Annotated in this window: 101 protein-coding genes and 5 rRNA genes (2 of these 106 only partly in view); 45 read left to right on the plus strand and 61 right to left on the minus strand. The window is 54.2% G+C overall.

Going from position 1 to position 115343, the window contains the following annotated elements; translation table 11 throughout:
* The 4 genes in view from BB497_03120 to BB497_03135 are tightly spaced (each overlapping or abutting the next) and all read left to right on the plus strand, a layout consistent with a single transcriptional unit that may run on beyond the window.
* Positions 1–432, plus strand: the 3' portion of a protein-coding gene (locus BB497_03120; protein AVI61762.1) for an FAD-dependent oxidoreductase. It extends 921 nt beyond the left edge of the window; the window shows 432 of its 1353 coding nt (coding positions 922–1353); its start codon lies off the left edge, out of view; the stop codon is at positions 430–432.
* Positions 429–1193: a hypothetical protein gene (locus BB497_03125; protein ID AVI61763.1), complete on the plus strand. Its 765-nt coding sequence runs from the start codon at positions 429–431 to the stop codon at positions 1191–1193. Before BB497_03120 ends, BB497_03125 begins: the two co-directional genes overlap by 4 nt.
* A complete protein-coding gene (locus BB497_03130) occupies positions 1190–2458 on the plus strand; it encodes a cyclopropane-fatty-acyl-phospholipid synthase (GenBank protein ID AVI61764.1) in 1269 nt (422 codons plus the stop codon). Before BB497_03125 ends, BB497_03130 begins: the two co-directional genes overlap by 4 nt.
* Positions 2459–2977 (plus strand): hypothetical protein, encoded by a 519-nt coding sequence (locus tag BB497_03135; protein ID AVI61765.1) that lies wholly within the window; start codon positions 2459–2461, stop codon positions 2975–2977. It abuts the gene before it with no gap.
* Positions 2978–3009: 32 nt separating this feature from the next.
* Here the strand turns inward: BB497_03135 and BB497_03140 are convergent, their stop codons facing one another.
* Positions 3010–4848: a diguanylate cyclase gene (locus tag BB497_03140; GenBank protein AVI61766.1), complete on the minus strand. Its 1839-nt coding sequence runs from the start codon at positions 4846–4848 to the stop codon at positions 3010–3012.
* Positions 4849–5122: 274 nt separating this feature from the next.
* Here BB497_03140 and BB497_03145 point away from each other — a divergent pair, with 274 nt between their 5' ends.
* Complete coding sequence (locus tag BB497_03145; GenBank protein AVI61767.1) at positions 5123–5638, plus strand: 3-hydroxyacyl-[acyl-carrier-protein] dehydratase FabA; 516 nt, start codon at positions 5123–5125, stop codon at positions 5636–5638.
* Between the two features lie 12 nt (positions 5639–5650).
* A complete protein-coding gene (locus tag BB497_03150; protein AVI61768.1) occupies positions 5651–6868 on the plus strand; it encodes a beta-ketoacyl-[acyl-carrier-protein] synthase I in 1218 nt (405 codons plus the stop codon).
* Between the two features lie 113 nt (positions 6869–6981).
* On the opposite strand, the gene BB497_03155 is transcribed toward BB497_03150, so the two are convergent.
* The 4 genes from BB497_03155 to BB497_03170 all read right to left on the minus strand — a co-directional run bounded on the left by BB497_03155 (position 6982) and on the right by BB497_03170 (position 10831).
* Positions 6982–7716 (minus strand): acyl-phosphate glycerol 3-phosphate acyltransferase, encoded by a 735-nt coding sequence (locus BB497_03155; protein AVI61769.1) that lies wholly within the window; start codon positions 7714–7716, stop codon positions 6982–6984.
* The gene (locus BB497_03160) at positions 7713–8603 is read right to left on the minus strand and encodes a dTDP-4-dehydrorhamnose reductase (protein AVI61770.1); all 891 of its coding nucleotides are present in this window, start codon (positions 8601–8603) and stop codon (positions 7713–7715) included. The genes BB497_03155 and BB497_03160 overlap by 4 nt, the downstream gene beginning before the upstream one ends.
* Before the next feature lie 47 nt (positions 8604–8650).
* The gene (locus BB497_03165; protein AVI61771.1) at positions 8651–9349 is read right to left on the minus strand and encodes a single-stranded DNA-binding protein; all 699 of its coding nucleotides are present in this window, start codon (positions 9347–9349) and stop codon (positions 8651–8653) included.
* Positions 9350–9451: 102 nt separating this feature from the next.
* Complete coding sequence (locus BB497_03170) at positions 9452–10831, minus strand: MFS transporter (protein AVI64243.1); 1380 nt, start codon at positions 10829–10831, stop codon at positions 9452–9454.
* A gap of 170 nt (positions 10832–11001) precedes the next feature.
* On the opposite strand from BB497_03170, the gene BB497_03175 reads away from it, so the two are divergent.
* Complete coding sequence (locus BB497_03175) at positions 11002–13851, plus strand: excinuclease ABC subunit A (GenBank protein AVI61772.1); 2850 nt, start codon at positions 11002–11004, stop codon at positions 13849–13851.
* Positions 13852–13992: 141 nt separating this feature from the next.
* Positions 13993–14736, plus strand: coding sequence for a Crp/Fnr family transcriptional regulator (locus BB497_03180; GenBank protein AVI61773.1), 744 nt, complete (start codon positions 13993–13995; stop codon positions 14734–14736).
* Between the two features lie 61 nt (positions 14737–14797).
* Here BB497_03180 and BB497_03185 read toward each other — a convergent pair whose 3' ends face one another.
* A complete protein-coding gene (locus BB497_03185; GenBank protein ID AVI61774.1) occupies positions 14798–15580 on the minus strand; it encodes a ribonucleoside-diphosphate reductase in 783 nt (260 codons plus the stop codon).
* Positions 15581–15637: 57 nt separating this feature from the next.
* Positions 15638–17749 carry a ribonucleoside-diphosphate reductase, adenosylcobalamin-dependent gene (locus tag BB497_03190; protein AVI61775.1) on the minus strand — a complete coding sequence of 704 codons (2112 nt, stop codon included), beginning with the start codon at positions 17747–17749 and terminating at the stop codon, positions 15638–15640.
* A gap of 206 nt (positions 17750–17955) precedes the next feature.
* Here BB497_03190 and BB497_03195 point away from each other — a divergent pair, with 206 nt between their 5' ends.
* Positions 17956–18537, plus strand: a complete 582-nt coding sequence (locus BB497_03195; protein AVI61776.1) for a hypothetical protein — start codon at positions 17956–17958, stop codon at positions 18535–18537.
* Positions 18538–18540: 3 nt separating this feature from the next.
* Here BB497_03195 and BB497_03200 read toward each other — a convergent pair whose 3' ends face one another.
* The 28 genes from BB497_03200 to BB497_03335 all read right to left on the minus strand — a co-directional run bounded on the left by BB497_03200 (position 18541) and on the right by BB497_03335 (position 50730).
* Positions 18541–21180 carry a hypothetical protein gene (locus BB497_03200; GenBank protein ID AVI61777.1) on the minus strand — a complete coding sequence of 880 codons (2640 nt, stop codon included), beginning with the start codon at positions 21178–21180 and terminating at the stop codon, positions 18541–18543.
* Positions 21181–21260: 80 nt separating this feature from the next.
* Positions 21261–23264 (minus strand): histidine kinase, encoded by a 2004-nt coding sequence (locus BB497_03205; protein AVI61778.1) that lies wholly within the window; start codon positions 23262–23264, stop codon positions 21261–21263.
* Between the two features lie 21 nt (positions 23265–23285).
* Positions 23286–23960, minus strand: a complete 675-nt coding sequence (locus tag BB497_03210) for a flagellar motor protein MotB (protein ID AVI61779.1) — start codon at positions 23958–23960, stop codon at positions 23286–23288.
* A gap of 4 nt (positions 23961–23964) precedes the next feature.
* The gene (locus tag BB497_03215) at positions 23965–24780 is read right to left on the minus strand and encodes a chemotaxis protein MotA (GenBank protein AVI61780.1); all 816 of its coding nucleotides are present in this window, start codon (positions 24778–24780) and stop codon (positions 23965–23967) included.
* A 39-nt stretch (positions 24781–24819) separates the two neighbouring features.
* Positions 24820–25518, minus strand: coding sequence for an RNA polymerase sigma factor FliA (locus tag BB497_03220; GenBank protein AVI61781.1), 699 nt, complete (start codon positions 25516–25518; stop codon positions 24820–24822).
* A gap of 27 nt (positions 25519–25545) precedes the next feature.
* The gene (locus BB497_03225; GenBank protein AVI64244.1) at positions 25546–25908 is read right to left on the minus strand and encodes a flagellar FlhE; all 363 of its coding nucleotides are present in this window, start codon (positions 25906–25908) and stop codon (positions 25546–25548) included.
* Between the two features lie 153 nt (positions 25909–26061).
* Positions 26062–26628: a hypothetical protein gene (locus tag BB497_03230; GenBank protein ID AVI61782.1), complete on the minus strand. Its 567-nt coding sequence runs from the start codon at positions 26626–26628 to the stop codon at positions 26062–26064.
* Positions 26625–28799 carry a flagellar biosynthesis protein FlhF gene (locus BB497_03235; protein ID AVI61783.1) on the minus strand — a complete coding sequence of 725 codons (2175 nt, stop codon included), beginning with the start codon at positions 28797–28799 and terminating at the stop codon, positions 26625–26627. Before BB497_03235 ends, BB497_03230 begins: the two co-directional genes overlap by 4 nt.
* A gap of 68 nt (positions 28800–28867) precedes the next feature.
* Positions 28868–30949: a flagellar biosynthesis protein FlhA gene (locus BB497_03240; protein AVI61784.1), complete on the minus strand. Its 2082-nt coding sequence runs from the start codon at positions 30947–30949 to the stop codon at positions 28868–28870.
* Positions 30946–32112 (minus strand): flagellar biosynthesis protein FlhB, encoded by a 1167-nt coding sequence (locus BB497_03245; protein ID AVI61785.1) that lies wholly within the window; start codon positions 32110–32112, stop codon positions 30946–30948. Before BB497_03245 ends, BB497_03240 begins: the two co-directional genes overlap by 4 nt.
* 117 nt (positions 32113–32229) lie before the next feature.
* Complete coding sequence (locus BB497_03250) at positions 32230–32925, minus strand: protein phosphatase CheZ (GenBank protein ID AVI61786.1); 696 nt, start codon at positions 32923–32925, stop codon at positions 32230–32232.
* Between the two features lie 43 nt (positions 32926–32968).
* The gene (locus BB497_03255; protein ID AVI61787.1) at positions 32969–33358 is read right to left on the minus strand and encodes a two-component system response regulator; all 390 of its coding nucleotides are present in this window, start codon (positions 33356–33358) and stop codon (positions 32969–32971) included.
* Between the two features lie 64 nt (positions 33359–33422).
* A complete protein-coding gene (locus BB497_03260; GenBank protein AVI61788.1) occupies positions 33423–35111 on the minus strand; it encodes a chemotaxis protein in 1689 nt (562 codons plus the stop codon).
* A 105-nt stretch (positions 35112–35216) separates the two neighbouring features.
* Entirely contained in the window at positions 35217–36278 is a 1062-nt protein-coding gene (locus tag BB497_03265) for a chemotaxis response regulator protein-glutamate methylesterase (protein AVI61789.1), read from the minus strand.
* 92 nt (positions 36279–36370) lie between these two features.
* Entirely contained in the window at positions 36371–37243 is an 873-nt protein-coding gene (locus tag BB497_03270) for a chemotaxis protein CheR (protein ID AVI61790.1), read from the minus strand.
* Positions 37240–39405 (minus strand): chemotaxis protein, encoded by a 2166-nt coding sequence (locus BB497_03275; protein AVI61791.1) that lies wholly within the window; start codon positions 39403–39405, stop codon positions 37240–37242. The genes BB497_03270 and BB497_03275 overlap by 4 nt, the downstream gene beginning before the upstream one ends.
* Before the next feature lie 70 nt (positions 39406–39475).
* Entirely contained in the window at positions 39476–40771 is a 1296-nt protein-coding gene (locus BB497_03280) for a chemotaxis protein (GenBank protein ID AVI61792.1), read from the minus strand.
* A 97-nt stretch (positions 40772–40868) separates the two neighbouring features.
* A complete protein-coding gene (locus BB497_03285; GenBank protein AVI61793.1) occupies positions 40869–41369 on the minus strand; it encodes a chemotaxis protein CheW in 501 nt (166 codons plus the stop codon).
* The gene (locus BB497_03290; protein ID AVI61794.1) at positions 41366–43477 is read right to left on the minus strand and encodes a chemotaxis protein CheA; all 2112 of its coding nucleotides are present in this window, start codon (positions 43475–43477) and stop codon (positions 41366–41368) included. Before BB497_03290 ends, BB497_03285 begins: the two co-directional genes overlap by 4 nt.
* A 43-nt stretch (positions 43478–43520) precedes the next feature.
* On the minus strand, positions 43521–44438 hold the full coding sequence (gene motB / locus BB497_03295; protein ID AVI61795.1) for a flagellar motor protein MotB: 918 nt from the start codon (positions 44436–44438) through the stop codon (positions 43521–43523).
* Entirely contained in the window at positions 44435–45304 is an 870-nt protein-coding gene (locus BB497_03300) for a flagellar motor stator protein MotA (protein ID AVI61796.1), read from the minus strand. Before BB497_03300 ends, motB begins: the two co-directional genes overlap by 4 nt.
* Positions 45305–45523: 219 nt before the next feature.
* Positions 45524–46069, minus strand: a complete 546-nt coding sequence (locus BB497_03305; GenBank protein AVI61797.1) for a transcriptional regulator FlhC — start codon at positions 46067–46069, stop codon at positions 45524–45526.
* Positions 46066–46398: a transcriptional regulator gene (locus BB497_03310; GenBank protein ID AVI61798.1), complete on the minus strand. Its 333-nt coding sequence runs from the start codon at positions 46396–46398 to the stop codon at positions 46066–46068. Before BB497_03310 ends, BB497_03305 begins: the two co-directional genes overlap by 4 nt.
* A gap of 103 nt (positions 46399–46501) precedes the next feature.
* Entirely contained in the window at positions 46502–46795 is a 294-nt protein-coding gene (locus BB497_03315) for a flagellar protein FhlB (protein AVI61799.1), read from the minus strand.
* Positions 46779–47993, minus strand: a complete 1215-nt coding sequence (locus BB497_03320; GenBank protein AVI61800.1) for a hypothetical protein — start codon at positions 47991–47993, stop codon at positions 46779–46781. The genes BB497_03315 and BB497_03320 overlap by 17 nt, the downstream gene beginning before the upstream one ends.
* Positions 47990–48397: a flagellar protein FliT gene (locus BB497_03325; GenBank protein AVI61801.1), complete on the minus strand. Its 408-nt coding sequence runs from the start codon at positions 48395–48397 to the stop codon at positions 47990–47992. The genes BB497_03320 and BB497_03325 overlap by 4 nt, the downstream gene beginning before the upstream one ends.
* Before the next feature lie 7 nt (positions 48398–48404).
* Entirely contained in the window at positions 48405–48821 is a 417-nt protein-coding gene (locus tag BB497_03330; GenBank protein ID AVI61802.1) for a flagellar export chaperone FliS, read from the minus strand.
* 217 nt (positions 48822–49038) lie between these two features.
* Positions 49039–50730 carry a phosphohydrolase gene (locus BB497_03335; GenBank protein ID AVI61803.1) on the minus strand — a complete coding sequence of 564 codons (1692 nt, stop codon included), beginning with the start codon at positions 50728–50730 and terminating at the stop codon, positions 49039–49041.
* 307 nt (positions 50731–51037) lie between these two features.
* On the opposite strand from BB497_03335, the gene BB497_03340 reads away from it, so the two are divergent.
* Positions 51038–51397, plus strand: coding sequence for a flagellar protein (locus tag BB497_03340; GenBank protein ID AVI61804.1), 360 nt, complete (start codon positions 51038–51040; stop codon positions 51395–51397).
* Positions 51398–51528: 131 nt separating this feature from the next.
* Here BB497_03340 and BB497_03345 read toward each other — a convergent pair whose 3' ends face one another.
* Positions 51529–51855 carry a flagellar hook-basal body complex protein FliE gene (locus BB497_03345; protein AVI61805.1) on the minus strand — a complete coding sequence of 109 codons (327 nt, stop codon included), beginning with the start codon at positions 51853–51855 and terminating at the stop codon, positions 51529–51531.
* A gap of 256 nt (positions 51856–52111) precedes the next feature.
* Here BB497_03345 and BB497_03350 point away from each other — a divergent pair, with 256 nt between their 5' ends.
* From BB497_03350 to BB497_03410, 13 genes are all read left to right on the plus strand, one after another.
* Positions 52112–53869 carry a flagellar M-ring protein FliF gene (locus tag BB497_03350; protein AVI61806.1) on the plus strand — a complete coding sequence of 586 codons (1758 nt, stop codon included), beginning with the start codon at positions 52112–52114 and terminating at the stop codon, positions 53867–53869.
* The gene (locus BB497_03355) at positions 53862–54869 is read left to right on the plus strand and encodes a flagellar motor switch protein FliG (protein AVI61807.1); all 1008 of its coding nucleotides are present in this window, start codon (positions 53862–53864) and stop codon (positions 54867–54869) included. The genes BB497_03350 and BB497_03355 overlap by 8 nt, the downstream gene beginning before the upstream one ends.
* A complete protein-coding gene (locus BB497_03360; GenBank protein AVI64245.1) occupies positions 54862–55629 on the plus strand; it encodes a flagellar assembly protein FliH in 768 nt (255 codons plus the stop codon). Before BB497_03355 ends, BB497_03360 begins: the two co-directional genes overlap by 8 nt.
* A gap of 8 nt (positions 55630–55637) precedes the next feature.
* Complete coding sequence (locus BB497_03365) at positions 55638–57026, plus strand: flagellar protein export ATPase FliI (protein ID AVI61808.1); 1389 nt, start codon at positions 55638–55640, stop codon at positions 57024–57026.
* A 2-nt stretch (positions 57027–57028) separates the two neighbouring features.
* Positions 57029–57481, plus strand: a complete 453-nt coding sequence (locus tag BB497_03370) for a flagellar export protein FliJ (protein ID AVI61809.1) — start codon at positions 57029–57031, stop codon at positions 57479–57481.
* The gene (locus BB497_03375) at positions 57429–58736 is read left to right on the plus strand and encodes a hypothetical protein (GenBank protein ID AVI61810.1); all 1308 of its coding nucleotides are present in this window, start codon (positions 57429–57431) and stop codon (positions 58734–58736) included. The genes BB497_03370 and BB497_03375 overlap by 53 nt, the downstream gene beginning before the upstream one ends.
* Before the next feature lie 160 nt (positions 58737–58896).
* Positions 58897–59370: a flagellar basal body-associated protein FliL gene (locus BB497_03380; protein ID AVI61811.1), complete on the plus strand. Its 474-nt coding sequence runs from the start codon at positions 58897–58899 to the stop codon at positions 59368–59370.
* A 21-nt stretch (positions 59371–59391) separates the two neighbouring features.
* The gene (locus BB497_03385) at positions 59392–60447 is read left to right on the plus strand and encodes a flagellar motor switch protein FliM (GenBank protein AVI61812.1); all 1056 of its coding nucleotides are present in this window, start codon (positions 59392–59394) and stop codon (positions 60445–60447) included.
* Complete coding sequence (locus BB497_03390; protein AVI61813.1) at positions 60444–61022, plus strand: flagellar motor switch protein FliN; 579 nt, start codon at positions 60444–60446, stop codon at positions 61020–61022. The genes BB497_03385 and BB497_03390 overlap by 4 nt, the downstream gene beginning before the upstream one ends.
* The gene (locus BB497_03395) at positions 61019–61471 is read left to right on the plus strand and encodes a flagellar biosynthetic protein FliO (protein ID AVI61814.1); all 453 of its coding nucleotides are present in this window, start codon (positions 61019–61021) and stop codon (positions 61469–61471) included. Before BB497_03390 ends, BB497_03395 begins: the two co-directional genes overlap by 4 nt.
* A gap of 8 nt (positions 61472–61479) precedes the next feature.
* Positions 61480–62250 carry a flagellar biosynthetic protein FliP gene (locus BB497_03400; GenBank protein AVI61815.1) on the plus strand — a complete coding sequence of 257 codons (771 nt, stop codon included), beginning with the start codon at positions 61480–61482 and terminating at the stop codon, positions 62248–62250.
* Between the two features lie 29 nt (positions 62251–62279).
* A complete protein-coding gene (locus BB497_03405) occupies positions 62280–62549 on the plus strand; it encodes an EscS/YscS/HrcS family type III secretion system export apparatus protein (protein ID AVI61816.1) in 270 nt (89 codons plus the stop codon).
* 5 nt (positions 62550–62554) lie between these two features.
* Complete coding sequence (locus BB497_03410; GenBank protein ID AVI61817.1) at positions 62555–63346, plus strand: flagellar biosynthetic protein FliR; 792 nt, start codon at positions 62555–62557, stop codon at positions 63344–63346.
* Positions 63347–63396: 50 nt separating this feature from the next.
* Here BB497_03410 and BB497_03415 read toward each other — a convergent pair whose 3' ends face one another.
* From BB497_03415 to BB497_03465, 11 genes are all read right to left on the minus strand, one after another.
* Positions 63397–64686, minus strand: coding sequence for a flagellar hook-associated protein 3 (locus BB497_03415; GenBank protein AVI61818.1), 1290 nt, complete (start codon positions 64684–64686; stop codon positions 63397–63399).
* Positions 64687–64705: 19 nt separating this feature from the next.
* On the minus strand, positions 64706–66364 hold the full coding sequence (locus BB497_03420; GenBank protein ID AVI61819.1) for a flagellar hook-associated protein FlgK: 1659 nt from the start codon (positions 66362–66364) through the stop codon (positions 64706–64708).
* A gap of 67 nt (positions 66365–66431) precedes the next feature.
* Positions 66432–67469: a flagellar rod assembly protein/muramidase FlgJ gene (locus tag BB497_03425; GenBank protein ID AVI61820.1), complete on the minus strand. Its 1038-nt coding sequence runs from the start codon at positions 67467–67469 to the stop codon at positions 66432–66434.
* Positions 67469–68599 (minus strand): flagellar biosynthesis protein FlgI, encoded by a 1131-nt coding sequence (locus BB497_03430; protein ID AVI64246.1) that lies wholly within the window; start codon positions 68597–68599, stop codon positions 67469–67471. Before BB497_03430 ends, BB497_03425 begins: the two co-directional genes overlap by 1 nt.
* A gap of 37 nt (positions 68600–68636) precedes the next feature.
* On the minus strand, positions 68637–69326 hold the full coding sequence (flgH, locus tag BB497_03435) for a flagellar basal body L-ring protein (protein AVI61821.1): 690 nt from the start codon (positions 69324–69326) through the stop codon (positions 68637–68639).
* A 36-nt stretch (positions 69327–69362) separates the two neighbouring features.
* The gene (locus BB497_03440; protein ID AVI61822.1) at positions 69363–70145 is read right to left on the minus strand and encodes a flagellar basal-body rod protein FlgG; all 783 of its coding nucleotides are present in this window, start codon (positions 70143–70145) and stop codon (positions 69363–69365) included.
* A 30-nt stretch (positions 70146–70175) separates the two neighbouring features.
* Complete coding sequence (flgF, locus tag BB497_03445; protein AVI61823.1) at positions 70176–70934, minus strand: flagellar biosynthesis protein FlgF; 759 nt, start codon at positions 70932–70934, stop codon at positions 70176–70178.
* Positions 70935–70970: 36 nt separating this feature from the next.
* Positions 70971–72209, minus strand: a complete 1239-nt coding sequence (gene flgE / locus BB497_03450) for a flagellar hook protein FlgE (GenBank protein ID AVI61824.1) — start codon at positions 72207–72209, stop codon at positions 70971–70973.
* A 58-nt stretch (positions 72210–72267) separates the two neighbouring features.
* A complete protein-coding gene (gene flgD, locus BB497_03455) occupies positions 72268–72963 on the minus strand; it encodes a flagellar basal body rod modification protein (GenBank protein ID AVI64247.1) in 696 nt (231 codons plus the stop codon).
* 6 nt (positions 72964–72969) lie between these two features.
* Positions 72970–73380 carry a flagellar basal body rod protein FlgC gene (locus tag BB497_03460; protein ID AVI61825.1) on the minus strand — a complete coding sequence of 137 codons (411 nt, stop codon included), beginning with the start codon at positions 73378–73380 and terminating at the stop codon, positions 72970–72972.
* A gap of 25 nt (positions 73381–73405) precedes the next feature.
* A complete protein-coding gene (locus BB497_03465) occupies positions 73406–73834 on the minus strand; it encodes a flagellar biosynthesis protein FlgB (GenBank protein ID AVI61826.1) in 429 nt (142 codons plus the stop codon).
* A gap of 194 nt (positions 73835–74028) precedes the next feature.
* On the opposite strand from BB497_03465, the gene BB497_03470 reads away from it, so the two are divergent.
* From BB497_03470 to BB497_03485, 4 genes are all read left to right on the plus strand, one after another.
* Positions 74029–74760, plus strand: coding sequence for a flagella basal body P-ring formation protein FlgA (locus tag BB497_03470; protein ID AVI61827.1), 732 nt, complete (start codon positions 74029–74031; stop codon positions 74758–74760).
* 85 nt (positions 74761–74845) lie between these two features.
* On the plus strand, positions 74846–75112 hold the full coding sequence (locus BB497_03475; protein ID AVI61828.1) for a flagellar biosynthesis anti-sigma factor FlgM: 267 nt from the start codon (positions 74846–74848) through the stop codon (positions 75110–75112).
* Between the two features lie 10 nt (positions 75113–75122).
* The gene (locus BB497_03480; GenBank protein ID AVI61829.1) at positions 75123–75572 is read left to right on the plus strand and encodes a flagellar biosynthesis protein FlgN; all 450 of its coding nucleotides are present in this window, start codon (positions 75123–75125) and stop codon (positions 75570–75572) included.
* An 87-nt stretch (positions 75573–75659) separates the two neighbouring features.
* Positions 75660–76400, plus strand: coding sequence for a short-chain dehydrogenase (locus BB497_03485; GenBank protein AVI61830.1), 741 nt, complete (start codon positions 75660–75662; stop codon positions 76398–76400).
* 107 nt (positions 76401–76507) lie between these two features.
* On the opposite strand, the gene rrf (BB497_03490) is transcribed toward BB497_03485, so the two are convergent.
* The 4 genes from rrf (BB497_03490) to lldD all read right to left on the minus strand — a co-directional run bounded on the left by rrf (BB497_03490) (position 76508) and on the right by lldD (position 83178).
* Positions 76508–76623, minus strand: a 5S ribosomal RNA gene (rrf, locus tag BB497_03490).
* Between the two features lie 118 nt (positions 76624–76741).
* Positions 76742–79656 (minus strand): 23S ribosomal RNA (locus BB497_03495).
* A gap of 297 nt (positions 79657–79953) precedes the next feature.
* Positions 79954–81491: ribosomal RNA gene (locus BB497_03500) — 16S ribosomal RNA — on the minus strand.
* Together the 16S, 23S and 5S rRNA genes form the textbook arrangement of a ribosomal RNA operon.
* 535 nt (positions 81492–82026) lie before the next feature.
* Positions 82027–83178 carry an alpha-hydroxy-acid oxidizing enzyme gene (gene lldD, locus BB497_03505; GenBank protein ID AVI61831.1) on the minus strand — a complete coding sequence of 384 codons (1152 nt, stop codon included), beginning with the start codon at positions 83176–83178 and terminating at the stop codon, positions 82027–82029.
* A 296-nt stretch (positions 83179–83474) separates the two neighbouring features.
* Between lldD and pdhR the strand changes: the two genes are divergently transcribed.
* The 3 genes from pdhR to BB497_03520 are packed head-to-tail and all read left to right on the plus strand — an operon-like array spanning position 83475 to position 87527.
* Entirely contained in the window at positions 83475–84248 is a 774-nt protein-coding gene (gene pdhR / locus BB497_03510) for a transcriptional regulator PdhR (protein AVI61832.1), read from the plus strand.
* Positions 84245–86152, plus strand: a complete 1908-nt coding sequence (locus BB497_03515) for a two-component sensor histidine kinase (GenBank protein ID AVI61833.1) — start codon at positions 84245–84247, stop codon at positions 86150–86152. Before pdhR ends, BB497_03515 begins: the two co-directional genes overlap by 4 nt.
* Positions 86145–87527 (plus strand): C4-dicarboxylate ABC transporter, encoded by a 1383-nt coding sequence (locus tag BB497_03520; GenBank protein AVI61834.1) that lies wholly within the window; start codon positions 86145–86147, stop codon positions 87525–87527. The genes BB497_03515 and BB497_03520 overlap by 8 nt, the downstream gene beginning before the upstream one ends.
* On the opposite strand, the gene BB497_03525 is transcribed toward BB497_03520, so the two are convergent.
* The 3 genes from BB497_03525 to BB497_03535 form a co-directional block, all read right to left on the minus strand.
* Positions 87503–88174: a hypothetical protein gene (locus tag BB497_03525; protein AVI61835.1), complete on the minus strand. Its 672-nt coding sequence runs from the start codon at positions 88172–88174 to the stop codon at positions 87503–87505. The two genes, BB497_03520 and BB497_03525, sit on opposite strands and share 25 nt — an antisense overlap.
* Before the next feature lie 103 nt (positions 88175–88277).
* Entirely contained in the window at positions 88278–88823 is a 546-nt protein-coding gene (locus BB497_03530; protein AVI61836.1) for a gamma carbonic anhydrase family protein, read from the minus strand.
* Positions 88824–88862: 39 nt separating this feature from the next.
* Entirely contained in the window at positions 88863–90203 is a 1341-nt protein-coding gene (locus BB497_03535) for a transporter (GenBank protein ID AVI61837.1), read from the minus strand.
* Positions 90204–90370: 167 nt separating this feature from the next.
* Here BB497_03535 and BB497_03540 point away from each other — a divergent pair, with 167 nt between their 5' ends.
* The 4 genes from BB497_03540 (at position 90371) to BB497_03555 (ending at position 96320) form a co-directional block, all read left to right on the plus strand.
* Entirely contained in the window at positions 90371–92416 is a 2046-nt protein-coding gene (locus BB497_03540; protein ID AVI61838.1) for an oligopeptidase A, read from the plus strand.
* Positions 92417–92481: 65 nt separating this feature from the next.
* The gene (locus tag BB497_03545) at positions 92482–92730 is read left to right on the plus strand and encodes a hypothetical protein (GenBank protein AVI61839.1); all 249 of its coding nucleotides are present in this window, start codon (positions 92482–92484) and stop codon (positions 92728–92730) included.
* A gap of 313 nt (positions 92731–93043) precedes the next feature.
* The gene (locus tag BB497_03550) at positions 93044–94024 is read left to right on the plus strand and encodes a C4-dicarboxylate ABC transporter substrate-binding protein (GenBank protein AVI61840.1); all 981 of its coding nucleotides are present in this window, start codon (positions 93044–93046) and stop codon (positions 94022–94024) included.
* A gap of 94 nt (positions 94025–94118) precedes the next feature.
* Positions 94119–96320 (plus strand): C4-dicarboxylate ABC transporter permease, encoded by a 2202-nt coding sequence (locus BB497_03555; GenBank protein AVI61841.1) that lies wholly within the window; start codon positions 94119–94121, stop codon positions 96318–96320.
* A gap of 143 nt (positions 96321–96463) precedes the next feature.
* Here the strand turns inward: BB497_03555 and BB497_03560 are convergent, their stop codons facing one another.
* Positions 96464–97303: a methylenetetrahydrofolate reductase [NAD(P)H] gene (locus tag BB497_03560; GenBank protein ID AVI61842.1), complete on the minus strand. Its 840-nt coding sequence runs from the start codon at positions 97301–97303 to the stop codon at positions 96464–96466.
* A 141-nt stretch (positions 97304–97444) separates the two neighbouring features.
* On the opposite strand from BB497_03560, the gene BB497_03565 reads away from it, so the two are divergent.
* A complete protein-coding gene (locus tag BB497_03565; protein ID AVI61843.1) occupies positions 97445–98380 on the plus strand; it encodes a transporter in 936 nt (311 codons plus the stop codon).
* Here the strand turns inward: BB497_03565 and BB497_03570 are convergent.
* Both BB497_03570 and BB497_03575 read right to left on the minus strand, forming a co-directional pair.
* Positions 98377–100062 (minus strand): DNA ligase B, encoded by a 1686-nt coding sequence (locus tag BB497_03570; protein AVI61844.1) that lies wholly within the window; start codon positions 100060–100062, stop codon positions 98377–98379. The two genes, BB497_03565 and BB497_03570, sit on opposite strands and share 4 nt — an antisense overlap.
* Before the next feature lie 199 nt (positions 100063–100261).
* Entirely contained in the window at positions 100262–101482 is a 1221-nt protein-coding gene (locus BB497_03575; protein AVI61845.1) for a methionine adenosyltransferase, read from the minus strand.
* Between the two features lie 242 nt (positions 101483–101724).
* Here BB497_03575 and BB497_03580 point away from each other — a divergent pair, with 242 nt between their 5' ends.
* The 7 genes from BB497_03580 to BB497_03610 all read left to right on the plus strand — a co-directional run bounded on the left by BB497_03580 (position 101725) and on the right by BB497_03610 (position 108778).
* Positions 101725–103716, plus strand: a complete 1992-nt coding sequence (locus BB497_03580; GenBank protein AVI61846.1) for a transketolase — start codon at positions 101725–101727, stop codon at positions 103714–103716.
* Positions 103717–103749: 33 nt separating this feature from the next.
* Positions 103750–104103, plus strand: coding sequence for a murein hydrolase transporter LrgA (locus BB497_03585; GenBank protein ID AVI61847.1), 354 nt, complete (start codon positions 103750–103752; stop codon positions 104101–104103).
* On the plus strand, positions 104093–104812 hold the full coding sequence (locus BB497_03590) for a hypothetical protein (protein ID AVI61848.1): 720 nt from the start codon (positions 104093–104095) through the stop codon (positions 104810–104812). Before BB497_03585 ends, BB497_03590 begins: the two co-directional genes overlap by 11 nt.
* A gap of 45 nt (positions 104813–104857) precedes the next feature.
* Entirely contained in the window at positions 104858–105901 is a 1044-nt protein-coding gene (gene gapA, locus BB497_03595; protein ID AVI61849.1) for an erythrose-4-phosphate dehydrogenase, read from the plus strand.
* 48 nt (positions 105902–105949) lie between these two features.
* A complete protein-coding gene (locus BB497_03600; protein AVI61850.1) occupies positions 105950–107119 on the plus strand; it encodes a phosphoglycerate kinase in 1170 nt (389 codons plus the stop codon).
* Positions 107120–107201: 82 nt separating this feature from the next.
* Positions 107202–108266 carry a fructose-1,6-bisphosphate aldolase gene (locus BB497_03605; GenBank protein AVI61851.1) on the plus strand — a complete coding sequence of 355 codons (1065 nt, stop codon included), beginning with the start codon at positions 107202–107204 and terminating at the stop codon, positions 108264–108266.
* A 161-nt stretch (positions 108267–108427) separates the two neighbouring features.
* Positions 108428–108778: a hypothetical protein gene (locus BB497_03610; GenBank protein ID AVI61852.1), complete on the plus strand. Its 351-nt coding sequence runs from the start codon at positions 108428–108430 to the stop codon at positions 108776–108778.
* Here the strand turns inward: BB497_03610 and BB497_03615 are convergent.
* Positions 108775–109098 (minus strand): hypothetical protein, encoded by a 324-nt coding sequence (locus tag BB497_03615; GenBank protein ID AVI61853.1) that lies wholly within the window; start codon positions 109096–109098, stop codon positions 108775–108777. The genes BB497_03610 and BB497_03615 overlap by 4 nt on opposite strands.
* A gap of 224 nt (positions 109099–109322) precedes the next feature.
* On the opposite strand from BB497_03615, the gene BB497_03620 reads away from it, so the two are divergent.
* From BB497_03620 to BB497_03630, 3 genes are read left to right on the plus strand one after another with little or no spacing between them, the layout of a single operon-like run.
* Entirely contained in the window at positions 109323–110021 is a 699-nt protein-coding gene (locus tag BB497_03620) for a haloacid dehalogenase (GenBank protein AVI61854.1), read from the plus strand.
* A gap of 1 nt (position 110022) precedes the next feature.
* On the plus strand, positions 110023–110397 hold the full coding sequence (locus BB497_03625) for a translation initiation factor SUI1 (GenBank protein AVI61855.1): 375 nt from the start codon (positions 110023–110025) through the stop codon (positions 110395–110397).
* 56 nt (positions 110398–110453) lie between these two features.
* Positions 110454–111362, plus strand: coding sequence for an NERD domain-containing protein (locus tag BB497_03630; GenBank protein ID AVI61856.1), 909 nt, complete (start codon positions 110454–110456; stop codon positions 111360–111362).
* Positions 111363–111369: 7 nt separating this feature from the next.
* On the opposite strand, the gene BB497_03635 is transcribed toward BB497_03630, so the two are convergent.
* The 3 genes from BB497_03635 to BB497_03645 form a co-directional block, all read right to left on the minus strand.
* A complete protein-coding gene (locus BB497_03635) occupies positions 111370–112701 on the minus strand; it encodes a deoxyguanosinetriphosphate triphosphohydrolase (protein ID AVI61857.1) in 1332 nt (443 codons plus the stop codon).
* A 171-nt stretch (positions 112702–112872) separates the two neighbouring features.
* Positions 112873–112988, minus strand: a 5S ribosomal RNA gene (rrf, locus tag BB497_03640).
* Positions 112989–113106: 118 nt separating this feature from the next.
* Positions 113107–115343, minus strand: a 23S ribosomal RNA gene (locus tag BB497_03645) (it continues 678 nt past the right edge of the window).

Genomic DNA, 115343 nt, shown 5'->3' on the forward strand with positions numbered 1-115343 from the left:
CGGCAGCGGGCATGGGCCAGCTGGAACTATCGGCTGGATGGCCGCGGGGCTGAAGAGCGTGTTTCAGTTACCTACAACATGAATATCCTGCAACGCCTGGAGAGTGACACGACGTTCTGCGTTACGCTTAATGATTCTGCGAGTATCGACTCCGGCAAAGTATTGGGGCGTTATACCTATGCCCACCCTCAGTTCACCTTGGCAGGTCAAGCAGCCCAGCAGCGCCACTCAGACATCTCCTCGCCCGCCAGGCGAACCCACTTCTGCGGTGCTTACTGGCGCAATGGCTTTCACGAAGATGGCGTATGGAGCGCACTTAGGGTTGCCCAAGCGCTAGGCTGTGATGAAGCCGCCACACCGCTGGAAAGCCCCAGCGCGCTTCCTGCCCAGGAGCTAATGCCCAACAACAGCGTTGGGGAGGGGCTGGGATGATTACTGCGCCCCGCTCGCGCATTTATCGCGGCACGCTGCGCCACCGGCGCTTTACGCCCCAACACCACGCCTTTAACTATCACGTATGGATGGCGTGGCTTGACCTCGAAGAGCTGCCAACGCTGTTCGACAAGGTACCCGGCTTTAGCGCTCGCGGCCCAGCCCTGGCGCGTTTTCGTCGTGAGGATTATCTAGCCCCCACCGACCGTCCTTTGCGAACCGCTGTTCGCGAAGAGCTAACCCGCCAACTGGGCAGCGCGCCGGACGGTCGAATTTTTGTGCTTACCCAGCTGCGCACGTTAGGCAGCGTATTCAATCCTATTTCGGTTTACTACGCCTACGACCACGCGGGCAGATTAGCGGCGGTGCTTGGGGAGGTCACCAACATGCCCTGGCGTGAGCGCACGTGCTACGCCTGCAGCGTCGAGCCTTCACGGCATAGCCACCAGGCACACTTTCAAAAAGCGATGCACGTATCACCGTTTAACCCGATGGAAATGGACTACCGCTGGAAGTTTAACCGCCCCGGCGAAAAGCTCTACCTGCACATGGAAAACTGGCAAGACGGAGCACGTCACTTTGACGCCACGTTGATGTTAGACGCGGCACCCGCCACCCGTCGGGTACTACTCGCAACGCTGGCACGGCAGCCCTTCATGAGTATAAAAACAGTCGCGGGAATCCATTTTGAAGCGCTACGCCTGTGGCTTAAGCGCATCCCCGTTTATAACCACCCCAAGCGCAAGGAGACTTCAAAATGACGACCCTGCGTACCACGCCCCCGACTAGCAAAACGGCTCGTCAGGACCGCTTTACTCGCTGGCTTAAGCCTCGCTTAATGGCCCAGCTGAACGCCTTTCGGGGCGGTCGGATTACGCTGATTGAGGGCGAACAGTGCCACCATCTCGGGCAGGAAGGGCCGCTGCAGGTCACCGTGGTTATTCGTCACTCCCGCGCCTGGAAGCGCCTCGCCTTTGGCGGCACGGTAGGCGCTGCGGAATCCTACATGGATGGCGACTGGGATGCCGATGATCTCGTCGCTCTGGTACGCCTATTTGCCGCTAACTTGGAACAAGTGAACGGTAAAATGGAAAACGGCAGCGCTCGCATAGCACGCTGGCTGTTAGGGTTCGCCTACCGTTTCCAGCGCAATAGCGTTACGGGATCTAAGCGCAATATTTCGGCGCACTACGACATTGGCAACGACCTGTTCGCCACATTCTTAGACCAGCGCCACTGGATGTACTCCAGCGCCGTGTTCCCTTATCCGGAAGCCAGCCTGGAAGAAGCCTCCACCTATAAGCTCGATATCATGCTGGAAAAGCTTGATGTTCAGCCCGAGCATCACCTGTTAGAAATTGGCACTGGCTGGGGCGGGCTTGCCATCCACGCGGCGAAAACCCGCGGTTGTCGGGTCACCACCACAACGATTTCTGACGAGCAGTATGCCCACACTGCCCAACGCATTAAAGAAGAGGGGTTAGAAGCGCAAATCACGCTACTCAAACAGGATTACCGAGCCTTAAAGGGGCGCTATGACCGGCTGATCTCGGTGGAAATGATCGAAGCCGTCGGCCACCAATACCTCAACACCTACCTGGAAAAAGTCGACAGCCTGCTGACCGACGATGGTCAAGCCATGCTGCAGGCGATCACGATTCGTGATCAACGCTTTGAAGAAGCCAAGCGGGAAATGGACTTTATCAAACGCTACATTTTCCCCGGCGGCTTTCTACCTTCGCACCACGCGATGCTCGCCAGCGTAACGCGCAAAACCTCACTTAACGTGGTCGCATTAGACGAAATTGGTCAGCACTATGCCCGCACGCTGCGCGAGTGGCGACATCGCTTTGAGGCCAGCCTTGAACAGGTGCGGCAGCAGGGCTACGACGAGCGCTTCATCCGCATGTGGCGCTACTACCTATGCTACTGCGAGGGAGGCTTTATCGAGCGCTCCATTGGCACCTGTCACCTATTGTTAGCCAAGCCTGCCGCCAAGCCAGTACCGCTTATGGGTGCGCTGTAAGTGGCCACACAGCGCTGGCGCGACCTACTGTTCAACGCACTGCGCTTTGAGGCTGGCTGGCTGTTATGCGTGGTAGGGGGATCTTGGGTGGCAGCCTTCGCTGGCGCTGGATTATTAGGCTGGCATTTCTGGCGCTGCGCCAAACCCAGCGAATGGCGTTTTATTGGCACTCTTGCCTTGTTAGGGCTAGCTATTGATGGTGGCTTGCACTTAGCGGGAGGGTTTGATTTTAGCGGACATGCACTAGTAGCAGGCTTACTGCCGCTGTGGCTGTGGATGCTCTGGCCGCTGTTTGCAACGCTGGTGTTTCACTCCCTTGCCTGGCTCTGGCGCTACCCGCTGATTGCCGCTGCCTGCGGCGCCATCAGCGGGCCGCTCTCTTACCTAGGGGGCGCTGCGATTGCCGACGTGGGGCTAGCCCCCTGGCTACTGCCTGCCCAGGCGGTTATCTGGGCGGCTCTATGCTTTGGGATTAGCCGCTACGCAATCCGCCGCCCACCTGACTTTTCTAGCGCTTAGTTTTTTAGCAATTAGCTCAGATGGGGCTTTTTTCAGTTAACGCCGACGGCGAGTGGCAGTGGCGCCCAACGCTGCTCTAACTCGTAAGCGGGTAGCGGCCGTGCAAAATAGAAACCTTGCACCTGAGTACAGCCAGCATCAACTAAAAACTCGCACTGCTCTTTAGTTTCAACGCCTTCAGCTACCACCTCAAGACCCATCCCCTCAGCCATGGCAAGTACCGCCGTGACGATGGCTGCATCGGCCTGGTCGTTGGGTAATTCGCGAATAAACGCCCGATCCAGCTTAATTTTATCCACCGGCAAGCGCTTTAGGTAGCCAAGCGATGAGTAGCCAGTGCCAAAATCATCAATCGCAATGGCATAACCCAACCCGCGCAAGGTTTGTAACCGTGGCCCCATATCACCCGCCCGTTCGTCCAGCAGTACCGATTCGGTCAGTTCCAGGCCAATTTGCGCCGGCTGAAGCCGGTAGCGCTCTAAACAAGTGGCCAGCTGGGTTTCCAAATCACCTTGAAAGAGCTGGAGCGCCGAAATATTGATCCATACGGTAATTTTTGGCATGCCACTATGTTGCCAGTGCGCCTGTTGAGCACAGGCTTTTTCGATCACCCAGCTACCAAGTTCAGCCATTAAACCGTGACGCTCAGCGAGGGGAATAAACTCCCCTGGCGATATCATCCCATCTTTAGGGTGCCGCCAGCGCAGCAGCGCTTCCATGCCAATTAACTCGCCATTGCCAGGGTGGTGCTGGGTCTGATAATGCAGCTCTAACTGATCGCCTGATACCAGTGCCGCCCGCAAGTCGCTTACTAGGGCAAGCTGAGGGTTATCCTGTTTATCCAGCGCAGGGCGAAACCGCTGGCTATTATTGCGGCCTAGCCGCTTGGCGCTATACAGCGCGGACTCTAAACGCTGAAACAGCACGGCGGAGTCGCGGCCATCTTCGGGCGCTCGACAGGTACCAAATGTAAGCCCTAAGCGCAGCGACTGTCCGTTAATTTCAAACGGGCGGCACATGTGGTCACGCAGGTTGGCTACCCACTTATCGTGATCGTCAAACGTGGTAGTGCGGATCACCATAAACTCATCGCCCCCTAACCTGCCCACCACGCTTCCCGCCATATAGCTTGCTAGCCGTTGGCCAAAACGTGCTAGCAAACGGTCGCCCTGATCAACTCCCAGACTGTCATTGATTGATTTAAGCCCATCGATATCGAGAAGCACCATATCTAGGCTCTCTCCTGCACGTAAGCCACGCAGCCGCGATGACATTAATTCATGCAAACGGCGTCGGTTTGGCAACCCAGTAAGCGGGTCTTCATAGCCAATACGCCGCAGGTCATGCTCGCGGGCTTTTTGTGCGGAAATATCGGTAAATAGGTTAATAAAATGAGTGACATTACCGCGCTTATCGGTAACCGCTCTAACTTTCAACCACTCTGGATACTCATCGCCGTGCTTACGGCGATTCCACATTTCGCCCTCCCAGCGGCCAGTGGCCTTTAAAGTACTCCAAAAGGCTTGATAAAAGGCTTTGTCGTGACGTGGTGCGGCTAAGGTTTCGAGCTTACGGCCAATCATTTCCTGGCTTTCGTAGCCAGTAATGTCGGTAAACGCAGGGTTGACGGCAATAACGCGATTCTCCGCATCGCTAATCACCATCGCATCGCTTGCCAACCCCATGGCATCTTGAGCTAGGCGCAGGCGCAAACGCTGCTGACGCACTTGGCGCCAAGCATCCCATAAGCCCAACGCCACTAAGCATGCTGCGACGATACGCAGCGCAGCATCAGGGATCCACACACAGGCAGGCAGAGCCACCAGCGCTATCCACATCAGCGGTCGATTAAGAGAAACAGGCAGCCACATGAAAATTAATCGCTTCCTAATAAATGATCAAAATAGGAGATGAGTAGCAGGCACGCTCACCTTGTCGCTCAGTAAAACGTGCGTGTTGTATATTACGTCAACAGGACGTTTATTGTGCAAATTCGATAATTATGGAATAAAACATCTTGTTATTGGTTATCGGCCGCTAAACAAAAAGCTGTAGAAATACACGATAAGTTGCCTACGGCGTGCATTCAGCGGTTTCGAGAAGTAGACTAGGCTTAACAACCATTTTGATACTCGGAACGATTCAGTGACCAAGCAACATTCCTTTGATCGCGAAGAACTGCTGGCCTGCTCGCGGGGCGAGCTCTTTGGCCCCGGAAATGCACAGCTTCCGGCTCCTAACATGTTGATGCTTGATCGCATCTCGCACATCCATAAAGAAGGCGGTGAGCATGGCAAGGGAGAGCTGATTGCAGAGCTGGATATCACGCCTGACCTGTGGTTCTTTGACTGCCACTTTCCAGGCGATCCTGTGATGCCTGGCTGTTTGGGTTTGGACGCCATGTGGCAGCTCGTAGGCTTCTATCTGGGCTGGCTTGGCCACCCCGGCCGTGGCCGCGCGCTTGGCTGCGGCGATGTCAAATTCAGCGGCCAAATTCTACCCGACGCGAAAAAAGTGACGTATCACATTAATGTGAAGCGCATTATTACCCGTCGGCTTATTTTAGGCATCGCCGACGGCACCGTGTCCGTCGACGGACGCGATATTTACCAGGCTAATGACCTGCGCGTTGGCCTATTCACCTCCACTGCGAATTTCTAACAGGAGGCTCCCATGCGACGAGTGGTAGTCACCGGCCTTGGCATCGTGTCGTGTTTAGGCAACGACCAGCAACAGGTCTTAGACGCGCTCAAAAGCGGGCGCAGCGGTATTCGTTTTAAGGAAGAGTACGCCGAACGCGGCTTTCGTAGCCATGTAGCGGGTAGCGTTGACATCGACCTTGATACTCTTATTGACCGCAAACTGCGCCGCTTTATGGGCGATGCAGCAGCTTATGCGTATGTTTCCATGGCCCAGGCCATTGAAGATGCAGGGCTAACAGAAGAGCAGGTCTCCAACGAGCGTACCGGGCTTATTGCCGGGTCTGGCGGTGCTTCTAGCGCCAACCAAGTGGAAGCTGCTGATGTTATGCGCGAAAAAGGCCTACGCCGCGTAGGGCCTTACCGCGTTACCCGCACCATGGGCAGCACGGTATCCGCTTGCTTGGCAACGCCGTTTAAAATTAAGGGCGTTAACTACTCAATCTCTTCCGCCTGTGCGACCTCTGCCCACTGTATCGGCAGCGCCATGGAACAAATCCAGCTGGGCAAGCAGGACGTGGTGTTTGCAGGTGGTGGCGAAGAAGAGCACTGGACACTCTCCTGCTTATTCGACGCTATGGGTGCTCTTTCCACCCAATACAACGATACTCCGGAGAAGGCCTCGCGCCCTTATGACCAGGCTCGCGATGGCTTCGTCATTGCAGGCGGCGGCGGCATGCTGGTGCTTGAGGAGTTAGAGCACGCCAAAGCGCGTGGCGCCAAAATTTACGGCGAGCTGGTGGGCTATGGCGCGACGTCCGACGGACACGACATGGTAGCACCGTCTGGCGAAGGTGCTATGCGCTGTATGCGCCAGGCGATGGCAACCGTATCGGGTGATATTGATTACATCAATACCCACGGCACCTCAACGCCCGTTGGCGATGTAGCCGAGCTCAAAGCAATCCGCGAGGTGTTTGGCAATTCAACCCCCGCCATGAGCTCAACAAAATCACTCACTGGGCACTCGTTAGGGGCTACGGGCGTTCAGGAAGCGATTTACTCGCTACTGATGATGCAGCATAGCTTTGTTGCCGCCTCTGCCAATATTGAGCACCTAGATGAACAGGCTGACGGCTTTGATATCGTAACCCAGCGTCGTGATGACGTAACCATTGAGCGCGTGCTTTCCAACAGCTTCGGTTTTGGCGGCACCAACGCTTGCTTGGTTTTCCAGCGCTTTAACGATTGATATAAGCAAAGCAAGATGCGTCGGTCGACGCATAAACAAAACAGTAACGGCGCCATGAGGCGCCGTTACTGTTTTTACCCACTAGATGATGAAAAGCAGCGAGGTGAGCTAAGCTAACGGGAAGTGGGCCTTGGCACATCAGAAATCTCCTGCAGCTGCCCTTCAATCCACGCCTCTACGTCCACCAGCACCTCGTCGGGGGTGCGCCCTGCCGTTTCAATCGGTTTACCAATTCGCACCCGCAGCACCCCTGGTTGCTTCACCCAGTTACGCCCCGGCCAACGTTCGCCGGCGTTATGCGCCACCGGCAACACCGGCACTCCCGCGCGACACGCCACTACGCTACCGCTTTTGTTATAGCGCCTGCGGATACCAGGATCAACGCGCGTGCCTTCCGGAAAAATCAGCACCGAAAGTCCAGTTCCTAAACGCGCTACGCCTTGGGTCAGCACCTGTTTCATGGCTCTAGCGGGCTTTGATCGGTCTAAACTAATGGGCCGCAGCAACCTTAACCCCCAACCAAACACGGGTATTTTCAATAGTTCCTGCTTAAGCACCGTGCACACCGGCGGCTTCATCACCTGCAAAAATACCGTTTCCCACTCACACTGGTGATTGGCCTGAATAACGCAGGGCCCCTCGGGAATATGCTCACGGCCCTGGATGTCGTAGCGCACACCGCAGGCGATCTTAAACCACACCATCAAAAAGTAGTTATAAAGGTTAAGCAAGCGATAGCGGGCAGCGAGCGGTAGGAACGGTGCTATGGGCAAAAAAAGCACGCCAATCACCAGCATGGCGGAGAAGTAACCCAAGTAAAACAATAGGCTGCGAACCACATTGATCAAGCCGTCTCTCCTGTTTCAGCATCACTCTGCTGTTCACGTGTCAAACACCACGCATCCAACATGCGACCTACTTCAAGGCGCCACGGCTTTTGATGCACACCAAACACATCCAATACGCGACGACAGTTTAAAACTCGACGCAGTTTGGCATCATGATGGTGGTTTAACGCCTGCACATCGCCAAGGATGATCGACTCGCCACGCCCCTCTAAGTGAGTAGCTAACTGCGTTCGCACCATGGACGTAAATGTGAAGGCGCTCACCGGCTCCGTGCCTGCCAAATGGTAGGCTCCCCAGGCATCGGCGCCACAGACCTGCTGCTGTAACATACCCATTAAGGCCATGGCCACTGCATCCGCTGAGGTGGGGCAAAAGACAACATCCTCAGCCGCGCGCACATTTTGCCCCGTAATCAGGCTGTCGATAATTTCGCTTAACCACGCACGACTACCTTCAAGGGCGAACAACGGCCCTAGCCGCACAATCAAATGTCGTTGATACTGCGCCCGAATACGGTCGCCGGTTTCTACTAGACGCCGTAAGCACTCATCCCGCGGGGCGGGTACGACGTGCTCATCAATCGGCACATCAAAACCATCTTCGTAAAGTTGGTCGGAAACGCACCATACCAGCGCAGCCTCCTGGGTTTGGCAGGCCTCCAGGCAGGTATCCACTGCATCTGCATGAGCCTTGACCGCTGCTGGCGTCATGCTTAGTGGATGCGCCAGCGGCGGTATGATGACCGCATCAGGCGCAATTGCCTGTAATTGCGCCGCCGTTACCGTCGTGCCTTGTTCGATAACAAGCTCCGCGTCGGTGCGGCGGCTCGCCTCGCGGGCCAGTGCCAAGCTTAGGCAGTGCCCGGCATCTAATATCAGCAGCTTCACGGCAGACCCTCTCCCTCAACCCAAGAACGTGCTAGTAACTTACCAGCTTAAAACGGGATTTCGTCGTCAAAATCGTCGAAGTTACCTGGATCAGGCGCGCCGTAGTTGCTGTTCTGGTTGGCGGGGGCAGGCTGATTTTGCTGCGGAGCAGGCTGCGGGCTACGCTGGGCGCCGCCCTGCTGTGGGTAACCACCCGGCTGCTGAGGCGCGTTTTGAGCAGGCGGCGTCTGACCTGGGTTGCCTTGCCCATAGCTGTTTTGCGCAGGGGCATGTTGAGCCGGGGCGTTTTGGGGCTGCCCACCCTGTGCGGCGTTATTCTGGGCATAGTTATTCTGAGCATAATTATTCTGGGGATTATTCCCTTGAGAGTAATTACCCTGTGGCGCACCGCCGCCTTGGAAGTCGCCACTGCGGCCATCAAGCATCTGCATGTCATTGGCAACAATTTCAGTGCTGTAACGGTCCTGACCATTCTGGTCTTGCCACTTACGGGTTTGCAGGCGGCCTTCAATGTAGACCTTGGCGCCTTTTTTCAAATACTGCTGGGCAATCTCGGCAGTTTTATTGAACAGCACAATGCGGTGCCACTCGGTACGCTCTTGTCGCTGACCACTCTGACGGTCCATCCAGGTGTCGGAGGTCGCAAGGTTCAAGTTAGCCACGGCGGTGCCCGACGGGGTAAAACGTACTTCTGGGTCTTGCCCCAGGTTACCAATCAAAATGACTTTGTTAATTCCGCGCGCCATAGCTCGCTCCTTTAATAATCGGTCATAAAAATAATCAACCAACGATACGACGGTATCATCGGCGTCACTGCCGGCTGCCCCGACTTGAGCAGCTTAGCAGGGTTAAGTCTTAGGCGGCGAAATCAGCTTTATTAAGGCCGCCCGATCAAGCTGCTGTCGATTCACTTTTAGGTACATCAGGCGCTCTTCAGGCACCACCATTACATCTTCAACCCCCACGACGTCGGCCAGATGCTCCATTAAGAGGTCTAACGCGTCGGGCTGCGTGTCGTGTAGCGCAACGACCTCGCTGGATAACGGCGGCGGCGATGGCATACGCAGCATGGCCAACCACCATAACAGTGCCAAGCACGCGCAGCCGATAAACACCGCATTAAGGCCCCAGTTATGCGCCAACACACCGCCAAGCGTGCCGCCCAAGAATGCTCCTAAAAACTGGCTGGTGGAGTACACTCCCATCGCAGTACCTTTAGCACCGGCAGGGGCTAGCTTACTGAGCATCGAAGGCAGCGTCGCTTCCAGCAAATTAAAGCCGGTAAAAAACACAAACAGCCATACAAACAGCCAGTGTCCCTGAGAGAGCGTTAACCCCAAGCTAGCCAGACTAACCACAATAGCGCCGATGGCGAGCAGGCACATCAGCTTCATCCGCTGGCGCTTCTCAGCCACAATCACCAGCGGCACCATGGCCACAAAAGAGAGCGCCATGACCACTAAATAGGCCAAACCATGGTACTCAACCGCCACCCCAGCACTGAGTAGCCGAAACGGTATCGCCACAAAAATGGCCATCAGCACCAAATGCAGGGCAAAAATGGATACATCTAAGCGCCAAAGATCAGGGCGGGTAATGACACTTTTCAACTGCTGACGATCCATGCCTACGTCGCGGTGACGTAGACGCCGCGGCGCGGGAGGCACCCAGCGCCAAAGCACTAACAAGCTCACTAAGGTCAGTAGGGCCGTAAACCAAAATACCGCCGATAACCCTGCCCAAGACGCTAGCAGCGGCCCTATTACCATGGCGATCGCAAACGACACGCCAATCGATAAACCAATGGTGGCCATCGCCACAGTGCGCACCTGCTCCCGCGTTTGGTCAGCCAGAAGCGCCATAATCGCCGCCGCTATGGCCCCGCTGCCCTGCAGCGCACGGCCAAAAATCACCCCCCAAATGGTGTCCGCCAGCGCCGCTACAACGCTACCTAGCGCAAAAATGACTAACCCCATGGCAATAACACGCTTACGGCCAATACGGTCAGAGAGCAGACCAAACGGTATTTGCAGCGTCGCTTGGGTTAATCCATAAATACCCAAGGCCACGCCTATTAAGAGCGGTGTCGACCCTGTAAGCGTATCGGCATACAGCGCCAATACCGGCAACACCATGAAAAGCCCCAACATACGAGACGCATAGAGGCCAGCCAAGCCGCTGATTGCACGGCGTTCAGTGGCCATCAGCAGTGCAGAAACCTTGCGCATAATGCCCTTGTGTATGGTGGATGGGCCGAACGGCCTAAGATAACCGCCCATTCTAGCGCTTTGTACCCAGGCTGGAAACGCCCAGCGCCGCCGTTTCGCTGCAGGCAGTTTTGCCGGGAGGGGTACAGGAAACGTATAATTGCGCTTTTGCCACGCGATTCGAGGTGTTGATGGACAGCATTCTGGTCAGGGGTGCCCGCACCCACAACCTCAAGCAGATCGATGTGGAGCTGCCACGCGATAAACTGATTGTTATTACAGGGCTTTCAGGCTCAGGCAAATCATCGCTAGCGTTTGACACGCTCTACGCCGAAGGGCAGCGACGCTATGTGGAGTCACTCTCTACCTACGCGCGCCAATTTCTTTCGATGATGGAAAAGCCCGATGTGGACCACATCGAAGGGTTATCGCCTGCGATTTCCATTGAACAGAAGTCCACCTCCCACAATCCTCGCTCCACCGTTGGCACTATTACTGAGATTTACGATTACCTACGCCTGATGTTTGCCCGCGCCGGTACGCCGCGCTGCCCAGAACACGGCGAAGACCTTGAAGCGCAAACGATTTCGCAAATGGTCGACCAGGTAATGAACCTGGCCGAAGGCACCAAACTAATGCTATTGGCGCCGGTGGTGAAGGGCCGTAAAGGGGAACACCTGCAGCTGTTGGCCGAGCTTCGCGCCCAAGGCTTTGTGCGCGTGCAAATTGACGGCCAAGTGCTTGAATTAGACGATATTGCACCGCTGGATAAACGCAAGAAGCATGATATCAGCGTCGTCGTTGACCGCTTTAAAGTGCGCGACGACATCGCCCAGCGTTTGGCCGAGTCATTTGAAACCGCCATCAACCTCGCCGATGGCACGGCAATGATTCACTTTATGGATGGCGAGCAAGAAGATCTCGCCTTTTCATCGCGCTTTGCCTGCCCGGTGTGCGGCTACTCGCTCTCTGAGCTTGAGCCGCGTATGTTCTCGTTTAACAACCCTGCGGGCGCCTGCCCTACCTGCGACGGACTAGGCGTGCAGCAATATTTTGATCCTGAAAAGCTGATCAGCCATCCAGAACTTTCGCTGGCCGAAGGCGTTATTAAAGGCTGGGATCGGCGCAATATTTACTACTTTACCCAATTACAGGCGCTGGCCAATCACTACCGGTTTGAGTTGGAAACGCCGTGGAGCGAGCTTGCCCGCCACGAGCAGGAGATTATCCTCAACGGCAGTGGTGACGAACAAATTCCGTTTACCTATGTAGGCGACCGTGGCCGCAAGGTAACCCGCGAACACGCTTTTGAGGGCGTCCTGCCTAATATGCAGCGCCGCTACCGAGAAACCGAATCCAACATGGTGCGCGACGACCTAGCCAAGTATATCGCCGTGCAGCCCTGTGCCACCTGCAGCGGTTCGCGGCTGCGCAAAGAGTCCCGCCACGTTTATGTCGATGACCACACTATCGCCGATATTGTGCGCCTGCCCATTGGTGAGGCGTGGCGCTACTTTGCAGACCTAAGCCTACCGGGCCGTAAAGGCGAAATTGCCGATAAAATCGTCAGTGAAATCCATGCCCGTTTGGAATTTTTGGTCAACGTGGGGCTTGATTATCTGAACCTTGAACGCAGTGCCGACACGCTCTCCGGCGGTGAAGCCCAGCGAATTCGTTTGGCCAGCCAAATTGGCGCGGGGCTGGTCGGCGTGATGTACATTTTGGATGAGCCTTCCATCGGCCTTCACCAGCGTGATAACGACCGCCTGCTGAAAACCCTGGAACGGCTGCGCGACTTAGGCAATACGGTGATCGTTGTGGAGCACGACGAAGACGCCATTCGCGCCGCGGACCACGTGCTGGATATTGGCCCTGGCGCCGGTGTTCACGGCGGTGAAATCGTCGCCCAGGGCACCCCCCAAGACGTGATGGACAACCCCAACTCGCTCACCGGCCAGTACCTTTCGGGCACGCGGGCAATTGCAGTACCGCCCTACCGGATTCCCGGCAACCCGGAAAAGCAGCTGGTGCTGCGCGGTGCTACGGGCAACAACTTGCAAGACGTCACTTTAAGCCTGCCACTGGGGCTGTTTATCGCGATTACGGGCGTTTCCGGCTCGGGTAAGTCCACCCTGATCAACGGCACGCTGATGCCGATTGCGGCCCGGGAATTAAACCGCGCGACCACGCTGACCGCTGCGCCTTATGAGAAAATTGAAGGCCTGGATCAACTTGATAAAGTGATCGATATTGATCAAAGCCCGATTGGCCGTACGCCACGCTCTAACCCCGCGACGTACACTGGGATTTTCACCCCTATTCGGGAACTGTTTGCGGGCACTCAAGAAGCGCGTTCCCGGGGCTATAAGCCGGGCCGTTTCAGCTTTAACGTGAAGGGTGGGCGCTGCGAAGCTTGCCAGGGCGAAGGCATGATCAAGGTAGAGATGCACTTTCTGCCGGATATTTACGTGCCCTGTGACGTGTGTAAGGGCAAGCGCTACAACCGCGAAACGCTCGATATTCATTACAAAGGCAAAACCATCCATGAAGTGCTAAACATGACGGTGGAAGACGCCTTAGCATTTTTCAGCCCAGTACCCGCTATTGCCCGCCGCTTACAAACCCTTCTGGATGTAGGCCTTTCCTATATCCGCCTGGGGCAAAGCGCTACCACCCTATCCGGCGGTGAAGCCCAGCGCGTCAAACTTGCCCGAGAACTGGCTAAGCGCGATACCGGCAAAACGCTGTATATTTTAGATGAGCCGACCACTGGCCTGCACTTTGAAGATATTCGCCAACTACTGACCGTACTCCACCGGCTGCGCGATCACGGCAACACCATTGTGGTGATTGAGCACAATTTAGACGTCATTAAAACCGCTGACTGGATTATCGACCTTGGGCCTGAAGGCGGCTCTGGTGGTGGAAAAATCATCGCCGAAGGCACCCCCGAACAAATCGCCAAGCAGAAAGTTTCTCACACAGGGCGCTTCTTGGCCCCGCTACTGGCCCGGGGTAAAGGTACCGCTAAATCCGCCTAACCCCATGAAACAGGGCACGCCAGCGCTTGCCCTGCCAACGTTTAAGCCAGCCAAAAGGGCGAGCAACATTGGCACGTTATGTTTATATTGTGTAGCACCTAGCTTAACTACAATGGTTAGCTCTTGAGGAGAACGTAAGCCGTGGACGAAGATAAAAGCTGTATTATTCGTCACTTTAGTCACTACTGCTCGCTGACTGAAGAGGAGAAGCAGTTGTTAGACTCCCTTGAGCAGAGTCCGACCACTATCAAGGCTGGCGACTTACTGTGGGAAGCGGGCGCGTCAGCAGACGAATTCTGCACGATTAGAAGCGGCTGGGCCTACTCTTTTCGCCATCTTGAGAACGGTGACCGGCAGATTTTAGAGGTCTTTCTGCCTGGCGATATTATTGGCCTGCGTGAATTTGCTTTTTCACAGCGGTTAGATAGCGTCCGCATGATTTCTGATGGCGTGGTGTGTCACTTCCCCCATAGGCGTATGCTTGAAATATTTCGCCAGTCGCTCACCTTGACGTCTGTGCTTTTCGCCATCAGCAGCCGCCAACAGGCTCTGCTGACTGAACGACTCGTCAACATAGCCAGACGTACTGCTAGGCAAAAAATGGCGCACTTTCTCCACGAAATGTATCTTCGCCTGCGCCAAACTAACCGTGATATTGGCGGGCAGTTTCGTCTCCCTCTTTCACAGGAGCAGCTAGCTGATATTTTGGGGCTAAGCCCGGTACATGTTAGCCGTACCTTTAGTGCATTAAGTGAAGAGGGGCTGGTTTTCCGAGACCGTCACCATGTCACAATCCCTGACTTGGATGCCCTAGCCACTGAAGGCGAGTTTGACGACTGCTACTTAACCGATAGCGTTAGGCCACTGCTGGAGCAGTCCGCATAAAAAAGCCGCGCGCCTAGGGCACGCGGCTTGTTAGTTGCCTATTTTTAATCACCCACCTTTATTAACCACACTTAGACCAGCCGCAGCCTGCATAGCAGGTGGGGCAACCGTCCATCATGATTAGCTCACCGCGACACTCCGGGCAGTTGCCTACGCTGGGGGGGCCACTGCCTTCAGGCTTTTTTACCGATGCACCTGACCCGCCAATCGGTTCTACGGCGCCCTGCTCTACCGAGGCGGCTTCTGCTTCTTCAGGCTGCCAGGCATGGCCGTGCTGCATACGGTGCGCATAGCGCTCCACCAGCGTTTCTACCGGCACTTGGTTGCCATCCTGATCAAGAAAGCCACGGCGATAAAGAATTTGCTGAATCGACCAGGCAATTGCCGCGACTTCTGAGTCGTGAAACACCGGCTTGTTCCAACGGTTCATTCCACAGCGCACCAAGCCTTTATCCCAGGCCACCTTGCGAAGGTCGGCAACTGCCTGGGTCACGTAGCCACCACGGGCGGCCAGTGACAGGCTGCGCATAGTCGCCGTGATCCACTGGTGTTCGCTGGAGAGCTGGCCAGAGGGAAAGAAAAACTCAACGGGCCGTTCAATCACAACTCGCCGACCGCCCATCACGCCCTCTACGGGCATAAAGGAAACCAGCAAGTAGACTTTTTTACGCCCTTCAGCACCTACGTAAGAAATCTTTTCAGAGACGGCTTCCAGCGTTCCTTCCGGGCGAGAGGGAATCCGAACCGTCAGCGGATCTTCTTCGGGTAGCTCAGGGGCAGGCGCGGCCTGCTCCTGCTGCTTAATGCGATAACCAACTATTTTTGAAGTAATTTCAACAGCCATATCGTTCTCCACTTAGCAAAGGTGTGCGTGGTTTAGTCAGTAAGATGCTGCCCGCACTTACCATTTGCCGTAGGTGCCCTCTTTCAAGCCATCAAACAGGTTAGCGGCATTATGCTCTTCACCGTCGTAAATCACCGTTTCATCGCCGGTAAGCTCTAGGGTTTCACCATTTTCCAGTTCGAACACATAGGTGGTGTTTTTAAGGTCGTCTTCGCGTACCAGCACACCTTGGAAGGCTTCAGGGTTAAAACGGAAAGTGGTACAGCCTTTCAAGCGGCTTTCGTAGGCTTGCAGGTAGAGGTTCTGAAATTTTTCAAACGGAAAATCGGTAGGCACGTTCACCGTTTTAGAAATGGCCGAATCAATCCACTGCTGAGCGGCTGCCTGCACGGCCACGTGCTGCTCCGGCGACACCGAGTCAGCAGTAATAAAGTAGTCGGGTAGATCGCTCTCCACCGCATCAGCGGCGATAAAGTGGCGGTAGGCCGCCAGCTCAAACGACAGCACTTCGACCTGCTCTTTGGTTTTCTTGCCCGACTGGATAATGTTACGGAAGTAGCGGTGCGAGAACGACGGCTCAATGCCGTTAGAGGCATTGTTACCCATGGAAAGCGAAATAGTCCCAGTGGGCGCAATCGAGCTGTGGTGGGTGAACCGCGCACCGTGTTCGGCCAGTGCCGCTACCAGCTCAGGCTCTAACTCGGCGACTTTCGCCATATATTGGCTGTAGCGGGCATGCAAAATACGCCCCGGCACCTTGTCGCCTACTTCGTAACCATCGCTTGCAAGCTGGGGGCGCTCACGCATCATTTTCGGCGTAATGGTGTGCTCCTGCGCTAGCACCGGTGCCATGCCTTTCTCTTTGGAAAGCTCTAACGCTTGTTTCCAACCCTCCAGGGCAAGGTGACGGCTGACCTCTTCAGTGAAGGCTAGCGACGCGTTTGAGCCATAGGGGATTTTGAGCATCGTCATCGTAGACCCCAGCCCTAAAAAGCCCATCCCGTGGCGACGCTTAGCTTCAATTTCACGCTGCTGCTGGGGAAGCGGCAGCCCAGCGATCTCCACAACGTTATCCAGCATGCGGGTAAAAATAGCCACCACGTTACGGTAGCGCTCCCAGTCAAAACGCGGCTTATCGCTGAACGGTTCGATAACAAACTGAGTGAGGTTGATAGACCCCAACAGGCAGGCGCCTTCCGGTGGTAGCGGCTGTTCACCACAGGGGTTTGTGGCGCGGATATCTTCACAGAACCAGTTATTGTTCATACGATTCACTTGGTCAATCAGTATGAAACCCGGCTCAGCGTAGTCATAGGTGGAGGACATGATCGTATCCCACAGCTCGCGGGCTTTGATCACTTCAACAATGCGGCAGGCCACACGGCCCTGCTCATCCACCGTATACCCCTCTTCGATAACGGGCCAGTCGCGGTAGATCAGGTCCTCGGCCTTAACGTCCTCTTTTTCACCGGGATGGAGCGGAAACGCCAGCGGCCAGTCGGCGTTGTTTTTCACCGCTTCCATAAACTCATCGGTTATCAGCAGGCTAAGGTTGAACTGACGCAGGCGGCCCGCTTCCCGCTTGGCTTGGATAAACTCACGCACATCTGGATGACCGACATCGAAGGTGCCCATCTGCGCACCACGACGCCCACCGGCAGAGGCGACGGTGAAACACATTTTGTCATAGATATCCATGAACGCCAGCGGGCCGTTGGTACCGGCGCCTGCGCCAAATACAAAGGCGCCCTTATGGCGCAGCGTCGAAAAGTCGTAACCAATGCCAGCGCCGGACTTCAGCGTCATGCCAGCATCCACTACGGAATCAAGGATATCTCGCATGGAGTCGCGAATGGTGCGCGATACCGTACAGTTAATCAGGCTCACCGCTGGCTTGTAAGCTTCCGCACCGGCGTTAGACAGAATCCGCCCGGCAGGAATGGCGCCATTTTCCAACGCCCACCGGAATTTCGGCAGCCATTCGTTCGCTTTATCACCTTCCACCGCCGCTAGCGCCCGCGCGACCCGCTCAAAGGTAGCCCCCACATCCTGGTCAACAGGGCGGCTATGACGATCTTTAAGGCGATACTTAGCGTCCCAGATCTCCCGCGAGGGCGCCTGCATCGGAACATCATTAGAGGTCTTCATAGCCTTAGCAGCGGTGCTCATGTGACAAAACTCCTTCACAACGGGGTGAATACAGTACTCAAATGCGGCGATTATACGTGGCATCGAAATGAAGTATAGACTTGACTTCACACTATATACGCCACTTAATTTTCTCATCTACTACTAGATATAGGAAAATCAGCGCGTTAGCTTTTGTTGGTCGCCAACACGCTATAGGCTAGGGTTTTTCTTGTGCGAAATTGATCATGCAAACGTACACCTCTCTCTCAACGCTTGTGATTAGCACCATGGCGGGCGCCACCCTTTGGGTTGCCGCGCCCTTCGCCGCAGCGGCTACGTTTAACATTGAGCAGCCCGAAGCCCATGGCCATTGGCAGTCGATGATGCTTGTTCTGGGTGACGAACGTCACGTGCGCGCAGTGGAGACTCACAGCTACTCAGATGCGACCTTAAGCCTTAACGCGACTCAGGGCGTTTGTGATCTACCTTGGCTGGAAATGCGCGTTACCCTTGAGCAGCAGCAAGGGGAAAGCAAAGCGGTCAATCTCGTACCGGCTAGGCTGCGTATTGATGAGCAACCCATCGTGGATACCATGGCCGAATTTATTACCGAGCGCGGCGACGATGGCTTTTACGCACACTTCTATCTCAGCGAAATGTCTGCATTAATAGACGACATGCGCCAGGGCGAGCAGCTATTTATCGGCTTTGATCAGGAAGCGAATGCGCCGTGGTATATGACGTTTAGTCTGGAAGGCGCTGATGGCGCCATTGGGCGCATGCAGTCACTGTGTGAACCGCCCTTAGCTGCCGAGACAGGCTATTAATCCCTATACGGTGTCTGGTAGCTGTAAGTTTTCAATCGGCTGAGGCCGTGAAAAGAAGTAGCCCTGATAGACAAGACACCCTTGCGCATTGAGCCAGTCGCGATGCGCCTGGGTCTCGACCCCTTCGGCAATAACCTCTAGTTCTAGGCTATGGGCCAACGCAATCACCGTCCGCACAATCGCGGCATCTGCCGGATCTTCCAACACGTCTCGAACAAAGGATTGATCAATTTTAAGCTGATCTAGAGGAAGCTGTTTGAGGTAGGCCAGCGACGAATAGCCGGTACCGAAATCATCCAGGGAGAAACGAATGCCTAACTGCCGCAACGCCTCCATGCGGCAACGCACCTCGGCAATGTCCTCCATGAGCAGCGACTCAGTCACTTCAAGCTTTAGCCGCTGCGGATTAGCCCCGGTACGTGCTAAGACAGCTTTTATTTGTTCAACAAAACCTACTTGTCGGAACTGGTTAGGGCTAACGTTAACCGCAGCACTCAACGCTGCGGTATGCGGCTGCTGCGACCAGACCACTAGCTGCCGACAGGCCGTTTCCAGCACCCACTCACCAATCATCCCGATGAGGTGCGTTTCCTCCGCTAGCGGAATAAAGACACCCGGAGACACGATACCGCGCTCGGGATGCAACCAACGCACAAGCGCCTCAACGCCCACGACCTGACCACGCTCATTCACCTGGGTTTGGTAGTAGAGCGATAGCTGCTGTCGTTCAATCACGTGGCGTAGGTCAGACTCTAGCTGGGCACGCTCCTTCACCGCAGCTTGCATAAAGGGGTCAAAAAAGCACAGCGCATTGCGCCCAGAGGCTTTGGCTTGATACATCGCCAAATCTGCCTGCTGTAAAATTTCGCTTACGCCTACCGACTCCCCAGCAAATAGCGTCACACCAATACTGCCAGAGATCTGGAGTGGGTGGTCATCAATGACCAACGGCTCTCTGAGAGCAGTCAGTAGCTTATAAGCAACACCTTCTGCATGCTGCGCAGCCACCGCGATATCGTCCCCTAGCTCGTGAAGCATAACGACAAATTCATCGCCTCCCAGCCGGGCAGCGGTATCACTATCACGCACAATACCCGCGAGCCGTTTGGCAACGGAGACCAGTAACGCATCGCCTAAGTAGTGGCCCAGGCTGTCGTTAATGGTTTTAAAGTTGTCCAGGTCAATAAACATCACCGCGCTGTAGTGACTCTCCTGACGTGCCTCCCGCTGGCGGGCCTCAATGCGGTCAATCAAGAGGCGACGGTTGGGAAGCCCGGTCAGGGCATCAAAAAACGCCAGCTGATGAATTTCCTGCTCAGCGGCTTTGCGCTGGGTGATATCACTTAACGTAGCCACATAGTGGGTAACGGCGCCGTTATCATTACGAACAACGCTAATGGTCAGCCATTGAGGATAAACCTCACCATTTTTACGCCGATTCCACACCTCGCCTTGCCAGCGATCCTGCTCATTGAGAGATAGCCACATCTGTCGATAAAACGTGGCATCGTGGCGGCCAGAATTCAACATCGCCGGTGTAAGGCCCACTACTTCTTTTTCGTCGTAGCCGGTGATCTCACTAAAGGTGTGGTTAACCTGCACAATGCGGTTATCCGCATCGGCAATAAACATGCCCAGGTGCGTTTCAAACGCCATTGCAGCAATTTTGAGCTGCGCGGCTTCAAGCTCAGTGGCTTGCTGCGCTGTTTTTCGGGCCGCCACCTCTTGAGTCAGCTGTTGGCGGTGCTCACGCAGGACTTTTTCCGCCGCATAGAGGCGTCGGTAGTGATAAAAGGCCGTCGCTCCTAACGCCGCCAGCAGCACTATCCCCACCAAGATAATCCAAAACCGCCGCCACCAGTCGTGCAAATAAAAGGTGGTGTCTTCACCACTGATGACTAGCCAGGGAGCATCACTCAACCGCCGCGCGCTAAACAGCCGCTGCGTATCATCGACTGGCGAGACGCGCTCCCACGTAGCCGCAAGTTGATCACTTGCTAAAAAATGCGCCAGTTCGGGGGTACTAACCTCGCGGCCCAGCACGGCAGGCTCTTCGACGCCCCCCTGGGAGCGCTGCATGATGACACGGGGCGTAGCATCTAACAGCGCAAGACTTGCGCCTTCATTTAGGGTTAAACGCCCCATCAGCTGCACAAAATAAGCAGGATTTAACCGTGCAACGATATATGCCTCCGGCTCACCAACGCTGTTTTCTACGCGTAATAGGTGGAGCAGGCGCAGCCCATCCGCGCGCTCTGACCAGTAAAGGCGCGAGACGGCATCGCGGCGGTCACGTTGACCAACTAACCCAGACAAAACGTCCTGCACGCCAACATCAAACCGCGTGCTCTGAAGCGGTAGTGTTGATGCCAATACATTGCCTTGTGGATCAAGCAGGCCAACTTCATCCCAAAGTGCGACCTGGTCGCGCTGCTGCGCTAAATAGTGCGCCAGCAACGTCGTATCAATACGCTCGTCATAGGTGAGTTGATAGAGCGCCTCAACGCTCTCAAGGGCGTGACGTGAGGTCTCCAGCGCACTTCCTAACCACTCTGCTACTACATCAGCACTAGCGCCCGTGCGCGACTGCGCAGAGGTTTGCTGGTTGAGATAGAAGGTGCGCATCTCCCACACCACCAGCATGACGATACCTGCCAGTAATAAGCTGCCAAAGAGCCCTACCCATCGAGGGGAGAGGTGGCGCCATTTCTCACTCTGATATCTCAAGATGGTTCCTTGATGGCGACTTCAACACGGTTACGCCCACTCCGCTTTGCCTGGTACATCGCCATATCCGCGCGGGCGACTAACGTTTTGCAGCTATCTCCGGGCCGCCATGCCGCGACCCCAACGCTGACGGTGATGGGCTGTGGCAATTTATTTACCTCCAGCGAGGCAACAAGATGGCGCAGCCGCTCCGCCAGACCAGCGGCCGCCTCTATGTCGGAGTGAGTCGCTAGCACCACAAATTCTTCTCCGCCCCAGCGGCCCAGGTGGTCACAACCGCGTAGAGAACTTTCCACCAAGCGCGCTAGCGATACCAACACGTCGTCACCCAAGCTATGCCCGTAGCTATCGTTGATCTGCTTAAAGTGGTCTACATCGAACAGCAACACTGCAAAGACCGCGCCATAGCGTTTAGCGGCCACCAGCTCAGCGTCGATGGCTTGCTCAATGCGGTAGCGGTTCCATACTTGGGTCAGCGGGTCGAAATGCGCCAGCTGCTCTAAGCGCTGATTTGCTTCGGCCAGGGCTTTGCGCTCGCACTCTAGGTACATATTGAGCGTGCTGATTTCGTACGCTGAAATCGCCAATGTTAGGTCTTCCCCCAAGTCCACGGCTGCTAGGCGCTCGACCCGCTGCCACGCCTCGCTTTTACCCACCACTTCTTCATGCCATGCCGCTGGAGGAGTGGCTATGACGGCCCCCTGAGGGAAAGCTTTAGGCTGCATCGCCCAATAGAAGCTTTCTACCTGCTCAGGACGGAAAAACAGCAGCCAACCGCGCTGAGCGAGGTTCACGGGCAGGGGCACTGCTAGCACACCACACTGCTCGGGCATGGACAGCGATGTGGTTAACGGCTCCTTAGAGATATCCCGAGTACACCACGGCCCGCTATGACCATGGGCTTTATCCAAGCGCCTAGCCAGCTGGCTAATCGCCTCTGGGGCCGGCGTATTACCAGACTGAAAAACGCTGCCCTTCGCCCATAGTGCCACGCCGTGGGAACGAAACAGTGCCATCCAGGTATCCGCCTGTTCAGCCAAAAGTTGCTGGGGGCTTTGCGGTTCTTCGCGTGCTTTGGTTGAAAGCGCCAAGCTATCCTGCACGCGCTGTAGATAGCGCGCTTCTTGGCGTGCCCGCAGCAGCAGCAGGCGCTGAGTCGCCATTTGCACCAGCATGCGCACTGCGTCACGCACCGGAGGGGCCACCGGGTGTGATTTCGCCGAATAACAAAACAGCAGCCCCCAAAGGCCAGTATCGCTCTGCATAGCAACGCTTAACGCCCCGCGAACGCCAAGACGGTGCAGATAGCGTTGACGCTCTGGGGCAGGGGCACGCAGAAAACTATCGTTAAGTGCCACAGGGAAATCACGGGGGACTAAGTATTCACTGGGCGCTGCCACATCCTCAATTAAGCGCACCGGATGGCGCTCGTAGGCGAGGCGTAAGGAAAGGGGAAAGTCGCTGGAGGGAAAACGCTGACCTAACAGTGACGGTAAGCCGCTGCCGCATGCTTCGGCGACGATCAGCCCGTGCCAGTCGCTGTCAAGGTGGCAGATCGAGACGCGATCGTGACCGGTCAACTCTTGAACAGCCCGCACTAGGTAGTCAAGCAACTCCTCTTGATGACTCGCTTCCGTCAGCCTGAGCAAGCGCTCATTCACCGTGCCTAACAAGCGCCGTTTACCAACCGGTGTCAGTGGTTCAATTTCTACCACAACGTAGGCGCCTGAACGGTAGGCATAAAGCTGAAAGCGCGTTGAGCTCGCCGGGCGGGTAAAGGTTAGCGGCCCGGCCAAGCGCTGCTGGCCCTGTAGCTCGTGACGTAGCCGCTGGCTTAGGCGTTTGCCCAGCACTTCCGACAGCGTCTGATCACGCCCGTCGGTAACGGTCATGCCAACCAGTGCGGCGAGGTTGCTACTGAAAGCTTGAATGCGCCGACTGTCAGCATCCAACACCAGCAAAGCGCCAAACGACTGAAGTAAAGGGTGTTGCTTCGGCACGAAATAGCCTCGAAAAAAAATCTATTCACCCTCAAACTGCTGCTTTAGCAACAGCTCAACGCGACGATTGGCTGCTCGCCCTTCTGCGGTCGCGTTACTTTCCATGGGTTGGGTGTCGGCATATCCGACCGCCCGCATTCGTGAAACAGCGACTCCCTGGCGTTCAAGGTGGCGCACAACCGCAATCGCGCGTCCTACCGAGAGCTCCCAATTCGAGGGGAACCGAGGAGTAGCAATGGGTATATTATCGGTATGCCCCTCTACCGAAATTTGACCTTCAAAGGCCTCAAGCGCCGTTATCAGGTTTTCTAGCACATTCTGCCCTTGGGGCGTTAGCACGGCATCGCCACTGGGAAACAAAAGGCTATCATCAATACGCAGGGTAAGGCCTTCACGGCCTTGGGAAACACTGACCCCGGGAATATTTAGCCCCGCCATCTGCGGCCTTAGCCCCTGGTGACGAGGCTGAATACCAGTGGCTAAGGTTGCCAGGGGCAGCGCAGTAATCGCACTGGCCGAGCGCATTCTATCGCTATCTGCCGCTTCTCCCCCGCCTGGCGGCGTTAACGCCAGCAGGAGGACAAACAGGGTGATTAGTAGCGTCAATACATCCAGATAGCTCGTTAACCAGCTCTCATCCCCCTCGCCTTCGGCATTGGGCATTTCCAGCGCATGACGGGCTTCACTGTTCAGCATGTCGCTACCCTTTTGTCGCGGGGCTAGGCGTGGTGCGTGGCTTTACAGTAGCATCGCGTATTTCGTCGTGGTAGTTGGCAACAAAGGAGTTGAGTGTTTCTTCAATAAACGACGGTAGGCGACGTTTGGTGATGAGCGATATACCTTCAAGCACCATGTTCATGGTAATGAGGCGCTCTTCGGTACGACGCTCAAGCTTAACGGCAATAGGCTTAAACACTAGGTTGGCGAGCAAAATACCGTAAAACGTGGTGAGCAGGGCAACGGCCATGCGCGGGCCAATGACTTCTAGGTCACCCGCATCCATGACTTCAAGCATGTTAACCAACCCCACCAACGTACCAATCATGCCAAAGGCAGGCGCGTAAGTGGCCATCGTGCGGAAAATTTGTGCTTCTGCATGCTCGCGCGCTTTTAACCGCGCTATGCGCCAGCGCAGCATGTCGAAGATTTCATCCTCTTTGGTATTGGCAATGACCAGTTGAATGCCCGTGCGTAGAAACGGGTTACGGGTGTGCTCAAGCTCTTTTTCCACCGCCCGAACATCGCCTTTAAACCATAGCCGAGACATCGACACGAGTTCGTTAATGTCATCTCGAACATAGGTATTTTCACGGCGAAACACTAAGCCTACCAAGCGCACTACCCGAAGTACTTCTTTCAGCGGGTAACTGATAAACGTAGCGGCCAGCGTACCGGTAATGACAATCGCTAACCCCGGTAAGTTAAGAAAGCTTTCTGGGGACTCTGCGGTAAAAAACAGCACGCTTACCAGCAGTAGAATGCTGGCAGATATACCGATCAGCGTAGATGGATTCATCAACGGCTCCTCGCCGGGTTCAAATAAGTGAGTGAGAGATTAATTGGCGTCGTGCAAACGGGCGCGTAAACGGCTAACGGCCTGACTATGCAGCTGGGAGACACGGGACTCGGTAACCCCCAGCACAGCACCCACCTCTTTTAAGTTCATCTCTTCTTGGTAGTACAGCGCCATTAACAGCTTTTCTCGCTCTGGCAGCGCCTCAATCGCCTCAATCAAGGTTTGACGTTGCTGAGCGTCCAACAACTGGTCGAAGAGCAAATTGCCAGCGCCGCTACTAGGCTCACCACCCTCTGTCACCAGCTCTTCAAACGGCAGCAGTTGGCCGCTGTTGGTGTCATTGAGTAGCTGCTGATAGTCGCTTAGCGGCATTTCTAAATCACGGGCGATTTCCCCCTCTTCGGGAGCGCGGCCTAGCTGTTGCTCCAGCCGCCGCACCGTCTCATCCATCGCCCTGGCCGAACGTCGCACGCTACGAGGTAGCCAGTCGCGCGTGCGTAGCTCATCCATCATCGCGCCACGGATTCGCTGGCTGGCAAAGGTGGCAAATGTCGCGCCTTGGGCCGCATCAAAGCGCCCAAGGGCTTCTAACAACCCCACCATGCCCGCCTGGATAAGATCATCTAGCTCGATGCTCGCGGGCAACCTCACCTGCAGCGTTAAGGCCTGACGTCTCACCAGTGGCATGTATTGGGTTAACAGCTCACTCTGTTTGATCCTGCCTTGTGCTGTATACATCCTCGTGCCTCGCGGCTAAAACACTTTTTACTGGTAATTCACGATGGCTTGCAGCCCCTGTACCCGTACCGGCCGCTGGCCGGGCGTTAAGGCAAAACGAAAGTACAGCGGCGCATCGGCGTGCTTTCCGGCTAATGCCATAGTGGAACCCCGCATGCTGTTAAGTGGGATGCACTGTTCAGGGTGACATAGCCAAGCATTGACTGGCGACGCCGGTGGCGCCTCATACCGCCACTGTATCCGATCAATCACTGCGTTTCCCACTTGCGCTGCGCTGGGCGCTACGATGGGCTGGCTGCTGCTGACCCGGTCGCTCATGGCGACCATGACACTGGGAACTTGGCTGCTCCAACTGCCAGGTGCTGCCTGTACGCTACTTGCCAACCCCATCGCGATGAGCGACACCGTAATGCTCACCGTGACCACCTTTAAGATGCTCCTGCCCTGCCTGCTTTGTCGCTGCATGGGTGCTCCCAGTAACGCTACTAGATAGTGGCCAGTACTTCTCTGCCAATACCCGCTTGCTTGTAAACGCTGCAGCCCTTATCGGGCAAGCAGCAGCAGTTCTGTGTCTAAATAACCTGCGGCAGCTTCTCGCAAGTTATCGAGTAATCCTTGGCGTGGCAAGTGGGGCTCATGCAGCGCCAACAGGCGCTTTGGACCTTTGTTGTCATGCACTTGCCGCAAAACTCGGTACATCGGCATAAACGCATCCGCATCGCTACTTACCCACAACGCCCAGCGCGGGTAGCGCGCCACCAGTAATGGCAGATTAGCTGTAGCAGGGTCAACCAGGTGAATGTCCCAGTCATCTGGGTCGCCTGCCCAGCGGCGCCCCAATGCCGACCACTGGCTGAGGCGGCTTCTTACCTTGTTAACCTGGTGCTGATGGGTGGGTAGGCCCACCACCACCAGCGGCTGTTTCGGCGTGGGCGGCGCCTCTACGGTTGGCACCATGGCGGATGCAGCATAAACAGAAGCCGCTTTTTTTGAGACTGGCTCTGTGGGAGCTGGCTCATCCGGTAGCGTATCTTCGGGTATGTCTCCGCGCTGCTGACGCTGTAAATCCGCCCATTTTCGCAGCCCCGCTGCCTGGTCTTGGCTGCTCATAGCATGCCCTCTCGGCTCACGCTACCTAGCTGACGAATCGCATCGCGGGCCATAAAGGCATGCACTAATCCGTCGAGCAAGGCGGTATCGCGCCGTTTTCGCTGGGTGCCTAGCAGCAGCATCAGGTCGGTGCGCAGGGCCAGGGCAGCAGCATCGTCGGCACTGTCCAAATGCCCTGCTACGGCGGCAACGCCGCTGGCCATGAGCAGGCGTATTTCAGCACTGACATCACCACTGTCGGCTTCTTTAAGCTGCTGCCATGCCCGCTTCGTCAGCGCGGTGACCCCTTCGCTTTGCAGCTGGGTCGCCAGTAAAGAGAGCGCATCAGCGCCTAATCGAGCAGGGCTTAACCAGTAACGCCGAGCAATACGCTTAGCGCTTTCGGGGTCACGAACCTCTCCGTACCATGCCAATAGAGCAGTGCCAGACGCGTCAGTCACTTCTGCATAGGCACTCCACAGCTGCATAGGCTGCCCACGAAAACGCACGCTTATATGGTGCGTAAGCGTGCTATCAATAAATAACTGGCGCTGGGCACAACGCGTGCCCTGGAAGTATACCCGCTGGCTGGCAGGCACCAAGCTGACCCAGGTCAGGTGTTGGGCTTCCAACCATGCCAGCGCTTCGGTGTCGGGGAGCGTAGGCAGCAAATGGACGGCGATGCCGTGTTCATCACTTTGTGTTGCCAAACGGGGCTGCCAACCGGCGGGCTGGCGATGCTGCAGGCGGGGCAGCGCCGACCAAGCCCCGTTAGCGTCTAGCCCAATATCTGGCATTGACCAGTCACAGCCGCGTTCATTGCGGCGGGGCGACCATGCCATTCCTAGTAGGTTGTCTGTCGGGGGCGCATCAGCGAGTAAACGATCAAGCCGCCCATCCTGCACTGCGCTAGGCAGGGCGGCGATATCCCATACCGCCTCTAAGCGGGCAAAACCCGCCACTCGCTGGCGCAGGCGCGTCAGTACCGATGAGAGACGACGCCCTTGGCCAAGCACATCCCTTGACCAGCGGGGCAGACTTACCGGCGCGGAAGCAGGCTGGCTGGCTAATGTGGATTGGCCGTCCAGCGCCTGGTCAATCAGCGCCGCGGGGTTCGCCACGGCCATATCTTCAGGCACTTGCTGCCCATGAGAGCCAAACAGCACACGCATTCCATGGCGCATGACAATATCAAGCACCGGCGCTAAGCGTCCGGCTTCGTCCTGCTTGGTGATAATACAGTCGTCTAGCTCGGCGCCCGCCGCGCGGGCGGCTTGCCGATAGCGTAGTACGACTTCTTCGAGCGTTTCCGGTTGGCTGGCGGCATTTAACAGCAGCACTAACCGCACGGTCGATTGCCCCCCCTGCAGGTGAGCGATTTGTTCAATGACCCGCTGGTCACGCTGGCTCATACCGACCGTATCAATGATTACCCACTGTTTACCCTGTAGCCGGCCTAGCAGATCATCAATAGGCTGCTCCGCATCGAGGGCATACATCGGCGTATCGAGCAAACGCGCATATATCCGCAGCTGCTCATGGGCGCCGATACGGAAGCTATCGGTGGTGACAAGCGCCACCGGCCGCGTACCGTGGCGCATCACAAAACGTGCTGCAAGCTTCGCGGTGGTGGTGGTTTTACCTACGCCCGTTGGGCCCACCAGCGCGACAATGCCCGTTTGGTCAAAAAAACTGTTTTCCTGAGTAAGCACCGGTAAGCGCGCCATCAGTTGTTCGCGCAGCCACAATAGTGGCTGGTTACTGTCGGCGGGGGCTAGTACCAGTGACTCCGGCAGGCCCGCCAGTACTTCGCTGCTTAACTCATCGCTAAAACCAACGCGCGCTAGCAGTTGGCGCAGCCGCGTGGACGTATCCGCCGCTGCGGCAGCGGCAGGTGCTTGCTGTTGGCGGGTCAGCAGCTCACGCATATCCTGCATTTCACGCAGCAAGCGCTCGCTCATGGCCTGAAGAGGGTCGGAGGCAGGCAGTGAAAAAGCGAGGGGAGAAGCGGGTGGCGGCTCTGGCGTGGGGGCTGGGTCAAAATGATCGACCGCTTCATCCGCCATCGCCAGAATCTCAACGCCGCCCTCGGTACGCCGGTTAGCAAGAATCAGGGCGTCATCACCCAACGTCTCGCGCACCTGGCGCATCACATCACGGCTATTTGCTCCGACAAAACGTCTAACACTCATGCTTTACCTTTTGCCTCTGCTTGAATGGCTGCCACTGCTTTATCGGCGTTGATGGCTATGTCCGCTGGCTAGCGCCCACCCACGACGGTGGTCACCCGCAGCGTACGGTCATCGGGCACTTCGGCCTGAGACATCACCACCATATGACGCATGCGGCGACGCAGGAAGCGCGACAACACAGCGCGTAACGAATGCTGCACCACCAGCACTGGGGCTTCGCCACTGGCTTCGTGCTGCTCTAGCGCCTGCTGGGCCTGATTCATCAGGGTATCTGCTAAGCCTGGCTCCATAGCGCCGTTGCCGTTCATCGCCTGAATAAGCACTTGTTCTAACTGAGCATCCAGCCCCATCACGTTAAGTGTTTCTTGCCCGGCAAACCATTGCTGAGTGATAGCGCGGCCCAGCGCAATGCGCACTAACGCAGTGAGCTCATTAGGGTCTTTCTGCTGACCCGCGAACTCCGCCAGGGTATCCAGCACAGTGCGCATATCGCGAATGGAAACATCTTCATCCAACAGGTTCTGCAGGATGCGCTGAAGCACCGTCAGGGAGATCGCTTTTGGCACGACTTCTTCCACCAGCGATTTTTGATCATCACCGAGCTTATCCAGCAGCTTCTGCACTTCCTGGCGACCGAGCATTTCCGGCGAGTGGCGGTGCAACAGGTGATTTAAGTGGGTGGCAATGACCGTACTCGCATCCACTACCGTATAGCCATACACCTGGGCGTGTTCACGCTGACTGGCATCAATCCAGATAGCCGGAAGGCCGAAGGCGGGCTCTTGAGTGGGCGTCCCCTGCAGCTCACCAGATACCTGCCCTGGGTCGATGGCCAGCCACTTGCCTGGCTGTGCCTCGGCACGCCCAATCTCTGCGCCCTTCATCGAAAGCACGTAGGTATTGGGGGAAAGCTCCAAGTTATCGCGGATATGTACAACAGGGGGCAAAAAGCCGACCTCCTGGGCAAACTTTTTGCGCACGCTTTTAATCCGGCCCAACAACTCACCTTTCTGGCGCGAATCCACTAGCGGGATTAAGCGATGTCCGACTTCGAGACCCAAGGTATCCACTAACTGGACATCCTCCCAGCTCGCTTCAGGGGTTTCTTGAAGCGGTGGAGGGGCCGCGGCAATCTCCTCCTTGACCAGCGCCCGGTCTTTTTGACGGATCAACAGCCATGCAAGCCCAGCAAGCAGCGCCGTAAAAATCAGGAAAACCAGGTTGGGCATACCGGGCACCATGCCCAATAGCCCCATAACGATGGCGGCTAAAATCATAACCTGGGGGTTAACGAACAGCTGGCTGATCATTTGCTGACCAACGTCCTGGTCGGTATTTACCCGCGACACTGTGACACCCGCTGCAGTTGAGATCACCAGCGCTGGAATCTGGGCGACCAAGCCATCCCCAATGGTTAATAGTGTGTAGGTACGGGCAGCATCGCTGAAGTCCATGCCGTGCTGCATCATGCCGATCAGCAGGCCACCGATAATATTAACCACCATGATAACCAAGCCGGCCATGGCGTCGCCGCGCACAAACTTACTTGCGCCATCCATTGAGCCGTAAAAATCGGCCTCTTGGGCGACTTCTGCTCGACGCTTTTTAGCGTCTTCTTCACCAATTAGCCCCGCGTTTAAGTCCGCATCAATGGCCATCTGCTTGCCGGGCATGGCGTCCAGCATAAAGCGCGCGCCAACCTCGGCAATCCGCCCGGCGCCCTTGGTAATAACCATGAAGTTGATAATAACCAAGATCAGGAAGACCACTAAGCCAACCGCAAAGTTGCCGCCTACCAGGAAGGTGCCGAACGCTTCGATAACTTTACCTGCGGCATCGCCCCCTTGATGCCCTTCCATGAGTACCACCCGGGTGGAGGCAACATTGAGCGATAAGCGCAGCAACGTGGTGAACAGCAACACTGCCGGAAACGCCGCGAAGTCCAGCGGCTTTTGCGCAAACATGCTGACCAACAGCACCATAATGGCCAGGGCAATGTTGAAGGTGAAGAGCAAATCTAGCGCGAAGGGCGGCAAGGGCAGGATCATCATGCCCAAAATCATTAGAATCAGCAGCGGCCCAGCGAGCAGCTTCATGCGCACGTCGCCCATCCAATCGCGCTGATTGATCAACTGGCCTAAGCCCTTCATGACTGCGCCTCACTGCCACCGGCCTTGGGGCCGGGACTATCCATTTCCGGGGGAACCGGCAAATTATCAGGGGTGGGGGGCACCTCGCCTCCTTGTTGTGCAACATGCTTTAGGCGATACGCCCAGGCCATCACTTCTGCCACGGCGGTATACAGTTCCGCAGGCACCTCAGCTTCTAAGTCCACGTGATGATACAGGGCGCGGGCCAAGGGCGCTGCCTCCAATCGTGGCACGCCCGCTTCTAAACCAATCTCACGGATACGTGCCGCTACCGCATCGGCCCCTTTGGCGACTAGCCGAGGCGCGCCCATACTGCCTTCCTGGTAACTGAGCGCGATCGCATAATGGGTAGGGTTGGTAATGATAACGTCAGCATCTGGTACTTTACTCATCATGCGGCCACGCGCCATCGCCTGCTGTTGCTGACGAATGCGGCCTTTTACATGGGGGTCGCCCTCTGACTCTTTATGCTCTCGCTTTACCTCTTCCTTGCTCATGCGCAGCTTTTTAGCATTGCTCCACAGCTGGAAAGGCACATCGATGAGGATGACCACAATCAGCGATAACACAATTAACCCAGCGGCTAACGCGGCCATATTTAGTGCAGTGACCAGCGCCTGCTGAATAGGCAGGTCCATCAGCCCCATAAACGTGCCGATATTAACGTACAAAAAGGTTGCCGCGACGCTTCCCACCAGCACCGATTTAGCAATCGCTTTGGCTAGCTCCACCAGTGCCTGAGGCCCGAATATGCGCTTCACCCCTTTAACAGGGTTGAGCTTTGAAAGTTTGGGCTGCATCGATTTTGCCGATACCAGCCACCCCCCCAGCAGCGCAGGCGCTACCAACGCCACCACCACGAGGAGTAAAAACAGCGGAATCATGGCAAACAGCGTACGCTGACCAAGATCCAGGGCATTCACCAGCATGGGAGTGCTTTCCATTACCTGACGACGCTCAAACAAAAACGCCCTCTCCATGACCATTCCCAACTGGTCATAGAGCATCTGCCCCATGCTCCAAAGCCCTATCACGCCTCCCAGTAGCAGCATAAAAGTGGTCAGCTCTCGGGAGCGGGGAACCTGGCCCTCTTCACGCGCTTTATCCAAGCGCCTGGGGGTGGCCTCTTCGGTTTTTTCCTGGTCGCTGTCGTTATCTGCCATGCTGCTATCCGGCCGGTCGTACGCGGCTCACCATAAATTCAGCCGCCCCAGAGGGCGGCTGAACAAAAAGCCTATAGTGCCAGATGCGGCTTGTTACAATGTCTTAATAACAACGCATTAAAAGCCTAATTCATCCAATAAGTCATCTACCTGGTCTTGGCCCGTCACGATATCCGGGGCATTCTCCTTCACCTGAGGACCATTAAGTAGGTCTTCTTTACGTCGCGCGGTTTCGTTTTTCCACTGATCTTCCGCCTTGCGCTGCATGCTTTCCCGCGCCTGAGCACCCTGCACGTTATCAATCAGCACCTGTACGAGCTGATGTTCGATCTCGCGAATCACATCCATCATCTTCTTGATGACTTGGCCGGTCAGATCCTGGAAATCTTGCGCCATCATGATTTCCAACAGCTCTTTATTGGTGGCTGCGGCCATAGTGGGCACATCGCTTAAATAGGTGCGGGTCTCTTTAACTAAGGCTTTAGCATCATCTAGCTCTTGGGGCGCTTCAAACCATGCATCCCAACGCTTATCCAGCGCTTCAGCACGGTCAGACAGCTGATCCTGAAGCGGCTGTGCTCGGTCGATAGCGTTTAGCGCACGATCAGCCGCCTGCTCGGTCATGGTCGCAACATAGTGCAAACGGTCACGTGCGTCAGGTATCGCTTCCGCCGCTTTTTCAATCTCTTTATCTAACCCCAGCTCGCGCATATTGTCGCGCAGCATGCGGGTAAGTTTACCAATGCGATGGATGAGTTCTTCAGCGGCTTCATCGGGCAGTTGGGCAGTATTTCCCTGCTCACTCTGGCTCATTGTCGTATCTCCTTGCTAACCGAGCCACAAAGGCTCAGCCGCTTCATTTACCCATCTTGTCGAAGATTTTATTCAGCTTCTCTTCTAGGGTAGCGGCAGTGAACGGCTTAACGACGTAGCCGTTGGCGCCTGCTTGTGCGGCCGCAATAATGTTCTCTTTTTTCGCTTCGGCGGTCACCATCAGCACCGGTAAGCCTTTGAGCGCTTCGTCTTGGCGAATCTCTTTAAGCATCTCTAAACCATCAAGATTGGGCATATTCCAATCAGAGACAACGAACTCAAAATTGCCTGCCCGCAACTTATTCAACGCGTCCTGGCCATCTTCCGCCTCATCCACATTGGTAAAGCCCAGCTCTTTTAACAGGCTACGGACGATCCGACGCATCGTAGGAAAATCGTCAACTACCAGAAAACTCATATTCTTATCGGCCATTGGTCATCCTCTCATCAAACACATGGGTTAGGGTGACTGGACACCCAGTCAGGGTTTATTACGGTTAAAACGCTTCCCACTCGTCGTGGTGGCTGTTCTGGCGGGCGCTCCGTTGTGCAGCAGGCTGTGTAGAGGCAAGCTGTGCTGGCGCCGAAGGCGCTATCGAACGCGGTAACTCATAAGAGTGTTCTTGGACACCAAGCAGCTTAAAGACGGCAACCGCCTCCTCTAACCGGCTCGCCTGCTCCTCCAAAGAAGCAGCCGCCGCTGTGGCTTGCTGAACCAGCGCAGCGTTTTGTTGAGTCACTTCATCCATCTGCCCCACTGCTTGGCTAACCTGCGTAATGCCGTCGCTCTGCTCCTGAGAGGCCGCGGATATCTCATCCATAATATCAGTGACCCGACGCACAGCGGTCACTACTTCACTCATGGTGCTACCGGCCTGCTCTACCAGGGTGGAACCTTGCTTAATTTGTGAAACCGACGCATCGATCAGAGTTTTGATCTCTTTGGCAGCATCGGCGCTTCGGCTCGCTAGATTGCGCACCTCACCTGCTACCACGGCAAAGCCACGCCCTTGCTCGCCAGCGCGCGCCGCTTCGACAGAAGCATTCAGTGCAAGAATATTGGTTTGAAAAGCAATCGAGTCAATCACGCTGGTAATATCTGCCACTTTTTGGGAGCTCGTTGAGATGCCATGCATTGTTTGCACGACCTGCTCAACCACCTGCCCGCCCTGCTCAGCGGTGGTAGATGCATCCGCGGCCAGGGTGCTGGCTTGGCGCGCGTTGTCCGCATTCTGCTTCACTGTCGCCGTCATCTGCTCCATGCTGGCAGCGGTTTCTTCAATAGAGGCGGCCTGCTGCTCGGTACGCGATGAAAGATCCGCATTGCCGCTGGCAATTTCCCGAGTGCCGTGATGGATTTCGCTGCTGCCCTCGCGAACTCTTGAAACAATCCCCGTGAGATTTTGCTGCATGGTTGCCATTGCAGCAAACAGCTGGCCTATCTCGTTTTTACCTGCCGCTGGCAGTGGTTCGGTTAAATCAGCCTGTGAGATTTTATCCAAGCGGCGCACCGCATCGTTAAGCGGGGCAATGACCGTGCGGCGCAGCCCAATGTAGATCAACGCTGTCATTAATAATGCAATCGTCGTAGCCACTGCATTAATCAGCGTAAAGAAATTACCCTGTGCGTTAGCATCACTACGGATGTCATCCACACGCTGGAAACCATAATCAATAAAGGCTGTAGTGCTCTCGGCTAAATTGGCAAGCGGACCGGTCAATTCACCCCGCAGCCGGTTAAACGTGGTGATATCCATAGTTTCAAAACTCACCAGCTGTTGTTTGATTATTGCTAATACGTCTTGAAAATCTTCAATCAGGTCACGGCCCAACATCTCTCCTTGCGGCGTTCGCGGCGTCGCCACAAAGTTTTCAAAGCGGCGTTCCGCACGCTCAATACGGTTAGCAGCAAGCGCTATTTGCTCGTTAGACTGGCGTGTTTGGCCCACCATTAAAAAGTTTGACGCCGTTTCCATGGCAAGCATGGCCTGATTGAGCAACGAGTCCGCACGGTTAATTTCGTTTAGCTGATCGCTGCTAATACGATCAAGCGTCGCCATGTTTTGCTGGGCGTTACGGTCTGATACAAAGCTGATCCCTGCCAGCACCAATACCAAAGCGATAAAGCTGATAAGTGCCGCGATTACCGCCGCATGGATACTCATATTGCGAAACAAACGAGCCATGGCCCTTCCCCCGTTGCCGTCATTTTTGTGATGATGCTTTGTTTTAATAATGTGCTGTTTCGTAGCATGTTATTTTTAGTGCTGCATAACATTAATGGCGCATCGCTATACCCTCTGGGCACGGCCGGAAGCCGCGACCAGCGCCATCAATCGCGATGGAATATCGTCTAGGGCGACGACATCAACCGCTCCCCCAACAGCAATCGCTTCTCTCGGCATCCCGAAAACCACGCAGCTCTCTTCATTTTGCGCAATGGTCGGCGCGCCTGCTTGGCGCATTTCTAATAACCCTGCAGCGCCATCTTTTCCCATGCCAGTCAAAATTACCCCAATCGCATTTTTACCGGCGTGCTTTGAGGCAGAGTGAAACAGCACATCCACCGATGGCCGGTGGCGATTAACCGGAGGCCCATCGTTCAAGCGTGCCACGTAGTTTGCACCGCTGCGGACGAGTTCAAGGTGTTGATCACCCGGCGCAATATAGGCATGACCCGGCAGCACACGCTCGCCATCAGTGGCCTCTTTGACGGTAATCCGGCACAGCCGGTCCAGCCGTTCAGCAAACGAGCGGGTAAAGCCGCCCGGCATGTGTTGAGTAATCAAAACGGCTGGTGCGTTAGCCGGCAAGGGCTCCAGTACCGCACGGATCGCCTCGGTTCCGCCAGTAGAGGCACCAATGATGATCAGCTTCTCACTGGTAACCAGCGGTGCTTTCAACTGCGTCGGAGGCGGCGCGTTTTTGTGGCGGGCCTGACGGGGTCGTGAGCGCGCGGCGGCACGCAGCTTCTCAGCAATTTCGTTGGCGTACTCCATCATCCCATTGCGAATACCTAGGCTGGGCTTAGCCACAAAGTCCAATGCGCCCAGTTCCAGCGCTCGCAGGGTGATTTCAGAACCGCTCTGGGTGAGTGATGAAACCATTAACACCGGCATTGGGCGCAGGCGCATCAACCGCTCAAGAAAGTCCAACCCATCCATGCGCGGCATTTCCACGTCAAGGGTTAGTACATCAGGGTTATGCTGCTTAATCAGGTCCCTGGCAGCAATGGGGTCGGGCGCGACGGCAACCACTTCCATATCTGGCTGTGAGTTGATGATTTCGGTTAACAAATCGCGAATCAGCGCCGAATCATCGACACATAACACTTTGATCTTGGCTGCGCTCAAAGCACGCCTCCTCTTACGGTAGCTACCTAATGTGCTGTTGCGCTTCCGCTTGAGAAATACCTGTTAACGGAGCTAAACGCACGTAATACGGGTTATTTTTTAGCGGGGGTGTAGACCGTCTGCCCACGCAACTTGAATGCATCGCTAATATAGGAGAAGTTTTCAGAGTGCCCAGCAAACAGCAGGCCATCTGGCTTCATGAGCGGCGCAAACCGCTTTAGAATTTTCGCCTGAGTATCTTTATCGAAATAAATCATGATATTGCGGCAAAAAATGGCATCAAAGGGCCCCTTAACGGGCCACTGGGGCGCCAGCAGGTTAAGCGGCAAAAACTCCACCAGCGCGGATACTTCAGGCCGTATGCGTGCCAGCCCAATATGGTTGCCGGTACCTTTCTGAAAAAACCGTTTCACCCGAACTTCATCGAGCTTGCGCACTTGTTCCTGAGGATAAATACCGGCGCGAGCCCTATCGAGCGCGTCAGTATCAATATCTGTGGCGATGACTTTCGCTTGGGAGGCTTTGGGGCCTAGCGTTTCCAGCAGCGTCATGGCTATTGAATAAGGCTCTTCACCCGTGGAAGCCGCTGAACACCAAATAGTCACCGGCTCCTGCTTATGCTTGATATGTTCAGCCAGCAGCGGAAAGTGGTGCGCCTCACGAAAAAATGCCGTGAGATTGGTGGTGAGTGCGTTAGTAAACGCTTCCCACTCTTTAGCATCGGGCTGACGCTCCAAGCGTGACAGGTAGTCGGTAAAGTGCGTTATGCCATGGTGGCGCAGCCGCTTTGCTAAACGGCTGTAAACCATTTCACGCTTATGCTCGGCAAGCACGATACCGGCACGCAGGTAGATCAGTTCTCTAATCCGTGAAAAATCGGCATCCGTAAGCAGCAAGTCGCGCTCGATCTGCCCACTAGATGCCCATTGGCCGGCTTCGGCTCCCCGTTCGCGTTGTCCGCTCAAAACTCTTCCCACTCCTCTGCAGAAACCGATTGCCGCTTCACACGCGGCGCTGGCGATGTCGCGCTATTTGGCTTCGCAGTAAGTTGATGCGCAGCAGCAGGTGCCCCGATAGCGGCTGGCATAGCCTGTAACGACTGTTGATGGTTTAGCCGAAACGCCTCTACGGATAACGCCAACAGCCCCGCTTGATGTTCCAATGCTGCCGCAGCCCGCGCGGTTTCCTGCACACGGCCAGCATTTTGCTGGGTCGCTTGATCCATTTCCGCAACGGCCTGGTTGACTTCAGCAATACCGCTGTTCTGCTCTTCTGACGCTGAAGAGATCTCATGCATAATCTGCGTTACGCTGCGTGCCGCTTCAGCAACCTCACTCATGGCCGCTTCAGCTTTTTCCACTAACCCGGCCCCTGCACTAACATCCTGACTGGAACCATCAATTAATACCCGGATCTCTTGGGCCGCGCCGGCACTGCGCCCCGCCAAATTACGCACTTCTTCTGCCACAACCGCAAAGCCGCGCCCGTGCTCTCCTGCCCTTGCCGCCTCAACCGACGCATTAAGCGCCAAAATATTAGTTTGAAACGCAATCGAATCAATGACGTTGATAATCTCGGTCATTTTTCGCGAGCTTTGAGTGATACGTTGCATGTTGTCGACTAGCTGTGTCATCAGCTCGCCGGTTTGCGTCACCCGTGTAGCATTATTATCGGCCAGACGCCGAGCTTCTTGAGCGTTATCGCTATTTTGGCGCACGGTCGTGGTTATCTCTTCCATGCTGGAAGCGGTTTGTTGCAGCGCGGCAGCCTGCTGCTCTGTACGCGACGACAGCTCTTCATTACCACTGGCAATACCCTGTGCCGCAGGCGTCACTACCTCAATGCCGCTTTTAACCTCGCCAATAATACTGCTCAGGCTTTTACGCATGGTATTTAGCGAATCAAGCAGTAGGCCAATTTCATCACGACGACGGGCAGGCACAGGGGCTGCCAAGTTGCCGCCCGCTATTTGCAGGGTAAAGCGTGAAGCACTTTTTAACGGTCTAACGATTGAACGTAGCGTAAGCGCGCCTATCATCATGAGCATCAGTAAGCCAATCCCCAGCACCGCCGCCTGAGCGCTCAGCATGGCGGTTTGCCCCTGCTCAGCCTCTACCGCCATAACTTCCGCTGCAGCCTGTTTTTGCGCAATCAGCTGATTCACCATCTCCGACAGCGCTCGCCCATCGGTATTCATCACACGTATCACCGCATCTAAACCAGTAAACGCTTCATACGTCTCTTCAGCTTGCAGCACGTTTGCCGCTTGCCCCATGCCATTAGCTAAGAACGCCTGAAGCTGCTGATCAAAACTATCCGCTAGCTGGCTAGCGTTAGCATCACGCTGGTAGTACGCCTGCCAAACCTCAGCTACCTCCGCGGCGTTTTCCGCCACCGCTTCGCCCATCTCAAACCGTTGGCTGATGAGCTGCATCCTTTCTGGTTCGATCATCGACTGACGTGTATGGGCAATGGTTTGGTCGATTTGCTGGAGACGAATAACATCGCGCAGCCCATCGTTATTGAGGCGGTCTAACCGATCACCCGCGGCATTTAATCCATACAGTCCTAGCCCACCACTGATCAACAGCAGCATGCCCGCTACCACAATCATGCCCACCAGCTTGGCGCGGATGGTGTGCAGGCGCACCCGTTTAAGGCGCTGCACTAGCCCCTTATAACGTATATGCCCTTTATCTAAATAGACCCGTTTAAGACGTCCCTCACGAATACCTGCGTATACCTGCTCTGCCTGGGCGATTGCCTCCCGTGACGCCTGAACCCGCACTGAGGCATAGCCAACCACCTGATCATTTTCGACAATCGGCGTCACGCTAGCGTCTACCCAATAGTGGTCGCCGTTTTTGCAGCGATTTTTAACCAGCCCACGCCACGTTTCACCGGTTTCGATGGTTTGCCATAAATTTGCAAACGCCACGGGCGGCATATCCGGGTGGCGGATCAGGTTGTGCGGCGCCCCAATTAGCTCGTCATGGCGAAAGCCACTAATCTGGATAAACGCGGGATTAGCATACGTAATGCGACCTTTAAGATCCGTTCGCGAGACGAGAAAATCGTCCCCCTTTAGCTCAACTTCGCGTTGGGAGACTGGCTGATTGTTACGCATTAACATGCCTTATTGTTGGGGAGGCGACATTTTTATTAGTTAAATTGGGCGACTCTACGTAAAGGCTGAATCAAAAAGCTTCCCACTCGTCTACCGGCGTTTTAGTAGTAACCACCTTAGCGGGCCGTGGCGTGGCACTGGGTAGAATGGGGCGAGTGGTCAATGGTGCGGTACTCGCTCCCGACACCCGAAAACGCTCAACCGCTTCACGCAGACGAGCGGCCTCACTCTCTAACTCATTGGCACTGCGGGCGGCCTGCTGAACCAGCTGGGCATTCTGCTGCACGACCTGATCCATTTGGGCAACCGCTTGATTAACTTGGCCGATGCCATTGCTCTGCTCTTCTGAGGCGGCGGCAATTTCATCCATAATATCGCTGACACGCTGAACCGCTGCGACAAGGTCTTGCATGGTCTGTCCTGCATGGTTCACTCGCTGCGTACCGGCATCCACTTTACCCAGAGAAGCATCAATAAGTGTGCGAATTTCTTTTGCTGCATTGGCACTGCGGCTAGCCAAGCTGCGAACCTCCTGCGCCACGACGGCAAACCCTTTGCCGTGCTCCCCCGCCCGTGCCGCCTCAACAGAGGCATTAAGCGCTAAGATATTAGTTTGGAAAGCTATATTATCGATGACCGTTATAATGTCGGCGACCTGATGGGAGCTGGCGCTGATCTCTTGCATTGTTTCAACAATATTGCCAACCTCTTCACCGCTGCGTCTGGCGGTTAACGTCGCATCACCTGCTAGCTGACTCGCTTGGCGAGCGTTATCTGCGTTATGCCCTACCGTGGAGGCCAACTGCTCCATACTGGAAGCGGTCTCTTCTAATGAAGATGCCTGCTGCTCAGTGCGTGAAGAGAGGTCATTATTACCGCTAGCAATATGTTGAGAACGCTCAAAAATAGAGGCCCCACTTTGGCGCACCACGCCGACCGTCTCGGAGAGTGAGCCTTGCATATGCGCCATCGCGTTATACAGTCGACCAATTTCGTTATTACCCGGCGAGGTAATTTGCTGATTTAAATCGCCTTGAGCCATACGCTCAAAATATCCCACTAAGTTATCTAGCGGGCGCAATACATTCGCTGTCACCCCCCAAATGACCACAACAACGGTTAGCACCGTCATGACGACCACGCCAATAAGCACCCAGCGAACTTGGGCTGAAAATTCCGTAAACGCTGTCTGCTGCGACTGTAAGTCGCTTGTCGCTTGCACAATGGCAGCACCATGGTGGAGCGCGTAGAGACCCATACCGCACGCTAGGACAATCAGGAGTGAAAACGTAGCAAGTACCAACCCCCAACTTAAACGCACGGTCATATTGCCCATCACTTGACGCACTAGCTGTGTCACACGCATTACTCCAAGCACAACCCAATTGGCCGCAGCACTCCATGGCTCACGGCTCGGCTGTTTAGCTCAAAATAGGCACACTCCTTATGCCCAGTGTTCTGCATTAAGAATTACTAGTGCTATCTACCAGCGCCATTTCTTCACTGGTCAGCAGTTTATCGATATCCACTAGCACCAGCATGCGGTCATCAAGACTGCCAAGACCGCTTAAGAAATCAGAAGAGAGGGTAACCCCGAACTCAGGTGCGGGTTTGATCTGCTCTGGGGTTAAGGTCATTACGTCTGAAACACCGTCGACCACAATCCCCACGATACGGTCGGCGACATTGACCACGATCACTACGGTTTGACCGCCATACTCCACATTTTCCAGGTGGAATTTAATGCGCAGATCAACAATCGGCACAATAACACCGCGCAGATTGGTCACGCCTTTTATGAAATCCGGCGCGTTGGCAATGCGCGTTACATTTTCGTAACCGCGAATTTCCTGCACTTTCAAAATATCAATGGCGTACTCCTCTTCTCCTAAAGAGAATACTAAGAATTCGCGATTTTCTGCCTCTGCAGCGGCTAGCACCGCCTTATTAGCTGCTTGACTCATGACGGCTCAGCCTCCTTGTAATAAGCGAGATGTGGATGATTGGTTACTTTGCCTGCTTCTTTTTTGGCACGACTTAAGCGGTGTAAGCCCGTGATATCCAAAATCAATGCGACACTTCCATCCCCCAGGATGGTGGCAGCGGAAACGCCCGGCACTTTGCGGTAGTTATCTTCTAAGTTTTTGACAACCACCTGCTGCTGGCCAATGAGCTCATCGACCAACATGGCATAGCGACGACCCTCGCCTTGTACGATAACGGCGATACTTTTAGTCGGGTCAGTAATTGCATTTTCGACGTCTAACACTTCATGAATCGCGATAACCGGCAGGTATTCATCACGCACTTTGATGACCACATCATCCCCGGCCATCGCGTACATATCACCTTTGGCAGGCTGGAGGGACTCAAGCACGGTAGAGAGCGGCAAGATGAACGTTTCGCCACCCACTTTGATTGACATGCCGTCTAGAATTGCGAGGGTCAACGGCAAGACAATACGCGTGTTGGTGCCTTCACCCTTTTTAGACTGTATTTCGACTCGCCCGCCCATTCCTTGAATATTACGTTTCACCACATCCATACCAACGCCGCGCCCTGATACATCAGTGACCTCTTTTGCGGTCGAAAAACCAGGGGCAAAAATCAGTTGGAAAACGTCTTCATCGGACATTGCGTCAGAAACATTGAGCCCATTTTCACGGGCTTTATCGAGTAGGCGCTCACGATCCATTCCTGCACCGTCGTCACGCACTTCAATAAGAATATTGCCGCCCTGGTGACGCGCTGAAAGCACCAGCTTGCCTACGCGAGGCTTACCTAGCGCCTCACGCTCATCGGGCATTTCGATACCATGGTCTAAGCTGTTACGCACTAGGTGCGTAAGCGGGTCTGTGATTCGCTCAACCAAACTTTTATCCAGCTCGGTGGATTTACCCTCAGTAACGAGTTCGATCTCTTTATTCAGCTTGCCTGCGGTATCTCGCACCACGCGGGGGAACCGGCTAAACACAAACTCCATGGGAATCATGCGGATCGACATCACCGCTTCTTGAAGATCACGGGCATTGCGCTGAAGCAGACTCATGCCGTTTTGGAGCGAGCTATTACCTACGGACTGGTCGTCAAGGTCGCTGACCGTTTGATCGAGCATCGACTGGGTAATGATCAGCTCACCAACCAAGTTGATAATTTGATCAACTTTGTCGACAGATACGCGTATCGATGAGGACTCGCTCGCGGCTTTTTTTGGCGCTGCCTTAGCGGGCTTATCATTGGCTTTCGGGGAGCTCTTATCGCTCTGCTTTGGCACAGCGGGGGCGTTATCCGCAGTACTCACCACTTCCTCAACGGCAGGCGAGGAGGCAGGAGCCGGCACATTAGGTGCTGGCTCTGGTTCTCGTGCTGGGTCACCCGCAGCAACGCTGCTGATGCTAATTTGCTCAGGCTCGATAATAAAGCACATCACGGCTTCAATATCGTCGGCACTGACGCCACCTTTGAGAATGACCTCGTAACGCTTGTCATCGCCTGAGTGCGACTGGATATCCCCCAGCTGCTCAAGCTCTTCGACCAGCAACGTGCGATCTTTATCGTTGACGTTCAGTAGGGCGACTAACAAATGCGTCTCGCCTTCTTCCGGCGTCTCGCGTTTGCTAGATTCTGCCTTGGAAGGCTGTGTCACCGTCGGCGCAGGCGCTGCAGGAGCTTCGAGGGTTTGTCCAATCTCCTCTAAAGCGATCTGCTGCAACACTTGGCAGATTCGCTCATAGGCTTCCTGGTTGGGTTCTTCCTCGTTGCGATAGGCATCGAGTTGCTCATGCATGATGTCTTTTGCCTCTAAAAAGGTATCAACGAGGTCAGCGCGCAGGGTCAGTTCCCCTTTGCGCGCATGATCCAGCAGGTTTTCGAAAATATGCGTGGTTTTTTGCAGCACGCTAAACCCGAACGTCCCTGCACCACCTTTTATAGAGTGGGCCGCACGGAAAATAGCGTTTAGCTGCTCGCTATCCGGATCATCGACATCCAGTTCTAATAAGTGCTGCTCCATATCTGCTAGCAGCTCTTCCGCCTCTTCAAAAAAGGTGTCACAAAAATCCGCTATATCCATGCACCGCTCCACATTATCATCATATTTTTTGGACCAGCTTCGCTCATTCGGCTACGTCGGCCTGTGGCATGTCTGGTAGTAAAGCCTCTTCGGGCGAATCGCCTTCAGGTAACAGCACACCGGTGCTAAGAATACCTGGGTCGCGAATGGTCTCAGCAATTTCGGGTAACAGTACTAAAAGCTCAATACGTCGATTAATAGGGTCTGAAGAGGAAGTGTCAGGCAGCGATACCCGATCAGCAAAGCCCGATACGCGCAATAGTTGACCTGGATCAAGCCCACCGACCACCAACTCCCGACGCGAGGCATTCGCGCGGTCACTGGATAGCTCCCAATTACTGTAGCCTCGATAGCCACCCGCAAAAGGCACGCTGTCGGTATGACCGCTGATGCTTAGGTCATTGGGCAATTCATTGAGTAACGGCGCGATAGTGCGCAGAAGGTTGCGCATATAAGGTGCTACCTGATCGCTACCCAGCTGGAACATGGGCCGCTGCTCTGTATCAAGCAGCTGAATGCGCAGTCCTTCACGGGTAAGATCAAAACGCATTTGGTTGCGCAGCTGGCGCAGCTCAGGGTCTAGCTCAATGGCCCGCTCTATACGTTCTTGTAAATCAGAGAAGAACCGCCGTTCTTGCAAGCTGGGCCGCGGCTGCAATGACATGTCTACCTGGGCGCGCTCTCCATCGCTATGCGCTGGGTCAGGCCCGCCGCCTGGGATAACCCGCGAACTGCCGCCGCGATCCCCGGTCATCGCGGTTATCAGCGGCGTGCTAAAGTAGTCCGCCACGCCCTGCCGTGTTTCTTCACTGGAGACGCTTAAAATCCACATCACCAGGAACAGAGCCATTAGCGCGGTCATAAAATCAGCTAAGGCGATTTTCCATGCTCCCCCATGATGAGCATGAACCACTTTTTTGCGCCGTATGACTATTGGGCGCTTGTCACCGCCCTGACTCATGCATTACCGCCCTTTTTGGCGTCACGCACGTACTCTTCAAGTTCTGAGAAACTAGGACGTTCGGTGCTGTGCAGTGCTTTACGGCCAAACTCAACGGCTAACTGAGGCGCATAGCCGTGCAAGCTAGCCAACAGCGTGACGCGGATGCACTGCAGCATTTTTTCCGCTTCTTTTGCTTGTCGATCGGCATAGCTTGCAATGGGGCTGATAAAACCGTAACCCATCAAAATGCCTAAGAAGGTGCCCACTAGCGCCATAGCAATCATCTGGCCCATCTGTTCCGCACTGGCGTCGGCGTAGGTCAGCGCTTTAATAACCCCCATGACTGCCGCCACGATACCAAACGCGGGCATGGCATCACCTACTTTAGCAATCGCATCAATGGGAATATGGGCTTCTTGCTCAAATACTTCGATTTCGTGAAGCATCAGCTCGTCGATTTCCATCGGCTCCATGCCGCCACTTACCATTAGGCGCAGGTAATCAGTTAAAAAATCCATAATGTGCGGGTCCGCAAGCACCGTGGGATGCTCTTGAAACAGCGGGCTTTCCTGAGGGTTATCGATATCGCGCTCAATCCCCAGCATCCCCTCACGGCGCACTTTGGAGAGAATCTTGTACTGCAGCGCCATTAGCTCCATGTATAGGGCTTTGTTATATTTTTTGGTCCGTTTGAGCCGCGGCAGTATTCTAAACGTGGCTTTAATCGCTTTACCGTTGTTGGCGGCAATAAACGCGCCTACGCCCGCACCGCCAATAATTAACAGCTCTAAAGGTTGATACAGGGGGCCTAAACTACCACCTGCCAGCACATAGCCGCCAAACACACACAATATTACGACCACATAACCTAGGAGAATCAGCACAAGCAGTGTCCTTGCGATAGCAGTTTTTGTATCAACGGAGCGCCAACCACTGCTTCATCATTATGAATAACACTGGAGGGTTCCATTTCAAGTGGAGCTTAGTCATATCATACTAAGATGTAGGCGATGTTTAATGGAAAAGTACCACCGCCTTTTAACGCTATCTATGCGCTAATGGCTGTTTTTATTATATTGCGTCGTCCTGTGAGTGGGTCATGGCTATGTTTCTGTACCCGCCGCTCCGCGTTGGGCTTTACGGGTTTTCCCGGCACGTGAAGGCGGCTGGCAAATACCGCACACATAGCCGTGAATCGGGCTATGTGCATGGGCAACAAATCGCCCCTCACACCGGGTACACGTATTTAGCTGCAGCAGATCACTTTCAAAAAAACGTACCAGTGTCCACGCTCGCGTTAAGCCCAACACTGGCTCCACGTCTTCAAGCGCTATTTGTTCTTCGTAAAGTCGGTAAGCTTTAACGAACGCATCAATACGTTCGCAGCAGGTATCTTGTTGTAAACTTGCATAAATATTATAAAAAAGTGATGAGTGCACATTAGGCAACCAGGTAACAAACCAGTCGGCCGAAAAAGGCAACATCCCTTTTGGGGGCGACATGCCACGCACTTCTTTATACAGCTTAATTAGGCGAGTACGGCTTAGATCCGTTTCCGTTTCTAACACCTGCAAACGTGCACCTAACTCAATCAGTTCGATTGCCAGCTGTACTTGATGCATTTCATCAACCAAGCTTTTCTGGCTCACTCCGCCCCTCCTTTGGGTAGTGAATCGAACGGTTCGCAGGCTGATAACAGCGATGCATGCAATCCCGACAGCCCTTGATCCCTGGGATTTTCCATAATTTGGCGTAAGCGCTGCCCGCTAGTTTGACTAAACCGACATACCAATTGATTGGTACGCGCCAGCTTCGTTAACTGCCAAGCATTAAGTGAAACGAGCAAATCTGCCAGTTCACTATCAACTTTCAGGCGAAACATGGCGGCCTCTCGATCCTCACTCAGTAGGCGCTGGGCAAGAAGCAGGTACGCTAAGTTTAATTCTTCAATTTCATCGAGAAAGTTTGATTGGCTCATAGTGTTCCACCGGACGACACAGGCGCGACTTTATAAACTTTATAATGACGCCATGGGTGACTTTTTCCATAAGCATCATGGTTGCACACAACGTCTACATTGGCTACTTGAGCTGTTCACGGTGACTTAGCGCACCTTCAGAAAGCTCAAACACCCACACCAGAAGCTCAGCAACGACCTGATATAAACTCGCCGGTATCTCGGCATCTAAATCCAGCTGCATGAGCAGTGCCACCAACTCAGGAGCGTCGTGCACATAAATCCCCTGGCGCTGCGCCTCTGCCATAATCCTCTCAGCTAACTCACCATACCCTTTCGCCACTACCCGGGGTGCCTGCTCCCCATCTCGATAAGCCAATGCTACGGCTTGGCGGCGGCGCTCACCCGGCGTCGTCATGGTGGCTCTCCAAACTTATATGCCGTGATTTAACCTGCACTTTGCGAAAATCCAAGGCTTCTAAACGTTGCTCTAACGCGCTTACCCCCTGCTCAAGTTGCCGATATGTCGCCAGGTCTTCGGTGGTAAGGTCGATGCTGAGCACTGACTGATAGAGCCATAAAGTAACGCTAAAAGCGCCTATGTTGGGCACTTCGAGCTGCATTTCAGAGCGCCACCCTTCGCCCGAATCAGTCTCGTCCTGGGCACCCTCACGCCCCTCGTCACGTGTAGGCAAGTTAATCACTAGCGCCATAAAAATCCCGGCCCACACGTCTCCCTCCCAACGTATGGTAGGCATAACCAGCATCTCCAGCTGCTGACGCACTAGGCTCTGCAGGTTTTCATGAACAATCTCACGACCACCGCGCTGGATAGCTACGTCGGCTAGCTCGCGAGCGCCCACTGTTTCAACTCTCGCTTGGGCCGATTCTTGCCGCTCTGCCTGTAACGCGGCAGGGCTGGCTGGCGTATTGAGGAAGGCCACGGGGCGCTCAAGTATCAGCATATCGCTTGCGACTGGTACCAGCGCTGTATTAGGCAAAATAGAAAAGTTGCCAGGTCCCGTTGGCGCAGAGGAGCCCGGCGCTAAAGAGGTAGCAACCGCCGACAACACATTCACGCTAGCAGGCAGCACAGGCCGTGGGCCGGGCTGCATCTGAGGCTCACGCAGTAGCTGCTGACGAGAAACATCGCCCTGGAACCAACGCTTCAAATGAGACTCGTAGAACAAACCACTATCACGTACGCTCGACTCTAGACGCGTCGCAAGCGTCGTAGCTGACGGCGCGTCTAGAGCGCTCATTAGGGGAGCTTCAGGGCGCATAACGGTGGGCGGCGCAGGAAAACGCAGCAATACATCCGCAATCGTGCGTGCCGCAGGACTTAAATGAGTCTGGGTGGAGCCTGGGGCTGTATTGGCGCCGCCTTGGGTAGCTAGGCGCTGCCCATCCGGGGAGGTTGGTAAGCGCTTGAGGTCACCTAGCGGCAGCGACATTGGTCGCCCGTCTAAGCTAGCATCACCTTGTAAGGCTCGCGGACCTTCTCCGGGCGGAACAGGCTGCACAGGAGCATTTAAGGAGCGCTGTAAAGAGGCTTCTCCTTGACGCCCAAGCACTTGGTGCATGAGGGTATCAATAAGTGGCGTGATGCCACTCACGGAGCCTCCTGGTCTTGTGTGCCTTCAGGGTCATAAATGTCATGGCTGCCCTGCTGCGGCGCATAGGCTCGGTGCAAATCACGCTGGCGTTGAGATACGCCAATTAACTTCCCAAGCTCCTCGCGCCGCGCCACTAAACGTCGGCGAATTTCGACGTCGTGCTCAAGAATACTTTCCAGCAGCTCAGCCTTACGAGTTTTGGCAGAAGCATCTAACACGACTTTTTTATCAAGCTCACGTAACTCTTCGACTAATGTAACGTAATGGGTACGCTGCTCAATAAGCTCTGGCCACTGCTCCGCATTGGCTAGCTCTTGCATATGCCTTGCACGTACAAGCAGTTTGGCATAAGCCTCTAACAGCGCTTGTGGAGTAGAGCTGTGGACAGCGTCAGAACCCGACATAGTTGCCTCATGCACTCTGCTGTTGGCCGATTTCACGCCAAGCTGAAGCGATATCTTCCAGTAACCGTTCCGCCTGACTCAGACTCTCTTCATCGTTACGTAGGTTAGCAACTAAGAGTAAGCGAGCAATATAGTCGTACAAGGAAGCTAGCCGCTCAGCAATGGCACCGCCCTGCTCCTGATCCAATGCAGCCGCTAATCCATTATTAACAATATCCAACGCCTTGGATATCGACTTTCCCTTCTCGGCTGTGTTGCCTGCCTGCATGTGAATTCGTGCCGCCCGGATAGCCGCTTGGGCGCCGTCAAACAGCATTACGATAAGCTGGTGCGGGTCAGCAGACATCACACCGCTTTCCACGCCGACACGAGCATACGCCTTAGCACCACGTCCGTAGGCGGCGCCACCGCGAGAGTATGTCATAAGCGGGCACTCCTTCATTAGGTAACACAACAGCTGAACCCATAGGGCCAATACATGCTGTTAATGATTCAAAAATTTGAGCTTTCAAGCTCAGCTATAGTAGTTATATCGGCGCGCCAACCACAGACTTTAACCCTCAGACACACTTTCGCTTAGAAAGTAATGTTCACGAGGTGAGCGTTAGCGTTGCTGCTAGACAATGGCAGCAACGCTCATATCAGGTGGATACTGCCACTTCCCTAACAGGCCGCCCTAACCGCTCAAAGACATCACCACGCACGGATACTCCCAACGTATCGCGCAGTGGCGGCTCAACCCCCTCGGCCAGCACTACTTCCGCTGGCGTCCCATCTTTATTAAGACGCACGATCCAGGCCAATTGCTCACTTGAAAAGTGGGCAAGCGAGCCAACAGGAAGCGTTTTGAAGTGCTCGACATAGCGCTTGATCCAACGAGGGTCAAATTGATGCGGATGACGCAATAAATGACGATAAATTTGTTGCGCTGTTCGAGCTGGACGATCGGCCCGATCACGGCGCATTGCCTCAACCACATCCACAATTGCACTGGCTTTAGCCAACTCGTTGATGTCATTACCCGACAAACCACCTGGGTAGCCACTGCCATCAAGCCGCTCGTTAATACCCCCAATAACCGCTTTGGCAACGGAGGCTGAAAGCCACTGGCAGTTGTGTAGCCGATCCATTAAAAGGGACACATGCTCACTCATGGCCTGACGATGGGTAGCTTCAAAACTGGGCGCCTTGAAGACCACCTGGGGCACAAGCGCTTTGCCTAGATCGTGGATCAGACCACTGGCCACAATCGCCTTTTGCACATCGCGCGGCATGTTACTTCCCACCAAATCCAGCAGGTGCACTGCCACGGCAATACCATGGCGCACGAGGAGCGGCTCGGGGGATAAGCAGCGTGAAGCAAATAGCAAGGCCTCGCGGTCTTCTTCATGCAGCGTTAACACACGGTCGGCGTTGCGTGAAAGCTGCCGAGAGTCAATATCACTACCCTGTTTTAGCAGCAGTAATTGAGCATCGAGGTAGGCCGCTACTTTCACAAGGCGCCGAGCCGTCGGGGTGGCGTAACGCTTAATATCGCGGCGCCCAACGAGCTCTGACCCGTCGGTGCGCCTACCTGCCTGCTCAAACAATGGCGACGGCTGACGATCCTCTTGCGTCTCTTTCTTATAACGTGCCGCTTCACGCTCAATTTCACACACGAAGTACCAAATTTGACGCTCTTGATCCGACGTACAATTGGCAAAACGAAACCCTACCCGCAAGATATGGCGCTCAGAGTCTGTTTTCTGGTGGCGGGCCACGCCCAGCACTTCAAAATAAGTACCATCAGGAAAGGTGTAGGCAAGCTTAAGGGGGCCATCTGCCTCAGCAAGCACGCCACTCGCAGTTAAGGGTAGCTCTATCTGGCAACCATCCTGGGAAAGATCGCGCAACTCACCTTGGACGCTCTCACCATCAGCGCTCACCACGGCTGCGGACACCACCATCCCCATGCGTAACTCTGCGCGAAACGATTCGCGCCGCTGCAGCACATCTATTGAGACTGGGTAGTCGCTACAGCATAAAAAACGCCCACCGGTGCGTCGCGTTTCGGTTAACGAAAGCAGCGGCGTACGCAACACCTTGCCCTGAGACTGACCACGTAAAAAAAACTGTTCTCCCTGCTGCAGGCGGCCTAGCAAATAACCAACGGAAGAGAGATCCATCACTAGAGCTTCACCCGAGTGCTGCTCCATTAACACGATAGGCTCAGGGCGCGCACCCGACGCAGCTAAGCAGAGCGAGACACCACCACTTTCAATCATGGCATTTAAATAATCGCTTATCGTTGAGGCACTGGTAACGCTTTCATACTCATCTTGCTGAACGACCATGCTCGTTTCGCCTTCCCTACCACGTTATTGTTTGACACCCAACCCGAAGCGGCAGAGCATAACAGAAGCTTTCAGCAAGCCACATGAGTCCACCAGCCTAATTATTTTTCTTTTTACAGATACCTATCTATAAAACTTGGTCGATCTAAAAAAAGCACCACAGGCCCAGCGCTAACTTCTAAAGATTAAAATGTGCCGGCCGATAAACATAGCGAGGCTCAGCAATTAAGCAATAAGCCGCCTCAGCCTTTGATATTACAACGCCACCTAGCCGTTAGGCTTACTTGCCTTTGAAGGAACGTCTCTTATGGGCCCACTGCCATTAGACAGCTCGTCTGCTTCACTACCCACTCCATCAACGCAAACGCTTACGCCGCGCCAAGAGCTTGTGAATAAGCTAAGCCAGCTCACAACACAAGAGAGCCAAGCTCCTGCCAGCAACACAGTCACAAAAGAAGAGCTGGTTGACCCCATACAGCGTATTAACGATGTTATGCGACCACGCGGGCTTGAGTTTGATGTTAGCGAACAGTCCACGCGCATCATCACCCGGGTTGTCGACCGAGATACAGGTGATGTGATTCGCCAAATACCGGCTGAAGAAGTGCTTTTACTTGCCGAACAGCTAGAAGAAATGCAAGGCCGACTTATCTCAGCGGAAGCGTAAAATAACCGTGTTTAGCAAGCGAACGCTTAGCAGTACACAGTAAGACTTTAAAAACTGATTAGCCTTTCAGTTAGCGTTCGCCATGCTACTTTTCACACACCACGCCCATAGCCCCAGCTTTGCCTTGCTAGTTAGACCTGCATATTCATCACGTCCCGATAGGCAGAGACTAGCCGGTTACGCACCTGCAACCCCATCTGAAACGCAACGCTGGCCTTTTGCATATCTACCATAACGTCATTTAACTCAACATTAGGCTCACCTGCCTGAAACGCCATTGCCTTAGCGTTAGCGCTCTGCTGAAGACGGTTAATGCGCTGTATGGAAGCTTGCAGCTCACTACCGAAACCGCCCTGACCAACAGCGGTAGAGACATGCTCGCCTTTAATAGGCTGAGCCGCCTGGGAAGCCATGTTCTGCATCTGCTGCAGGGCAGCCTGAATAGGGGGAGAACTCATACGTATGCCTCAGTCGCATGAAAGTAAAATAATGCCTGCAGCCTATCACTGGTAGCATAAGACTCATACGAACAAATAGGTACGAAAAGCCAAGCTTTTCGTTCATTTATGGTCGACGCGCCTCGGGATAATGGCGTTCATCATAATTCCGCTTACTACTTTCAGCGGATAACCGCGATCGACGGATATAGCCTATGCCTTCTTTGGTGATGCGCCTGGGCCGTCATCGGTTTTGCCTGCCCTCTAGGAGGGATGCATGAGCGAAACTGGTGCTACGGCAGGCCGTCAGAACAGTACGCCCCAAAACGCCCCCCGCAGTGGAACGGCAGAGAGTGAGACTAAAAACACGCCGACGGCTGAACGCATGCTGAAACAGCTGCGTGGCAACCCTCTGGTAGTGCTATTGGTCGCTGCTGCTGCGTCTATTGCTGTTGTCGCTGCGCTCTTCATGTGGGCCAGCAGCCCTGAATACCGCGTGCTCTACAGCAACCTTAGTGAAGCCGACGGCGGGCGCATCATCGCCGAACTCGATAGTCGAGGCGTTCCCTATCAGTTTAGCGAAGGCGGCCAAGCGCTCTTAGTGCCTGGCAATCATGTTCACACGCTTAGGCTTCAGCTTGCTGAGCAAGGCCTGCCTCGCGGCGGCAACCTTGGCCTGGAGCTTATGGATAACCAAGCCTTCGGTATTAGTCAGTTTGCTGAACAGGTGAACTTCCAGCGCGGCCTAGAAGGTGAATTGGCCCGTTCCATTGAGTCACTTGGCCCAGTGGAACGGGTGCGGGTTCACCTTTCCATGGCCAAGCCGTCGGTCTTTATACGCGACCGCGAGCCTGCCAAGGCATCCATCGTTCTGACCCTACTACCCGGCCGAGTTTTAGGTGAAGGCCAGGTTAGCGCTATTGTGCACATGGTCTCCAGCAGCGTGCCTGAACTGTCCACCGAGGACGTCACGGTAGTCGATCAAAACGGTCGCCTATTGACCGCCAACACCTCTCAGGGGAATGACCTTGACGGTTCCCAACTGGCGTATATCACCGAAGTAGAGCGCTCCTACCAGCGCCGTATCGAGAATATTCTTTCGCCTATCTTGGGCAGCGAAAACGTGCGCGCCCAGGTGGCTGCACAAATCGATTTTTCACGCCGTGAAGAAACCTCTGAGCGTTATGGCCCTAACCAAGCGCCTAATGAATCGGCCGTGCGCAGCCGCCAATTAAGTCTTTCTTATGATGGGGAAGACCCGTTAGCAACGGGAATACCCGGCGCGCTTAGTAACACTCCGCCTGGCGTAGCACCTGCCCCTATCAATCAGCCAGACGCTGAGGAGGGTGAGAATGACCTGCCGGCCAATGCGCTACGCAACCTACGCCAAGACGACGTCGTTAATTACGAAGTTGATCGCAGCATTGAGCATATCCAGCACCGCCTAGGGCAGGTTCAGCGCCTCTCTGCGGCCGTTGTCGTGAATTTTCGCCGCGCTGTGAATGATGAAGGCGAAGTAGAGCAAGTCGCTTTAAGCCCTGAAGAAGTGGCTCAGCTTGAGCGTCTTGTTCAACAGGCGATGGGCTTCTCGTTGGCACGGGGCGACCAGGTCGAGGTCGTCAACACACCCTTTGCCAGTACTGATGAGGCGACAGAGGAAGCCGAATGGTGGCAGCGGCCAGAGATGCTCTCGCTTGCCTCCACGCTGGGGCGCTACCTACTTGTCGCTATTGCTGCGCTGCTGCTTTACTTGCTGATACTTCGTCCGCTGATCAAACGCTACACGCAGACACCGGTCATGGCCCCCGCCATTCCTGGCACGGGCAGCACCTTTAGCGCCAGCGTCGGCGATGAAAATGATGATCAAGAGGAAGAAGCATCTTCTGAGGAAGATGACACCTATAGCAATAAGCCAAAACGTCGCCGTAAAACGTCGCTGTACGAACACAATCTTAACGACCTGCGGGAAATGGCCCAGGAAGACCCCCGTATGGTCGCGATGATTATCCGTAGTTGGATGAATGCTAATGAGTAGCTCTATTGCCGAAATGAGCGGATCGCGTAAAAGCGCCATCCTCTTGCTTGCCCTTGATGAAGATAGCGCCGCCGAAGTGTTTAAGTTTCTAAGCGCCAGCGAAGTTCAAGAGATCAGTACGGAAATGGCACGCTTGCACCAAGTCTCCCACGAGGATATGAAGGCCGTTTTGGAAGCGTTTCACAAAGAGTCCGAAGAGTTCGTGGCGCTTAACCTCAACTCCAGCGAGCATATTCGTTCGGTACTTACTAAGGCTCTTGGCAGTGAGCGCGCCACCAGCCTCATCGAAGATATCCTTGAAACCACGGGAGGCAACTCGGGCATCGATGCACTGAACCTTATGGAAGCTTCCATGGTGTCAGAGCTTATCCGCGATGAGCACCCGCAGATTATTGCCACCATCCTGGTTCATTTAGACCGTCACCAGGCTGCCGACATTCTGGAACTGTTTGAAGAGAAACTGCGCAACGATGTGGTTCTGCGCATAGCCACCTTTAGCGGCGTTCAGCCAGCGGCACTCCAAGAGCTCACCGAGGTACTCACCAGCATGCTGGATGGCCAGAACCTCAAACGCAGCAAAATGGGCGGCGTAAGAACAGCCGCCGAAATTTTGAACCTGATGAACTCTTCGCAAGAAGAAGTCGCCATCGAAACCGTTCGCTCGCACAGCGAAGACCTTGCACAGAAAATTATCGACGAAATGTTCCTATTCGAGAACCTACTCGACCTGGACAACCGTGCAATTCAAATGGTGCTGCAAGAAGTCGAAACCAACTCCCTGGTGGTGGCCCTCAAAGGCGCCCAGGATGCACTGGTCGACAAGTTCCTGCGCAATATGTCGCAACGGGCTGCAGATTTGGTTCGCGAAGATATGGAAGCCCGCGGCCCTATCCGGGTTTCCCAGGTAGAGACGGAGCAAAAGGCCATTCTACAGGTGGTTCGTCGTTTAGCGGATTCTGGTGAGGTCGTCTTGTCAGGTGGGGATGATGAGTATGTCTAATACTCACTCCCCCGAATTTGACCGCCATGGCACCTGGCGGCGCTGGCAGATGGATGAGCTAAATGAGCAGAGCGCCAACTTCCAAGAGAGCGACTTCTCTGCTCCCTCCGCGCAACAACGCAAAGTCGAGGCAGCACAGCGCGCTGCGGAGCAAGCACGACAGCGAGAAGAGCAGGAGCGTCAAGCGCTCTATGAGCGTATTCGCCAACAGGCTGAGGAAGAGGGCTACCAGGCAGGCTTGGCACGTGGCCATCAAGAGGGGCTAGCGCAAGGCCTCCAAGAGGGCCACGCTCAGGCCGAAGAAACGCTTAAACAGCAGGTTCGCCAAACCGTCACTCCGCTTCAAGCTCTCGCTAAACAGTTCTCGGACGCCCTTGAGCGAATGGATGAAACGATAGCCCACGACCTTACCGAACTAGCACTCGCCACTGGCAAGCAGCTGGCGGGTAATGCTCTCCGAGAGACCCCTGAGCAAATTCTGACAATTGTGCGCGATCTTCTGCACACCGAGCCACCGCTGGTTGGACAACAGCGCTTGTGGCTTAACCCAGAAGATCATGCGTTAGTAAAAGAGCACCTAGGTAGCGAACTAAGCGCCGCTAACTGGCAACTCCAACCTGATGACCAGCTTGCCCGCGGCGGCTGTCGCGTCACTAGCGCCCAGGGCGAGCTAGACGCCACTTTTGAAAGCCGCTGGCAGGCCGTACATGCCCAACTTCGCAAGCGCCATCACGTCAGCGACCCTTCGACCTCTTTGTAGGCACTATTATGAGCGATGCCACTTGCCCTCACCACTACCGCTGGCGTAAAGCGCTGAACCGCACCACGCAGCGTGTTGGTCATTTACCCCACTACCGCACTAACGGCAGGGTGATTCGCGCCACGGGCATGGTGATCGAGGTAGTGGGATTGCGAGTAGCGGTAGGCAGTGCATGCCGAATTGAATTACCCGGTGCAGACGGAAGGCTTAACGACAGCGAAAAGCACGCAGAAGCTGAGGTCGTTGGCTTCTCAGGCGATAAGCTATTTCTTATGCCCTTAGAAGAAATCACCGGCTTAATGCCGGGGGCTAGGGTAACACCCCTTAGCGATGGCAGTGGACACAGCGCACGACGCTTCCCGATTGGTGATGAACTCCTAGGGCGTGTACTGGATGGCAACGGCAACCCGCTGGATGACAGGGAAAGCATCGATGACGTTCCCCGCGCGACACTCCAAGCCACGCTGCTTAACCCACTCTCCCGCGCGCCTATCGATGCTCCGATTGATGTGGGCATCCGCGCCATCAACGCCCTGCTAAGCGTTGGCCGAGGCCAGCGGATGGGGTTATTTGCAGGCTCAGGGGTGGGTAAATCTGTTCTGCTTGGCATGATGGCGCGCTACACCCAAGCGGATGTCATCGTTGTCGGGCTAATTGGTGAGCGTGGCCGAGAAGTACAGGACTTCATCGATAATATTTTAGGCCCAGAAGGCAGAAGGCGCGCTGTTGTCGTTGCAGCCCCTGCTGATACATCGCCGCTTCAGCGCCTCCAGGGGGCGGCCTATGCAACACGGCTAGCAGAAGGGTTCCGTGATGCGGGCCGCAATGTGCTGCTTATCATGGATTCATTAACGCGTTATGCCATGGCACAACGCGAGATTGCCCTGGCGATCGGCGAACCGCCCGCTACCAAGGGCTATCCACCCTCGGTGTTTGCCAAACTGCCCGGGCTAGTGGAGCGAGCAGGCAATGCCGAGCGGGGTGGTGGCTCCATTACCGCTTTTTATACCGTGCTCACCGAAGGTGATGACCAACAGGATCCTATTGCTGATTCAGCAAGGGCGATTCTGGATGGTCATATCGTGCTCTCACGGGGGCTTGCTGAAGCAGGTCACTACCCTGCCATTGATATTGAAGCCTCTATTAGCCGCGCTATGACCGCCATTGCAACGCCTGAGCAACTGCAAGCTGCACGAACGTTTAAGCAACTTTTTTCACGTTATCAGCGTAATCGTGACCTGATTAGCGTAGGCGCCTATAGTCCAGGCCACGACCCGAAACTGGATGAAGCAGTGAATCGCTTTCCAGCCCTAGAGCGTTTTCTTCAACAAAATATTGATGAATGCGCAACGCTTGAAGCATCACGCCAAGCGCTGCATGCCACCGTGGGAGGCTAACCATGAGCCATTCGCAGCTCGACATATTAACCGGCTTAGCACGAGACGCCAGAGACCAAGCAGGAAAACTGCTGGCCGAAGAACGCCAAACACAACAGCAGACCGAAGCCCAACTTGAGTCGCTCAACCGCTACCGCGCCGAGTATGCCGAACGTTTACAGCTGGCCATGCGCGACGGTATTGACCCAGCTACTATGTACAACTATCAACAATTTTTAGCTTCGCTGGACGCCGCCCTGAGCCGCGCTAGGCAAGCACTGGCTGCACAGCAAAAACGCGTTCAGCAAAGCCAACAACATTGGCAGCAAGAGCAGCGTAAGCTCTCCTCCTACGATACACTAGCCTCGCGCCGGTTATTAGAAGAGCACCGCCGCCAAGAGCGCCATGAGCAAAAAGCTAGCGATGATTTTGTCACTGGCCGCCTGGCTCGCCAACTTACTGATAAACCGCACTAGCATCGCGCTGGGGAACTTACTTATGAATATTCAGCTGCTGCTTTCAGCGAATCAGGGTCAAAGCGCCCTTTCATCCGCTCCAGCACAGATGCTGGGCTCCAAAGGGACGCCGCAAGCTCTTTTTCAACAGGCATTAACGCAGGCAAGCGGCGCCCAGCTGCAGCGGTTAACCAGCTCGCCAACAGAGGCTAGCTCTTCAGATCCGCTAGCCAGCTTTGCTCAACTGCTAACGTCACTAGATATCGAATTGGATGAGGACGCGTTGGCTGACTTACTCACTCGACTCCAGGCTGTCGACTTAAACTCAGCACATCCAATGGTTAATGAGAGTTCGCTGAGCGAAGCATCAGCGCTCACGCCTCTTGATGAGATCGCGGCACGTTTATCGTTAGTCGCCGCATTCTCCGAAGCACCAGTAGCGCCAGAGCTACAGTCAGCACCCCAAGTACGAGATATTGCCCAGCAGTTGGCTGTTAGTGAAAGCCAAGCCGCCGAGCTGCTGACTGCTTTCAACTCCCTTAGTGACGCCACACCGCAGGGTACAACCCTCACGGAGCTTCACCGACAAGTGGCCAACCTGCTGCCCAGCGCAAATACCACAGAAGGTAGCCAGTCGCTTACTGCTTATCGAAGCAGCAACATAGCACTACCTGTAGATATAAATGCTAGTTCGCTACGCATGGGTGGCGATGCGCCAAACATTGCAACCGCTCTGGCTGAGCTTACGCCAAGCACCGGCAGGGGAGCAGAGTCACCCATTTCAACTCAGCCCAGCATCCTTACGCCAGCGACAGGTAGCTTAATGACCTCAGCGTCAATCGGCACGCCCGTTAGCAGCCCCGCATGGCCTTCTCAGCTTGGCCAGCAGCTTATTCAACTTGCACAACGAGGAGGAGAGCACCAAGTTAAAATGCAACTCCACCCGGCAGAGTTAGGGCCACTCTCTATTTCCCTTAAAGTGAGCGAACACGGAACACAGGCGCATTTTTTATCAGCCCACGCCCAAGTTCGCCAAGCACTTGAACTAGCGATCCCACAGTTACGTGAAGCCTTGGCTGAACAAGGGATTTCACTTGGTGAAACATCCGTAGGGGAGCATAACAACCCTAACGAGCAGGCCTTTGCTCAACAAGGCTCTAACACCCCCAACAGTAGTGGTGACAGCGGAAGCAAAGAAGAAGGCGACAGCGCAATTAAGCTCCTTGAGGGTGGTAACCCTTTAGTTCTTGACGGACGTGTCGATCTATATGCTTAAGCCACGCCTGAGTGGTCGTATGAAAATACTGACATCGCTACGGTTAGATAGCTAAACCAAAAGATAGACTCTCCAAAGGAGTCTGTTCATTTCATCATCAGCACCTGCGTTAGGCATAATGCTTGGCTAGTGTCATGCGTCATGATCATGGGAACAATAAATGGCAGAAACAAGCAGCGGATCCAAAAAACTGCTCTGGATAATGATTATTCTAGTAGTGCTGTCGTCTGCGGGCGCAGCGGCAGCGATATATATGGTGTTAGACCAGCGAGGAACTACGGAGGGTGGTGAAATTCAGCGGGTCGCAGAGCGCGAAACGCCTGTTTTCACGCGCATTGAGCCTTTTACTGTCAACCTCGCAGATGACCGCTACGGCTCACGCCTTCTTTATACGGGCATTACGTTACTCGTTGGCAACGAGCAAAGTAAGACCATTATTGAGGAGCACATGCCTCAAGTACGTAGCCGCCTACTGATTTTGTTGTCAGGTAAACAAGCTAGTGAGCTTACCTCTACGGAAGGTAAAGAAGAGCTTGCCCAGGCAATCATCAGCCGGCTCACCGTACCTTTGACAGAAAATCAGCCGCCTCTCGACTTACGAGAAGTGCTATTTACTGAATTCATTGTGCAATAACCCCGGGAACTGGAGCCGTTCATGTCACAGGACGATCTACTGTCCCAGGAAGAAATTGATGCCCTTCTTAAGGGCGTCAGCGGAGATGACGAGCCATCGGCTTCGACCTCCCACTCTGAGAATGAAGCGCGTATTCGCCCCTATGACCCAGCCACGCAGCACAGGGTCATACGCGAACGCTTGCACGCGCTTGACTTTATTAACGAGCGTTTTGCGCGCTATTTCCGTAACAGTTTATTTAACTTGATTCGCCGTAGCGCCGATATCACCGTTGAATCAGTTCGCTACCAAAGCTTTAGTGATTTTTCACGTAACGTGCCAGTGCCCACCAACTTGAACCTGGTGTCCCTGAAGCCGCTGCGTGGCTCAGCGCTGGTGGTCTTTCCACCTAATCTTGTCTTTATGGTGGTGGATAATCTGTTCGGCGGCGACGGTCGCTTTGTCACAAAATCCGATGGGCGCGAATTCACCAATACCGAGCAGCGCATTATTCAACGGCTTCTGAACCTCGCGCTTGAAGCCTATCAAGAAGCGTGGAAAGTGGTTTACCCTATCGAGGCACATTTTTTACGCTCTGAAGTGCAGTCAAAGTTTGCCAATATCACTAACTCGCCTAATGAGATTGTGGTCAACACAAAGTTCAATATCGAGGTTGGCAACCTTTCCAGCAACTTCCAAATATGCATGCCCTACGCGATGATTGAGCCGCTGCGTGACTTGCTGGTCAATCCTATTAACGACAGTAACCATGACCACGACGGTACATGGTCGCGGCGTATGGCCAGCGAACTGCGCCATTCTGAGGTCGAGCTAGTGGCAGAGTTTGCTCAAATACCAAGCCGTATTGCCCATGTGATGGGGCTGAAAAAAGGCGACGTACTGCCCATGGACATTCCACAAACCATCACCGCTAGTGTGGATGGAGTGCCTGTCATGGAGTGTGAGTATGGCAGCCAGCTTCAGCAGCGCGCTTTACGTGTCCTGCATATGATCGACCATGCCGCATTGAATAACGTGTCGTCCAAGGACTTTATTAAAGGTTCAACGCGACAGAAAGCCAAGGAACCAAAAGCATGACTGATCCTAACAAACCCGATCCAAAAATTTCTAACGACGATTGGGCGGACGCCATGTCTGAGCAAGAAGAACCTACTGCCAACGCCGATAATACCGGTGAAGACGATCTATGGTCCGCTGCGATGGCGGAACAAGAAGAGGCAAGCGCCACTAGCAGCGAAGAGGATCCTTGGGCGGCTGCGATGGCAGAGCAAGAGGCAGAAGAGCAAACCCAAGCCGAGGAGCCTGAGCACAAGACCCCAGCACCCGTAGCAAAATCAGCAAGTGACGAAGTGTTTCGTCCGCTCGGCCCGGAAAGTGGCAGCGCTCAATCCCGTGATCTTGAAATGATCATGGATATTCCGGTTAAGCTTACCGTAGAGCTGGGCCGCACCAAGCTTACGATTAAACAACTGCTTGAGCTTGCTCAAGGGTCGGTCATTGAACTTGAAGGGTTAGCTGGCGAACCAATGGATATCTTGATCAATGGCTACTTGATTGCTCAAGGCGAAGTCGTCGTCGTCGAAGATAAGTATGGCATTCGTATTACAGAGATCATCACCCCCTCTGAGCGCATCCACAAACTAAATCGATGAGCGTCGCTACCTCTTCCACACAGAACACGTCCATTGATGCCCTTAGCGGCAGCGGTGATGCCTTAATAGGGATGGCGGTTCTAGGCAAAACGGCAGCAGCGCTAGCGCTCGTAATAGCGATTATTTTGCTATGTACCGCGCTGTTAAAGCGCTGGCAAACGGGACGTCATCATCAAGGCGCCCACTTACGCATTGTGGGCAATACCGCAGTTGGCAGTCGCGAGCGCATCGTTGTGGTCGAAATCGAAGATACGTGGCTAGTGCTAGGCGTTAGCGGAGGCCGAATTACCAAGTTACATGAGCGTGATGCTCCTAACGACCGTCCTCTTCCCACCTCGCCTGAACCACCGGCACGCTTTTCACACCGCCTAGCTCAGGCACTAGCAAGCTACCGTGACAAACGAGGCAGTGAAGCCCCTCCCTCTTCTGACCCAACGAAAACACCATGAGATATGTGATGCACCTCTCCTGGCCTTACCAGCTCCGCTGGTGGCTTTTTAGCGCTGTCATTGCCGGCTGCTTAATGCTGGCTTTCCCTGCTCATGCGCAACAGCTACCAGGGTTAGTATCGCAACCATTGGAAGATGGCGGTCAGCAGTGGTCGCTATCACTACAAACGCTGCTATTTTTAAGCTCGCTGGCGTTTCTGCCAGCGATGCTACTAATGATGACTAGCTTTACGCGCATCATCATTGTGCTTAGCTTGCTGAGAACAGCAATGGGTACGCAGGCAACACCGCCTAATCAAGTGCTACTAGGCATCGCCCTTTTCTTAACATTTTTTATTATGTCCCCCGTCATCGCCCAAGTGTATGACACCGCATGGGTGCCTCTCACAGAAGAAACAATTGATTTTGAAGAGTTTTTGCTTCTTGCCCAAGGGCCTTTTCGCGAATTTATGCTCGCACAAACCCGCGAGCCAGATTTGGCACTGTTCGTGCGCTTAGCCGACGTCGGCCCCATGCAAGGACCTGAAGAACTGCCCATGCGCGTCTTACTACCCGCTTTTGTTACCAGTGAACTGAAAACCGCGTTTCAGATTGGCTTCACCATTTTTATCCCATTTTTAATTATTGACCTTGTCGTTGCGAGCACCTTAATGGCACTAGGGATGATGATGGTACCTCCCATTACTATTTCGTTACCCTTCAAACTGATGCTGTTCATCCTTGTAGACGGCTGGCAGCTAATTATTGGCTCGTTAGCTGAAAGCTTTTACATGATTTAATTGTCGCAACGGGCGACTAGGAGCAAACCATGACCCCGGAAATGGTAATGAGCATCGCTTACCAGGGCATGCGCGTGACCCTGTTTCTTGCAGGCCCGATGCTACTGGCAGCCCTCTTTACGGGCCTGCTGATCAGCTTGTTTCAGGCCGCTACACAAATCAACGAAATGACACTGACGTTTATCCCTAAGGTATTGGCCGTTTTTGCTGTACTGGTCATCGCAGGGCCGTGGCTACTTGGGTTAATCACCGATTTCACCCACCGCTTATTCACCAGCATTCCTAGCATGGTGATGTAAACCGTATGGTTGAAGTCACTTTTGCGCAGCTACAGGGCTGGTTAGTGGCCTTTCTTTGGCCATTCGCACGAATAACCGCCTTTATGGCAGCTTCTCCCCTTTGGGGGCATTCAAGCATACCCAACCAAGTGAAGGTAGTGCTAGCGGCGTTGGTTGCGGTGGTAATCGCTCCTCTTTTACCGGCTATGCCAGCAGTTCCCCTGATGTCTTGGGCGGGGGTAGGCATTATGGTGGAGCAAATATTGATTGGCATCGCCATCGGCTTGGTGATGCACATTATTTTTGCGGTTGTGCAGGCTGCCGGGGAATTTATCGGTTTACAGATGGGGCTAGCATTTGCGAGCTTTTTTGACCTCTCAAGTGGCACCAACATTATGGTGTTATCGCGCATTCTATATATGATTACGTTGCTGATGTTTGTGGCGCTTAACGGCCACTTGATGGTGTTAGAAACCCTGGTAATGAGTTTCCAAACCCTGCCAATTGGCATCGGCACGCTGAACCCCAATGCCTTTGAGCTATTGGCTCGCTATGCAGGCACCATTTTCGCATCCGGCATGCTGCTCGCCTTACCGCTTGCCGGCTCGCTGCTTATCATCAGCCTCTCGCTGGGTATTCTTAACCGCTCAGCACCCCAGTTGACCGTGTTTAATATCGGCTTTCCCACTTCTCTCACCGTCGGGCTAACGCTACTAATGGTGCTGATGACCGACATTGGACGTTTCCTACAAGGCCTCTTCAGCCAGGGGCTAGCATTTATGCAGAGCCTTATCGAAACCATGGCGCCATTAAGCTAAAAACCCCCTGCACCTCATGGCACAGGGGGTTTAGTTTTCATGCGCTTAGCCTAGCGCATGAAGTCAAACAGCGACATGCCTTTTATATCCACAAAGGCTTTTTGAGAAGCCTGCAGGCCAATTTGGCGCAGACTGTACTCAGAAATCGCCGAGGCGTAATCAAGATCAACCAAGTCCGACAGCGTCTGCTCATAGTTCAGCATCCGGTTGCCGCCAACGGCGTCAATCACATCCAGCTCGTTCAGGCGTGCGCCTGCTGAAGCGCGTACCGTCAGCACGTTATCTAACGCATTGTCTAAATCGCGCATCGACGTGTTGAGAGTGTTGCGTAAATCGGCTTTTTTAGTATCGTTATCAGCGGGATTTTCTAGGACGCGAATCGCCTCTTCCATGGTACGGAAGAGATCTGGCTCGCGCTGCTCGCTGCCTGAGCGCGCGACGAGAATTTCATCGCCCTCTTCAGGTTGACCCTGCAGCGAAATAGAGATGCCACCAAAGGATAGCTGCTGACCCTCACCTGTATATTCACCCGTTGCAACCAAGTCATCGTCGTCAGTAAGCCAAGCACCGCTTTCAAAACGCTGAACCTGATAAATAAAGTCATTCTCTGAAGCTAGATCAGGATTGTCAGCAAACACAACACGATAACTTTCACCATAGTCATCGTCAGTAACATCGGTAACCTGCGGCCCGCTAAACGTCACGCTGCCTGCATTTCTGACGCTTTCACCATCGGCTACATTCGTTTTAACCGCTTCAGCAATGTAACCTGCCCCGCTGGGCACGCTTTGGAAAATAGACTTACCGTTTTCCGTAACGGGCATTAGCCGCGAAGCGTCCACGCGCTGTTCCCGGGCGTTACTGTCACCCTTATATTGCACATTACCATCGGCATCTTTAACGAAGGGCGGAGCGTTGTCTGCGTAACCACCAAACAGATAGCGGCCGTTGCCATCGGTCGCGTTAGCTTGGCCGATCATCGTTTCATAAATGCCCTTGAGCTCGCTCGCGATAGACTGGCGGTCGACATCACTCAAGGTATCGCTTGATGCCTGAATTAACAGTGTTTTAGCACTAGTCACCGCATCGCTAACGCTGTTTAAAATACTTTCTGTTTGAGCAAGCGAGTTACGGGCAGATACCCGCGAATCCGCATACTGTTGGGTGACCGCTTTGGCTTGGTCAACACCCACTGCGCGCGAGGCCGCCTGCGGGTCATCCGAGGGGTTAACGACTCGCCTGCCGCTAGCAATCTGCTGGCTGACTTTTAAAAAATCGCCCTGCTGACGGTTAAGAGACGCGGTACTCTGCTCAAACATGGTGACGGTACTAATTCGCATGTCGCGGTACTCCTAAACGTTAGCTACGCAAGCCTAAAATCGTATCGAAAATGTTGGAAGCGGTGTCAATAACACGAGCATTCGCTTGATAAAACTGCTGGAAGCGAATCAGGTTAGCCGCTTCCTCATCGAGATTAACGCCAGACTCCGACTGCTGCACAGCCCGCAACTGATCGGTCAGCCCCTGGCGGGCATCTAAGTTGACCTGAGTAATGTTAGTGCGATTACCCACATCGCTCACCATCGCGCCATAAGCACCGCTAACAGAAGCGTTGCCGCCCACGATTGATTGCGACTGTAAGTTCTGAAGCGCTAGGGCATTTCGGTTATCGCCAGCAAAAGCTTCTTCCCCCGCCGCGATTTTATCCAAGTCGCTTATATTCGCTTCCATACCTTCACCGGCACGACGGACGGGCTGAATCTCAAAGCGGTCACCAGCTTGGGGAAGTTTTGCTGGATCAAACGTGACAGTCACACCGCCAAACGTAATCTCTCCATCGGCCCAGTTTGCGAGATCAACGTAGCTGGCGCTGTTAGGATCAGAGCTGTTTAGTTCAGCCCCATTATCATTACGAGTAACAATAGGCTCACCACCTACAATACGCACGGTATAGTCTGTGGCGCGTAATTTATCGATCGTCTCCGCATCAAAGGCAACGGAAGGCACTACGTTAGAATTGACGTTATTTTCATGGCTATATGCCTGGGGTGGACGAACATTAAAGAAGTCCTCGCCCTGCTCACCGTTAAGATCTACTCCCTGCTTATGCTGCTCGTTAAACGCCACGGAGAGCGACACTGCCAGCTGGCCAATTTGGTTCTGCGTTTTATCCAGCGTTTCTGAGCGGAAGGACATCAGCCCGCCTAACGCACCGCCTGAAATCACATTTTCATTCAGTGCTGATAGGTTGCCACCACCGTCTCTATAACCTACTACAATGCGCTGAGGGTCACTGGGCGACTCCACAGCCTCTAACTTGAAAGAGTCGGTTCCGGTCACCAATGGCTGGCCATTGGGCAGGCTGATATTATAGGTTTTACCATCCTGAATATTTAGCCGAAGATCCATTCGCTCGTTCAGCTCGGAAACCAGCTGATCGCGCTGGTTAAGCAGACTGTTAGGGGCCTCGCCTGTGCGCGCCCGTGCTAGCGCAATCTCCCGATTCAAGCCCGCTATTTGCTCAGTGGTGTTATTAATCTGGGTAACTTCATCTTTAATCTGATTATTGATGTTGCTCTGCATGTCCTGCAGGTAGCCATCAAAAGAGCGGAACTGGGCACTTAATGTGTTGGCCGTACCTAGCACGCCCTGGCGGGCGGCAGGATCAGAAGGTGCGCTTGCCAGGTCTTCAAGCGAAGAGAAGAAGTTCTGCATTAGTGGCGCAAGGCCTGCTTCTCGGTCAGCCAGCAGGTTATCAATTTGCGATACCTGATTGTAGTAAGTGCTAAGTGCGCTTGACTGGGTTTTAGCACTATTCAGCTGAGCAGCTACGTACTGGTTGAACTGACGCTCAATTGCATTGACCTGAACGCCGCCCGTTGACGCAAAACCTTCGCCCAGCTTAGTCACTTCCCGGTTATAGCCAGGCGTATAAACGTTGCTGATATTATTACTGGTCGTGTTCAGGGCACTTTGTGCAGCATTAAGACCGCTTAGCCCTACTGAAAACATGCTCATGGTTCACTTCCTTAGGCCGATGATTAATTATCGGCAGTGAGCAAAAAAACTTGAGTGGCCAATAGCGTTAACGTACGTCTGCCAAAAGGTTACGACCTTGATCCAGCGGCCCCATCGTATTCATGATGGCCACTAGCTTATCCGCATAGCGAGGGTCTGTCGCATAGCCGCCCTGCTGAAGCTCGCGCGCGGCCTGCTCGGCACTGCCAGCCTGCACAACACCAGCATAACGCGGGTTATTGCCGATCAGGTTGGCGTAGTCGGTAAATGCGTGTTCGAACGAATCATATACGCGGAACGTATCTACTATCTGCGTGCGGCGGCCATTAATGTACTCATGGGTCACCACATCGGTGGTTTTACCCTGCCAGTGACTGCCTGCTTTGATACCGAATAAGTTATGGCTATTGCTGCCTTGTCGGGTAGCAATCTCATGGCGCCCCCAGCCTGTTTCTAGGGCTGCCTGGGCTAAAATCAGCTCAGCGGGCACGCCGCTTTCTTGGCTCGCAGCCTGAGCAGGTGCTGCAAGTTTTGTCATAAACCTCTGCACATGCTCAGGCGCGTTAGAGAAGGCAGATAATTCTATGGCCTGTTTTGAACCGCCCGTGCCTACATTTGTGTCAGCGCGAGCATCAGGAGAGGAGCGCTGCTGGATGGCTTCAAGCTCGGACAGGAAGCGCCCGCCAGTTTCACTTTCACCTGACGGCTGCAAAGCGCCCTCTAAAACGCGTGGCGTTCCCCGGGGAATGCCAGCAATCAGCGCCTGAATTTCTTGGTCCGCCTCATTTGCAGATCTGCCAACAGCACCTTGTCGCTGTAGCTGTTCCACCAGCATATCCGCCAATCCCATTCCTCTAGATGAGACCACTTGCGACCACTGCTGATCCAGCATCTGCTGGTAGGTATCCGTCGTCGTGCTATTGAACAAGTCCGAGGAAGGCACCGCATCGCGCATGCTTTTCATCATCATTTGCACAAATAGCGCTTCAAACTGCTGGGCCGCGCCATGCACACCGCCTTCTGGGTCAATGCGCGCATTGTGCTGCAGGCGTTGAAAGCCATTCATATCAAGCGCAAACTGACTGGAGATATTGTTCATGCTCATCAGATGACCTCCAGCTCAGCACGCAGCGAGCCTGAGGCTTTGAGCGCTTCTAAAATAGACATTAAATCCTGAGGGGTCGCACCCAGTGCATTAAGCGCATTGACCACTTCGTTAAGCTGCGCGCCTTCAACAATCTGTAGAAAGGCCTCTTGCTGTTCAATCTCTATATCCGTATCAGGCACGACCACCGTTTCGCCTCCGCCAAAAGGCGCTGGCTGGCTAACACCAAACTGCGTGTTAATCATAATAGAGAGATTGCCATGAGCAACGGCTGCTTGGCGCAACGTGACCGCGCTATTCATAACTACTGAGCCTGTACGCGCATTAAGCACCACACGCGCTGGCGCATCCATCGGCGTTACTTGGACATTTTCTACCCGCGCCATAAAGTTAACTCGCGCGTTTTCATCCATGGGGCCGTCCAGCGCGATCACCCGGCCATTAAGTGCATAGGCAACCGTTTGCCCAAACTCGTTATTAATCGCCGTCACCACACGCTGTGCCGTTCCAAAATCTGAATCATTCAATTGCAGCTCAAGGCGCCCGCCATTAGCACCTAAATTAAGTGCAACTTCTCGCTCTACCAGGGCACCGTTAGGGATCCGTCCTGATGCTTGCTGATTGACCTGTACGCTGCTTCCACCTGCCTGAGCGCCGGCACCACCTACCAGCATATTGCCCTGGGCAATGGCATAGGTATCGCCATCAGCCCCTTTTAAAGGGGTCATTAACAGAGTGCCACCGCGAAGGCTGCGGGCGTTTGCAATAGACGACACCACCACATCCAGGCGCTGGCCAGGGCGAGAAAAGGGGGGCAGGTCTGCCGTGACCATTACCGCCGCTACGTTACGTAGTTGAAGATTAGTTCCCGGCGGTACGGTGACGCCTAGCTGCGACAACATGTTGGTCAGACTTTGGCTAGTAAAAGGCGCCTGAGTGGTTTGGTCACCGGTGCTATCAAGTCCCACCACTAAGCCATAGCCCACCAGCTGGTTATCGCGCACGCCCGCAAACCCTGCTAATTCTCGCACGCGCTCTGCAGACGCGGAAGAAGTGATAATGCTTAGCACCAACAGCGTTACTAAGCGTAGCCCCCACCGTTTCAATGCCTGTTCTTTACGTTGCTGCATAGCCATTTTAAGCCTCTATTGTCGGCCTTGATTGCGCCTAGAATGGCGACACATTTAAGAAGAAGCGCTGCAACCAGCCCATATGCTGCGCTTCGTTGATGTAACCATCGCCCACATACTCAATTCGCGCATCCGCTACCTGTGTTGATGGCACGGTATTTTGTGCGGTAATCGTCCGGGGGTTGACCACGCCCGAGAAACGAATGAATTCTGTTCCCTGGTTGATCGCAATTTGCTTTTCGCCACGCACGCGCAAGTTACCGTTATTCATCACTTCCAGTACGGAGACAGTAATCGTTCCAGTAAAGGAGTTGGTCGCCTGGGAGCCACCGCCACCTGAAAAGCTACTGTCCGAGGAGACGTCAAACCCATAATCTTCAAGGAAGTCGATAATATCTGGGATTTGCCCTATATCCAGCCCTGCTGAACCACTGCGATTGGCGTTCGACTGGGAACTTTTGCTCGCGCTGACTTCTTCATCCAACACGATAGTCAGAATGTCACCGATAGAGCGTGGGCGGCGATCTTCAAACAGCGGTTGATAGCCCCGGCGCACTTGATAAATGGAACCATTGGCAACCGGCGGGGGACGATCAACAATCGTAATTTGCTCTTGTTCACCAACCACGGAAGCGCGAGGAATTTGCGCGCACCCAGCAACGAGTACGATAAAAAACGCCAAACCCATCAGCGTTATTCGGCGAGACATAGCGTGCAGCTCCAGCATGGTGCGCCCTGTTTAAAAGCCCTGTTTATTAACGTTTTAGAGCTGGCTTAAGCGCGCCAACATTTCATCACTGGTGGAGACAGCCCGGCTATTAATTTCATAGGCGCGCTGGGTCTGAATCATACTCACCATTTCTTCCACCACGTTGACGTTGGACGTCTCTACGTAGCCCTGAAATAGCCTACCGGCACCGTTATTGCCGGGTACATCTTGGTTAGGGGCACCAGACGCGCCGGTTTCTAAATAAAGGTTGCCACCAATGCTTTCCAGGCCCGCAGGGTTAATAAACGAAGCAACGTTGATTTGGCCAATATCTGCATCTTGTGCAATGCCCGGCTGACGAACGCTCACTGTTCCATCTTCACCGATAGTCACAGATAAAGCGTTTTCAGGTATAAAAATGGCTGGCTCTAACGGATAGCCATTTGCCGTCACCATCTGACCATTTTCATTGAGCTGAAAACTACCATCACGGGTATAACCCACCGTGCCGTCAGGTAGTAAAACCTGAAAAAAACCATCGCCGTTGATGGCCAAGTCACGGGAGTTACCAGTCTCTTCCAACCCACCCTGGGTATGTAAGCGTTCAGTGGCCACAGCACGCACACCAGTACCCACTTGCATGCCAGAAGGCAGCCGATCCTGAATGTTATTCTGGGCACCCGGTTGACGCATATTTTGGTACAAAAGATCTTCAAAAACAGGGCGCGAACGCTTGAACCCGTTAGTGCTTACGTTGGCCAAGTTATTCGAAATAACATCGAGTTTGGTTTGCTGAGACTCAAGCCCCGTCTTAGCGGTCCACAAGGACGAAATCATATTCGTGTTCCCTTAACTGAGAGGCGTTAATCAGCCTTGAATCGATAGAATACTGTTAGCCCGCTGAGCATTTTCATCGGCGGTACTAAGTATTTTCATCTGCATATCGTAACGGCGCGCCACGTCAATCATCGACACCATGGCATCCACAGCGCTAACGTTGCTGCCCTCTAGCGCACCGCTGACTATCCGCGCTTCGTCATCTGCCGGTAATACTCCTGGCGCCCCCTCTTCATCAACAGGCGCGCGAAAGAGACCGTCATCGCCGCGTGTTAGTCCTTGCTCATCCGGCGTTACCAGCTTAATACGGCCAACATCCACCAGCGCCTCTGGCCCTTCGCCTTGGGGGATCGCACTAATCGTGCCATCAGCACCAATCGATATTTGCGCTCCTTGCGGCAAGGCTATGGGGCCACCGTCGCCCATCACCGGCCGGCCGACGCTTAACAGTACACCATCGTTATCTAGCTGTAGGTCGCCGCGACGGGTATAAGTCTCGGAGCCGTCATCCGCCAATACCGCCATCCAGGCACTATCCTGCATGGCGACGTCCAGGGAGCGACCCGTCCGCTCGATAGGACCTTGGGAGAAATCAGTACCAGGCGTAGTCGTCACCGCCGATACGCGGGTTGCCAGCGCACCATCCCCCATCACTGGCACCGAACGCGCCGCCTGCAGCTGGGCACGAAAACCTGCGGTGGATACATTCGACAAATTTTGGCTAATCACCGACTGCTGATCCATCGTGTGCTTAGCGCCGCTCATGGCGGTATATAGCATGCGATCCACAACTAACTCCTTACAACGTTACGCCATTATTAAATATCAAAGATTAATAATGGTCTGCAGGAGTTCATCCTGGGTGCTGATGGTTTGCGAGTTCGCTTGGTAGGCACGTTGTGACACAATCATATCTACCAGCTCACGGGCCAGATCTACATTAGAGGTTTCAATCGCGCTTGGGGCAATCAGACCACGCAGCCCCGTACCCGGCGCACCGACTAACTCTTGCCCCGACGCGCCTGTAGCACTCCAAAGGTTGTCACCATCAGGCCTTAAACCCTCAGGGTTACGGAAGCTAACCAACGCAATTTGCCCCGCTGCACGTGACTCTTCGTTGGAGTAGTTGCGCATAATGGTGCCGTCATCTTCAATGGTGACACCCACTAACGAGCCTGCCGTATAGCCGTTTTGCGTTATATCGTTAACCGTGGAATTATTTGCAAACTGAGTGGCACCAGCAAAATCCAACGCTACTGTTAGCTCTTCAAGCTGATCACCATTAAACTCACCATCGTCGAAGGTAAAGCTTGCCTGGCCGCCACCCTCAAGCCTACCGCTGGCATCAAAGTCTAGCGTGGTAAAACTTTCCACAGTATAGGTACCAGCGCCTTCTGGACCACCGCTCATTCTGAGACCTACGTCCCACTGATTTTCCGCCGCATCAATTTTAGTGAAATAAAGCGTTAGATTTCGCGCATTACCTTGTGAGTCGTAAATTGTGGCGTTGGTTGAGTATGAGTAATCATTAGACCCTAAACCTGCTAATATTTCTGCTTCAGTCGGGGCAACCAACTCAGCTTCACCTGCATCTAAGTTTAAAGATATGTCTAACTCAGTAGTCGCACTTGCACCTAAATCATCAGCATCAACTCTAAGGCCTACAACATCACCACCTGCTTGAACGTTACCCTCTGCATCAGCGGCGTAACCCATAATTTGCGCCCCTTGCGCATTCACCATGCGTCCATCAGCGGTCATGGTAAGTTGGCCATTGCGTGAGTAGCCTACTTCACCATTGGGCTGCTGAAAGCGGAAAAACCCCTCGCCGGCAATAGCCAAATCCATATTTCGGTTAGTAGACTCGATATTGCCTTGACTAAAATTTTGCAACACAGCTGATGTGCGCGTACCTAGACCAATGCGCGACTCAGCAAATACATCGGCAAATTGCACACTAGAACTTTTAAAGCCCACGGTTTGGGAGTTAGCGATATTGTTACCAACAGCGCCTAGTTTCTGCTGCTGTGCGTTGAGGCCACTCAGTGCTTGTGAAAAGCTCATTTTATTCCCCTGAATTTAGCAATGTGATGCGTTATGTGGGGCGCTAAGCGCAACGCAATCAAAGAATTTGTTTAATTTGTTCGAGGGTGACCTGGCCATAAATGGCGCCTAGATCCAGACGTACGTCTTGACCCTTCTCTTGCGGCGTTACACCCTGCACCAGGGCATAGTTCAGCGGCTGAGCGCTTACCGCTTCACCTTTAGCATCTTTAGCGTTATAGCTAACGCGGTAGTCGCCCGCGGGAAGCGCTTCGCCATTGTTCGTTTTGCCATCCCACTGGAAGGATTCAACGCCTGCGCTCACACCGCTAACTTCATTGCGATACACTACCTCACCACCGCGACTGCGAATGACGATTTCAACGCTCGCAGCAGGCTTATCAAGCTCAATGCCAAACGGCGTAGCAAAGCTATTGCCTTCTTCGTCAACATTTACTTTGACGTTGTTACCCGGCACAAGTACAGCGTTACCAATGAGGCCAGACGCCTGAATCATTTGAGAGGCGTTCATCTGCTCGGTAATGCCGTTTAGCGTATCGTTGAGCTGCTCGATTCCACTGACCGTATTGATCTGTGCTAGCTGAGACGTCATCTCAGCGTTATCCATCGGATTAAGCGGGTCTTGGTTTTCAAGTTGAGTAATCAACAGGGTCAGAAAGCTCTGGCGTAGCTCGTCAGATTGACTCTGGCTAAGCTGGGCGCCGCCTCTACTGCCGTTGATATTGCTGAGCGTGGAGGTATCAATACTGTTCATCATGGCTTAGCCCTCACCAAGCGAGAGTGTCTGCATCATCATCTGCTTTGTTGTGTTGAAAACTTCAACATTGGCCTGATACGAACGCGATGCAGAAATCATATTGACCATTTCATGCACGGGTTCAACATTAGGCTTAGCAACGTAGCCCTCTTCATCGGCCGCCGGATGGTTCGGCATGTATACCAAGCGTAGGGGTGAGTCGTCTTCCACCACCTCCGTCACGCGAACACCGCCAACGCCGTAGCGGTTATTCTGCGCCTGGGCTTGGAACATGACTTGCTTGGCCCGGTAGGTTTCCCCATCTGGCCCAGCAATACTGTCAGCATTGGCCATGTTGCTAGCGGTAACATTCATACGCTGCGCTTGGGCGCTCATAGCGGAACCCGCAATATCAAACGCTGAAAACATCGACATAGCTTACTCTTCTCCTGTAACTCGGTTATTCAGGCTGCATCGCGTTTTTCAGCCCTTGAATGCGGCTGTTCGTAATCGTCAGTGCGGCTTGGTAACGAACGGCATTATCGGCAAACTGGGTACGCTCTCGATCCATATCGACCGTATTACCGTCTAGACTTGGCTGATCCGGGATGCGATACAACAGGTCAGAGCTGCCAGCGCCACGCCAGGCGGGCCCTTGGCCAGAAAGGTGGCGTTCGGATGTTCGTGACAATGCAACACCGCCGCTCTGCTGCTGAGCAGAGCCGTTGCCTACTGCTTTTTTAAGCTCGCCCGCAAAATCGATATCCCGCGCTTTGTAATTAGGCGTATCGGCATTGGCTATATTAGCAGCAAGCACATCGTGCCGTTCGCGCCGTAAGTTCAGTGCCTGCTGGTGGTAATTAAAGGCGGAACTAAGTTGGTCGATCATGCCGTCCCTCGCTCGCTGAGAGGCAAAAAATAAGTCGGAAATTATTGATGATGAATAATAGGCCCCGCTACGTCAGCCTAAAGCATGGAACAGCTGCTATTTACACCAGCATTTCGCATGATGCCTAGGGCACTTTTGGACTACACTTCACCGTCGATGTTTATCATCAGCCTTTATGATTGAGCGATTTATACATGCCTTACCCATCGCGCCCAGCATCGGGCTGCTTGGCAACTTTCAAACACTTTCTGTTTGTCTGCTTTTTAACCCTTTGCACCTCCTTACAGGTGCAGGCTAACGACCTAGACACTACTAATCAGTCACTTACTGACGTAGTACAGCAGTTCCTTTACGAGCACTCTCAAGCGCTGGGTCAAGAAGTTGTCATCGACATATCCCCTCCCTCGCCCCACCTGCCTGCCTGTATAGCGCCTGAACCCTTTTTCCCTAATGCGAACCAAACGCCTATTGGGCGTGTCTCTATAGGTGTGCGATGTGGCGAAGAACGGCGGCAAGTGCGCTATATTCAGGCTCAGATTGATATCATTGGTAGTTATTCAGTCGCTAGGCACGATATCGAACGCGGCACACTGATTACCAGCGATATGTTGAGCCAGCGTGAAGGTAATCTTGGTGACTTGGCGGCTCAAGCGCTCACTGAGCAAAGTGATATTATTGGCATGATCGCTCAACGGCCTATCCGTAGTGGTAGCACTTTCCATGCCCACTATCTACAAGCGCCCCATCTAGTTGAAAGGGGACAGCGCGTTACTGTTATCGCACAAGGGTCGGGCTTTCGTGTATCCCGCGAAGGCGAGGCAATGGCTAATGGTGCCCAAGGTGAACGTATTAGGGTACGCTTCGATACCCGCGAAATGGTGACAGCGCGCGTGGTTGGGCAAGGCGTACTAATAGTGGATTTTTAACGCAGCGCCTAAAGTCTTCTCTATACCGGCCGATAGTTAATATCACAGCGCATGCCGCCCCAACGTTGACGATGAGGCAAACAACGTGAAAATTGACAATATCAATCCGCTGCTTCGCTCAAATCAAGCCCAGCAGCGTGATGACGTACAGAAAGTAAGTGGAGCCAAACCGGTAGAGGCAGCTAGCGCGGCTAAAGAGTCTACGCAGCTTAGCCAATCTCGTGTTGATAGCTCTCAAGATATTGATATGGCAAAAGTGCAGGAAATTCGCGACGCTATTCGAGAAGGCCGTTTAGAAATACGTGCTGATCGCATCGCTGATGGCTTAATTGCTAATTTAAACGAGTCTTAAGAGGCGAACCATGAGCCTTGTACGCTTACTCAATGACCAGCAAAACCGCCTTGATGAACTAGTCGCTCTGCTATCTAGTGAGCAAGCACAGCTGACTAAAGGCGATATTGATGGCGATGCGCTGACTGACATTGCGCACACCAAACAAGCGCTGCTTGGCGAGCTGGAGCGTATTGAGGTAGTGCGCCGCTCAGTACAAAAACGGCTAGGCTATGATGATGGTGCGGCTGGCGCCCTTGCAGCGGCGACTGACGCTAATTGCAAAGCTGCTTGGGAAAGCCTACTGGATAAAAGTGAGCGTGTTGCTCGTATGAACGAGCTGACAGGCCAAATGCTTACGCTGCGCATGAAACACAACCAGCAAATGCTGGATTACATTCGGCAAATTGCTGAAAAGACCCTGTATAAGCCTGATGGGCGTAACAATGCTCAACCAGGACGTATTAATGCCTCTGCTTAAGTTTTATACCCTCAGCAATGCCTAGACAACAACTGTACAACGCGCTTCAATGAGAACCATATTGTTCTCCCTTTCTGGAGCGTATTTATGCTTTCCCATCTTCCAAAAGATTTTATAGCCGTTGTTACTGGCGCCAGTGGTGGTATTGGTAGCGCAATGGTTAATGCGCTGCTGGCATCAGAGAAAACTGGTGAAGTCATTGCCATCAGCCGCTCTTTCTTAGCATCTGATCATCCACGCCTAAAATCACTTATTGCAGATATAACTACCGAGCACGGCAGGTCAGTTGTTGCCCAGCAAGTAAGCGGACGCCCAGTCCACTTCTTATTCAATGCAATAGGTACTCTTCACGACGATAGCCACGGTCTACAGCCTGAGAAACGCCTTGAACAGCTTGATGCAGCTTCTCTTAATCATGTAATGCATATTAATGCAGCTACCCCTGCGCTATTAATTGCAGCTCTTAAGCCATCATTACAAGGCTCACATCCAGCGATCATCGCTAGCCTCTCGGCTCGTGTTGGCTCGATTACCGATAACGGTTACGGGGGCTGGTATAGCTATCGAGCCAGTAAAGCGGCCCATAATATGCTTATGAAAACGGCCTCAATTGAGCTGACTAGACTTAACAAGCAATCCATAGTGCTATGCTTACACCCAGGCACTACCGACACTGCTCTTTCAAAACCCTTTCAAGCCCGCGTACCCAATGACAAATTATTCACGCCTGACTTCGTTGCAGAGCAACTATTGAAGGTTATTTCCCAACGCACCCCAGAAGACACCGGCAGTTTTTGGGATTGGGCGGGTGAAGCCATTGAGTGGTGAGGTGTGGCATTTCCGGCTCACGATTCTCCCTTCCCCCTTCTTTTTTACCCCTCACGCATAAAAAAATCCCCCAAGGCATCAGCCCTGGGGGATTTTTCTTAATAAGTGCCTGACGATGACCTACTCTCGCATGGGGAGACCCCACACTACCATCGGCGCTAAGCGGTTTCACTGCTGAGTTCGGCAAGGGATCAGGTGGTTCACGCTCGCTATGGTCGTCAGGCGTAACTGGCGATGTATATCATGCTGATGTCGTCGATGACGTGTTTTGTGATCGTCTCTTGTCAGCAAGCGCCTTGGCTTGCTGCTGCGTATCCGGTTCTCGTTATTACTACGACCAGACCCCTTGGGTGTTATAGGGTCAAGCCTCACGGGCCATTAGTACACGTTAGCTCAACGCCTTGCAGCGCTTCCACACCGTGCCTATCAACCAGCTGGTCTCGCTGGGCCCTTTAGGAGGATCAAGTCCTCGGGGATGTCTCATCTTGAAGGGGGCTTCCCGCTTAGATGCTTTCAGCGGTTATCCTGTCCGACCATAGCTACCCGGCAATGCCACTGGCGTGACAACCGGAACACCAGAGGGTCGTCCACTCCGGTCCTCTCGTACTAGGAGCAGCTCTTCTCAAACATCCAACGCCCACGGCAGATAGGGACCGAACTGTCTCACGACGTTCTAAACCCAGCTCGCGTACCACTTTAAATGGCGAACAGCCATACCCTTGGGACCGACTTCAGCCCCAGGATGTGATGAGCCGACATCGAGGTGCCAAACACCGCCGTCGATGTGAACTCTTGGGCGGTATCAGCCTGTTATCCCCGGAGTACCTTTTATCCGTTGAGCGATGGCCCTTCCATACAGAACCACCGGATCACTAGAACCTGCTTTCGCACCTGCTCGACGTGTCTGTCTCGCAGTCAAGCACCCTTATGCTCTTGCACTCACTGCACGATGTCCGACCGTGCTGAGGGTACCTTCGTGCTCCTCCGTTACTCTTTGGGAGGAGACCGCCCCAGTCAAACTACCCACCACACACTGTCCTCGATCCGGATAACGGACCTGAGTGAGAACGCCAATGATGCCAGGCTGGTATTTCAAGGTTGGCTCCACCCGAACTGGCGTCCGGGTTTCAAAGCCTCCCAGCTATCCTACACAGGCAACATCAGCGTCCAGTGTGAAGCTATAGTAAAGGTTCACGGGGTCTTTCCGTCTAGCCGCGGGTACACCGCATCTTCACGGCGATTTCAATTTCACTGAGTCTCGGGTGGAGACAGCGTGGCCATCATTACGCCATTCGTGCAGGTCGGAACTTACCCGACAAGGAATTTCGCTACCTTAGGACCGTTATAGTTACGGCCGCCGTTTACCGGGGCTTCAATCAAGAGCTTCGGCCGAAGCCTAACACCATCATTTAACCTTCCGGCACCGGGCAGGCGTCACACCCTATACGTCCTCTTACGAGTTAGCAGAGTGCTGTGTTTTTACTAAACAGTTGCAGCCACCTGGTATCTTCGACCGGTTCGGGCTTAGAGAGCAAGTCTCATCACCCTACGCCGGCGTGCCTTCTCCCGAAGTTACGGCACCATTTTGCCTAGTTCCTTCACCCGAGTTCTCTCAAGCGCCTTGGGATTCTCACCCTGACCACCTGTGTCGGTTTGGGGTACGGTCGCACATGATCTGAAGCTTAGAGGCTTTTCCTGGAAGCGTGGCATCAGTGACTTCCTGACCGTGGTCAGTTCATCTCGTGTCTCGGCTTTAAGGTGCCGGATTTTCCTAGCACCTCGGCCTACTCACTTTCACCAGGACAACCAACGCCTGGCTCACCTAGCCTTCTCCGTCCCCCCATCGCAATCATGTCCGGTACGGGAATATTGACCCGTTTCCCATCGACTACGCCTTTCGGCCTCGCCTTAGGGGCCGACTCACTCTGCTCCGATTAGCGTCGAACAGAAACCCTTGGTCTTCCGGCGAGGGAGTTTTTCACTCCCTTTATCGTTACTCATGTCAGCATTCGCACTCGTGATACCTCCAGCGAACTTCTCAATTCACCTTCATCGGCTTACACGACGCTCCTCTACCGCGCATTCCTAAGAATGCACCCGTAGCTTCGGTACCTGGTTTAGCCCCGTTACATCTTCCGCGCAGGCCGACTCGACTAGTGAGCTATTACGCTTTCTTTAAAGGATGGCTGCTTCTAAGCCAACCTCCTAGCTGTCTGAGCCTTCCCACATCGTTTCCCACTTAACCAGGATTTGGGGACCTTAGCTGACGGTCTGGGTTGTTTCCCTTTTCACGACGGACGTTAGCACCCGCCGTGTGTCTCCCACGCTGATACTCACCGGTATTCGGAGTTTGCCTCGGGTTGGTAAGTCGGGATGACCCCCTAGCCGAAACAGTGCTCTACCCCCGGCGGTAATACGTGAGGCGCTACCTAAATAGCTTTCGAGGAGAACCAGCTATCTCCGAGCTTGATTAGCCTTTCACTCCGATCCACAAGTCATCCAAATCTTTTTCAACAGATCCTGGTTCGGGCCTCCAGTTGATGTTACTCAACCTTCACCCTGCTCATGGATAGATCGCTCGGTTTCGGGTCTATATCCAGCGACTGTGTCGCCCAGTTAAGACTCGGTTTCCCTACGGCTCCCCTAAACGGTTAACCTCGCCACTGAATATAAGTCGCTGACCCATTATACAAAAGGTACGCAGTCACAGAACAAGTCTGCTCCTACTGCTTGTACGCACACGGTTTCAGGATCTATTTCACTCCCCTCTCCGGGGTTCTTTTCGCCTTTCCCTCACGGTACTGGTTCACTATCGGTCAGCCAGGAGTATTTAGCCTTGGAGGATGGTCCCCCCGTCTTCAGTCAAGGTTTCTCGTGCCCCGACCTACTCGATTTCACATGATCAGATTTTCGACTACGGGGCTATCACCCGCTACGGCCGCGCTTCCCAGCGCGTTCGTCTAATCAGTCACATGCTTAAGGGCTGGTCCCCGTTCGCTCGCCGCTACTAGGGGAATCTCGGTTGATTTCTTTTCCTCAGGGTACTTAGATGTTTCAGTTCCCCTGGTTCGCCTCTTACGCCTATATATTCAGCGTAAGATACTCATCTTATGATGAGTGGGTTTCCCCATTCAGAAATGCCCGGGTCAAAGGTTGTTTGCCACCTCGCCGAGCCTTATCGCAGGCTACCACGTCTTTCATCGCCTCTGGCTGCCTAGGCATCCACCGTGTGCGCTTAATTGCTTGACCCTATAACCCGAAGGAGTCTGGATTTCGCAATAATAACGATTGCCGGATACGCTTGAGACGTATCACAAAACAATTACGTATAAACACTTCTACGAAGCGTTTATGTCAGCATGATATACATTGTTAAAGAGCGACTGCTATAAGCAGTGATAAACGGGTCGTGTTTTCAACGTTAAACGAAAAAGAAAGGTCTAAAAGAAAGGTCTTTTCTTCTTTTTTAAGGTGAAAGAGCGTTTATCACTGCTCATCAACAGCATTCTGATCAGGTAATTCATTGTGAGCGCTTACCGCGAGGAGTGATGCATCGTTTAAGGAGGTGATCCAGCCGCAGGTTCCCCTACGGCTACCTTGTTACGACTTCACCCCAGTCATGAACCACACCGTGGTGATCGCCCTCTTGCGTTAGGCTAACCACTTCTGGTGCAGTCCACTCCCATGGTGTGACGGGCGGTGTGTACAAGGCCCGGGAACGTATTCACCGTGACATTCTGATTCACGATTACTAGCGATTCCGACTTCACGGAGTCGAGTTGCAGACTCCGATCCGGACTGAGACCGGCTTTTCGGGATTAGCGCACTCTCGCGAGTTGGCAACCCTTTGTACCGGCCATTGTAGCACGTGTGTAGCCCTACTCGTAAGGGCCATGATGACTTGACGTCGTCCCCACCTTCCTCCGGTTTGTCACCGGCAGTCTCCTTAGAGTTCCCACCATTACGTGCTGGCAAATAAGGACAAGGGTTGCGCTCGTTACGGGACTTAACCCAACATTTCACAACACGAGCTGACGACAGCCATGCAGCACCTGTCTCTGCGTTCCCGAAGGCACCAAGTGATCTCTCACAAGTTCGCAGGATGTCAAGAGTAGGTAAGGTTCTTCGCGTTGCATCGAATTAAACCACATGCTCCACCGCTTGTGCGGGCCCCCGTCAATTCATTTGAGTTTTAACCTTGCGGCCGTACTCCCCAGGCGGTCGACTTATCGCGTTAACTTCGCCACAAAGTGCGCTAGGCACCCAACGGCTGGTCGACATCGTTTACGGCGTGGACTACCAGGGTATCTAATCCTGTTTGCTACCCACGCTTTCGCACCTCAGTGTCAGTGTCAGTCCAGAAGGCCGCCTTCGCCACTGGTATTCCTCCCGATCTCTACGCATTTCACCGCTACACCGGGAATTCTACCTTCCTCTCCTGCACTCTAGCTTGACAGTTCCGGATGCCGTTCCCAGGTTGAGCCCGGGGCTTTCACAACCGGCTTATCAAGCCACCTACGCGCGCTTTACGCCCAGTAATTCCGATTAACGCTTGCACCCTCCGTATTACCGCGGCTGCTGGCACGGAGTTAGCCGGTGCTTCTTCTGCGAGTGATGTCTTTCCTAGGGGGTATTAACCCCTAGGCGTTCTTCCTCGCTGAAAGTGCTTTACAACCCGAGGGCCTTCTTCACACACGCGGCATGGCTGGATCAGGCTTTCGCCCATTGTCCAATATTCCCCACTGCTGCCTCCCGTAGGAGTTCGGGCCGTGTCTCAGTCCCGATGTGGCTGATCATCCTCTCAGACCAGCTACGGATCGTTGCCTTGGTGAGCCATTACCTCACCAACTAGCTAATCCGACATAGGCTCATCCAATAGCGGGAGCCGGAGCCCCCTTTCTCCCGTAGGACGTATGCGGTATTAGCCTGGGTTTCCCCAGGTTATCCCCCACTATCGGGCAGATTCCTATGCATTACTCACCCGTCCGCCGCTCGTCAGCATCTAGCAAGCTAGATCTGTTACCGCTCGACTTGCATGTGTTAGGCCTGCCGCCAGCGTTCAATCTGAGCCATGATCAAACTCTTCAGTTTAAAATCATTGTGATACTTACTCGTTACTTAAGGACTAGCCGAAAGCAACAAAAGCGCATCAAACTTGGCTCAAGGTTCAAACGAATTCATTCAAACTTACGTTTTCATGACCGCTTGCCTTGATATTTGGTGATTTATCACCCTCATCGGCAAGCGCCCACATGAATTACCTGATCAAATTGTTAAAGAGCGTTTCGCTAATAACTGGCTTGCCGTTGAATTGGCTTGCCTCAGCGAGGAAGGCGTATTCTACGCATTTCCTGGTGGTTGTCAACCGCTGTTTTCAGTGACTGAATTCAGCGAACGAGGCGAGCCACAAAACCGCTCTAACCTACTGACAAACCGAAGGTTTTCACCTTCATTCACCGCTGGTAACGCTTGGCGTCCCCGGCAGCGGATGCGTACTTTACGGATTCGCCGCCGTCTTGGCAAGGGCTATTTTGAAAATACTCGACAATTAATCGCTCTTTGCTCTTATAGCTAATTTGGGCAACAAATTAACGCCACTCCTCTTTATACCTCTTGATATAACACGCTAGATATCGCGCAGCGAACCCGACACCAGCGAATCCGAACTAATGTCAGCGATACTGCGCGCCCCGGTAAGCGTCATGGCAACCCGCATCTCCTTTTCGAACAACTCTAGAAGATGAGTAACGCCCGCTTCTCCGGCTGTAGCAAGTGCATAGATAAAGGCACGGCCAATGAGAGCGGTATCAGCACCCAGGGCAATCATTCTTACAACATCAAGCCCATTACGCACGCCAGAATCCGCGAGGATAGTCAAATCGCCCTTCACTGCATCAGCAATAGCAGGCAGTGCCCGCGCAGTAGAAGGAACACCATCGAGCTGGCGGCCACCATGATTAGAAACAACGATACCATCAGCGCCAAAGCGAACCGCATCACGGGCATCTTCAGCATCGAGTATGCCCTTAATGATCATCGGCCCATCCCATTGCTCGCGAATCCAATCCAAGTCCTTCCACGAAATAGAGGGATCAAAGTTATCCCCAAGCCAGGCTATATAGTCCTCAAGCTCCGTTGGCTGGCCTCGATAATCAGACACGTTACCCAGGTCATGTGGGCGGCCATGAACACCTACATCCCAAGCCCAAAGGGGGTGCAACGCGGCCTGCAGCATACGCCTCATAGGCCCGCTCTTACCGCTCATACCTGAATGAGCATCGCGATAACGTGCGCCTGGCACAGGCATATCGACGGTAAAGACCAGTGTTTTAACACCTGCCGCCTTAGCACGTTCCAGCACGTGCTTCATAAAGCCCCGATCCTTCAATACATAAAGCTGGAACCAAATGGGCCGATCCACCGCCGCTGCGACTTCAGCAATAGGACATACTGATACAGTAGAAAGCGTAAACGGTATACCTTTCTTAGTCGCCGCCCGTGCCGCCTGAACCTCGCCACGCCTAGCGTACATTCCTGTTAACCCCACCGGCGCCAAGGCAAGAGGCATCGCCATTTTTTCACCAAACAACTCGGCTTCGAGTGATAGCGAAGACATGTCCTTCAGCACGCGTTGCCGCAACGCGACACCCGCTAGATCCTCAACATTACGCCGCAGAGTATGCTCTGCGTACGACCCGCCATCGGCATAGTGGAAAAGAAAGGGAGGAATACGGCGCTTGGCAGCTTGGCGGTAGTCCGTAGGTGCTGAAATGATCATGGCAGGCCCTATGCAATAAATAGATGCGCTATTTATAAATGGTCATCGAAGCGTCGGTGTTAAGCGCCTCAGATTAGAATTGGTTTTACCAATTTACAAAAATTTAGACTCAACATTAGTGAGACACCGTAGTCGTGTCAAACCAGTATCGTGCTCCAGAGCGTCTTTCGACCATATACTTTAGTTTAAAATCAAATAAACGGTACAATTAGCCATCAACTAGCTAGCCATATACTGTTGAGACAAACCGCCAAAGCTCTTATTATTGGTCTTACCAATTATGAGGGCTTTTACCAATGACTTACCCACCGCTCCGCCAGCAGCGCTTAGCCGATGTAATTACTGAGCGTCTTGAGGCTATGATCCTTGAAGGCAGCTTAAAACCCGGTCAACGCTTGCCACCCGAGCGGGAGCTGGCGGAGCGATTTGGGGTGTCTCGCCCCTCGCTGCGGGAAGCCATTCAAAAACTTGCGGCCCGTGGCCTGCTTACCAGCCGCCAGGGAGGCGGCACGTTTGTAAACGAAACACTTAATAACGGTTATACAGATCCGCTATTAGAGATGATGTCTCGCCATAACGAGTTTCATCTTGACCTGCTGGAGTTTCGCGATGCCATGGAGGGCATTTCTGCTTACTATGCCGCGCTACGCTCGACGCCTGCAGATAAAGCCGTCTTAATTCAGCGCTTTGAAGAACTTGATGGCGGCTTTGTAGGCACCAACCCCGCTCAGGAAGCCAAGTTAGATGCCGCCTTCCATCTTGCGATTGCAGAAGCCGCTCATAACGTTCTGCTATTACATACAATTCGTGGGATTTTCCATCTGTTAGAGCAGAGCATTGTCGATAATTTAGCGCACCTGTTTGCTAAACCTGACTCCCGCACCCAACTGATGAAGCAGCACCGCGCACTGCTGGATGCAATTTTAGAGGGGCGGGCAGAAGATGCCCGCGCCCGCGCCCATGAACACTTGGTATACGTTGAAGAAGGGCTACTGGAAATGGCCCGCGCTGAAACCCGCGCTCAGCGAGCACTACGCCGTGCCCAAGGCACCAGCAGCACGCCCGCATGACTAGCCAGCCGCTACGTTGGCGTTTGATGTGGCTGATAGCGATCCCTCTGGGCCTGGTTCTCTGCATGTGGCAAGCCGCGCTGTTTGCTCGTGATCAAGCGCTGAGTAATCTACAGGACGACGCAGAAAATGAGCTGCGCTTGTCAGCGGCTAACCTTAATGGCTACCTGCTGCGCTACGACTACCTGCCGCAAATGCTAGCCACCCGGGAGGGCATTCAGCGCTTTCTTGCCTCTCCAGACAACCAAGACCCAATGCCGCTCAACCTGCTACTTGATCGCTTCCGCTTCACAGCAGGGGTGTCAGATATCTATCTGCTAGATCGAAACGCCGATACCATCGCCGCAAGTAACTGGCACCGCCCTAATACGTTTATCGGCCAAAATTACGCCTTTCGCAGCTACTACACGGACGCTATTAAAGGCGGCCAGGGGCGCTTTTACGGTCTCGGCGTTCAATCCCTTGAGCGCGGCTACTACTTTTCCTCTCCGGTCTGGCTAGACGATACGTCGCCCGATGCACAGCCCGACGGCGTGCTAGTCATTAAAGTACTGCTGGATGATGTCGAAGCCAGCTGGGCCGAGCAGGACGCAGAACTGCTGGTGACCGACAGCGACAACATTATCTTTATGGCCAGCCACCCGGCGCTACGCATGAGCGCACTTCACCCCCTTAGCGATGAAGAGCGTGACGCATTAAGAGCCACGCGGCGCTATGCCATGGAACCATTGGCACCTTCCGGCATTGAAATCAACATGCCCTACGAGCCTGATAGCTATCTCGTCAGCTTTTCACATGGGCCGCTTAGCGGTGAGCGCTACTTAAGTCTCACACGCCCCATTCCTGAATTTGGCTGGCAAATGCACATTTTAAAACCCTTAACCCCAGTCATTAGCGCACAATGGATCGCCGCCCTGATGGCTGGCGGGCTTTACGGCATTGTGGCCCTTGGCGGTGGCATTGGTTGGCAGCGCTTGCGATTACGCCGAGAGCGTGAGGCGTTTGCAGAGCGTGAACGACAAACCTTGGCCCGAGTACGTGATGAGCTTGAAGTGAGCGTTGAACGCCGCACTCGAGATTTAGTCGCCAGCAATCAGCGCTTATCCGATGAAATTGAAGAGCGCCGCCGTGCCGAGGCAAACCTGCGCCAAACCCAAGATGAACTAATCCAAGCGGCCAAAATGGCCGTACTCGGCCAACTAGCTGCGGGTATTAATCACGAGCTCAACCAGCCTTTAGCGGCCATTCGCGCCTACGCTGAGAATGCTCGGCGGTTTATTGAGCTTGCTCGGGTTGAAAAAGCCGATGCCAACCTAGAACAAATTGTCGAGCTTACTCAACGGATGGCTGACATTAGCGCCCAGTTACGGCAGTTCTCCCGCAAAAGCAGCGAGCGGCAGGAGACCATCTCCGTGCAGGCATGCATTGAATACGCCTTACGCCTGTTTCACAGCCGTTTGAAAGAAGGTAGCGTCCAGGTGCAACAGCACTGGCCGGAAGAAACACTTTGGGTAAACGCCGACTTAGTGCGCCTGGAGCAAGTGCTGGTTAACCTTATTGGCAATGCGCTGCAGGCCATGAAAGAGACCTCATCGCCGGTACTCATACTTAGCGCTGAGGTGATCAGAGAGCAGGTGGTCATCAGCGTCGCTGATAATGGCCCCGGCATTGCCACGCAGCATATAGGGCAGATTTTTGAGCCCTTTTTTACCACCAAAGCGCCGGGCAGCGGATTAGGGCTGGGACTTTCCATCTCCTCACGTATTATGGACGACCTCGGAGGCAAGCTGCAGGCCAGCAACCACACGACTGGCGGCGCATGCTTTACCGTAACACTGCCCTACTCGTTACCGCCTGACTCGATTACGGCATCAAAAGTGAAGGAGAATAATAACCATGCATGAGCCGTCGACGCTGCCGGTGATGGTGATTGACGACGAACCGCACCTGCGTATCACCGCCAGCCAAACCTTAGAGCTTGCCGGTTATACGCCCTACTGCTTTGAGTCCGCCGAACAAGCGCTTGCTGCGCTGCCTGATGACTTTCCTGGGGTCATTGTGAGCGATATTCGCATGCCTGGAATGGACGGTATGGCCCTGCTGCATGAGCTACACAGCCGCGACGCCACGCTGCCGATTATTCTTATTACTGGTCACGGCGACATTTCGACCGCCGTAGAAGCCATGCGTGCAGGTGCCTGGGACTTTCTAGAAAAGCCCTTCGCGGGCGATCAGTTATTGGATGTGGTTAGGCGCGGGATTGAAAAGCGCCAGCTAAGCCTCGAAAACTTACGCCTTAAAGCGGAGCTTGAAGTTCAGCAAGCCGCTCTTGGCCCTCGGCTTGTTGGGCGTACACCGATCATTTCTCGCCTTGCCGCAATGATTCAGCGCATCAGCCAAGTAGAAGCCGATGTGCTACTGTTTGGTGAAACCGGCACCGGAAAAGACTTGGTCGCCCGAGCAATTCACGAACGCAGCGCCCGGCGTAACAGCCCCTTTATGGCGATCAACTGCGGCGCAGTGCCAGAAAACACCATTGAATCAGAGCTCTTCGGCCATGAGAAAGGCGCCTTCACAGGGGCGGTAGAGCGGCGAATTGGTAAGTTTGAGCACGCTAACGGCGGCACCGTCTTTTTGGATGAAATTGAGTCCATGCCCTTGGCACTACAAGTTAAGCTGCTACGGGTTCTTCAGGAGCGTTGCGTGGAGCGGCTAGGCGCCAACGAGGCAGTGCCCCTCAATATTCGCGTGATTGCCGCCACCAAAGTCGACCTTAAAACTGCCGCTGAGGAGGGTCGCTTTCGCGAAGACCTCTACTACCGACTAAACGTTGTCACCCTACCGCTACCAGCCCTGCGCGAAAGGCGAGAAGACATTCCCCTACTGTTTCAACACTTTGCCGTGGTAGCCGCTAACCGCAGCGGGCTTGAAGCTCCCATGCTGGATAGTCACGCCATTGCCGCCCTCTTGGCCCACGACTGGCCTGGCAATGTGCGTGAACTACGTAACCTGGCCGAGCGCTATGTACTGCTGGGGGCAGCGTTTGACTACCGCCTCGATGCCCTGCTGGAGGGTGTCGCCGCCGACACTCAAGAGCCAACGCTGCCCCGCCAAGTAGAGCTGTTTGAAAAAAGCTTGATTAGCCAGTCACTAGCACGCCACCAAGGGCGGGTTACCGATGTTTGCCACCATCTGGGTATTCCCCGTAAAACGTTTTACGACAAGCTTAAAAAGCACGTTTTAAACGCTGGTGACTACCGCCACAATAGCGAGCCTTGATGGAACAGCTCCGCTAACACTCCCCAGGGCGGTGCCCAGGGCACCAGGGTGAGCATCGCAATCAACATTAATAGGTTGGAAAGCGGACGGCGGCTATCGCCCAGCTTTAGCGCGGTACCAAAAGAGCGCTTTAACCGCGCGCCTTCCAGGTCAACACTAAACAGCTCATCCAGCCCCAGGTGAATGATAAACCCCAGCAGCACCGCTGCCCCGTGACACCATGCCAGCCAAGCCGGCTGGGCAAGCAAGTGGTAACTAAGCGACGCCGTGGCCAGGGCACACAGCGCCGCGGCCATCAGCGAATGCCAGATCCCCCGATGCACCGTGAAACGTGAAAACAGCACCGCGGCTAAATAGCGTACACAGAAATAGATGCCGCCACAGGCCACCAGCAGTAACCCGGGCGTTAGCCAAGGCTGCAGCAGCAGTACGCCAAGCACCAGCGAAGGCACTGACAGTAGATTAAAAATTAACCGAATAGAACGTGAACGGTCGGCGTCGATATCCGGCAAAATGCCGCCAAAAGCGACCAACGCCACGACCAGCAGTGCCTGATTAGCGGGCCACCATTGAGCCTGCCAGCCCGCGTAGGCCAGTACCATGCCGCCCGCTGCTGCCACCGAAATATGCGTGCGAAAATTAGCCATAGCGCGGCACCCTAGAAAACTGGATAAATTAACAGATTTCCAGCTGCCGCAACATCATTGCGTTAGAAAAAAGAGTGGTTAGCCAACTGCTTAGGCCTCTCGGTTAACCCGCAGCCTGAGCAAGAAACGACTCCTTTAACTTTACATAGTTACCTGCGGTGTAGGGGAAAAAAGCGCGCTCTTTATCTTTCAGCGGGCGCAGCGCTTTAGCAGGATTACCGGCATACACATAGCCACTTTCAAGGCGTTTCCCCGGCGTGACCACCGCGCCAGCGGCAATAATTACTTCATCTTCCACCACCGCACCATCCATCACAATGGCGCCCATACCCACCAGAATACGGTTGCCCAGGGTGCAGCCGTGTAAAATCGCCTTGTGGCCAATGGTCACATCATCGCCAATGATGAGCGGAAAGCCATCAGGATTGAAATCGCTGGCATGGGTGATATGCAACACGCTGCCATCCTGCACGCTTGTCCGTGCGCCAATACGTATCCGGTGCATGTCGCCACGGATGACGGTCATCGGCCACACCGAGCAGTCATCTCCCAGCACCACATCGCCAATCACGACGCTCGCAGGGTCGACATACACACGCTCGCCAAGTTGCGGCGAAACGCCTTGATAAGTTCGTAGGGCACTGCTCATGGTTATCTCCTTAACGCAATAAAGGTGCCGGAAAAAGCACTATAGCAATCCACCCAGCAGGACAATAAACGTCAGCGGAATCGATACCCAGCGGACGATGGTACGCCATAATAAATAACCCCGCCCCCCCATTCCCAGCGCGCTTACAGCACGCGCTTGAGGCATCACCCATGCTGCAAAAATCGCTATGAACAGCCCACCGATGGGTAAGAAGATATCGGGAGGAATACTGCTTACCAGCTCAAATACATTACGCCCAAATAGCGGTTTAAACTCTGCCAAGGTTGAGAACGAGAACGCCGATAGCAGGCCAATCAGCCATACGCTTAGCGCCACCACTGCGGTTGACACGCTACGCCGCCAGCCAAGGCCCTGCAGTGTGGCCACCATCGGCTCAGCGAGGTTAATCGCTGATGTCCAGGTCGCCAGTAACAGCAGTAGGAAAAACACGCTCAACCACAGCGAACCCCAGGGCAGCTCAGAAAACGCAATGGGTAGCGTGACAAACATTAGCCCTGGGCCATCAGCTGGGTCCATCCCCTGGGCAAACACCACCGAAAAAATTGCAATGCCCGCTAGCAAGGCCACACTAATGTCCAGCACGGCAACTGCGAAGGCAGCCTTGGGCAGGCTTTGGTCATCGGGCATGTAGGCGCCATACGCCATTAAGGCACAAGCTCCAACGGCAAGGGTAAAAAAGGCGTGGCCCATCGCATGCAGCACAACACTGGCCGTAACATCCCCAAATGAAGGCAAGAATAGCCAGGAGAGCGCCGTGCCAAAGCCGTCGGTCGTTGTCGCATAGGCGGCCAATAGCAGCAGTAACCCATATAAAAGCGGCATCAGCAGATTATTTAACCGCTCCAGACCTTTCGCGACGCCTGCGGCTACTACGGTCATGGTCATAAATAGAAATAGCGAGTGATTAAAAATTAACAGCCCAGGGTTTGCCAAAAAGGCATCAAACCCGGCCCCGACTTCCGCCGCGCTTGCTCCCGCAAAATTACCGTTTATCGACGTGACTAAGAACTCAATCGACCAACCCGAGACCACCGAATAAAACGACAAAATACAGAACACCGTAAAGGCACCAAATAGCCCCAGCCAACGCCAGTGGCGAGAAGCCCCCGCCTCAGCCGCAAGCGCACCCAGCGATTGCATAGGGCCACGCCGACCTGCCCGGCCGATTAAAATTTCCGCCATCATCACCGGAATACCCAGCAACAGCACAAAAGCGATATAGATTAGTAAAAAAGCAGCGCCGCCGTTTTCACCCGTCACGTAGGGAAAGCGCCAGATATTGCCTAACCCAACCGCTGCCCCGGTTACCGCTAAGATAAAGGCCCGCTTAGACCCCCAGCGCTCTAGCGTTTCACTCATTACATGCTCCTGCCATTGGTGGCACTAAAAGGCGGCAAGACTAGCAGGCGCTTTCGTCCAGGCCAAACCTTGCTATTGAAAGAACGCCTCACTGCCCACACTGTGTCATCATTATCGCGCGTTTTACGCGCTCCTTAACGTTTTAAAACGATGCCATCGAGGTGCCTATGTCCCGCAATCCGCTGCTAGAGAGCCACGAGCTTCCCCCTTTCGCTGAGATTCGCGCCGAACACGTGGTGCCCGCCGTAGAAACACTGCTCAGTGAAAGCCGTGAAGCGATCGATCGCCTTGCCCAACAGGCGGCTAGCACACCACCCACTTGGGAAAACTTTGCGGCACCGCTTGAAGCCGTGAATGATCGACTTTCTCAAGCTTGGTCGCCGGTTTCGCACCTTAATGGCACGATGAATACCCCTGAGCTGCGCGAAGCTTACCAAGCCTGCTTGGAGCAGCTTTCTGCATTCGGCACTTGGGTCGGCCAGCACGAAGGGCTGTTTCATGGCTGGCAAGCACTAAAAGAGAAGCACTGGTCACAGCTTGATACCGCCCAGCAGCGCACGGTCGACAATGCCCTACGCGACTTTCGCTTGGCCGGCGTTGACCTTCCCGCTGATCAAAAAGCCCGCTATGGCGATATTCAGTCCCGTCTCTCAACGCTTTCCAATCAGTTTTCCAACAATGTCCTGGATGCCACCCAGGCCTGGCACAAAGACATTGAAAACCAAAATGAGCTGACCGGCGTACCGGAAAGCGCGCTTGATACGCTTAAGGCCGCCGCTGAAGCAAAAGGCGTTACGGGTTATCGTATAACCCTCGATTTTCCCAGCTTTTTTCCTATTGTCAGCTATGCCGATAACCGCGAACTACGCCGCGAAGTCTACACCGCCTTTGTTACCCGCGCCTCGGATCAAGGCCCGGATGCCGGTAAGTTCGACAATGCGCCAATTCTGGAAGAGATCCTGGGCCTGCGCCATGAGCTATCCGAACTACTAGGCTTTGATACCTACGCCGATTACTCGCTAACGACCAAAATGGCGGACTCCCCCGAGCAGGTGCTTACTTTCTTAAACGACCTTGCCCACCACGCAGCTCCCCAGGCGAAAGAAGAGTTTGCCGAGCTAAGTACCTACGCCCGCGACGAGCTTGAGATCGACACTCTTGAGCCATGGGACGTGGCTTACGTGAGCGAAAAACTGCGTGAAGCGCGCCATGCTATTTCCCAGGAACAGCTGCGCCCCTACTTTTCCGCGCCTCGCGTAGTAGACGGGCTCTTCCAGGTCGTCGAGCGTCTTTTCGGCGTTCAGATTAAGGAAGACAGTGCGGCACCGAGCTACCACAGCGATGTGCGTTTCTTTCGGATTACCGAACACGGCAACCCCATTGCGGGCTTTTACCTTGACCTGTACGCCAGGGAAGGAAAGCGCGGAGGCGCCTGGATGGCCGACTGCCGAGTACGCCGCCAAACTGACAACGGCCTACAGTTACCCGTTGCTTTTTTGACCTGTAACTTCACCGCGCCAGTAGGCGGCAAGCCTGCGCTGCTCACCCACGATGAAGTGACGACGCTATTTCATGAGTTTGGTCACGGCCTGCACCACATGCTGACCAAGCAGAAAATTGCCGATGTTTCTGGGATTAACGGCGTTGCCTGGGATGCGGTTGAGCTACCTAGCCAGTTTATGGAGAACTACTGCTGGGAGCGCGAAGGATTAGACCTGCTCGCCAAACATGTTGAGAGCAATGAACCGCTGCCCTCAGAACTGCTTGAGCGGCTACAAGCAGCTAAAAACTTCCAGTCAGCGATGGGCATGGTGCGACAAATCGAATTTTCGCTCTTCGATTTACGCCTCCACCATGAGCTAAAAGCCCCAAGTGCTAACGATGTTCAGGCATTAATTGACGAAGTGCGTAGCACCACGTCGGTGGTGCCCGTGGTCGCTTTTAACCGCTTCCAGAACAGCTTTGGGCATATTTTCGCCGGTGGCTATGCGGCGGGCTACTACAGCTACAAATGGGCCGAAGTGCTCTCCGCCGATGCCTGGAGCGCTTTTGAAGAGGCCGGTATTTTCGATCCTGAGACCGGCCAGCGCTTCCGGCAGGAAATTTTGGAACAGGGCGGTGCCCGTGATGCCGCAGAGCTATTCCGCAGCTTCCGTGGCCGAGAACCAAGCGTTGAACCGCTGCTGCGCCATAGCGGTATTCGCGCCGCCTAGCCCTCTTACTGTAATGACCCGGCGCGACGGCCCCACCGCCCGCCGTTGCGCCATAGGAGCTTATTATGTCGAGCGTCAAACGTTTTATAGCCGGTGTGACCTGCCCACGCTGCGCGGCGATGGACCGAATCCGCGCCTGGGAGCAAAACAGCATCCGCTACCGAGAGTGCGTAAGCTGTGATTTTTTCGAACAGTTGCCCATTGATGATGAAACAGCACCGGAGCTAACCACCCGTGTTAACCAAGTGCGTGACGAGCAGAAAGTTCAAGATATTCAGCCCGTCCGTATTCTCGACCCAGGTAAAAAAAGCTAAGTGTTTTGCCTCCTGCCGCCGTGTAGCGGCTTTAAATAAGTGTCTCGTTAGCTACACTTTTCCTATTAGCTACATCCCCTCCTAGGCTGTGTGAAAAACCACACAGCTGTTAGTTTTTATGTGCGTAAATCCAGCCACTCTTTGCGATTAGCATTTCTACCAAAGTTTAACTCTATTTAATTAAGTCGTTGATTAAAAAAAAATAAACACCATATGGCATGAGTATCGCTTTCTATAAACTGCTTAATGATAAAGCGACTGGCACTGCATATCCGCCAGATGATAATTCAATAACAGCTTAGGAAACCTCGCCATGCGCAATATGATGCCTAAAACGTTTGCTCTTCTTGCTAGCAGCGCACTTCTTGCTGCAGGCACTGCCCACGCAGACCGCTCTGACTGGCCCAACAATTTCACCGTAGGAACCGCAAGCCAAGGCGGTACTTACTTCGTTTATGGCTCTGGCTGGGCCAACTTCATTTCAGACGAGCTGGGTGTTTCTGGTGGTGGCGAAGTCACAGGCGGCCCGACACAGAACTTGGCGCTGGTGCACAGCGGTGATATGGCTTTTGGCCTCACCACGATGGGCCCGGCTTCAGATGCCGTTAACGGTGAAAGCCCACTCGCGCCTGGCCTTCAGATGGACAACGTCTGTGCGCTGTTTCCCATGTATGAAACCCCGTTCTCTATTGCTGCGCTTTCAAGCTCCGGCATAGAGTCTATTTCTGATATTCCCAATGGTGCGCGCATTGGCTTTGGCCCGGCTGCGTCTACTTCTGATACCTACTTCCCGGCTATCCTCGAAACGCTGGGCGTAGAGTTTGATCGCCGTAACGGCGGCTGGTCTGACCTTGGTGGCCAGTTGCAAGACGGTTTGCTTGACGTCATCGCGTTTGCCGCTGGCATTCCGATCCCGGCGGTTAGCCAGTTGGAAGTACAAACCAATGTAAACATCATTGAGTTTACCGAAGAAGAGATGGAAACCGTGCTGGGGAGCTTCCCCGTGGCTGAGTTCACCATTCCTGCCAGCACTTACACCACGCTAGAAGAAGACGCTCGCGCGGTCTCCATGTGGAACTTCGCCATTGCGGGTTGTGATTTGCCGGAAGACTTCGTCTACGAAGTCACCAAAGCCACTATGGAGAACAACGACCGCATGCGCTCCGTTCACCGCAGTGCTGAGACCACCATTCCAGAAAACATCGTGCACAACACCGTACTGCCCTTCCACCCGGGTGCTGCACGCTGGTACGAAGAGAATGGCTACGAAATCGAAGATGACATGATTAACTAAGCCATACGTCTCTTCCCGCTGCCCTGTTTCCCGATAGTCGGGCGGGGCAGTATTTTTTCCCCTTTCCCTGCTTTTGCTGTGAGGGTGACCTCTGATGAGTCACAAAACCGACCAAGATCCCAGCGGCTTCAAGGATGATGCCCAGACTGCTTCATCGATACCCGAGTCAATCGCCGAGGGTGTCGATGAGGAGGTTGTCGAGTCCAACCGCCGTGTGTTTGTTGGTTGGCAGTTCTTTTTATTCGCCGCTTTAGCCATTGGCTATTCGGGCTTTCACCTGTTTTCGCTCAATGTGTACCCAATGGAGACTTGGTCGTTTCGCATCGTACACATTGCCGGTGCGCTGATTTTAGGGTACGGATTGTATGCGGGCGCCCGCTTCGCTGAAGATGACCAGCAGGCCTCCCCTGCTTGGCTCAAGTGGATTAGCTATGCCCTTCTGGCGCCCGCTATTTATTCCCTGGTACAAGTTTTCTTGATGCAGCAAACCCTCAACGCTGGTGCGATGCGCATTGATCCAAGCATTGAGACCCTGCACTACGGCTATCCATTAATGGCGACAACCGCAGGGGCTATTGTGCTCTCTTGGTTCTATCGCCAGGCACGCCACCGGTTCAACCCAGCCGACTTAGTGTTGATGGTGTGCGCCATTGCCAGCGCGGGCTATTTATTGATGGCCTTTAACACCAATATGCGCATGTCCACCGGCACCTCGTTCGCGCCTCCTGGCATTTCATGGGCGGCCATTGCGGGGTCACTCTTGATTCTAGAACTTACTCGCCGCGTGGCCGGTTTGGCACTGGTGGTCATTTCCGCGGTTTTTTTGACCTACGTTTTTACAGGTCAGCACCTACCGGGTTTTTTAGGCTACCCCGGTTTGTCTGTGCAGCGCTTTTTCAGTCAGGTGTATACCGATGCGGGTATTCTTGGCCCCACCACCGCCGTATCGTCAACCTACATCATTCTGTTCATTATTTTTGCGGCGTTTCTACAGGCCTCTAAGGTAGGCGACTACTTCGTCAACTTCGCCTTTGCGGCCGCTGGCCGTGCCCGTGGCGGCCCGGCTAAGGTATCTATTTTTGCTTCTGGCTTGATGGGGATGATTAACGGTACCTCCGCAGGGAACGTCGTCTCTACTGGCTCGCTTACCATTCCATTAATGAAGAAAGTGGGTTACCCAGCGCGCAGTGCAGGTGCCATTGAAGCAGCAGCCTCTACCGGTGGACAGATTATGCCTCCCATCATGGGGGCAGGTGCCTTCATCATGGCGGAGGTCACCGGCATTCCATACACCGATATCGCCGTTGCCGCCTTGATTCCTGCCATCCTTTACTTCGCCTCTATCTACTTCATGGTGGATTTTGAAGCTGCGCGTAAGGGCATGCGGGGAATGCGGAAGGATGAGATTCCGCTTTTCTCGAAGCTGGTCAAACAGGTCTACCTGTTTGCGCCGATTATTATTCTTATTGCCGCCCTATTTATGGGTTACTCGGTGATTCGCGCGGGTACGCTAGCCACCGCTTCAGCGGCGGTCGTTAGCTGGATCTCGCCTAACAAAATGGGCATTCGCGCTATTTTAAGAGCCCTTCAGCTTGCTGGTACGATGTCGATCCAGATCATCGCCGTGTGCGCCTGTGCGGGTCTGATTGTTGGCGTCATCTCACTTACCGGTGTTGGCGCGCGCTTCTCATCGCTGCTACTTGGCCTAGCGGGCGTTAGCCAGCTACTGGCGCTATTTTTTGCCATGCTAATCAGCATCTTGCTTGGCATGGGGATGCCTACTACGGCCGCCTACGCAGTGGCAGCATCGGTGGTGGCGCCTGGTTTGATTAATATCGGCATTCAGCCGCTGGTAGCACACTTCTTCGTGTTCTACTTTGCGGTGGTATCGGCGATTACCCCGCCGGTGGCGTTGGCTTCTTATGCCGCTGCCGGTATTTCTGGCGATAACCCCATGAAGACATCAGTGGCATCGTTCAAGATTGGCCTTGCTGCGTTTATCGTGCCATTTATGTTTTTCTACAGCCCAGCGATGCTGATGGAAGGTTCACCCATGCAAATAATTCGCGTCGGAGTGACCGCCACACTGGGGATTATTCTACTATCGGGAACAGTGCAGCGATGGTTCTTTGGCCCAGTAAATTCGCTGCAGCGCGTTGTGATGCTGGTAGGCGCCATGTTTATGATCTACGGCGGCATCTATACCGACATCGCTGGCTTAGCCATTGGCGCGACGCTCTTCATCATGCAGCGCAAGCTGCATGGCGGCAAAGGCAAAGCAGCAAACGTCTCTTAATCCACTGCGGCGCTGCTCCGCACCCCGTAACATCCAACGCCGGAACCGAGAGGTTCCGGCTTTTTTGATGCCCTTAGAGCCCCCATAAAAAAACCGGCCGGCATCGTTTGATGCAGGCCGGCATGAGACTGATAGACGATGCGTTAGCTTAGGTTATCGACCACTTTCAACACCGGAGCCGCTTGGTTCAACGTGTAGAAGTGTAGGCCCGGCGCGCCGCCATCTAACAGTCGCTCACATAGGCGGGAGACAACGTCGGTACCAAAAGCGGCAATAGCGTCGCTATCATCGCCATAGGACTCCAGCTGTTTACGGATCCAACGGGGGATTTCCGCACCGCAGGCGTCCGAAAAGCGCGCAAGCTTGGTGTAGTTGGTAATCGGCATAATGCCGGGGATAATCGGCTGCTCGACGCCTAGCGCACGCGCTTTCTCAACGAAGTTGAAATAAGCGTCTGCGGTGAAGAAGTATTGAGTGATGGCCATATTGGCGCCAGCCTTCATCTTACGGGCAAAGTTTTCCACGTCCTTATCCAGGTTGGGGGCCTGTGGATGAGATTCTGGATACGCCGCCACGGCAATTTCAAAATGATCGCCGGTTTCAGCGCGAATAAACTCCACTAGCTCATTGGCATAGCGCAACTCGCCTATGCTCGCCATACCTGACGGCATATCGCCGCGCAGCGCGACCAAGCTATCCACGCCCTCTTCACGATACTGCGCCAGCAGATCCCGCAGCTGGGCTTTTTCACTGCCAATGCATGAGAGGTGCGGCGCAGTGGTGATGCCGCTTTGGCTAACGCTGCGAACGATGTCACGCGTGCGCGCCTGGGTAGAGCCACCGGCGCCATATGTGACCGAGAAAAAACGCGGCTTACGCGCGGCCAGCTCATCACGCACGTGAATTAGCTTGTCTCGCCCAGCATCCGTATTGGGCGGAAAGAACTCAAAGCTAATACCTAACGGATGTTCTTGGCTGCTCATGGAAATTCCTCGCGTAGCGTCAACGTGATGTTATTTGGGTTATTCTCCATTTTCCGCTGCATAGGGGCTAATGAAAGATTCCACGGTCGCCCTTCAATTCGGCTCATGTTGGATCAGGTGACAATTCATCAGGGAGGATAAATGGATTTAGCGCCAAGCGCCCTTATGGGGCCACTGCTGATGCTATTGGGGTATGTGGGGCTGGGCTTTATTGCGGCACAGCGCCTAAAGATAGACCCACGGCCTATTGCAACACTGCTGGTGTACATCATTGCACCGCTGACAATTTTTCGCGCGCTGATGAACGGCGGCCCTACGGCTGAGTATTTGGTGCTGACGCTGGCGCTGTTTATTTTAGTGAGCACAATGGCGCTTCTCGTGCGCCGAGTGACGCAGCACCGCTTCGGCCCTCAGGAGGGTGCACTTTTAGCGTTCTCCTCCGGCACTGGCAATACTGGTTATTTCGGTTTGCCGGTAGCGCTTATTTTGCTGCCACCCGAGGGCGTGACGCTTTACCTGTTCTGCATGTTGGGTATTAATCTATATGAGTTTACGGTGGGGTTTTATTTAAGCGCCCGCGGCCACTTTTCTGTGCGCCAAAGCCTGATCAAAATCGCTCGCCTGCCACTCCTCTATGCATTTCTCTTTGCACTGCTACTAAATGCACTCAACATCACGTTGCCTGCTACCCTGATGAGTTCTTTGGACGTATTCCCTGCCACGTATACTCTGCTAGGCATGATGATTATTGGCATGACCCTCAGCCAGGTCACGCTGTCGGCGTGGGATACGCGCTTTGTCGCCACCTGCGTAGGGTTGCGCTACCTGCTTTGGCCGCTGGTCATGCTTGCCGCGGTGCTTGTGCTGCAGCAGGTCACACCGCTGGCCCCGGAGCTTGCCATGGCCCTGCTGCTGCTGGGCGTGGTGCCTATGGCTTCAAATGTCGTGGTGGTCGCTATGGAGCTGGGTATTCAGCCCCAAAAGGGCGCCCTCGCGGTGCTCACCACCACGCTACTGGCACCGCTGCTGATTCCGCTCTATTTAAGCCTGATGCTGCGCCTAACCGGCCTGGGTTAAAAACCCGCAATGTCCGACTGCTGCAGTGTTAGCGCCATGCGCTGCACCTCCGGATGACTGAAAAACGCTGCTAGCGCGTCGGCTCGAACTGGGCCGACACCCGGAATAGCCTGCCAATTCGCCCGTGAATAGCCTTCCAGGGTTTGCCAATTTCCCAGTTGGGCACTACCGCCGGGCGGCATGCCCAGCGCTGACAGCCATGCTGCGTAAGAAGCAGCCCTGGCAGCTCTGAATTGCGCTTCGAGAGCAGCAGCACGCACTGCTCCAATACCGTGGGCCTGTTGTAGCTGGGTAGGTGTCGCTTCCATCCATCCCAGTAAATCCGTAACAACGCCTGCGTCGATGAGCGCCTGCCAAGTGCCTTCTCCCACCCCTAGCATGCCCAACTGATCGCTTAAAAAGCTAAGCCTTGCCAGTAGCTGTGCTTCACAGCCCGACGTTAACGTAAAGCAACTCAGCAAATGGTAGCGCTCCGGCGAGGGGGCGCTTAACGCCGCCCGCTCACGCGCTTGCCAGACGACGTCCGTTACCTGGGGGATGGTCAGCCCTGCTAGCGTTACTGCCACTTGATCACCCGGCCTTATATCCCACGCTTGCCAGCGCTCTAACGAGTTTAACGAAACGCGGCTGATGCGCTTTCCTTCCAAGGTAACTGGGTAGAGCCACAGCAGTGGTGTCACGCGCCCGGTACGGCCTACGCGAAATTCCACGCCGCGTACCTGAGCCAACGCCTGTTGAGCTGGGTACTTCCAGGCGATTGCCCACTCTGGCGGCGATGAACTCCAACGCTGCACGCCAGGACGCTCCGCTTGTTTGAGCACAACGCCATCGGTAGCAAAGGGTAGCGCACCGTTAAACCACGCATCTCGCCAATAAGCGGCGTCGCGCTGTTCGTTTAAGGAGTGAGTGTAGTTGGCAGTATCAAAGCCCAGCGCAGTAAGCTCGGCAAGCCTTACAGCCATATCGGTGGGGCCATCCGGCCAATCCCATACAAATAGCCCGACTCGGTTCAAAGTATCGGGACTAGGTGATTGTTGCGCCATCGCTCCCGCCACGGCGCCCCGGGCACCAGATGCAGGGTTTTGTGACTGAACGTGGTCATTCAACACCCAATAAAGCTCGCCTTGAAGCACCATCGACAGTGGTATTGGCAGCAAATTGGGCACAGCAGGTAGCTGGTGAGCGCGGGCCGTCCAGTCTTGACCACGCTCGCCGTCCCCACGGCTCACGGCTTCGATTAACTCACCCTCTTGATAGCGTAGTGTGACCGCCACGCCATCTACCTTAGGCTGGATCCACAGGTTCTCCCGGCGGCTGGTAAAGCGTCGCACGCCGGCATCGTCGGCTTTATTCAAGCCGGTTTGAGCGAACGGGTGGTTCAAGGTGCCGCCACTGCGGGTCACTCTGGTAAGCGGGCGGTGGGGCGTTTTATCTCCCAGGCAAGCTTGCCAGCTGGCTAAGCGGTCCACCGCTTGGTCGTAGAGCTCGTCATCAATAAGTGATTTGCCCTGGTCATGGTAAGCGCGGTCCCATATCGCGACGTGCTCCGCCAACGCCTGGGTCTCAAGCGCCAGCTGCTCCCTTGGCCACGGTGGGCACTCTTGTGCCTGGACGTATACAGCGCCGCCTATTAGCCACACCCCCAGCAGCCATCGTTTAGCCGCCTTTATCCTTTTTTGCATACCCCAACTCCCGAGAGCGCTCCCTAACGACGCTGCTGGTAAACAACGGCTACATTACAGCCTTAGCCGCTAGCGAAGTAATCTTAGCGCATGCCGAGGCACTTTTTATAGCGAACATAAAAACGCCCCCTGGCCTAAGCCAAGGGGCGTTTTGGAAAATCTTCACTTTAAAGAGGTCTAGCTTGCCTTCACATGTGCTTTATAAGCCAGCGGCCTGACGCAGCGAAGTGGCTTTATCAGTCTTTTCCCACGGGAAGGCAGTAAAGGTTTCTTTATGTGCTTCGCCTTTGTCGTCTACCCAGCTGTAGCTGTGCTCAAACGGCTCGCGGCCAAAGTGGCCATAGGCGGCAGTAAGACGGTACATGGGATGCAGCAGGTCGAGCATTTTGGTAATCGCGTAGGGGCGGAGGTCAAAGTGCTCACGAACGAGATCAACAATCTTCGCGTCGTCGATTTTGCCAGTGCCAAAGGTATCAATAGATACCGAGGTGGGTTCAGCAACACCAATTGCGTAAGAGACCTGAATTTCGCACTTATCGGCAAGCCCTGCCGCCACAACATTTTTGGCTACGTAACGGCCAGCGTAGGCTGCGCTGCGATCAACCTTTGAGGGGTCTTTACCCGAGAATGCGCCGCCACCGTGTCGTGCCATACCGCCATAGGTATCCACGATGATTTTGCGGCCGGTTAAGCCACAGTCACCCACTGGGCCGCCAATCACAAACTTGCCAGTCGGGTTGATATGGTACTGGGTATTTTCATCCAGCCACTCAGCGGGAATCACCTGCTCGACGATTTCACGCTTGACCATTTTGCGCAGGTCTTCCTGGTCAATTTCCGGGTCATGCTGAGTGGACAACACGATGGCGTCAACGCCACAGGGCTGGCCTTGTGCGTTATAGCGGAAGGTGACTTGGCTTTTGGCATCCGGGCGCAACCACGGCAGCAAGCCGTTTTTGCGCAACTCTGCCTGACGCTCCACTAAACGATGCGAGTAGTGGATCGGCGCCGGCATAAACGAATCGGTTTCGTTGGTGGCGTAACCGAACATTAGCCCTTGGTCACCCGCGCCCTGGTCTTCTGGCTTAGAGCGGTCAACGCCCTGAGCAATATCAACGCTCTGCTTGCCGATCAGGTTGATCACCCCGCAGGTTGCCCCATCGAAGCCAACGTCGGATGAGGTGTAACCAATGTCGGTAATCACATCCCGTACCAGCGCTTCCAGATCCACCCACGCAGATGTAGTGATCTCACCGGCAATAATAGCTACACCGGTTTTCACCATGGTTTCACAGGCAACGCGCGCCTGCTTATCACGGGCAATAATGGCATCTAGCACCGCGTCGGAAATCTGGTCGGCAATCTTATCAGGATGGCCTTCTGAGACAGACTCGGAGGTAAACAGGGAATATTCGCTCATCGCGCACTCGACCCTCTGTATGACGGCTGCATAGTGACCGCAGCATCAGCAGGAAATCATGGCAGGAGGTTCCCTGCCCGTATAAAGAAGCGGCTCGACAACTTTTACGGCCGCTTCGGGAGGCAGAGTCTACACGCTGTTGGGAGTTCTTCACAGAAGCGGCCCGCAGAATTTGCCGCCGCGGGGGAAGTCAGCGACAATAGAGGCTTTATTATTTCTGTTTTCAGGCGAGGAGCACCCCCATGCCGTCCCGTTTTGAGCTAGCCAATGCCATTCGCGCCCTTTCCATGGATGCTGTTCAGAAGGCCAAATCTGGCCATCCTGGCGCCCCCATGGGCATGGCTGATATTGCCGAGGTGCTGTGGAATGACTACCTCAAGCACAATCCCGAAGACCCCAAGTGGGCTGATCGTGACCGGTTCGTGCTGTCTAATGGTCACGGCTCCATGCTGCTCTACTCACTGCTGCACCTTAGCGGCTATGAATTAAGCCTGGAACAGCTGCAAAACTTCCGCCAGCTGCATTCCCCCACCGCAGGCCACCCAGAGTACGGCTACGCGCCGGGCATCGAAACCACGACCGGCCCGCTGGGCCAAGGGTTTGCCAACGCCGTGGGCTTTGCGATTGCTGAGAAAACCTTAGCCGCGCAGTTCAACCGCCCGGGCCACACCATTGTTGACCACACCACTTGGTGTTTCTTAGGCGATGGCTGCTTGATGGAAGGTATCTCCCATGAAGCAGCGTCATTAGCCGGCACTCAGCAGTTGGGTAAGCTGGTTGCTCTGTACGACGACAACGGTATCTCTATCGATGGCGACGTTAAGGGCTGGTTCACCGACGACACCGCTAAGCGCTTTGAGGCTTACGGCTGGCACGTGGTGCCCAATGTAGATGGCCACAACCCTGAAGAGATCAAAGCCGCGATTGAGCTGGCGAAGAGCCACGACGATAAACCTAGCCTGATTATCTGCAAAACCATCATTGGTTTTGGCGCCCCGAACAAGCAGGGCAAAGAAGAGGCCCATGGCGCACCGCTAGGTGACGAAGAAGTGGCCCTGGCACGTAAAGAGCTTGGCTGGGAGCACCCGCCGTTCCATATCCCCGAGCCAATTTACTCCAAGTGGGATGCGCGTAATGCAGGTAAAACCCGCCAACAGGAGTGGGACGCACGTTTTGCACGCTATGCTGAGGCCTACCCAGCAGAAGCGCGTGAATTTAAGCGTCGCATGAAGGCGCAGTTGCCAAGCGACCTGTCCACAGAAGCGCTGATCGAGCAGGCCCAAGAAAAAGGCGAAAGCATTGCCTCACGCAAAGCCTCCTTTGAAGCGCTGAACGTGATTGGCCCGCAGATGCCCGAACTGTTGGGTGGCAGCGCTGATCTCGCACCCTCTAACCTGACGTTCTGGAAAGGCGCTAAAGCGATTACGCCAGAAGATGCCAGCGGCAACTACCTGCACTACGGGGTGCGTGAGTTCGGCATGGGCGCGGTCATGAACGGTATCGCGCTGCACGGCGGTTTCGTGCCTTATGGCGCTACTTTCCTGATCTTCATGGAGTACATGCGTAACGCGGTACGCATGGCAGCGCTGATGGAAAAGCAGGCTATTTACGTGTTTACCCACGACTCCATTGGCTTGGGTGAAGATGGCCCAACCCACCAGCCAATTGAGCAGCTAACCAGCCTGCGCACCACGCCCAACCTGAACACTTGGCGCCCCTGTGACGCCGTCGAAACCGTCGCCGCCTGGGATGCCGCCCTTAAACGCCACTCCGGGCCCACGGCGCTGGTGCTATCACGCCAAAACCTGCCCCACCAGTCACGCACCAAAACGCAGCTGGCCTCAATTCAGCGCGGCGGTTACGTTTTGAAAGATTGTGACGGTACGCCCGAGCTTATCCTGATTGCCACCGGTTCAGAAGTTTCCCTGGCCATGGACGCTGCCGCTGAGTTGGAAAAGCAGGGCAAAGCCGTACGCGTTGTCTCCATGCCTTCAACCTTCCGTTATAACGGCCAGGAAGAGGAGTATCGTGAGCGTGTACTGCCTAAAGCTGTCACCAAACGTATCGCCATTGAAGCAGGCCACGCCGACTACTGGTACAAATACGTGGGCCTTGATGGTCGTGTGATTGGCATGACCACTTACGGCGAATCAGCGCCAGCAGGTGAGCTGTTCAAGCACTTTGGCTTTACGGTTGACAACATCGTCAAACAGGCTAATGAACTGCTCGGCTAACGCTACGCAGGCTGATCAAGCGCGGGTTATGCAATGCCCGCGTTAAACGGTCTGCTATGGCTGATTAGTTATTGGTTAATCGGAGAAGTGGTGATCCACTTTTCCGGACTCCCTGTTTCTTCTGGGGTGGTGGGCATGCTGCTGCTGTGTGCCACTCTGGCACTACTTAGACGCGTACCCGCAAGCCTTGCCGCCGCTGCTCAACCGTTAATTGCCCTGCTCGCTATGCTGATTATGCCCGGCGTCGTCGGCGTGTTTTTTATGCTGGATGAGCTAGCTGGCGAATGGCTTGCGGTGCTAACTGCGCTGCTACTAGGCACGCTGCTTAGCGTTATGACCACGCTATGGCTGCTCAAACGTCTCATTGGACGCCCAAATGCCCGCTAGTCTTCTGAGCACCCTAACCGCTACCCCTCTGTTTGCTGTCGGTTTAACGCTTGCCGCTTTTTTACTTGGCAGCGCACTCTTCAATCGTCTGAAAAAGCCTTCATGGCTACCGGCTATTTTAATTGCCGCGCTGCTATTAGCAGCGACCCTCGCGGTGCTCGGCGTGCCCTACACGACGTATCAGCAGGGGGCTACGTGGCTCACGATACTGCTAGGGCCCGCGACCGTGGCGTTGGGCATGCCGCTCTACCAGCAGTTGCCGCGCATTCGTGAGTTATGGCGCCCTCTGGTGGTGTGCCTACCTATCGCGGCGATGCTTGCCGCTAGCTACGCCTTACTCATCGGTTGGTTAATGGGCAGCAGCCAGCATATCCTCGCCTCTATTGCTGCTAAATCAGTCACCGCACCTATCGCTATTGGCATTACCGAACAGCTGGGTGGCAGCGTGGCGCTGCTGATGGGGGCACTATTGTTGACCGGCGTGGTGACTATTCCGTTTGTCAGCTTTTGCGCAAAGCTGCTAAATATCGATGATGAGCGAATTATCGGCTTCGCTCTTGGCCTTAACGGCCATGCCATTGGCACCGTGCGGGCATTTGAACTCAGCCCAACGGCGGGGGCTTTTGCCTCACTCGGCATGAGCTTAACCGGCATATTAACCGCTCTGATGCTACCGCTTGCTTGGCAGCTTATCGGCATCGCCGGTTGAAATACGTTATCATCTCGCCACTTTATTTAAGAGCCGCTCTGTCTCATGGCTAACTCAACACCCACGTATCGTATCGCCATCAATGGCTATGGGCGTATTGGTCAATGCGTGCTTAGGGCACTGGTTGAGCGTAACCATCCCGAGCTTGAGGTGGTCGCCATTAATGAGCTTTCTGACCTCGCAACGATTACCTATCTGACCCGCTACGACACTACCCACGGACGTTTTCCAGGCGACGTGGATCACGATGGCGAAGCGCTGCTGATCAATGGCCAGCGAATCCACGTGCTGTGTGAACCTGACCCCAAGGCGCTGCCCTGGGCAGCTCTGGATATTGACCTAGTGCTCGAGTGCTCTGGCAGCTTCAAAGATCGTGCCACGGCGGAACTACATCTGGCAGCAGGCGCTAAGCGGCTACTGTTTTCTCAGCCCGCTGAAAGCGATGTGGATGCCACGATTGTGTGGGGCATTAACGAACACAAGCTAGCGCTTTCCCAGCGCATTCTTTCGGCAGCCTCTTGCACAACCAACTGCTTAGTGCCGCTGCTGACCGTACTGGATGAAGCGCTCGAACTGGAGCACGGTGTCACCACCACCATCCATTCGGCCATGAATGACCAGCCGGTGATTGATGCTTACCATCAAACCGATTTGCGGCTGACCCGATCTGCCATGCAGTCGATCGTACCGGTAGACACCGGCTTAGCTGTGGGCATCAGCCGCCTGATGCCAAGCTTAGCCGGGCGTTTTGAGTGCTTGCATGTGCGTGTACCGACCATCAATGTATCAGCGATGGATGTGGCATTAAGTGTGCGCCGAGATACGACTGCCGAACAGGTCAACGCTCTGCTGCGTACCGCCAGTGCGGAGCGACTTGCCGGTGTACTCGGCTATACGGAAGCTCCCATGGCATCGATTGATTTTAATCACGACCCGCGCTCTGGCATCCTAGACGCCACCCAAACGCGCGTCGCAGGCACGCGCTTGATTAAACTGCTGTGCTGGTTTGACAACGAATGGGGCTTCGCCAACCGCATGCTGGATATCAGCCAGCGGTTGGCGTCTCTAGAAGCGGGACACGCTGACTAGGGCTACATCACTACTTTTCACCTGTTTGAACACGAGGAAATCACTCGCATGAACGTGCAAAAAATGACTGACCTGCCCCTGGAAGGGCAGCGTGTGCTAATTCGTGAAGATTTGAATGTACCCATCAAGCATGGCCGTGTTTCCAGCGATGCGCGCCTGCGGGCAGCGCTGCCGACCATTCAAGCGGCGGCCAACGCAGGTGCAAAGGTCATGCTGATGAGCCACCTAGGCCGCCCCACTGAAGGCGAACCTAGCGAAGAGTTTTCCCTAGCGCCGGTGGCCGAACGCTTAGGAGAGCTTCTGGGCCGCCCGGTTACGCTTATTAGCGAGTATTTAGACACCGCGCTGGACCTGGCCAACGGCGAAGTCGTACTCCTTGAGAATGTGCGCTTCAATACTGGCGAAAAGAAGGACGACGAGCAGTTGGCCAAGCAGTATGCAGAACTGTGTGACGTATTTGTGATGGATGCCTTCGGCACCGCCCACCGCGCCCAGGCCTCAACCCATGGTGTTGCCCGCTTTGCCCCACAAGCCTGCGCAGGGCCCTTGCTTGCCCAAGAACTCGACGCCCTTGAAAAAGCACTGGCGAACCCTGCTCGCCCGATGGCAGCGATTGTCGGCGGCTCTAAAGTCTCCACCAAGTTAGATGTGCTCACCGCGCTTGCTGACAAGTGCGATCAGTTGATCGTTGGCGGCGGCATCGCCAACACCTTTATTGCCGCGGCAGGCTATAATGTGGGCAAATCACTCTTTGAGGCGGATTTAATCGGCCAAGCAAAAGCCTTGATGGAAAAAGTCGCCATCCCGCTGCCAACTGACGTAGTCGTTGCCACTGAATTTTCAGAGTCTGCCGAGGCGGTGGTCAAGCCAGTTGATCAGGTCGCTGATAACGAAATGATTTTGGATATTGGCCCAGACACCGCCGCCCACCTCGCCAGCTTGCTGAAAGATGCAGGTACTATTTTGTGGAACGGCCCGGTGGGCGTATTTGAAATTGACCAGTTTGGTAACGGCACTCGGGTAATCGCTCATGCTATCGCCGATAGCGCGGGTTTCTCGATTGCTGGCGGCGGTGATACCTTAGCGGCCATCGATAAATATGCCATTGCTGACCGTGTTTCCTATATTTCCACAGGGGGTGGTGCGTTTCTTGAGTACGTTGAAGGCAAGCAGTTGCCTGCCGTCACCGCGCTCGAAGCAGCTGCCCAACGCGGTTAATACGCATCGCGCTGAACCTGCACGCTCATAGCATCTGTGCACATAGACAACCCCGATTCAAAAACATACATAAGGTGACCCCATGGCTTTGATCAGCATGCGTCAAATGCTCGACCACGCTGCCGAATATGGCTACGGCATTCCAGCATTCAACGTTAATAACCTTGAGCAGATGCGCGCCATTATGGAAGCTGCTGATGCCACCGACTCTCCGGTGATCGTGCAGGCTTCTGCCGGCGCACGCAAATACGCCGGTGCCCCTTTCCTGCGCCACCTGATTTTGGCAGCGGTGGAAGAGTTCCCGCATATTCCCGTCGTTATGCACCAGGATCACGGCACTAGCCCTGCGGTTTGCCAGCGCTCCATACAGCTGGGCTTCTCCTCTGTCATGATGGATGGCTCCCTGGGTGAAGACGGAAAAACCCCCATGGACTACGACTACAACGTCGACGTCACGCGTCGTACCGTAGAAATGGCGCATGCCTGCGGCGTTTCCGTCGAGGGCGAGCTAGGCTGCCTAGGCAGCCTGGAAACAGGCATGGCCGGAGAGGAAGACGGCATCGGCGCCGAAGGTAAGCTAGACATGGAGCAGATGCTAACCGACCCAGAAGAAGCCGCTGAATTTGTAAAAGCCACCCATGTGGATGCGTTAGCGATCGCCATCGGCACCAGCCACGGCGCTTATAAATTCACTAAGCCGCCCACTGGCGACACCCTCTCCATTCAGCGTATTAAAGAGATTCATGCGCGGATTCCTGACACCCACCTGGTGATGCACGGCTCCTCCTCAGTGCCCCAGGAGTGGTTGGAAGTTATCAATCAGTACGGTGGCAAAATTCCGGAAACCTACGGGGTACCCGTGGCAGAGATTGTCGAGGGCATCAAGTATGGTGTTCGAAAGGTCAATATCGACACTGACCTACGCCTAGCCTCCACCGGCGCAGTACGCCGCTTCCTGGCCGAAAACCCCGCGGAATTTGATCCTCGTAAATTCTTGAAAGAGACTGTCACGGCTATGCGCGACCTATGTATCGCGCGCTACGAAGCCTTTGGTACAGCGGGTAACGCCAGCAAGATTAAGCCAATTAACCTGGAAGAAATGTTCCTACACTATGAGCGCGGCGAACTGGCTCCCAAAGTAAAATAAGTGTGTAGATAACGCACCTTCGAAAAGACGACCAGCCGGTCGTCTTTTTTAATAACACAGGTTACGAGTGAAGGAATAAATATTGCAACGCAGCATTAATGCGCTAACACTGGTGATGAAGCCACGAAGTTTCGTGGTCCAGCAAGGAGGCAACAACGCTTATGAAATCCACGACTCCTCTTTCCCTAATACCCAATTCACCAGTAGCAATGCTAGATATCTGGAAAGCGGGATTTATGGCATTTGAGCTATGGAGCTCTTCATTATCGACCATCGCCATGCGTCAACAGCTATGGCAAACAAAGCCTTTTTTTAGTCCCTCCATGATGCGCGAAAATCAGCGTATGGTGACTGAAAAGATAGAGGCCAGTATGGAAGCTGGCCTTGTTATGCAAAAAGCGCTGTTTGGCGCCATGAGTGGAAACTACGCTCCATGGTGGGTAACCAGTCAAAAGACTATGAAGCCCTACCACCGCCGTAGCAGTGCTAACTCCCGCCGCTTGTCCCGCTAGTGCTGCTCGCTATCGTGCTCACTCTGCTCATCTTCACCTTGTACGATAGCGTCATCAGCACTCCCCGTACCACCGGTTCCCCCTTCGGCATTATCTTCCCCATCGCTTTCAACACTACTTGAGCCTACCTCAGCACCACTAGAGTCTGACTCATCACGCTGCAGCGCGCCTGCCTTAATACCGTACTTTTCTTCCAACGCAGCATCGTCTAACGCTTCGGCCTGGGTATCGTCTGATTCCGTTTCCTCAGCCAGTGTGGGGCCCGCCGCTAACAGTAAGCTGCCTAACGCAATTGAAAGCAACCAAGGGGGAAGTCGCATGGGTGGTCTCCTTTTTATAGTAATAACAGCTTAGCCTATAGAGCGTATGCCTTCAGAAGAACGCCGAAAAAGCGCATTCAATCTTATCTGTGCATAATGGCCAACCAGCGTTATCGTATAAAAATTATAAAACAGTGTTCACAAAGGGCGTAAAATCTCGTTCAATAGCAGTGTGTCGGTTTCAACTAACATGGGCAGCGCTCTTTGCGCTCCAAGGAACGACAATGCCGCTTCCACTTTTGCTGTTTGACTGTGATGGCACCCTCGTTGATAGCGAGCCTCTTTTAGCTGAAGAGATGGCCATTGGCCTTAACTCTGTCAGCTTGCCGTTTGCTGCTTCTGATTATCTTGGGGAGTTTCGCGGCACTCGCTTCCGACGTATCGTGGCCGAGCTCCAACATCGCTATGGTGAAATAGATTCCGAGCGGCTCGACCATATGGAGCATAAGATGCGCGCCAAGCTGGCTGAACGACTGGCCACCGAATTGACCACTATCTCTGGCGCCCGTGAATCGCTCGACGCATTAAGCCACTTTCCTAGCGCGGTTGTTTCTAATGGCCCAGAGAGTAAAATCCGCACTGCCTTACAAACCACCGGCCTCACCCACTATTTTGGTAATCGGCTGTTTAGTGGTTATACCGCCAATTGCTGGAAGCCAGAACCCTGTTTACATCTGCACGCAGCCAGTATCATGGGCTATGCTGCCCATGACTGCATTGCGATAGACGATGCGCTTGTCGGCGTTCGCGCCGCGCTGCAGGCGGGCATGACGGTTATCCATTTAAACCGTTTTCCGGATGCCGAAAGCACCCCTGAAGGCGCGATTATGATTAGCAGCATGTATCAGCTACCCGCAGTGGTGGAGCAGCTGACACATGAATGGCGGCTGGCAGCAGTGCCTCAACACTCAACAGGGAACTAGCATGGCTTCTTTACGTGACCAGCTTGGAGGGCTTGTATACTCAACCGAGCATGGAAAAACTTGCCCAGATTGCCGCGAGTCAATCGATGACTGCCGCTGTGAGATCGCCAGCGAACAGCAGCGCCTCGCTGCACTGGACGGCATTGTGCGTATTCGCCGTGAAACTAGCGGCCGTAAAGGCAAAGGCGTCACGACTATCAGTGGCATACCTCTGAATAACACAGAACTTAAAACACTCGCTAAGACATTGAAAAAACGCTGTGGCACGGGTGGTGCCGTTAAAGATGGCGTGATCGAAATTCAGGGCGATCATCGCGAGACACTGCAGCAAGCGTTAACGTCGCTCGGCTACCAAGTAAAGTTGGCGGGCGGCTAACACACCTCTATGATGTCGGTTTACGTAAGTAAACTGCTAAAGGGCAAGGCACTGCAATGGTTTGGCTGGAATACCTGCTACCGCTCATCTTTCTGTTCCCCATGGCGGCCATGGGCGGCATCGTATTAGCACTGCGGAGCTTACACGACGCCCGCGTTCACTCGCCGTTTGACGCCCCACTGCGTGAACCTGGACAAGCGCTAAGGCACCGTCTGGACAAAGCTTTCTCAAGCCTATTTCTAAACGGTGCATTGGGTCCTATTATAAGCCTTGCGCCGCTGGTTTATGGCATGGGTAGGATGCTATTTGTTGAGCAGCAGGACTGGGTGGAGTGGGCACTTTATGGCTTACTAAGCACGCTGTTGGTATTAGCGTTTTCCCTGCTGTTAATTCGCGATTACCAGCGTATTCGTCGGCTTAAGCTCGGCCTAGCCTGCGAGTTAGCCGTTGGCCAAGAACTAGAGCGCTTAGTAAGGCCCGAAGCGCACCCTTATTATGTCTTTCACGATGTCCCTACCGATAGCTTTACCATCGACCACGTAGTGGTGACACCCCATGGTATTTTTGTAGTAGAAACCCGGGCTCGGGCGCTGGCGATCGGTACTGATGGTAAAGAGATAAACAGCGTCGCGGTTGAACGCGAGCGTCTGCGCTTCCCTCATTGGCAGGAGCGTCGCCCCTTGCATAAAACACGTCAAGGGGTCAGTTGGTTAACTCAGTGGCTGGAGCGACGCTGTGGTGTGCCTGTACCCGTTAGAGGAGTGCTTGTATTACCCGGCTGGCAAATCGATACCAGCGAAGCATCGCCGGATATTTTGGTGGTCAGCGGCGAGCACCTTGCCCGCCAGTTGACAGAGTTAACCCCAGGCCAGATGAGCGATGCCATCCACGATCGAGTGATTCACATTCTCCTCGAGCGCGCGCGACTGATGGAGCTGAAGCATTTACGCGAGCCCTCGGTGTAGGCATGCGTTAGTAGCCGCGTAAACGGCCTCCCATCTCCTGAGCTAAATCCACCGCGTAGTGATCCGTCATCCCACCGATAAAGTCCAGCATTCGTCGATAACTGTCGTATAACGTCCAAGATGGCAGCGGTGTGTTTTCACCAATTAACGCCAACACTCGTTGATGTTTAAAAGAGCTTTTTCCCGTGTGGTGCAGCTCGTGGGCTGCTCCGATAAAGGCTTCCAACAGAATACCCAGCGTGGTGTAAGCACCAATTTCCAGCTTCGCTTTACGCTCATTCTGGAAGATACGCTCACGGGCTAATTGTTTGGCTGCCCGCACGCCCCAGCCCAAATCTGGGTGGCACAGCTCAAGCAAGTCCTCTCCTAGCGTTCCACTCAACAATGCCTGTTCATACTCTACAAAGACAGCACCTACGTCGTTCACAGCACGTTCCATGGCTGCCCCTCTTAGCAGCGCGATGCGTCGACGCTGGGAAACCTGTCTACGCTCCATATCTGCGTATTCAGGCGGAAATTCACCGGCAATTTGCCGCAGTATTTCAACCACCTCTTCATAGCGCAAGATGCCCATTTCCAACCCATCTTCCAGGTCGAGCAAGGCATAACAAATATCATCAGCTGCTTCGACAAGCCATGCTAACGGATGGCGACACCAGCGCTGCTCCCCCTGGGGAAGTAAACCAACGGCGTCTGCCACTTCTGTTAACAGTGCTTGCTCAGATTGATAGCAGCCAAACTTGCCCGCCCGGCCGCTATAGCGCACTGTCCATGGGTATTTAAGCAGTGTACCGAGCGTTGCCGCAGAGAGCCGCATCCCCCCATTGAACTGGTTGTACTCAATTTGGGTAATTACCCGAAATCCTTGAGCATTACCTTCATAGGTCAATAAATCTTCCCGCTCAGCCTCTGAAAGTCCATCTAGCAGACCGCTTCCCTGGGCGCGTCGAAACCAGTCACGTATGGCGTATTCGCCAGCATGACCAAACGGTGGGTTGCCAATATCATGACCTAAGCAGGCGGTTTGAACGATTACCCCAAGATCAGCAGGGGTTATCCAATCAGGCAGACGATCGCGTAGCAGCTCTCCGACGATCATACCCAATGAGCGACCAACGCAGCCAACTTCTAGTGAGTGGGTCAGGCGCGTATGGATATGGTCATTTTCAGTCAGCGGATGCACCTGGGTCTTTCGCCCAAGACGCCGGAAAGAACCAGAGAATACAATACGATCATGATCTTTATGGAAGGGGCTGCGGCCTATTTCACGGGTACTATCAGTGCGATTATCGTGAAGGCGCTGGGGGGAAAGCAACTGATTCCACTGCATTTGTGTCATAGCATTCCTCCTTGAAATGCTACATTTTGACATAAAACACCAGAAAACCGCACGTTAGTATGAGGTGTGGCATTTCCTACTCACGATTCCTCCCTTACGCCTCACCACTTACCCCTCACGCATAAAAAAATCCCCCAAGGCATCAGCCCTGGGGGATTTTTCTTAATAAGTGCCTGACGATGACCTACTCTCGCATGGGGAGACCCCACACTACCATCGGCGCTAAGCGGTTTCACTGCTGAGTTCGGCAAGGGATCAGGTGGTTCACGCTCGCTATGGTCGTCAGGCGTAACTTTTAATGTACATCATGCTGATGTCGTCGATGACGTGTTTTGTGATCGTCTCTTGTCAGCAAGCGCCTTGGCTTGCTGCTGCGTATCCGGTTCTCGTTACTACTACGACCAGACCCCTTGGGTGTTATAGGGTCAAGCCTCACGGGCCATTAGTACACGTTAGCTCAACGCCTTGCAGCGCTTCCACACCGTGCCTATCAACCAGCTGGTCTCGCTGGGCCCTTTAGGAGGATCAAGTCCTCGGGGATGTCTCATCTTGAAGGGGGCTTCCCGCTTAGATGCTTTCAGCGGTTATCCTGTCCGACCATAGCTACCCGGCAATGCCACTGGCGTGACAACCGGAACACCAGAGGGTCGTCCACTCCGGTCCTCTCGTACTAGGAGCAGCTCTTCTCAAACATCCAACGCCCACGGCAGATAGGGACCGAACTGTCTCACGACGTTCTAAACCCAGCTCGCGTACCACTTTAAATGGCGAACAGCCATACCCTTGGGACCGACTTCAGCCCCAGGATGTGATGAGCCGACATCGAGGTGCCAAACACCGCCGTCGATGTGAACTCTTGGGCGGTATCAGCCTGTTATCCCCGGAGTACCTTTTATCCGTTGAGCGATGGCCCTTCCATACAGAACCACCGGATCACTAGAACCTGCTTTCGCACCTGCTCGACGTGTCTGTCTCGCAGTCAAGCACCCTTATGCTCTTGCACTCACTGCACGATGTCCGACCGTGCTGAGGGTACCTTCGTGCTCCTCCGTTACTCTTTGGGAGGAGACCGCCCCAGTCAAACTACCCACCACACACTGTCCTCGATCCGGATAACGGACCTGAGTGAGAACGCCAATGATGCCAGGCTGGTATTTCAAGGTTGGCTCCACCCGAACTGGCGTCCGGGTTTCAAAGCCTCCCAGCTATCCTACACAGGCAACATCAGCGTCCAGTGTGAAGCTATAGTAAAGGTTCACGGGGTCTTTCCGTCTAGCCGCGGGTACACCGCATCTTCACGGCGATTTCAATTTCACTGAGTCTCGGGTGGAGACAGCGTGGCCATCATTACGCCATTCGTGCAGGTCGGAACTTACCCGACAAGGAATTTCGCTACCTTAGGACCGTTATAGTTACGGCCGCCGTTTACCGGGGCTTCAATCAAGAGCTTCGGCCGAAGCCTAACACCATCATTTAACCTTCCGGCACCGGGCAGGCGTCACACCCTATACGTCCTCTTACGAGTTAGCAGAGTGCTGTGTTTTTACTAAACAGTTGCAGCCACCTGGTATCTTCGACCGGTTCGGGCTTAGAGAGCAAGTCTCATCACCCTACGCCGGCGTGCCTTCTCCCGAAGTTACGGCACCATTTTGCCTAGTTCCTTCACCCGAGTTCTCTCAAGCGCCTTGGGATTCTCACCCTGACCACCTGTGTCGGTTTGGGGTACGGTCGCACATGATCTGAAGCTTAGAGGCTTTTCCTGGAAGCGTGGCATCAGTGACTTCCTGACCGTGGTCAGTTCATCTCGTGTCTCGGCTTTAAGGTGCCGGATTTTCCTAGCACCTCGGCCTACTCACTTTCACCAGGACAACCAACGCCTGGCTCACCTAGCCTTCTCCGTCCCCCCATCGCAATCATGTCCGGTACGGGAATATTGACCCGTTTCCCATCGACTACGCCTTTCGGCCTCGCCTTAGGGGCCGACTCACTCTGCTCCGATTAGCGTCGAACAGAAACCCTTGGTCTTCCGGCGAGGGAGTTTTTCACTCCCTTTATCGTTACTCATGTCAGCATTCGCACTCGTGATACCTCCAGCGAACTTCTCAATTCACCTTCATCGGCTTACACGACGCTCCTCTACCGCGCATTCCTAAGAATGCACCCGTAGCTTCGGTACCTGGTTTAGCCCCGTTACATCTTCCGCGCAGGCCGACTCGACTAGTGAGCTATTACGCTTTCTTTAAAGGATGGCTGCTTCTAAGCCAACCTCCTAGCTGTCTGAGCCTTCCCACATCGTTTCCCACTTAACCAGGATTTGGGGACCTTAGCTGACGGTCTGGGTTGTTTCCCTTTTCACGACGGACGTTAGCACCCGCCGTGTGTCTCCCACGCTCATACTCACCGGTATTCGGAGTTTGCCTCGGGTTGGTAAGTCGGGATGACCCCCTAGCCGAAACAGTGCTCTACCCCCGGCGGTAATACGTGAGGCGCTACCTAAATAGCTTTCGAGGAGAACCAGCTATCTCCGAGCTTGATTAGCCTTTCACTCCGATCCACAAGTCATCCAAATCTTTTTCAACAGATCCTGGTTCGGGCCTCCAGTTGATGTTACTCAACCTTCACCCTGCTCATGGATAGATCGC

The organism is Halomonas sp. GFAJ-1 (genome assembly GCA_002966495.1).
Lineage (GTDB): Bacteria > Pseudomonadota > Gammaproteobacteria > Pseudomonadales > Halomonadaceae > Vreelandella.

Excerpts from the sequence above, each read along its gene's own strand:
- BB497_03420 (AVI61819.1), bottom strand. The coding sequence starts at position 66,364 with ATGAGCATGTTTTCAGTAGGGCTAAGCGGTCTTAATGCTGCACAAAGT.
- BB497_03360 (AVI64245.1), top strand. The coding sequence starts at position 54,862 with ATGTCTAATACTCACTCCCCCGAATTTGACCGCCATGGCACCTGGCGG.
- pdhR (AVI61832.1), top strand. The coding sequence starts at position 83,475 with ATGACTTACCCACCGCTCCGCCAGCAGCGCTTAGCCGATGTAATTACT.
- BB497_03230 (AVI61782.1), bottom strand. The coding sequence starts at position 26,628 with ATGAGCAGCCAAGACCAGGCAGCGGGGCTGCGAAAATGGGCGGATTTA.
- BB497_03385 (AVI61812.1), top strand. The coding sequence starts at position 59,392 with ATGTCACAGGACGATCTACTGTCCCAGGAAGAAATTGATGCCCTTCTT.
- BB497_03470 (AVI61827.1), top strand. The coding sequence starts at position 74,029 with ATGCCTTACCCATCGCGCCCAGCATCGGGCTGCTTGGCAACTTTCAAA.
- BB497_03340 (AVI61804.1), top strand. The coding sequence starts at position 51,038 with ATGGGCCCACTGCCATTAGACAGCTCGTCTGCTTCACTACCCACTCCA.
- BB497_03165 (AVI61771.1), bottom strand. The coding sequence starts at position 9,349 with ATGGCGCGCGGAATTAACAAAGTCATTTTGATTGGTAACCTGGGGCAA.
- BB497_03535 (AVI61837.1), bottom strand. The coding sequence starts at position 90,203 with ATGAGTGAAACGCTAGAGCGCTGGGGGTCTAAGCGGGCCTTTATCTTA.
- BB497_03150 (AVI61768.1), top strand. The coding sequence starts at position 5,651 with ATGCGACGAGTGGTAGTCACCGGCCTTGGCATCGTGTCGTGTTTAGGC.
- BB497_03245 (AVI61785.1), bottom strand. The coding sequence starts at position 32,112 with ATGGCAGATAACGACAGCGACCAGGAAAAAACCGAAGAGGCCACCCCC.
- BB497_03520 (AVI61834.1), top strand. The coding sequence starts at position 86,145 with ATGCATGAGCCGTCGACGCTGCCGGTGATGGTGATTGACGACGAACCG.
- BB497_03275 (AVI61791.1), bottom strand. The coding sequence starts at position 39,405 with ATGCGTAACAATCAGCCAGTCTCCCAACGCGAAGTTGAGCTAAAGGGG.
- BB497_03405 (AVI61816.1), top strand. The coding sequence starts at position 62,280 with ATGACCCCGGAAATGGTAATGAGCATCGCTTACCAGGGCATGCGCGTG.
- BB497_03615 (AVI61853.1), bottom strand. The coding sequence starts at position 109,098 with ATGCGACTTCCCCCTTGGTTGCTTTCAATTGCGTTAGGCAGCTTACTG.
- BB497_03625 (AVI61855.1), top strand. The coding sequence starts at position 110,023 with ATGGCTTCTTTACGTGACCAGCTTGGAGGGCTTGTATACTCAACCGAG.
- BB497_03410 (AVI61817.1), top strand. The coding sequence starts at position 62,555 with ATGGTTGAAGTCACTTTTGCGCAGCTACAGGGCTGGTTAGTGGCCTTT.
- BB497_03330 (AVI61802.1), bottom strand. The coding sequence starts at position 48,821 with ATGACATACTCTCGCGGTGGCGCCGCCTACGGACGTGGTGCTAAGGCG.
- BB497_03400 (AVI61815.1), top strand. The coding sequence starts at position 61,480 with ATGCACCTCTCCTGGCCTTACCAGCTCCGCTGGTGGCTTTTTAGCGCT.
- BB497_03345 (AVI61805.1), bottom strand. The coding sequence starts at position 51,855 with ATGAGTTCTCCCCCTATTCAGGCTGCCCTGCAGCAGATGCAGAACATG.
- flgH (AVI61821.1), bottom strand. The coding sequence starts at position 69,326 with ATGCTGGAGCTGCACGCTATGTCTCGCCGAATAACGCTGATGGGTTTG.
- BB497_03125 (AVI61763.1), top strand. The coding sequence starts at position 429 with ATGATTACTGCGCCCCGCTCGCGCATTTATCGCGGCACGCTGCGCCAC.
- BB497_03185 (AVI61774.1), bottom strand. The coding sequence starts at position 15,580 with ATGGCTGTTGAAATTACTTCAAAAATAGTTGGTTATCGCATTAAGCAG.
- BB497_03335 (AVI61803.1), bottom strand. The coding sequence starts at position 50,730 with ATGGTCGTTCAGCAAGATGAGTATGAAAGCGTTACCAGTGCCTCAACG.
- BB497_03380 (AVI61811.1), top strand. The coding sequence starts at position 58,897 with ATGGCAGAAACAAGCAGCGGATCCAAAAAACTGCTCTGGATAATGATT.
- BB497_03195 (AVI61776.1), top strand. The coding sequence starts at position 17,956 with ATGCAAACGTACACCTCTCTCTCAACGCTTGTGATTAGCACCATGGCG.
- BB497_03210 (AVI61779.1), bottom strand. The coding sequence starts at position 23,960 with ATGCTGAACAGTGAAGCCCGTCATGCGCTGGAAATGCCCAATGCCGAA.
- BB497_03485 (AVI61830.1), top strand. The coding sequence starts at position 75,660 with ATGCTTTCCCATCTTCCAAAAGATTTTATAGCCGTTGTTACTGGCGCC.
- BB497_03585 (AVI61847.1), top strand. The coding sequence starts at position 103,750 with ATGCCCGCGTTAAACGGTCTGCTATGGCTGATTAGTTATTGGTTAATC.
- BB497_03370 (AVI61809.1), top strand. The coding sequence starts at position 57,029 with ATGAGCCATTCGCAGCTCGACATATTAACCGGCTTAGCACGAGACGCC.
- BB497_03140 (AVI61766.1), bottom strand. The coding sequence starts at position 4,848 with ATGTGGCTGCCTGTTTCTCTTAATCGACCGCTGATGTGGATAGCGCTG.
- BB497_03555 (AVI61841.1), top strand. The coding sequence starts at position 94,119 with ATGAGTCACAAAACCGACCAAGATCCCAGCGGCTTCAAGGATGATGCC.
- BB497_03315 (AVI61799.1), bottom strand. The coding sequence starts at position 46,795 with ATGACGACGCCGGGTGAGCGCCGCCGCCAAGCCGTAGCATTGGCTTAT.
- BB497_03440 (AVI61822.1), bottom strand. The coding sequence starts at position 70,145 with ATGATTTCGTCCTTGTGGACCGCTAAGACGGGGCTTGAGTCTCAGCAA.
- BB497_03395 (AVI61814.1), top strand. The coding sequence starts at position 61,019 with ATGAGCGTCGCTACCTCTTCCACACAGAACACGTCCATTGATGCCCTT.
- BB497_03220 (AVI61781.1), bottom strand. The coding sequence starts at position 25,518 with ATGTATACAGCACAAGGCAGGATCAAACAGAGTGAGCTGTTAACCCAA.
- BB497_03635 (AVI61857.1), bottom strand. The coding sequence starts at position 112,701 with ATGACACAAATGCAGTGGAATCAGTTGCTTTCCCCCCAGCGCCTTCAC.
- BB497_03480 (AVI61829.1), top strand. The coding sequence starts at position 75,123 with ATGAGCCTTGTACGCTTACTCAATGACCAGCAAAACCGCCTTGATGAA.
- BB497_03240 (AVI61784.1), bottom strand. The coding sequence starts at position 30,949 with ATGAAGGGCTTAGGCCAGTTGATCAATCAGCGCGATTGGATGGGCGAC.
- BB497_03325 (AVI61801.1), bottom strand. The coding sequence starts at position 48,397 with ATGTCGGGTTCTGACGCTGTCCACAGCTCTACTCCACAAGCGCTGTTA.
- BB497_03175 (AVI61772.1), top strand. The coding sequence starts at position 11,002 with ATGGACAGCATTCTGGTCAGGGGTGCCCGCACCCACAACCTCAAGCAG.
- BB497_03415 (AVI61818.1), bottom strand. The coding sequence starts at position 64,686 with ATGCGAATTAGTACCGTCACCATGTTTGAGCAGAGTACCGCGTCTCTT.
- BB497_03350 (AVI61806.1), top strand. The coding sequence starts at position 52,112 with ATGAGCGAAACTGGTGCTACGGCAGGCCGTCAGAACAGTACGCCCCAA.
- BB497_03580 (AVI61846.1), top strand. The coding sequence starts at position 101,725 with ATGCCGTCCCGTTTTGAGCTAGCCAATGCCATTCGCGCCCTTTCCATG.
- flgD (AVI64247.1), bottom strand. The coding sequence starts at position 72,963 with ATGAACAGTATTGATACCTCCACGCTCAGCAATATCAACGGCAGTAGA.
- motB (AVI61795.1), bottom strand. The coding sequence starts at position 44,438 with ATGAGTCAGGGCGGTGACAAGCGCCCAATAGTCATACGGCGCAAAAAA.
- BB497_03355 (AVI61807.1), top strand. The coding sequence starts at position 53,862 with ATGAGTAGCTCTATTGCCGAAATGAGCGGATCGCGTAAAAGCGCCATC.
- BB497_03225 (AVI64244.1), bottom strand. The coding sequence starts at position 25,908 with ATGGGGTTGGCAAGTAGCGTACAGGCAGCACCTGGCAGTTGGAGCAGC.
- BB497_03390 (AVI61813.1), top strand. The coding sequence starts at position 60,444 with ATGACTGATCCTAACAAACCCGATCCAAAAATTTCTAACGACGATTGG.
- BB497_03620 (AVI61854.1), top strand. The coding sequence starts at position 109,323 with ATGCCGCTTCCACTTTTGCTGTTTGACTGTGATGGCACCCTCGTTGAT.
- BB497_03170 (AVI64243.1), bottom strand. The coding sequence starts at position 10,831 with ATGCGCAAGGTTTCTGCACTGCTGATGGCCACTGAACGCCGTGCAATC.
- BB497_03565 (AVI61843.1), top strand. The coding sequence starts at position 97,445 with ATGGATTTAGCGCCAAGCGCCCTTATGGGGCCACTGCTGATGCTATTG.
- BB497_03375 (AVI61810.1), top strand. The coding sequence starts at position 57,429 with ATGATTTTGTCACTGGCCGCCTGGCTCGCCAACTTACTGATAAACCGC.
- BB497_03515 (AVI61833.1), top strand. The coding sequence starts at position 84,245 with ATGACTAGCCAGCCGCTACGTTGGCGTTTGATGTGGCTGATAGCGATC.
- BB497_03215 (AVI61780.1), bottom strand. The coding sequence starts at position 24,780 with ATGAATCCATCTACGCTGATCGGTATATCTGCCAGCATTCTACTGCTG.
- BB497_03610 (AVI61852.1), top strand. The coding sequence starts at position 108,428 with ATGAAATCCACGACTCCTCTTTCCCTAATACCCAATTCACCAGTAGCA.
- BB497_03235 (AVI61783.1), bottom strand. The coding sequence starts at position 28,799 with ATGAGTGTTAGACGTTTTGTCGGAGCAAATAGCCGTGATGTGATGCGC.
- BB497_03130 (AVI61764.1), top strand. The coding sequence starts at position 1,190 with ATGACGACCCTGCGTACCACGCCCCCGACTAGCAAAACGGCTCGTCAG.
- BB497_03430 (AVI64246.1), bottom strand. The coding sequence starts at position 68,599 with ATGCAGCAACGTAAAGAACAGGCATTGAAACGGTGGGGGCTACGCTTA.
- BB497_03365 (AVI61808.1), top strand. The coding sequence starts at position 55,638 with ATGAGCGATGCCACTTGCCCTCACCACTACCGCTGGCGTAAAGCGCTG.
- BB497_03560 (AVI61842.1), bottom strand. The coding sequence starts at position 97,303 with ATGAGCAGCCAAGAACATCCGTTAGGTATTAGCTTTGAGTTCTTTCCG.
- BB497_03250 (AVI61786.1), bottom strand. The coding sequence starts at position 32,925 with ATGAGCCAGAGTGAGCAGGGAAATACTGCCCAACTGCCCGATGAAGCC.
- BB497_03570 (AVI61844.1), bottom strand. The coding sequence starts at position 100,062 with ATGCAAAAAAGGATAAAGGCGGCTAAACGATGGCTGCTGGGGGTGTGG.
- lldD (AVI61831.1), bottom strand. The coding sequence starts at position 83,178 with ATGATCATTTCAGCACCTACGGACTACCGCCAAGCTGCCAAGCGCCGT.
- BB497_03600 (AVI61850.1), top strand. The coding sequence starts at position 105,950 with ATGAACGTGCAAAAAATGACTGACCTGCCCCTGGAAGGGCAGCGTGTG.
- BB497_03260 (AVI61788.1), bottom strand. The coding sequence starts at position 35,111 with ATGGCTCGTTTGTTTCGCAATATGAGTATCCATGCGGCGGTAATCGCG.
- BB497_03630 (AVI61856.1), top strand. The coding sequence starts at position 110,454 with ATGGTTTGGCTGGAATACCTGCTACCGCTCATCTTTCTGTTCCCCATG.
- BB497_03285 (AVI61793.1), bottom strand. The coding sequence starts at position 41,369 with ATGAGTCAAGCAGCTAATAAGGCGGTGCTAGCCGCTGCAGAGGCAGAA.
- gapA (AVI61849.1), top strand. The coding sequence starts at position 104,858 with ATGGCTAACTCAACACCCACGTATCGTATCGCCATCAATGGCTATGGG.
- BB497_03540 (AVI61838.1), top strand. The coding sequence starts at position 90,371 with ATGTCCCGCAATCCGCTGCTAGAGAGCCACGAGCTTCCCCCTTTCGCT.
- BB497_03280 (AVI61792.1), bottom strand. The coding sequence starts at position 40,771 with ATGCGTGTGACACAGCTAGTGCGTCAAGTGATGGGCAATATGACCGTG.
- BB497_03200 (AVI61777.1), bottom strand. The coding sequence starts at position 21,180 with ATGCTGGTGGTGTGGGAGATGCGCACCTTCTATCTCAACCAGCAAACC.
- BB497_03310 (AVI61798.1), bottom strand. The coding sequence starts at position 46,398 with ATGAGCCAATCAAACTTTCTCGATGAAATTGAAGAATTAAACTTAGCG.
- BB497_03590 (AVI61848.1), top strand. The coding sequence starts at position 104,093 with ATGCCCGCTAGTCTTCTGAGCACCCTAACCGCTACCCCTCTGTTTGCT.
- flgE (AVI61824.1), bottom strand. The coding sequence starts at position 72,209 with ATGAGCTTTTCACAAGCACTGAGTGGCCTCAACGCACAGCAGCAGAAA.
- BB497_03605 (AVI61851.1), top strand. The coding sequence starts at position 107,202 with ATGGCTTTGATCAGCATGCGTCAAATGCTCGACCACGCTGCCGAATAT.
- BB497_03575 (AVI61845.1), bottom strand. The coding sequence starts at position 101,482 with ATGAGCGAATATTCCCTGTTTACCTCCGAGTCTGTCTCAGAAGGCCAT.
- BB497_03525 (AVI61835.1), bottom strand. The coding sequence starts at position 88,174 with ATGGCTAATTTTCGCACGCATATTTCGGTGGCAGCAGCGGGCGGCATG.
- BB497_03465 (AVI61826.1), bottom strand. The coding sequence starts at position 73,834 with ATGATCGACCAACTTAGTTCCGCCTTTAATTACCACCAGCAGGCACTG.
- BB497_03530 (AVI61836.1), bottom strand. The coding sequence starts at position 88,823 with ATGAGCAGTGCCCTACGAACTTATCAAGGCGTTTCGCCGCAACTTGGC.
- BB497_03460 (AVI61825.1), bottom strand. The coding sequence starts at position 73,380 with ATGTCGATGTTTTCAGCGTTTGATATTGCGGGTTCCGCTATGAGCGCC.
- BB497_03190 (AVI61775.1), bottom strand. The coding sequence starts at position 17,749 with ATGAGCACCGCTGCTAAGGCTATGAAGACCTCTAATGATGTTCCGATG.
- BB497_03425 (AVI61820.1), bottom strand. The coding sequence starts at position 67,469 with ATGAGCATGAACAATATCTCCAGTCAGTTTGCGCTTGATATGAATGGC.
- BB497_03255 (AVI61787.1), bottom strand. The coding sequence starts at position 33,358 with ATGGCCGATAAGAATATGAGTTTTCTGGTAGTTGACGATTTTCCTACG.
- BB497_03545 (AVI61839.1), top strand. The coding sequence starts at position 92,482 with ATGTCGAGCGTCAAACGTTTTATAGCCGGTGTGACCTGCCCACGCTGC.
- BB497_03290 (AVI61794.1), bottom strand. The coding sequence starts at position 43,477 with ATGGATATAGCGGATTTTTGTGACACCTTTTTTGAAGAGGCGGAAGAG.
- BB497_03550 (AVI61840.1), top strand. The coding sequence starts at position 93,044 with ATGCGCAATATGATGCCTAAAACGTTTGCTCTTCTTGCTAGCAGCGCA.